We start from the raw sequence: 115,343 nt of genomic DNA, 5'->3' as shown, positions 1-115,343 counted from the left end.
GCTGCGGGTAGTCATCGCCTTCATCGGCGTAACGCTGCGGAATGCCGTGGTAGGAGAGCAGCAGCAAATCAGGTTCACCGTGTTGAGCAAATGAATCCCGGGCACTCTTCGCCAGCGCATCGATGTAGCTGCTGTCATCGGCGTAATCACGAATAAATGAAACGCCAGGAATACCGCGTTTACGCGCTAAGATACGCGCCAGTTCGTCCCAGACGGCCGCTACCGTCGAACAGGAATATTGCGGGTACAGCGGTAACACCACCATGTGTTCAACCCCGCTTGCCAACAGTTCATCGACCGCGCTTTCAAGCGACGGCGAACCGTAGCTCATTCCCAGCGCGACAGGGGTATTTGGTAGGCGTTCTGCCAGCGCCCGCTGTTGTGCCTTGCTATAAACCATCAGCGGAGAACCGTCTTCCATCCAGATTGACTGGTACAGCTTGGCTACGCGTGGCGCACGCAACGGTAAAATCACCCCGCGCAGCAGCGGCCACCACAGTGCAGGTGACGTATCAACTACGCGTGGATCGCTTAAAAACTGGCGCAGGTAGCGCTTAACGGCTTCGGGGGTTGGGGCATCGGGAGTGCCGAGGTTTGCCAGCAGGATACCGGTTTTCGTCTGACGCATTACCGCCTCTTATCGATTCAAATTGTTGATAATTGTAGCGGAAAAGCGATAAAGAAGAACTAATTGCTGTGAGAGGTAAGACGAGAATTTGCCTGATGGCGCTACGCTTATCAGGCCTACGCGATAATGGCAGGCCTGATAAGAGGTTTATTACGCGAAAAAATTAGCCGAGGATTTTTTCCAGCGCTGCGCGCACGTCAGCAACGGCCTGGGTGCCGTCAACTTTCGCGTATTTGGTGTTACCCGCCTGCGCTTCTTTAGAGTAGTAGCCGATCAGCGGAGCGGTCATCTGATGGTATTCCACCAGGCGCTTACGTACAGTTTCTTCCTGATCGTCTTTACGGGTGGTCAGCTCTTCGCCGGTCACGTCGTCTTTACCTTCAACCTTAGGCGGGTTGAATTTGATGTGGTAAACGCGGCCAGAAGCAGCGTGTACGCGACGACCCACGATACGGTCAACGATCAGTTCGTCAGGAACATCGAACTCCAGAACGTAGTCCACGTTGATGCCCGCTTCTTTCATGGCGTCTGCCTGCGGAATAGTACGCGGGAAGCCATCCAGCAGGAAACCATTACGGCAGTCTTCCTGAGCAATACGCTCTTTTACCAGCGCGATCACCAGCTCATCAGTCACCAGCTTACCGGCGTCCATGATGTCTTTCGCTTGTTTGCCCAGCTCGGAGCCAGATTTCACGGCGGCACGCAGCATATCACCGGTGGAGATTTGCGGAATACCATACTTCTCCATGATGAACTGAGCCTGAGTTCCTTTACCCGCGCCCGGAGCGCCAAGCAGAATGATACGCATTACGAAAATCCCCTTAAAGGTTGTCGATATTTTTTAAAAAGCGCTAAACGATACCACCATCACGCAATTGGCTCAAGAAAGACGCCCGACGCTGAAACGGTTAACGGTGGGAAAATTAAAAATAAGGAGAGAAAATGCCGGATGGCGGTGGAAACACCGTATCCGGCATACTATTACGAGATGCTGTAGGCCGGATAAGCGTTAGCGCCATCCGGCATTACATTACGGGTATCAGGACACCAGCAACTGGTTCATACGACGGATGAACTGGTTCGGGTCTTCCAGCGTGCCGCGCTCAGCAAACAGCGCCTGATCCAGCAGCAGTTCGACCCATTCTTTGAACTGCGCTTCGTCCTGGGTATCCGCCGTGCGTTTTACCAGCACGTGGTCCGGGTTCAGTTCAAAGATATATTTCACTTCCGGTACGGCCTGGCCCGCAGCGGCAAACAGTTTCGCCATCTGAGTGCTCATTTCATCCGCATCGGTGGTGACGATGGCTGGCGTGTCAGTCAGACGGTGAGTCAGACGCACTTCTTTCACGCGGTCGCCCAGCAGGGTTTTCACGCGCTCAACGAACGGCGTCAGCGCTTTTTCCGCTTCTTTTGCCGATTCATCAACTTCATCCGCCAGCTTGTCGATGGACTCGTCTGCTTTGGCAACAGACTGGAATGCCTTACCGTCGAACTCGGTCAGGTAGTTCATCATCCACTCATCGATGCGGTCAGAAAGCAGCAGCACTTCGATGCCTTTCTTACGCAGCAGTTCCAGGTGCGGGCTGCTCTTCGCTGCCGCATAGCTGTCTGCGGTGATGTAGTAGATTTTCTCCTGCCCTTCTTTCATACGCGACACGTAGTCTTCCAGCGACACGGTCTGTGCGGAGGAGTCAGTGTGCGTAGACGCGAAGCGCATCAGCTTAGCGATCGTTTCCTGGTTGGCGTGATCTTCCGCCGGGCCTTCTTTCAGTACCAGGCCGAACTGTTTCCAGAAGGTCTGGTATTTTTCCGCGTCGTCTTTCGCCAGTTTTTCCAGCATCTGCAGTACGCGTTTGGTCAGCGCGCTGCGCAGGTTACGGGTGACGGTGCTGTCCTGCAGGATCTCACGGGAAACGTTCAGCGGCAGATCGTTGGAATCTATCAGACCGCGCACAAAGCGCAGGTAGTTCGGCATGAACTGCTCGGCGTCGTCCATAATAAACACACGCTGGACGTACAGTTTCAGACCATGCTTGTGATCGCGGTTCCACATATCCCACGGAGCCTGGGACGGGATGTACAGCAGGCTGGTGTACTCCTGCTTACCTTCCACACGGTTGTGGCTCCAGGTCAGCGGGTCAGTGAAGTCGTGGGCGATGTGCTTGTAGAACTCGTTGTATTCGTCGTCTTTGATTTCCGACTTGTTACGGGTCCACAGCGCCTGCGCTTTGTTGATCTTTTCCCAGGAAACCACGGTCTCGCCGTCTTTTTCTTCGGATTTTTCGATCTCTACCGGCAGCGCTATATGGTCGGAATATTTGCTGATGATGGAACGTACGCGCCAGTCATCAAGGAACTCATCTTCGCCTTCACGCAGATGCAGGGTGATTTCGGTGCCGCGATCGTCTTTGGTGATGTCGGCAACGGTGTACTCACCTTCGCCCGCAGATTCCCAGAACACGCCGTTTTCCGGCTTATCGCCCGCAGCGCGGGTACGCACGGTGACTTTGTCCGCCACGATGAACGCAGAGTAGAAACCCACCCCGAACTGGCCGATCAACTGGCTGTCTTTCGCCTGATCGGATCCCATGGATTCGAGGAAAGATTTAGTACCGGATTTCGCAATGGTCCCCAGATGATCGATAACGTCATCACGGTTCATCCCCACGCCGTTATCGGCAATGGTCAACGTACGTTTATCTTTATCGAAGGAAACACGTACACGCAGCTCACCGTCCCCTTCATACAGGTCCGGGTTAGACAGGGCGCGGAAACGCAGCTTGTCTGCCGCATCCGAGGCGTTAGAGATAAGCTCACGCAGGAAGATTTCTTTATTGGAATACAGAGAATGGATCATCAGGTGCAGAAGCTGTTTTACTTCTGACTGAAAACCACGAGTTTCTTGTCCTTTCATGTAGATCTACCTCAACAATGCCATTTTCAATGGTAAAAACACGTTGAGGGTGAAATGGGGACAAGCGGGAAGGATTTCAAGCGGAAGCCGCCGTCGCGGCCTCCGTTTGTTCAGAATTTAATCTTGTGTCGCCCTGCCAGAGAGTGCGACAGCGTAGTGCCATCGACCATTTCCAGCTCGCCGCCGACCGGTACGCCATGGGCGATACGGCTGGCTTCAACGCCATATTGCATGCAAAGCTCAGCAATATAGTTGGCGGTCGCCTCTCCTTCGACCGTAGGATTGGTCGCCAGGATCAGTTCGTTGATTTGCTCAGACTCCAGTCGCTGTTCGAGACGATCCAGCCCGATATCATCAGGGCCAATACCGTCCAGCGGCGACAGGTGTCCCATCAGCACGAAGTAACGTCCGGAAAACTGCCCGGTTTGCTCAATGGCGTAGATGTCCGCCGGACTCTCCACCACACAAATCTGACCGTTTTCCTGGCGACGCGGGTTCGAGCAAATGTTGCAGACGTCTTGCTCTGTGAAGGTGCGGCAATCGGCACAGTGGCCGATTTCCGACATTGCCTTCGTTAACGCCTGTGCCAGACGCATCCCGCCGCTGCGATCGCGCTGAAGCAGCGTGAACGCCATGCGCTGCGCCGACTTCGGGCCAACGCCCGGCAGACAGCGCAGTGCTTCCATAAGCTGAGTTAACAGCGGGCTGGTTTGCATCAGAACGGCATCTTAAAGCCAGGCGGCAGCTGCATTCCGGAGGAAACAGAGGCCATCTTCTCTTTCTGCGTCTCTTCAATGCGACGCGCCGCGTCGTTGAATGCCGCAGCAACCAGATCTTCCAGCATCTCTTTGTCGTCTTCCAGCAAGCTTGGATCGATCTCCACGCGACGGCAGTTGTGCGCGCCGTTAATGGTCACTTTTACCAGACCCGCGCCAGATTCGCCGGTCACTTCCAGCTTGGCGACTTCTTCCTGCATCTGCTGCATTTTTTCTTGCATCTGCTGGGCCTGTTTCATCAGGTTACCCAGACCGCCTTTACCAAACATAGGCTTCTCTCTCAATCACGTTAAGGGATGACGACCGTCAAACCATTAGGCTCACGATCAAATGGGGCGAATACTCTCTTCGTCCAGCTCCGCATCGAAAAAACGACGCAGCGTCTGGATGTTATTATCCGCAATAATCGACTCACGCGCCTGCGCGAGTTTCTCTTCATAAATGGCCTGACGCCACTCCAGCGGCGTACGCACCGCTGGATTATCATCTTCAACGATGGTCAATTCAACCGTTGACCCCGTTAAGGAACTCAGTGCTTCAGCCAGTTTTTGCTGCGCGCCGCTGGAATTTAGGTGTCGCTGCGTGGAACGCAGGTGCAGGCAAACTACGTTGCCATTCTCTTCTTTCCAGGCATTAAGCGCTACCTGCTCCACCAGTTTAGGCAGCGAGAGCTGACTCACCTGGGCGGCCCACGGGTCACGTTCAATGGCTTCAGCCGCAAGCTTTGCCGCCAGTTCCGGCGTTTTTTCATGCTCAAGCGCTTTTTTCAGCGCTTTCGGCGTGGCAACGACTTCTTTAACTTCTGCAACAGGATTGGTCGCTTTCCAGCGATACGCTTCTTTCTTCGCCGGTGCTTTTTCCAGCGCAGAGACCGCCGGACGCGCCTGAACACGTTCCGACACCGAAGCCAGTCTTTCCAGCGCAGCATTATTCACCGGCCGCGCGCGGGAAGCGGCTGCCGGTTCACTCTTTTTTGCTTTGGTTGCTCCCTGAGCACGTTGCAACTGGCTACGCGCCGCCAACACCTGACTGGTGGCATCGGAGAGCGGCACATTCTGTTGCTGTTGGGCAGGCGCAGGCTGCTGCTGCACCTGCGTCGGGGTCATCACCGCCGTGGGTGCGACCGGGGCAAACGACTGTCGTGGAACTTCAGGTTCCGGGAGCGGCATGCGCGGATGAAAAGCCAGCGCACGCAGCAGCGTCATTTCGACGCCCATTCGCCTGTCCGGCGCATACGGCAGTTCTTTGCGCCCGATTAACAAAGTTTGGTAGTAAAGCTGCACATCAGTTGGCGGAACAATTCGCGCCAGTTCACGCATACGCTGTTCAATGGCGGCCATATCGCTGCCGAGCACGGCAGGCGAAAGCTGAACCATGGCAATACGATGCAGCAAAGCCGACATCTCAATCAGTAGCGCTTCCCATTCGATACCGCGCGCGGCAGCGTCGTTTACCAGCGCCATAACGCGTTCGCCGTCCGCAGCCACAACCGCTTCAACGAGCGAGAGCGCCTGGTCGTCGTCCAGCGTGCCGAGCATGGTGCTGACCGCCTCGGTCGAGACCTGACCATCGCCGCTGGCGATCGCCTGATCGGTCAGGCTCAGTGCATCACGCAGGCTACCGTCCGCGGCGCGAGCCAGCAGTTGCAGTGCACGTGGTTCATGGGCGATATGCTCTTCTTTGAGGATATGCTCAAGCTGATGGCGAATCTGTTCGACATCCAACGCTTTAAGATGGAATTGCAGACAGCGCGACAGGATAGTCACCGGCAGCTTCTGCGGATCGGTAGTCGCCAGCAGGAACTTAACGTGCGCGGGCGGCTCTTCGAGCGTTTTCAGCAAGGCATTAAAACTGTGGCGCGACAGCATGTGCACTTCGTCGATCAAGTAGACCTTAAAGCGACCGCGCGCAGGCGCATACTGGACGTTATCCAGCAGGTCACGGGTGTCTTCGACTTTGGTGCGTGAGGCGGCGTCGATTTCAATCAGATCGACAAAACGCCCCTGCTCGATTTCCCGGCAGTTATCGCACACGCCACACGGCGTGGCGGTGATGCCGGTTTCACAGTTTAATCCCTTCGCCAGCAAGCGGGCGATAGAGGTTTTCCCGACGCCACGGGTGCCGGAAAACAAATAAGCATGATGAATACGCCCTAGCGACAAGCCGTTCGCCAGTGCCGTCAGCACATGTTCCTGGCCGACGACGTCAGCAAAGGTTTGTGGGCGCCATTTTCGGGCTAAGACCTGATAACTCATTGGCAGGCTCTGAAAGGCTGGAGGGTGGATTCACAGGGGGATAATGCTAACACAACCTCGCAGCGACGGCGAGGTTGACACGTTATATTCGGGCGTTATCGTTGCAGTCAGTTTGGTTTCGGGCAGCGCACAGAAACCGGAGCGTACACGCAGTACGTGAGGATTTCGAGCACTGACCGGGGCCAAAATGGCAAAAAAGATAGCCCTAAATTAGTGGCCCGGGAATGGAACCAGGCTATAACAGGTAAGCCCCTGTTTTTCCAGACGCTGTTCGCCGCCCAGATCAAACAGGTTAATGATAAAAGCAGCATCGGTAACTTCACCACCCAGACGGCGGATCAGCTTTACGGTCGCTTCAATCGTGCCGCCAGTTGCCAGCAGGTCGTCCACAACCAGCACTTTATCGCCAGGTTTGATGGCATCAACGTGGATTTCCAGCTGATCGGTGCCGTACTCCAGCTCATAGGTCTCAGCAATAACTTCACGCGGAAGCTTACGGGGTTTGCGTACCGGAACAAAGCCGACGCCCAGACCCAACGCTACCGGCGCGCCAAACAGGAAGCCACGCGCTTCGGTGCCAACCACTTTAGTGATACCCGCATTTTTGTAGCGTTCAACCAGCAATTCAATGCTGAGGGCGTAGGCTTTCGGGTCTTCCAGTAAACTGGTGACATCACGAAATAGAATGCCCGGTTTTGGGTAGTCGTGGATGCTTTTGATGCTATTTTTGAGAAACTCAAGCTGCTGTGCTGTCGCGGTCATAAGTTTGTGCCTGATTAATACAGTATTACTTCACGGCGCACTAAACACTTCATCCTCGACGTATCTTGAATGATTTTGTGTCTATATAAGAGCCAAGGTTACACTTGCTTAACCTTTGACCACCTGCGCCTGTGCTCGAAAACGGTCGAATTTACTGGCTGTGAGAGACAATTGCAACAGCGATTATTGCGCTTTACTGCTTTTGTTGTTTTTCATCAATCACCGGGATCCGCCACATAAAAATCAGTAAACAGGCGAGAATAACCAGCAGCAGGCCGCGTACCCACATCATATTGACCAGCCACAGTGAAATACCAAACGTCACCAGGATCAACAAAATAGCGCGCGGTTTTGCTCCCGGCGGCATCGCACGGTGTTTTTGCCAGTGGCGCAAATACCCGCCGAACCACGAACGGTAAAGCAACCAGTCGTGAAAACGCGGCGATGAGCGGGCAAAACACCAGGCAGCCAGCAGTATAAACGGCGTCGTCGGCAACAGAGGCAATACAACGCCCAGCGTACCTAGCACTACCGCTATCCAGCCAATGATGATTAGAATAATGCGTTGCATAATATGAGTACTTAACACAGAGAATCGCTACTTTAGCATAACGGTTCTCATTTTCATCGGAGTGTTGTTGTGAAAACCGCCATGCTGTTACAGACGCTCGAAAACCAGCTTAACCGCTTGCGACAACATTGCGCCCCGCTGGCGCACCACACAACGCTTAGCGCCCGCTTTGACAGGCATCTGTTTCACACGCGCAGCACGTTGCTGCAGGCCTGCCTGGAAGAAGCTGACGATAATCTTACTGCCCTGCGCCGCGCCGTTGAGCAGCAGCAACTCCCACAAATCACCTGGCTTGCGGAACACCTTGCCTCACAGTTAGAGGCGATTTCACGTGAAACCGCCAGTTGGTCCCTTCGAGAGTGGGACAGCGCTTCTCCAGGTCTGGCGCGCTGGCAGCGCAAGCGGGTCCAACATCAGGAATTTGAACGCCGTCTGGTTGAAATGACGCGTGAACGCAAAGAGCGTCTGGCTCAGGCTACCGGCTTTGAAGAACAGCAAAAACTGCATCGTGAAGTAGAAGCATTCGAGGCGCGACTGGCGCGTTGTCGCCATGCTCTGGCAAGAATAGAAAACGTGCTGGCGCGTTTAACCCGTTAATCCCCGGAGAATTTATGTCATTAGAGAACGCCCCGGACGAGGTCAAACTGGCCGTCGATTTGATTGTTTTACTTGAGGAAAATCAGCTACCAGCACGAACGGTGCTACGCGCGCTGGAGATCGTCATGCGTGATTATGAAAACAAACTTAAAACTGCGGAAGGCACCTCGCAAACTGATTAATTGCCCTCTGGTCTGCCATTGGCTTCGGTGTCAGAGTCGTCGCAACATCACGACGATAACGGACAGATCATGGAACGACTCCCCACCACACCCCACGACGCGGTCTTTCGGCAAATGCTGACGCAAAAGGAGGTTGCCCGAGATTTTTTGCAGATCCATTTGCCTGAAGCATTTCTCAATATATGCGATATGGATACATTAACGCTGGAATCAGGCAGCTTTATTGAGGACGATTTACATACCAGCTATTCAGATATCCTCTATTCCCTGCAAACAACACATGGACCCAGCTACGTTTACGCACTGATTGAACATCAGAGTAAGCCCGATAAATTCATGGTCTTTCGCCTGATGCGCTACGCAATTGCCGCCATGCAACACCATCTTAACGCCGGGCATAAGACATTACCTCTGGTCGTTCCTATCCTGTTTTACCATGGTATGGAAAGTCCGTGGCCTTATACCCTTAACTGGCATCACCTGTTTAGCGAACCAAAGCTTGCGAAAGCGCTTTACGGCAATGAATTTACACTGGTAGACCTGACCGTAATGCCAGATAATCAGATCTTGCAGCATCAACGGGTAGCGATGCTGGAACTCCTGCAAAAACATATTCGTCGACGGGATCTGAGTGAGCTATTGGATCAACTGGTCACACTCTTAACACAAGAGCATCTGACAGAATATCAAATCGACGTTTTGATTAATTACATGCTTAAAGCAGGAAATACCACGGAACCCGGCGTACTTGTCCGCCATCTGGCGCAGAGTGCGCCAGAGTACAAGGAACAGCTGATGACGATTGCCGAATGGTTGGAAGAAAAAGGCAGAGTGGAAGGCATACAACAAGGGCTGGAAAAAGGGTTAGAAGAAGGTCGGCAGGTTGAAGCGCGTAATATCGCACAAAAAATGCTCGCCCGCGGCCTGGAACTGGAGCTGATTACGCACCTTACAGGCCTGACGCAGGAAGAACTGGTCGCGCTGGCGCACTAAATGCAATCAGGGCGGCAAATATGCCGCCCTGATTGCAACTTAACCTACAGAAGGCGTCGGATCATCACCTTTAATGATGTCACGCTTAACCTCGGTCACGGTATCACCTTTCGCGTTATGCAGATGCACTTCGAGCTGGTTAAAGGCGATATCAATGTCGTTTTCACGGCACAAACGATCGACCGCACGGTTCAGTTCATCAACCGTGTGGCTACGATCGCGCAGTTCACGCACGTATAAACGCAGTTCATGATCCAGCGTGCTGGCACCGAAGGCGGTAAAGAACACCGCAGGCTCTGGATCGTGCATCACTTTCGGGTGTTCCATCGCCGCCTGCAGCAGCACTTTCTTCACTTTATCCAGATCCGAACCGTAGGCCACGCCGATGCGGATCACCAGACGCGTGGTGGTATCGGAAAGCGACCAGTTGATCAAACGCTCCGTCACAAATGCTTTGTTCGGGATGATCACCTCTTTGCGATCGAAGTCGGTAATGGTGGTGGCACGGATACGGATCTTGCTGACCGTTCCTGAGAACGTACCGATAGTCACGGTATCGCCGATGCGGACCGGGCGTTCAAACAGAATAATCAGACCCGAAACAAAGTTACCGAAGATTTCCTGCAAGCCAAAACCAAGACCAACCGACAGGGCTGCTGCCAGCCACTGTAGCTTATCCCATGAAACACCGAGCGATCCGAAGACCGTCATCGCGCCGATGGCGATGATCGCGTAGTTAAGGATCGTGGTGATCGCATACGAAGCGCCCTGACGCATCTTCAGTCGCGACAGCACCAGCACTTCCAGCAGGCCGGGTAAGTTACGGATCAGCGCCCACGCGACCATTGACGCAATAATCGCAAACAGCAGGCTGCCCATGGTGACGTCTTTCACCACCGCAGCTCCCGCTTCGGTGCCGTTGTAATGCCAGAGCGTAATGCTATCGAGGTAGCTGAATACAGTTATCAAATCAGACCAAATAGCCCAGAACAAAACACCAAACAGGGCAACCATTACCAGCATGGTGATGCGCAGCGTTTGCTGGTTCACCTGCTCAAGCGCAATGGTCGGTTCTTCCTGCGGCTCGGCTCCTTCCGCCCCTTCTTTCACCAGGTTCTGACGACGCGCTAAGGCACGGCGCCAGGCGATACGCCGTGCCGCCACGCTCAATCCACGCAGTACCGTCTGATACAGCAGGTTCCAGAGGATAACCAGATAGACCGTTTCAATCCAACGACCGGCCAGGCGCAACGTGGTGTAGAAATACCCTGTCGCCGTCAGCACCATTAATGCAATCGGGATAATTGAGAGGACAGTAATGGTAACCAGACGCAAGCCATGCGACTCTTTGTCGCGCCAGCTTTCACGACACATTGGCCATACCAGGAAGGCGATCAGCAGCAGGTTGAGGAAAATAACTACCTGACCCAGCACATCGTCCATCAAATTAAGCGGTGACAGCTCAGCAATGACCGACCAGAAGTTGAGCGGTAACAGCGCCAGGCTAATACGCACGATCTGGCGGCGCCAGTGGCTGGTCTGCTTCGCTGGCATACCAAAATGACGAATTGCCACGCCATCTTTTTCCAGCACCTTCCAGCACAGACCAAACACCAGCCAGAAGACTGTCATCTTCTTACTGAACGCCCACAGCAGGTCGCTGATATTCAACTGCATGGTAAGCAGAATCAGGCCCACGGCGAGGATAATCAGGCACGCCGGCAACGCTCTGATCAGATCGATCAGAATCGCTTTTGGCGTATTGAGCTGACTGTCATTACGCAGATTCCCTACTGCGGCGGCTAATTTCGCCTGATACTCTTTCAACCATTTCAAACGCCAGCGGATTAACCCGGCAATAAGCAGCAACGGTAGCCCCGCCAGGAACGCAATAAAGACGGCGGGCCAGGCTTTTTCCCAGTTCACTGTGATTTTCATCGACTTAAACTGGTCTTTTAGCGTTTGCGGGAAGGCTTTGATCCAGTCCCAGTCCATCGGACGGTTACTATTAACCCAGAAGATTTGCTGCGTGAGGATCCCTTTCAGGTTCTTCGACACGCTCATTAGCTGCTGTTGATTGATTTGCAGGTTAATCGCCATCATCAACTGGTTGCCCAGTTGCTTGTTCAGCTGATCCAACAGTTCACGGCGCATATCCACAACCTGCAGCAGGGCATCATGGACTTCACCATTCACTTCGTTGCTGTGCCCTTCTTCCAGTTTGGCGACAAACGCATCGTTCTGGAATAGCGCATCACGCTGCTGGTTTATCTCAAACTGTTCCAGACGCAAATCAGCGATCCGGTTAGTCATATCGGCAAGTTCATCCGCCGACGGCAGTGTTTGTTGTTGCTGATACAGAATACGCGACAGCAGCAGACTGCCTTTCAGGACAGCAATCTGCTCTTTAATGTTGCGTTCGGATTGCAACGCGCGGTCAAGCCAGTTTTTGACTTTGATATTCTGCTGCATCAGGTTGTTGCCGTTTTCGGTCGCGGCAATCAGACGCTGACTTAGCTGATGGTTAACGTCCAGTTCCTGCTTCACTAACGGATTTGACTGAATACGCTCGGCTTCATCCGGCGTTACCGCTTCCTGAGCCGTCTTTTCGGTTAACGTCAGTCGTTTGCTGTTCACCGCTTCTTGCAGAAGCTGGAGCTGATGTTCAAGCCGGTTACTGTTAGCTGTTACGTAATCACGTTGTTTTTGCAAGGTATCCTGCAAAACAGTATTACCTTCGAGGCTCTTACGCTGTTGGTCGATCTGCGCACTCAGCAGCGCCTGCTGTGCCTGCAGCAACACCTGCTGGCTGGGGCGTAACGCAGCCTCTCCCACATTGTTGCCATCGAGTCGATTACGAATTTGCTGCATTTGCTGCGACGCGGTGTACATCGCATTCTGCACACGCTCTGGCTGCGTCTGGAGCGACACCAGTTGGCTGTTGTAAGCGGCAAGATCGTTTTGTGCACTTTGCAGGTCATCCAAAACCTGTGCCACGCGCGACTCAAGCTGTCGCAAGGAGAGTGTACTCAGCGTTTTTCGCGTTTCATCGTCGTTATCGACATCGCTGAGCGAATTTAACGCATCCGTCGCCTGACGCATTTTCTCCGGTGCCTGGGCAACTTTCTGGCGAAGCTGTACGGTCTCATCTTTCACGCGATCGATTTTATCCAACGTGGCGATGGTATCGATGAGATCCTGTTGGACCAGCTTATCCTGCGCGGAGAGATCTTTTTGTTTACTCAGTGCGTCCAGTTGGCTCTGAATATCCGCTTTCGTCGGCAGTTCACCACTCTGTTGCGCCCGCGCAAAAGCAGACGACTGGCAAGATAGCAAGAGAATGAAGAAAAGAATGGTAATAGCAATAAGATGCTGTGAACGTTTATAGAGCTGCAACATAGTCATGAGAGTGAACGTTTCTGAACCGGAAAAGTGACCGAAAATAGTCAAGCGGCAAGAATATCACGGCTGTGACCGGCAGAATAGCAGCAGGCAAAACGACCAGGAGAATTCCTGGTACAGGCCCAAAACGTTTAGTGGATTTCCGCCACGCCAAGCCGCAGAGTTGGGCACATAAGGCACATCTCCAGCAGCACAGCCACGTATTCCCGAGCTTCTTTTTTCAGATCAAACGATTCGGGGGCAAATAACCAGTTTTCTATGATTCCGGTAATATAGCTACGCAACAGGACCGCCACGCGACGGGTGTTCAGGTTTTCCGGCAGCATATTGGCATCCATACAGTGCCGCAATGTTTGTTCGATACGATCGTAATTTTCAATACAAAGATGGCGTTGAGCTAACTGAACAGAGGCCATTTCCCCGACAAATTCGCATTTGTGGAATATAATTTCCAGCAACAAACGTCGGCGTTCTTCTGTCACGGTAGCTTCAAGAACGTAAATTAAAATTTCTCTTAATACTGATAGTGGATCGTCGGGGAATTTTGCCTGATACTCAGTCTCTAACTCATCAATGTTAGGTTTTGCTAGCTCCCAGATTTCACTGAATAAATCCGACTTGTTTTTGAAATGCCAATAGATTGCGCCGCGCGTGACACCAGCGGCTTTTGCGATCTCCGCAAGCGAGGTGGATGATACCCCTTGTTGCGAAAACAAATGCAGAGCAACATCGAGAATATGCTGTCGTGTTTCCTGTGCTTGTTGTTTGGTTTTTCGTGCCATATGTCAGTGAATTTACAGGCGTTAGATTTACATACATTTGTGAATGTATGTACCATAGCACGACGATAATATAAACGCAGCAATGGGTTTATGGGCTTTAAGCCATTGATCAATTTGAAATCGGACACTCGAGGTTTACATATGAACAAAAACAGAGGGTTAACGCCTCTGGCAGTCGTTCTGATGCTCTCAGGCAGCTTAGCGCTAACAGGATGTGACGACAAACAGGCCCAACAAGGGGGCCAGCAGATGCCAGAGGTTGGAGTTGTTACGCTCAAAACTGAACCTCTACAGATAACAACTGAGCTTCCGGGTCGCACCAGTGCGTTTCGCATTGCAGAAGTTCGCCCTCAGGTTAGCGGTATTATCCTGAAGCGTAATTTCACCGAAGGTGGTGACATCGAAGCGGGTGTATCTCTCTATCAGATTGATCCTGCGACTTACCAGGCCGCTTATGAAAGCGCAAAAGGTGATCTGGCCAAAGCACAAGCCGCAGCAAATATCGCTCAACTGACGGTTAAACGTTATCAGAAACTGTTGGGTACTAAGTACATCAGTCAACAGGATTACGATAGCGCGCAGGCAGACGCACAGCAGGCAAACGCCGCCGTTGTCGCCGCGAAAGCCGCGGTAGAAACTGCACGCATCAATCTGGCCTATACCAAAGTGACGTCGCCGATCAGCGGCCGCATTGGTAAATCATCCGTTACGGAAGGTGCTCTGGTGCAAAACGGTCAAGCGACCGCACTGGCGACCGTTCAACAGTTGGACCCGATCTACGTGGACGTGACGCAGTCAAGCAACGACTTCCTGCGCCTGAAACAAGAGCTGGCCAACGGCACGCTGAAGCAAGAGAACGGCAAAGCGAAAGTCGAACTGGTAACCAATGACGGCATTAAATTCCCGCAGTCCGGTACGCTGGAGTTTTCTGATGTGACGGTTGATCAAACTACCGGGTCGATTACGTTACGCGCCATCTTCCCTAACCCGGATCACACCTTACTGCCGGGTATGTTCGTCCGCGCACGTCTGGAAGAAGGGATTAACCCAACGGCATTACTGGTTCCACAGCAAGGCGTTACCCGTACACCGCGTGGCGATGCCAGTGCATTGGTTATCGGTGCAGACAATAAAGTTGAAACTCGTCAAATTGTCGCCGCGCAAGCGATTGGCGACAAATGGTTAGTCACTGATGGACTTAAGCCGGGCGACCGCGTGATTGTCACTGGGCTGCAGAAAGTACGTCCTGGCGCGCAGGTAAAAGCGCAGGAAATCACCGCTGATAACAACCAGCAAGGCCAAAGCGGTAGCCAGCCTGAACAGTCCAAGTCTTAACTTAAACAGGAGCCGTTAAGACATGCCTAATTTCTTTATCGATCGCCCAATATTTGCGTGGGTGATCGCCATTATCATCATGTTGGCAGGGGGGCTCGCGATCCTCAAATTGCCGGTAGCGCAATATCCAACTATTGCACCGCCAGCAGTGACGATCTCCGCGACCTACCCTGGCGCTGATGCCAAAACAGTACAGGATACTGTTACGCAGGTTATCGAACAGAACATGAACGGTATCGATAACCTGATGTACATGTCCTCTAACAGTGACTCCACGGGTACCGTGCAGATCACCCTAACCTTCCAGTCTGGTACTGATGCGGATATCGCGCAGGTACAGGTGCAGAACAAACTGCAGCTGGCCATGCCGTTGCTGCCTCAGGAAGTACAGCAACAAGGGGTTAGCGTTGAGAAGTCATCCAGCAGCTTCCTGATGGTGGTCGGTGTTATCAACACCAACGGCACCATGACGCAGGAGGATATTTCCGACTACGTTGGCGCCAACATGAAGGATGCCATCAGCCGTACTTCAGGTGTGGGTGATGTTCAGCTGTTCGGTTCTCAGTACGCGATGCGTATCTGGATGGATCCGAACAAACTGAACAACTTCCAGCTGACGCCGGTTGATGTAATCAGCGCCATCAAAGCGCAGAACGCCCAGGTTGCAGCCGGTCAGTTAGGCGGTACGCCGCCGGTGAAAGGCCAGCAGCTTAACGCGTCAATCATCGCGCAAACCCGTCTGACCTCCGCTGATGAGTTCAGCAAAATTCTGCTGAAAGTGAATCAGGATGGTTCCCAGGTTCGTCTGCGTGACGTGGCGAAAGTGGAACTGGGTGGTGAGAACTACGACATCATTGCGAAGTTCAACGGTAAACCGGCATCCGGTCTGGGTATCAAGCTGGCGACAGGTGCTAACGCCCTGGATACAGCAAACGCTATCCGCGATGAACTGAAGAAGATGGAACCGTTCTTCCCGTCAGGTCTGAAGATCGTTTACCCGTATGACACCACGCCGTTCGTGAAAATCTCTATTCACGAAGTAGTGAAAACGCTGGCGGAAGCAATCATCCTCGTGTTCCTGGTAATGTATCTGTTCCTGCAGAACTTCCGCGCGACGCTGATTCCGACTATCGCCGTGCCGGTGGTGCTCTTGGGTACGTTTGCCGTCCTTGCGATTTTCGGCTTCTCGATAAACACCCTGACGATGTTCGGGATGGTGCTCGCCATCGGCCTGCTGGTGGATGACGCCATCGTTGTGGTCGAGAACGTTGAACGTGTAATGGCTGAGGAAGGACTACCGCCGAAGGAAGCAACGCGTAAATCAATGGGCCAGATTCAGGGCGCACTGGTGGGTATCGCGATGGTACTGTCAGCGGTATTTATCCCAATGGCGTTCTTCGGAGGTTCTACCGGTGCAATTTACCGTCAGTTCTCCATCACCATTGTTTCCGCGATGGCGTTGTCTGTGCTGGTGGCGTTGATTCTGACCCCTGCCCTGTGTGCGACCATGCTCAAACCGATTGCTAAAGGCGATCACGGAGAAGGCAAAAAAGGCTTCTTCGGCTGGTTTAACCGCATGTTCGATAAGAGTACGCACCATTACACCGATAGCGTAGGCGGTATTCTGCGCAGCACCGGTCGTTATCTGGCGCTGTATCTGATCATCGTTGTGGGCATGGCCTATCTGTTCGTTCGTCTGCCAAGTTCGTTCCTGCCAGATGAAGATCAGGGGGTATTCCTGTCTATGGCTCAGCTGCCAGCGGGTGCAACGCAAGAGCGTACCCAGAAGGTGCTGGACGAAATGACGGATTACTATCTGACCAAAGAAAAAGCGAACGTTGAATCGGTGTTTGCCGTTAACGGCTTCGGTTTTGCAGGTCGTGGTCAGAACACCGGTATCGCATTCGTCTCTTTGAAAGACTGGAGTGAACGTCCAGGTAAAGAGAACAAAGTTGAAGCGATTACTCAACGTGCAATGGGCGCATTCTCGCAGATCAAAGACGCGATGGTCTTTGCCTTTAACCTGCCAGCGATTGTGGAGTTAGGGACCGCGACCGGTTTTGACTTCCAGTTGATTGACCAGGCAGGTCTGGGCCATGAGAAGCTGACTCAGGCGCGTAACCAACTGTTTGGTGAAGTCGCGAAGCATCCTGATCTGTTGGTCGGTGTTCGTCCTAACGGTCTGGAAGATACGCCGCAGTTCAAGATCGATATCGATCAGGAAAAAGCGCAGGCTCTGGGCGTTTCCATTAGTGATATTAATACAACGCTGGGTGCAGCATGGGGCGGAAGCTACGTGAATGACTTCATCGACCGTGGTCGTGTGAAGAAAGTTTACGTCATGTCTGAAGCGAAATACCGTATGTTGCCGGAAGATATTGGAAACTGGTACGTCCGCGGCAGCGATGGACAGATGGTACCGTTCTCCGCCTTCTCTACCTCACGTTGGGAATACGGTTCACCGCGTCTGGAACGCTATAACGGTCTGCCGTCCATGGAAATCTTAGGCCAGGCCGCTCCGGGTAAAAGTACCGGTGAAGCCATGGCCATGATGGAGCAACTGGCCAGCAAACTGCCATCCGGTATCGGTTATGACTGGACCGGTATGTCCTACCAGGAACGACTGTCCGGCAACCAGGCCCCTGCCCTGTATGCCATTTCACTGATCGTCGTGTTCTTGTGTCTGGCAGCGCTGTACGAGAGCTGGTCAATTCCGTTCTCCGTAATGCTGGTTGTACCGCTGGGTGTTATCGGTGCATTGCTGGCAGCAACGTTCCGCGGCCTGACCAACGACGTTTACTTCCAGGTAGGCCTGCTCACAACCATTGGGTTGTCGGCGAAGAACGCGATACTTATCGTCGAATTCGCCAAAGACTTGATGGATAAAGAGGGTAAAGGTCTGATAGAGGCGACGCTGGACGCAGTACGCATGCGTTTACGTCCAATCCTGATGACGTCACTGGCCTTTATTCTGGGCGTAATGCCGCTGGTCATCAGCTCCGGCGCAGGTTCCGGTGCACAGAACGCCGTTGGTACTGGCGTAATGGGCGGGATGGTGACGGCTACCGTGTTGGCTATCTTCTTTGTTCCGGTGTTCTTTGTGGTGGTACGCCGCCGCTTTAGCCGCAAAAATGAAGATATTGAGCATAGCCACTCAGTAGAGCATCATTGATACATCTCTAAAGATAAGGCCGCGCAAGCGGCCTTTTTTCTGGAAAAATCATAAAAATCACTTATTGCCATTCCGTTTATTTTCTATCGGATAAATAAGCGATATAATCCTTGCAGCCTTAAAGGCTATTCTTAAAAAAACAGCGAGAGTTCTTATTTACTTTAATAAATATTAAGATTAATCCTATCCACTGGTTCACATTGTCGGTTGTTGCCTTTCGTTGCTAAACCTAAACAAGATAACCCGATGATTGCCCGAAGAATAAAAAAATTGTCCCATTTCGAATAGCGGCATTTATCTGTTAAAATGTAAAAATGACGTAGCATCATAATTTTACATAATTGTAATTTTTCGTGATATGACGATGAAATCTTTTTTAGAGTAGATTATAGTTAAATCATCAGGAGTCGCGGGCAAGTTCCAGGTAGTTGTTGTATCCATCCCGAAAGGTGTTCGGTTAGTTTAAGCCACTAAGAAGGGGATGCGTTATGGATGAATACTCACCCAAAAGACATGATATCGCGCAGCTTAAATTTCTCTGCGAAACTCTGTATCATGACTGTCTTGCAAACCTTGAACAAAGTAACCATGGCTGGGTTAATGACCCTACCTCTGCAACCAGCTTGCAGCTCAATGAACTGATAGAGCATATTGCAACCTTCGCACTTAATTATAAAATTAAGTACAATGAGGACAATAAGCTGATCGCGCAGATAGATGAATACCTGGATGACACTTTTATGTTGTTCAGCAGTTATGGTATTAATACGCAGGATCTGCAGAAATGGCGGAAGTCAGGTAATCGACTGTTTCGCTGTTTTGTCAATGCCACCAGGGCTAATCCTGTTAGTTTGTCTTGTTAAAAATTATTACAATCATAGGTAAGAGTTATGTCCGATAAACCATTAACTAAAACAGATTATTTGATGCGCCTGCGACGTTGCCAGACAATTGATACGCTAGAGCGCGTTATTGAAAAAAATAAATATGAATTGTCCGACAACGAACTGGCTGTATTTTACTCAGCAGCGGATCATCGCCTTGCTGAATTGACCATGAATAAGCTTTACGACAAGATTCCAACTTCTGTTTGGAAATTCATTCGCTAATTGCACTCAAGGTTAAGTCAGGTATAGCGGTACCGTTGTCTGGCTGACCATTTTCGTATTTACAATGGTTATTTAATTCAAATCGCGTGACTATGATCACAGCAAAGAAGCGGGAACGTTCCCCTTGTTTGCATTACGTTTTACTGTGCTGAAATAACCTTCAGTACACAGGGAATTCGTAATGCGTAATGAAAAGCAAAAAATGATCGCCGGCGAATACTATCGCCCGGCAGATGAAACGCTGCGCAGTGACCGACTAAGCGCTCGTCAGTTGATCCATCGCTACAATCTCACCGCTCCCGATGAAAAAAATGAGCGTCAGGCAATCCTGCACGATCTGTTAGGTCAGAGTGAGGGAGCCTATATTGAACCCTCTTTCCGTTGTGATTACGGTTATAACATCTATCTTGGTAAAGACTTTTACGCCAACTTCGACTGCATTATGCTCGATGTCTGTCCAATTCATATTGGCGACAACTGCATGCTGGCACCAGGCGTTCATATCTATACCGCGACCCATCCGCTGGATGCTACCGAGCGCAACAGTGGCCTGGAGTTCGGAAAGCCCGTGACTATCGGCAATAATGTCTGGATAGGTGGCCGTGCAGTGATCAATCCCGGCGTCACGCTGGGCGATAACGTGGTTGTGGCATCAGGCGCAGTGGTCACTAAAAGCGTTCCGGCAAACACCGTGGTTGGGGGCAATCCCGCAAGGATCATCAAAACGCTGTGATCTTAAATGTAACTGTTATGCTAAATTGCGGTTAATCTGTTACTTTCTTCAAAGGGTATCCCCTTTTAAAATAGGGCGATCCCTCCTGAATTTTGCAGATATCACGAAGGCAAGAGATGACAGAAATACAGCGCCTGCTTACTGAAACAATCGACGACTTAAATATTCGCGAGAAGCGCGACAACAAACCGCGCTTTAGCATCAGCTTTATTCGCAAACACCCTGGGCTGTTTATCGGCATGTATGTTGCGTGGTTTGCCACGCTGGCGGTGATGCTACAGTCAGAAACGTTAGTCGATTCGGTATGGCTGCTGGTGGTACTGTTCGTTGTACTCAACGGCTTTTTCTTTTTCGACGTTGCGCCACGATACCGCTTTGAAGATATCGACGTTCTGGATTTTAGAGTTTGCTATAACGGAGAATGGTACAACACTCGCTTTGTCCCCTCCTCTCTCATCGATACTATCCTGCACTCACCGTCCGTGGATAGCGAACATAAAGCACAGCTGCAAAAGATGATATCGCGCAAAGGCGAACTCTCGTTTTACGATGTCTTTACGCTTACCCGCGCCCAGACCAGCCAGTAACGGCATCTCAGCACAGATAAAAAAAGTGCGTTCCTGCGAAGGTAACGCACTTTAATCCCTGAAATGCTGGCAAAGAAACTAACGTCTTTTTTTACGCCCCTGTACTGCTTTAAAGCGCGGATTCGTTTTGCAGATAACGTACAAACGCCCTTTGCGTTTTACTATCTGGCAGTCAGGATGGCGCTGTTTTGCGCTGCGAAGTGAATTGAGTACCTGCATTTTAACCCCGCTTAACGCCAATAAAATGACCAAAACGTTTTTGGAAACGTGCTGCACTACCTTCATTATCAAAGGTTTTTTGTTTCCCGGTATAGTACGGATGTGATTTAGAAGAGATATCGAGGGTCACGTACGGGTACATTTTCCCCTCAAACTCAATTTCACGCTCAGTCTTGATGGTCGAACCGACCTTAAAGAATTCATTGGCACTGGTATCGTGAAACACTACGGTACGGTAAAAAGGATGAATATCCGGTTTCATGGCAACCTCAATTTGATACGTTATAACATAACCATAAAAATACACCACTCTTGCACAAACCACAACCTGATTTACGCTACAGGGAGTCAAACGGGATGATAAATGGCCGTAAATATATGATGCCAATCGAATAGCTTTTTGGGGTTTCGGATATACTTTCCCTACGCTGTGTAAATAAGGATATCACTGTGACAACACGACATTTGATAAGCCTGGTGACTGGGGTACTGTTCCTTTCCATCCTCGCGCCTGTAGGTTTAAGCCTGTGGCTGGCACATCGTCAGGTCGAAACGAAATTTATCGATGAACTCGATATGTTCTCAACTCGAGTCGCATTACGTACGGAACGCGTAGGCGAGCAGGCGAAAAAAGCATTACGCAATATTGAAGCTTTTCAGGGAGTGCCTTGCAGTGACGAGCATTTGCTGGAAATGCGTCGTTTGTCCTATAGCTATCGCTATATTCAGGAAGTGCTGTACCTCAAAGATAACGTTCCACAATGTTCATCCCTAGAAAAAAGAAGTAAGGCCGCCGCGTTTCCATCAGCGATGAAAGTCACGCCTGATGGATATCGCGCATGGCTTACTACGCAAAACGATTTAGGTATCAAGCGTTTTATGGCGGCATTAGGGAGTGAAAATTATGTTGTGATGGTCGATCCGGGTTCTTTCATTGACGTCATCCCGTTTGGCTCATGGCCGATTGAAGTCACTATCATTGGAACCGTGCGCAACATGGTCGTTGCCAGTAGCGCCAACCTGCCATCGGACGTTTTACAGCATGTAAAACAAGAGAGCTCGATTACCCATTTTCAGAAGGATGGCAATATTTTTAACGCTCGCCCTTTCCCGGAACTGGGTATCACGATCGTAACCTGGGCATCTACCCTGCCGTTACAAAAAACCTGGCACCGACAGGCGCTGATCTGGCTTCCGGCAGGCATTCTTATCGGATTGCTCACCGCCGCCTTTGTTTTGCGCATTTTGCGCCGCTTACAGTCGCCCCATCACCAATTACAGGACGCTATCCAGCATCGGGATATCAAGGTCTACTACCAACCGATTATCTCGCTCAAAACGGGAAAAGTCGTCGGGGCTGAAGCACTGGCTCGCTGGCAACAGGCTGACGGAAGCTATCTGTCGCCAGAAATTTTCGTCGCGCTGGCGCAAGAGACCGGGCTGACAGAGCCTCTCACACGATTGATTATTGAAAGCGTATTTGAAGATTTAGGTAAATGGCTGCGTCAGCATCCGGAGCAGCATATATCCATCAATCTTGAGTCAGCCGATCTCGCCTCCGAAACGCTTCCTGCTCTGTTAAGTCAGAAAGTGAACCACTGGCAACTTAAGCCTACGCAAATCGCGCTGGAACTAACCGAACGCGAGTTTGCCGACCCGAAAAACAGCGCGCCGTTTATTGCTAAATACCGTCAGGCAGGCCACTCGATCTATATCGATGATTTTGGCACCGGCTATTCCAGCCTGAGCTATTTACAGGATCTGGATGTCGACATCCTGAAGATAGACAAATCGTTCGTTGATGCACTGGAGTACAACAACGTGACGCCACATATTATCGAGATAGCGAAAACGTTGAAGCTGGAGATGGTGGCGGAAGGTATCGAAACCGAGAATCAGGAAGCCTGGCTACGCCAGCATGGCGTGCAGTACGGTCAGGGCTGGCTTTACAGCAAAGCGCTGCCGAAGGCGGAATTTATTCTGTGGGCAGAAAAACGGCTTTAACATTGCTGTTGATGTTGAGATGGCTGGCGGCACGCCGCACAGCCAGTCACATCACTCTTCCATAATGGGCGCAAATCCACCGTAGATCATTCGCTTGCCATCAAATGGCATAGATTCACCGAACTCCTTCATACGGGGATCGGACATCATCTTCTGATTCGCCGCATCGCGGACCTCTTTGGAAGGGTATTCAATCCAGCTGAATACCACTTCTTCATGCTCCTGTGCTTTCACAGCCATGCGAAAATCGGTCAGTTTGCCGTCGGGGACATCATCTGCCCAGCACTCCACTACGCGCAATGCACCGAACTCCTTGAAAAGCGGAGCTGCTTTTGCCGCCATCGCAATGTACGCCTCCTTGTTTTCAGCGGGTACGGCAACCACAAAGCCATCAACATACTTCATGAGAAAAACCTCCGAAGTGTACTGCGCGGCAAGCCGATTCCGGCCGCGTCAGTCGAGGTTAAGTTTAGTCGCCAGTAGGCGATCGCGCCCCAGGTGCATTCCTGATACGCGTACGTGACTGCGGCTGATGCCGAAACCACGGCAGGCAAAGCTGAATCAACGGTCCGATAGCCAAGGCATACAGCACCGTACCAACCCCCACGGTTCCCCCCAGCAGCCAACCGATAAGCAGCACCGACACTTCGATTGCGGTTCGAATTCGTCGTACTGGCCAGCCGGTACGCGCGTGGATACCGGTCATCAGACCATCACGCGGACCGGCGCCAAAACCTGCGCCAATGTACAGGCTGGTTGCTAACGCATTCAATATTACCGCTGAAACCAGCAGCCCACTGCGCGCCAGCAGGGATTCAAATCCAGGAATCACCAGCAGCGCGGCATCTGCCGCCAGCCCGATCATAATCACGTTGCTCAGCGTGCCAAAGCCTGGTCGCTGGCGCAGCGGTATCCACGCCAGCAGCACCAACACGCCCACGGCAATAATCACCACGCCGATATTCATTGACAATAAATTGGCTACACCCAGGTGAAACACGTTCCACGGATCGGCCCCTAAATCGGCACGGACAAACATCGCCGTCGATACACCGTACAGCGTCAGCCCGATAAATAGCTGAAGTAAACGACGCAGCATGCTTTTCCCCTCTCACTCTCGGATAACTTTCATCTTCACCGCAATTGGCACTATGATTAATGTCCAGTTTTCAAAAAGTGGACTGTTATGTCATCTCGCCGTTACGGAAGTCAGTCTTTGCAGCGCCTGCTCGGACACTGGCAGGAAAGCCCCTCGCGAACGCCCATCTGGCGACAGCTGGCAGAAGCGTTACGTCTGCTTATTCTCGATGGTCGACTGGCGCTGGATAGCCGCTTACCGGGTGAACGCGAGCTCGCCGTCGTCCTGCAAGTAAGTCGAACTACCGTCGCCAGCGCTATGGCGCAACTGCGTGAAGAGGGATATCTGGAAAGCCGTCATGGTAGCGGCTCACGGGTGATCCTGCCGGAACATATTCGCCATGTGCCAACCCGGACCAGCACCGGCACAGCGCTTGATTTGTCCACGGCGGCGCTAAGTGCCGGTCCCGAAATTCATCAGGCTTACCAGCAGGCGCTGTTTGCTATGCCACAGCATTTGCTGAGCTCCGGGTATTTGCCGCAGGGGCTGTCGGTATTGCGTGAGTCCATCGCTCAGCATTATTGCGATCGCGGGCTCCCGACGCAGCCCGATGAAATCATGGTCGTGAATGGTGCAGTCAGCGGCCTGGCGCTGATCCTGCGTTTGCTCACCGGCCCCGGCGATCGCGTAGTGGTCGATCACCCCACTTATCCGCTGGCGATTGCCGCGATTCAAGGCGCATCCTGTCGCCCCGTCGGCGTGTCGCTACCCGAGCACGGTTGGGATACCGCGGGTCTGGTCGCCACCATCGCGCAAACCGCACCGAGAATGGCCTACCTGATGCCGGACTTTCACAATCCGACCGGGCGTTGCATGGACGCTGCAACTCGCCAGGTCGTGGCGGATATTGCCGAACGAACCCGCACAACCCTGGTGGTCGATGAGACGATGGTGAACCTGTGGTATGACGCCCCGCCGCCGCCGCCGCTTGCCGCATTCAATCGCGACGCGCCGATCATTCTATTGGGTTCGGCCGGGAAAAGCTTTTGGGGGGGATTACGTCTGGGCTGGATCCGGGCGTCGGCGCGAACCATTGCGGCGCTGGTACAAACCCGCGACACCTTCGATTTAGGCTCCCCCGTGCTTGAACAACTCGCCACCAGCTGGCTGCTGGATAACGCCGCCGACTTTCTTCCTGACAGAAGACGGCTACTCACATCGCAGCGCGATCTGTGCTCAAGCCTGATGAACGCACATTTCCCGGAGTGGCAGTTTACCCAGCCACAGGGAGGACTCTCTTTTTGGGTTGAACTGCCCGATACGCTGGCAACGCTATTCGCTACGCGCGCCGAAAGCGTAGGCATTCAATTAGGAACCGGTACGCGGTTTGGGCTTGATGGCGCATTCGATCGTTTTTTGCGTATGCCTTTCACGTTGCCGGATGACACAGCGCGTGCCGCCTTCAGGGTGTTACAACCCATTTGGGATAACCTGCGTTTGCAGGCCAGCAGCGGGAAGTACGCAAAATAATCTAAGCGACGAGTCAAAGGACTCGCCCTTATAAGCCGGGATGGATGAGAGAGTCCCGGTGATATTACCGCTGAGGGGGAACCGGAAAACCCTTCAGTGAAATCACGAAATTTTCACCGTCTTTCTTAATTTTTGCCCCGGCATCACACCAGTCTGAGGCAATACGGAAGAACTCGTCGCTGCCGACATTCCAGCTCAGGCGGACATGTTTCACATAACCGGAGCGCAGCATTTCACAAGCTTCTCCGTAATTACTGGCAGTTGAGAGCGGTTGTTGTTTCATTTTTTCTTCTTCAGTAGTCTGCGCAATGCTTTGATTTCTTTAGGAGTCAGTGCTTCAACTACGGACTCTTCCGTATGCTGGCTATCGATATCCTCAGCGGAGACTCCCGCCTCTTCAACGGCGGTAAACGCAATCAGCAGCAGTTTTTCCGTCGCAACACTTAAATTTTCATTATGCACTTCAGCGTAATGGCGAAGCTTTTCTTTTAGCGCCTCATCAATTTTGACATTCAATACAGCGGTCGACATCGTAGAAAATCCTTGTGGTCAGCCAAAACACACCGAATGTAAGACCCTGTCGTTACAGCGCGATGGCGGTGGCAAAAGCATCAAATAACATCCCCGAAACACATTGACAGCATTTGATGACAATAAAATGACATTACGATGACAAAGAAAAGAAGATAAGCAGAAGGGAAATTGCCGGACGGCAGAATTGGGTGGGGGCCCTGCCAGCTACATCCCGGCACACACGTCATCTGCCTTGGCTGCTTCCTTCCGGACCTGACCTGGTAAACAGAGTAGTGTTGCGGGAGAACCAACAGAGCCCCCATTGAGAGCGTTGTTAACCAACGCGCAGGCGCATTATCACTGCTGCACCCTGTAATTGCAACCCATCCAGCATCGGATGCTGTTTTCTTGTGCAATGCGGCTTCACTCCCTCGCCATTCGGCATTATGCTGGAGGATTAGCGCAGGAATAAATAATGGATATACAAGACACTTTCCCCCAACGCGTCTGGCAAATCGTCGCGTCAATCCCCGAAGGTTTCGTCACCACGTATGGCGATGTTGCCAGGCTTGCCGGTTCGCCGCGCGCTGCGCGCCAGGTCGGCGGCGTGCTTAAGCGTCTCCCCGAAGGCAGCACTTTGCCCTGGCATCGGGTGGTTAATCGTCATGGTGCCATTTCGCTGACCGGCCCCGACTTACAACGGCAGCGTCAGGCGTTGCTGGCAGAAGGAATAGTGGTTTCAGGAAGCGGGCAGATAGATTTACAGCGCTATCGCTGGGTGTACTAACCCTCTCCAGACGGAGAGGGTTACGACTGCCTTAGTACTGCGTGGGAGCAGGAACGGCAGAAGAGGGATTTACCTGGGTTGGTGACGTTGACGGCACCGTGGTGGCTGCCCCACCGCTTGCCTGAACCGGTACTGCTGTTTGCTGTACAGGGACCAGCGTCAGGTCAGCTTTCGTACCACCCTGATTAATGACCGTCTGAACGGTATCAGTAATAAAGACCAGTTTGTCATTAACCGTAATTGCCGCACTCAGCAGAATACGGGCGTTAGGCTGAATATCTGCCGGGTTAAATGGTAATACAAAGCTGAATGGCGCCTGCTTACCTTCAGTACGGACCGCTTTTTGCGACAGCACTTTTGACGGTGCATCGGCCAGCGACGCATCTGACAGCGTGACGGTCAGCACCGCATCGGGTGGCAAGGCCACTTTCTGGCGGATCCATACTGTACCGGAAACATTGGGCTGCTGAATTTTAGACTGTGTGTCAGCAATTGACGTATTAGGGCTTGGCGCAGGTGTCTGAATATCCGCACTTTTATCAGCACAGGCTGCCAGAGCGACCGCAACCGCTAAACCACTTACCATGTGCACGAGTTTCATTAAATTCTCCTTATCATCTATGCACCAGCGAGAACTTTCCTCGCCAGAAGAGTGGTTAACAAAAACATAACGTGACTAAGTGTGGCACAAGACAGCTGTTTTTGCCTGTAATAGGCCTTTAATTCAGACAATTGCACCCATCGGACCACTTTCAAAATTGCGTTATACTCTGCCTACCTCGCTGCGAGATCGATATAACCTGGAGAGCACGTATGAGTCTGGCGCTGAAAAATTTGCTGACATTGTTAAATCTGGAAAAAATTGAAGAAGGACTCTTTCGGGGCCAAAGTGAAGACTTAGGGTTACGTCAGGTTTTTGGGGGACAAGTTGTCGGTCAGGCGCTGTATGCCGCCAAAGAAACCGTACCGGAAGAGCGTCTGGTGCACTCCTTCCACAGCTACTTTTTACGCCCCGGCGATAGCCAAAAGCCCATCATCTATGATGTTGAAGTCTTGCGTGATGGTAACAGCTTCAGCGCGCGCCGCGTTGCCGCAATTCAGAATGGTAAACCCATTTTTTACATGACCGCCTCTTTCCAGGCACCGGAAGACGGATTTGAACATCAGAAAACCATGCCGGATGCGCCGGGTCCCGATGAGCTGAAATCAGAAACAGAAATTGCCCGCTCAGTGGCGCATTTACTGCCGCCGCTGTTGAAAGAAAAATTTATCAACGATCGTCCGTTGGAAGTGCGCCCGGTTGAATTTCATAACCCCTTAAAAGGTCACGTCGCACCTCCGGCGCGCCAGGTATGGATCCGTGCAAACGGCGAGCTGCAGGACGATCTGCGCGTCCATCAATATCTGCTGGGTTATGCCTCAGACCTGAACTTCCTGCCTGTAGCGCTGCAGCCGTACGGGATTGGTTTTCTGGAAAAAGGGATTCAGATCGCCACCATTGACCATTCAATGTGGTTCCACCGTCCGTTCAATATTAATGAGTGGTTGTTGTATAACGTCGAGAGTACTTCTGCCTCCGGTGCCAGAGGTTTTGTACGCGGGGAGTTTTATACGCAGGACGGCGTGCTGGTCGCCTCTACCGTGCAGGAAGGGGTAATGCGTAATCGCAATTGAGAATTACCGGATGGTGGCGCAAAAGCGTTGCCATCCGGCAGATTGAAACATCAAGCGTTGTAAGCGTTCTCGCCGTGACTGTTCACATCCAGACCTTCGCGTTCCTGCTCTTCCGGTACGCGCAGACCCACCGTCATATCCGCCAGCTTATAGCCAATGAAGGCCACCACGCCGGACCAGACGATGGTGATCGCCACGCTTTCCAGTTGCACCAGCAGCTGATGCCCCATGGTAACGCCCTCAGCAAATCCCACGCCGCCCAGAGAGCTGGCAGCGAAAACCCCGGTCAGGATGCAGCCAACAATACCGCACACGCCGTGCACGCCAAACACGTCACACGGATCGTCCACGCGCAGAAAACGCTTCAGCATGGTTACGCCCCACAGACCAGCCAACCCCGCAACCACACCGATAATCAGCGCCCCGCCGACACCGATGTAGCCACATGCAGGTGTTACGCCCACCAGACCTGCAATAGCACCGGAACAGGCGCCCAGCAGAGACGGTTTACCACGCAGCGCCCATTCACCGAAGATCCATCCGAGGATGGCGGCAGCGGTGGCGACCACGGTATTGACGAAGGCCAGTGCAGCAATTTCATTCGCCGTTCCCGCTGAACCGGCGTTAAAGCCAAACCAACCAATGTAGAGAATAGCGGTACCGGTGAAGACCATCGGCAGGTTATGCGGTTTAAAGGCTTCTTTGCCAAAACCGACGCGTTTGCCAATCAGATACGCGCCAACCAGACCGGCAATCGCTGCGTTGATGTGCACGACCGTCCCGCCCGCAAAATCCAGTGCGCCGTGAGAAGCCAGCAATCCACCGCCCCAGACCATATGTGCAATGGGGATGTACGACAGCGTTAACCACACCACCACAAAAATCAGCACCGCAGAGAAACGAATACGCTCAGCCAGCGCCCCAACAATCAGCCCAACGGTGATGCAGGCAAAAGACCCCTGAAAAGCAACGTGAATGTACTGGTAGAAGCTCCCCGTGACCGCCGTCAGCGCGATGTTCTTCAGCAATACCCAGTTGAAGTTGCCGAAGAAATTATTCCCTTCGCCAAAGGCCAGTGAGTAGCCATAAACCACCCATAGAATACAAACCAGAGCGAATGTCACCGTCACCTGAGTCAGCATCGACAGCACGTTCTTACCGCGAATCAAACCGCCGTAGAACAACGCAATGCCAGGGATAGTCATAAACAGCACCAGCGCGGTACAGATCATCATAAAAGCGTTATCTGCTTTATCCGCAACCGCCGGTGCCGCCATCGCCAGTCCCGGCAGTAGCGCCAGTGAAGCAATACCCGTTTTCATCGTTGCTATCTTCATTTTTTGGTTTCCTATCACTGTGTGCCAGAAGTTACAGTGCGGCTTCGTCGGCTTCGCCGGTACGAATACGAATCACACGTTGCAGCTCGGCGACGAAGATTTTGCCGTCGCCAATTTTTCCGGTGTATGCCGCCTTACTGATGACATCAATCACGCCATCCAGTTGGTCGTCGGCAATCGCCACATCAATCTTCACCTTTGGCAGAAAATTGACGCTATATTCAGCCCCACGGTACAGCTCAGCATGACCTTTCTGTCGGCCAAACCCCTTCACTTCGGTGACGGTCAGCCCCTGAATACCAATAGACGACAGTGCTTCACGGACGTCTTCCAGTTTGAACGGTTTGATTACCACGGTAACCAGCTTCATAGATCCCCTCCAGTCAGAATTCAGTAGTGGCTGCAGATACACGAGAGGAATATTGCAAGGGGTGTGCCAGGAATGAAAAACGCGGAATGATTCAGGTTCGCCGGGTACTATCGGGAGAGAAAAAGAAAAAACGCACTATAACGGTGCATAGTGCGTTACATTTTTGCACCAGATTGTTGATTGCCGGATGGCGGCGTAAACGCCTTACCCGGCCTACGATACCGCGTGGCCGGATAAGCACTGCGCCGTCAGGCGATAACAGAATCCTCTTGTGTGCTGGCGGCTAACTCTTCCCCCGCCAGTTGCAGCTGATACATCTGCCAGTAACGGCCTTGCGCCGCCAGTAATTGCTGGTGCGTACCACGCTCAACCGCCTGACCGCGATGCAGCACCAGAATGGTATCCGCATCGACAATCGTCGATAACCGATGCGCAATCACCACCAGCGTAGTGTGTTCACGGACCGCCGCCAGCGCGTGCTGAATGGCCTGTTCAGTACCGGAATCAATACTGGCCGTGGCTTCATCGAGAATCAGCACCTGCGGCGTTTCAACCAATACCCGCGCCAGCGCCAGCAGCTGTTTCTGCCCAACGGAGAGATTATTGCCCTGCTCGCCCAGCCGGGTATGAATCCCCTCGCTCAAACCCCGAGCCAGTTCTGCCAGTTGCACGGTCTCCAGCGCCTGCCAGACCCGCTCTTCTGAGATATCGCGACCCAGCGTGACGTTTGCCAGGAAGGTATCCGCCATCACCACCGGATCCTGCTGCACCATCGCGATGCCCTGACGTAACGCACCGTGGCTCAGAGAAGACAACGGACGTCCGTCAAGGCGGATTTCCCCCTGCGTCAGCGGGTAATATCCCATCAGCAGGCTGGCCAGCGTGCTTTTGCCGCTGCCTGTGTGTCCGACCAAAGCCACAAAGCTGCGCGAAGGTACGGACAGACTGATGTTTTGCAGCACCAGGTTGTCGTCGCGATAGGCAAACGAAACGTTATCCACCTCAATGTCTCCGCTTTTGAGCGGGCGATCGTCTTCACCATAGCGCTGACGAGGCCCGTCCATCAGTTCGAACACTCGCTCACCAGCGACAACCGCCTGCTGCAGCATTGATTGCTGGGTGGTCAGCTCGATCAGCGGTTCGTTCAAACGGCCGAGGTAGCTGATGAACGCGTACAGCACGCCAACCTCGATGGAGGTGCCAGAGGTAAAACTGAACAGCATCAGCAAACCGCAGAGGATCAGCGCCGAGAACAGGCTCAGCAGCGGACGCAGCAAAAAACCATCCAGTCGCAGGGTTTGCATACGCGCCATATAGTGCGAGCGGCTGGCCTCGCCCATTCTCTCGCCAAACCTTGCCTGCTGGCGGAACTGCTGGATAACGCTCATGCCGTTGATGACTTCGTTAAAGCCATCGTTAATATCCGCCAGATAAGCGCGCACCCGACGCACAATCGGGGTGCTGTAGCGTTGGTAAATCACCATCACCACCAGCACGGCTGGGAAAATGGCCATTGCCACCAGCGCCATGCGCCATTCCAGGCTGAACATTGCCACTAACATCGCGCCGATTAAGGCCGCGCTGCGCAGGACCGTTGCGACCACCGTCACGTACAGGTCGCGAATAACTTCAGTGTCATTGGTCACGCGGGAGATAAGCTGCCCGACGGGCTGAGTATCAAAAGCACTGAGCGGCTGGCGCAGCGCAGCGTCCATTACGTCGGTGCGTAACTGTTGTACTACGCCAACCGCCGCCTGGTTAAACAGCAATGACTGAGCGTAATGCAGACCTGCCGCCAGCAGTTGCAGACCGACATAGGCCGCAACCAGCCCGGCAACCATCGCCAATGGCAGATTGTTCTTCGCCACCATGTTATCGATAAAATAGCTAATCAGCAGCGGACCGCTGACTTCCGCCGCCGCAGCCACCCATAGCATGACTACCGCAATCGCCAGCTGTTTTCGCCATGGGGAACCATACGCCAGCAGTCTTTTCAGAGTTGGCCATAATTGCCCGAAACTACGCATTAGCCGCCTCCTCGTTTATCTCTGGTGCATCAGACAGCGCCGCTTCAAGTTGCTGATAGCGGTACATGTCGCGATACCAACCGGGCTGTTGCACTAAAGATTCATGCTCACCGCGCTGAGCAATATGCCCATGCTGCATCACGATAATCTCGCTGGCTTCCGTCAAAGCCGATAAACGGTGTGCGCTGATAATCACGGTTCTGCCTTCGCCCCACTGGCGCAGGTTATGTAGGATCTGATGTTCGGTACGACCATCCACCGCCGACAGCGCATCATCCAGAATCAGAATTTCAGCGTTCAGCAGTAACGCTCGAGCGATAGAAATACGCTGTTTTTGCCCGCCAGACAGCATCACCCCGCGTTCGCCCACTTCGGTGTCGTAGCCCTGAGGAAGACGTAAAATATCCTCATGAACGCTGGCAAGGCGCGCCACATGCTCGATCTCTTCCTGCGTGGCCTGCGGGCGTCCTAAGGCGATGTTATTACCGACGGTATCGGAAAACAGGAATGGCGTCTGGCTGACAACCGCCAGTCGGCTGCGCCAGCTATCCAGCTGTAAGCGCGTTAATGGGATATCATGAAAGCGCACATCGCCCTGGGTGATATCAAAATGACGCTGGATCAGCGACAGTACCGTACTTTTTCCCGCACCGGTCGGACCACAGATGCCCAGCATCTGTCCAGGTTTGAGCTGGAAATTCACATTTTCCAGCGCCGGGTGGGTGGTTTGCGGGTAACAAAATTCGCGAATCGCCACCGCCAGCTCCCCGCGTCCTTCCGGCACCGGTTCAGTACCGTCATCCACTACCGGCGCTTCTGCCAGCATGGCGCGAATTCGGCTATACGCGGCGCTGCCGCGTTCGACGATGTTAAACATCCAGGCCAGCGCCAGCATCGGCCAAATCATCAGACCGAGATACATCATAAAGCTGGTGAGCTGCCCGAGCGTCAGCGAGCCGTGAACCACCATCCAGCTTCCCCCGGCAATCGCCAGCAGGTTAGCCATACCAATGGCGATATAAATCGTAGGATCAAAGCGGGCGTCAATGCGCGCCACACGCAGGTTTTTCTTACCGGTATCTTCAGCATCAGCGGCAAATAATGCCGACTGCCGATCCTCCAGCCCAAAGGCCTTGATCATACGAATACTGGTCAGGCTTTCCTGAGTACGATCGTTGAGACTGGAAAACGCCGCCTGCGCCAGCTTAAAACGGTTATGGAGTCGATCGCCGTAACGTTTGATCATCAACGCCATCACCGGCATCGGCAGCAGCGCAATGAGCGTCAGTTGCCAACTTATCTGCGTTGACATCACGATCAGCACCGCACACCCCATAACCAGCGAATCTACCAGCGTCAGCACCCCTTCTCCGGCGGCAAATACGACGCGATCGACATCGTTGGTGGCACGCGCCATCAGATCGCCCGTACGGTGCCGCAGATAAAATTCTGGATGCTGGCGACTCAACTGACGGTAATAATCTTCCCGCAGCTCAACCGCCAGTTGGTAGGATGCGCCAAAGAGCAGCACGCGCCAGACATAACGCAGCAAATAAACCACCACGGCAATCAGGGCAATTGTCCCCACCCACATCAGCAGCCGCTCGGTGGTGAAGCGTTGAGTCGTCACGCCATCCACAATGATCCCGACCACTTTCGGCGGAATAAGCTGAAGGATAGCGATGATGATAAGCAAGGCCACTGCCCCGAGGTAGCGACGCCACTCCCGGCGGAAGTACCAGCTTAATTGAGCAAATAATCGCACGCGTTATATCCTGACAAGATTTCCGGCAATAAGCGCCGGGAGAATTATTCAATAGGTAGAGCAGTTGTGTATTTAATCTGTTCCATGGCAAAGCTGGAGGTGACGTCAGACAGGCCCGGTACGCTGTTCACCAGGCGCTTATAGAATTCATCATAGCTTTTCATATCAGCAACCTGCACTCGCATCAGGTAGTCATACTCCCCTGCCATACGCCAGAACCCCAGAACCTCGGGCATTCCGGTCACTTCAGTGACAAAGCGGCAATACCATTCGCTGCTGTGATGCTGAGTTTTGATCAGCACAAACGCGGTGAGTCCCAGCCCCAGTTTTTCTGGATCCAACAGGGCGACTCTGCCCAGCAGGATACCGTCATCCTCAAGTCGTTTGAGACGTTTCCAGCAAGGGGTGGTAGTCAGATTAACGGCATCTGCTAATGCCTGCAAAGAAAGGGTGCAGTCCTGTTGCAGTAAGCCGAGTAGCTTGCGGTCAATTTTGTCTAACATATCCACTCCACAGAGAAGAATTTTCTCCTTACATTCTATTTTAAAGGCTAAATGGCAACAATTTTTTCCGTGCTTTTCGCTATTCTGGGCACAAAATGACAAATGGATATCTATTAATGATGAATAGCTCCTGGGTTAAAAACGCCATCAATGAAATCAACGCGGATTATCAGCGTTCTGCGGATACGCATCTCATTCGCCTGTCGCTACCGGCGTTCCCGGGCATTCAGCTCTATTTAAAAGATGAGAGCACGCATCCGACCGGGAGTCTGAAGCATCGTCTGGCGCGCTCACTGTGTCTGTACGGATTGTGCAATGGCTGGATCAAAGAAGGCACCACCATCATTGAATCATCGTCCGGTTCAACGGCGGTCTCTGAGGCTTATTTCGCTCGACTGTTAGGGTTGCCATTTATTGCCGTCATGCCTTCCTGTACGGCAAAACGTAAAGTTGAACAGATTGAATTTTACGGCGGTCGCTGTCATTTCGTGGAAAGCGCCTGCGAAATCTATGCGGCCTCTGAGCAACTGGCGCGTGAGCTGAACGGTCATTACATGGACCAGTTCACTTACGCTGAGCGCGCCACCGACTGGCGCGGCAATAATAATATCGCCGACAGCATCTTTCGTCAGATGCAGTGCGAGCCCAACCCCGTTCCCCGCCATATTGTGATGAGCGCCGGAACCGGTGGCACCTCAGCAACCATTGGCCGCTATATTCGCTGTCAGGGCTACGATACTCAACTGATGGTGGTAGACCCGGAAAACTCGGTCTTTCTGCCCTTCTGGCAGGATCGCGATGCCACGTTACGCAGTCCGGTAGGAAGTAAAATTGAAGGCATTGGCCGCCCGCGTGTCGAACCGTCTTTCATTCCTGACGTGGTCGATGAAATGCTGCGCGTGCCGGATGCCGCAAGCGTGGCCACCGCACACTGGCTGGAAACGCAGTTGGGCCGCAAGGTCGGCGCCTCTACCGGCACAAACATGTGGGGAACACTACAACTTGCCGCCCGTATGCGCGATGCAGGCGTTATCGGTTCGCTGGTGACACTGTTGTGTGACAGCGGCGAACGCTATCTGGAAACCTACTACAACCCACAGTGGGTCGACGCGCACATCGGTGATTTAACGCCGTGGAAAGCGGAGCTTGCCCAACTACTGAACACCCATTAATGGGATAAAAAAAAGCCAGACGCGAAGTCTGGCTTGCTGGAAGGGATCTCTCATTCGGGGGAATAAGGTAGATGTGGATTGTCCAGCCAATGCGTCAAAAAGTGTGACACTGCCTGATTACGGCAATGCCCAATCACCGATAAATGAGGCAGTTCAGCAATCAGTTGCGGCATCGCGTTACCCATAATCAGGCCGCGCCCAACGCTGCCTAACATTTCGCGATCGTTCATGGCATCGCCAAACGCCATACACTCGGCCATTGAATAACCTAAATGGTCGCTCAACACCGCCAATGCCGATCCTTTATTACAGCCCAGCGGCAGCACCTCAAGGCAATCAAACGCGGAAAAACAGAGATTCGCCTGTTCACCCAGCGCTTCATTCAGTTGAATTCGCAATTGGATCAGAGAGTCATGATCGCCGCAGAAACAGACTTTCGTAACCTGATGCGCCGGAATACGTTTCACATCGACGATCTGGTAGCGAAATCCGCTATACACATGCGCCTGCAGCAGCGAGGGGATCTCTTGTCCGGTGAACCAGCCATTGTCATTAAAGACATGCATGCTGGCGGTAGTGTCCCACTTCTGATGCAACACAATATCCGCGACATTCGGATCCAGATCCTGACGGTGTAACACATCGCCCTCAAGAGAGTGAATGCGCGTGCCATTACCCGTGATCAAAAAGGCGTCCAGTGAGATCGAGCCTAAAATATGACGCATCTCAAGCACATGGCGACCGGTAGCAAATGTCAGAGTAATATCGCGTTCGCGCAGGCGCGACAGCGTTGAAAGCGTTTCGTCACCTAAATGGTGATTCGGCATCAAAAGGGTGCCATCCATATCAAATGCAGCCAGACGAGCCATTTCTTTCTCCACACTGTGACGCGGTTAACTTGTGATCCAGTATCACCTGAGATATACGGAAGTAATAGTGAATAGATAAAATGAATTGTTCCGGGTTTCTCTACGCATAAACCGTTAACGAACATCCTGAAGGAAAAAGTATCAATGCGTCTGCTTAATCGCCTGAACCAGTACCAACGCCTGTGGCTGCCCTCGAACGGCGAACCGCAGTCGGTGACCGTCGGGGAACTGGCCGAACGCTGTTTTTGTAGCGAACGCCATGTGCGTACCCTGCTAAAGCAAGCGCAGGATGCAGGCTGGCTGGAGTGGCATGCCCAGTCGGGGCGCGGGAAACGCGGGCAGCTGCGGTTTTTAGTGACGCCAGATTCACTGCGCAACACCATGATGGAACAGGCGCTGCAAAAGGGCGAGCAGCTTAGCGTACTGGAACTGGCTCAGCTGGCACCGGGTGAATTAAGAACACTGTTACAACCGTTTATGGGCGGTCAGTGGCAAAACGACACGCCAACCCTGCGTATACCCTATTACCGCCCGCTCGACCCCTTGCACCCCGGGTTTCTCCCCGGTCGCGCGGAGCAACACCTCGCTGGACAAGTTTTCTCTGGCCTGACCCGGTTTGACAGCACTACGCAACGTCCCTGTGGAGACTTAGCCCACCACTGGAATATCTCCGCTGACGGCCTGCGCTGGGATTTCTATATTCGTTCCACCCTGTACTGGCATAACGGCGATGCGGTCAGCAGCACACAGCTACATCAGCAGTTGCTGAAGCTGTTAGAACTCCCCGCGCTGAATAAGCTGTTTATCAGCGTAAAGCGCATTGAGGTGACGCATCCCCAGTGTCTGACCTTTATTCTGCATCGTCCCGACTTCTGGTTGGCGCACCGTCTGGCAAGCTACAGCAGTCACCTGGCGCATCCTGAGCACCCGTTTGTGGGTACCGGCCCGTTCCGGCTGACGCTGTTTACTCCTGAGCTGGTGCGTATCGAGAGTCACGATCACTACCATCTGAGTCATCCGCTGCTAAAAGCCATTGAATACTGGATAACCCCGCAGCTCTTCTCCCAGGATCTGGGCACCAGCTGTCGCCATCCGGTGCAAATTGCGATTGGTAAACCCGAAGAGTTGCCTATGCTAAGCCAGGTAAGCAGCGGGATCAGTCTTGGTTTTTGCTATCTCACGCTCAGAAAAAGCGCGCGCCTGAATACGCAGCAGGCCCGTAGACTAATCAATATCATCCACCGTTCTTCCCTGCTACAAACGCTTGAAGTGGATGAAAATCTGATCACGCCAAGCAATGCACTGCTCCCCGGATGGACTATCCCGCAATGGGATGAACTCGACGAGGTGGCATTACCGGAAAAGCTGACGCTGGCTTATCACCTGCCGGTAGAACTTCACGCTATGGCTGAACAGCTTCGCCAGGCGTTGGCGCTGCTCGGCTGTGAATTAACGCTTATTTTTCATAATGCTAAAAACTGGGATGGCGATCATCCCTTAGCCCAGGCCGACCTGATGATGGGCGACAGGCTGATTGGTGAGGCACCTGAATATACTCTCGAACAGTGGTTGCGCTGCGATCAGCTCTGGTCACATGTATTGAATGCGCCAGCATACACACATTTGCAAACGACCCTGGATGCCCTTCAAATTCAGGCCGATGAGGACGATCGCCACGCGGCTTTACAACAAGTTTTCGCCACGCTAATGCATGACGCTACCCTGACGCCACTGTTCAATTATCACTATCGCATCAGCGCGCCACCGGGCGTGAACGGCGTACGCCTGAATCCTCGTGGCTGGTTCGAGTTTACCGAAGCCTGGCTGCCACCTCCTTCAGCGTGAAGAAGCTGGTCGACGGCACGCCCAGGCGCTACCATAAGGGCTTCGTTATTTTGTCAGGAAAAGCCATGAAACGTGCCGTTGTTGTATTCAGTGGAGGTCAGGACTCCACGACTTGTCTGGCGCAAGCGCTGCATCAGTATGATGAAGTGCACTGCGTGACCTTTGATTATGGTCAGCGCCATCGCGCTGAGATTGATGTCGCACGTGACCTGGCCTTAAAACTTGGCGCGCGCGCGCACAAAGTGCTTGATGTCACATTGCTCAGTGAACTGGCTGTCAGCAGCCTGACCCGCGATAACATTCCGGTACCCGATTACGAACCGGATGCGAACGGCATTCCCAATACCTTTGTGCCTGGACGCAATATTCTGTTCTTAACGCTGGCAGCAATTTACGCATACCAGGTGCAGGCAGAGGCGGTCATTACCGGCGTTTGTGAGACCGACTTCTCCGGCTATCCGGACTGTCGCGATGAGTTCGTTAAAGCCCTGAACCATGCTGTAAGCCTGGGGATGGCGAAAGATATTCGCTTTGAAACCCCACTAATGTGGATCGATAAAGCCGAAACCTGGGCACTGGCCGATTATTGGGGCAAGCTGGACCTGGTACGCGAAGAAACGCTGACCTGCTATAACGGCATCAAAGGTGACGGTTGCGGTCACTGTGCGGCGTGTAATCTGCGTGCCAACGGCCTGAACCATTATCTGGCGGATAAACCAGCAGTGATGGCGGCAATGAAGCAGAAAACCGGGTTAAAGTGATTGTATTGCCGGATGGCGCTTTGCTTATCCGGCCCACATGCAGTTGCAGCAACTCTTGTAGGCCGGATAAGACGCTTGAGCGTCGCCTTCCGGCAGTCGCAGCCACTACTGCACCATCTGCTCCAGTTTTTCGCGCAACTCCCCTTCCAGCGGCAACGCTTTTTGCGTTTTCAAATCAATACAGACGAACGTAATCAGCGCGTCTGCCACCACCTGCCCTTCCGGCTCCAGGGTAATGGTCTGGTTTAACACGCCACTTTTGCCATTTAACTGTTGAACCTGACTGGTGATAGTCAGCAGGTCGCTCAGCACCGCAGGTCGTCGGTAGTTGATATTAATATTCACAACCACAAAAGCGATGTTGTGTGCGGTCATCCACTGAAAGCTGTCGCTGTTTTCCAGACCATCCCAGCGGGCCTCTTCCAGAAACTCCAGATAGCGGGCATTGTTAACGTGCTGATAGACATCAAGATGAAAACCACGAACTTTGATTTGTGTTTGCATAGCGCAGGAGCCTTACGTTGTTTTTATAGGAACAGATTTTTGGGTAAAGAGGTCATAACTGGTATGACCTCTACAGTCTGGCAAACTTTCAGCGCTCTGCAAGTTATTAAAGTGTTAAAACTGCCAGGTTACGCTCAACCAGTGAACTGCCCATGCCCGGCACCTGCTTTAAATCGTCCACCGTTTTAAACGGCCCGTACTCCTCACGATAGCTCACAATCGCCTGCGCTTTCTTTAGACCCACGCCATTCATGACACGCGCTAAATCCTCCGCAGAAGCGTTGTTGATGCTTACCCTGGTGCCCTCATCGTCGCTTGCTTTAGCGGGCAGTGTGGCTTTGCTTTGTGCCGCCCCTGGGTTTTCCGCTTTGGTTTGAGTCGCCTGGCTTTTGGCGACAGGCTCAGCCGCCAATGCGGTTTGGGCCATACCAGCGCAGGTCAATGAAAGAGTGATAAGCAGAGCTTTGATTCCATGTTTCATACTGTTTTCTCCTTGTTTGTTAACAGTGGAATCACGATAGCGAGGTGCAGAACGGCAGACAAACGGCAAATATCAGAAATGGAAAAGGCCGCGAAAGCGGCCTTTGGTAGATACAACTTTTTGCAATTTTTTGCGAACTGCCTCGGTTATTGCTGCTGTTCCAGCGCATCACCGATTTTAATTTTTGCGGCTTTACGCAGGTTGCTCATCAGCGCTTCGAAGACAATCTGCGCGTTGTTCTGAGTGATCCCCTGAACCATCGCTTTCTTCTGCGCTTCAGGCATAGAACCGGCTTTCACCTCGTCCAACGCCAACAGAACAACATTACCCTGCATGTCGTTCGCGACGCCGTAGCTCGGTTTGTCTTTCGCCGGCAGGCTCAGACCAAAGGCAGCCTGGCTTAGCGGATCCTGACCCGTACGGCTCAGCGTTTTCGCCTCGCCAAAGCTCAGACCCGCCGCTTTCATCGCTTCATCGCCTTTACCGGCTTTCAGATCCGCCAGCAGTTTATCGGCATCAAGCTTCGCCTGCTGCTCTGCTTTATTGTGCTTAACGAGCGCAGTTACCTGCTCTTTCACTTCAGCCAGTGGCTTCACGGCTTCGGCTTTGTGCTCTGCAATACGCAGCACGAACGCACGATCGCCGTCCACGGTGATGATATCGGAGTTACTGCCAGGCGTACCGTTCTCACCAACCAGACCACCATTGAAAATGATGTCAGCGACTGGTTTGAAATTCAGTTCTTCCGGCAGGCTGTCACGGCTAAACCAGCCCGTTTCAACCGCTTTCATACCCGCAGCCTGCTCTGCACCCGCCAGAGATTCGTTATCATTGCTGGCCGCGTCGCTGACTTTCTGCTGCAGCGCATAGTACGCATCCAGCGCTTTTTCCTGCTTCACTTTTGCCGCAATCTCGTCACGGGCTTCGCTCAGCGGTTTAACTTGCGCAGGCTGTACGTCGTCAAGACGCGCAACGAGGAAACCAACGGAAGACTTAATTACGCCAGACAGTTGGCCTTTTTCTTTCAGACCAGCATTTTTCAGCTCATCCGGGGTGGTGGAATCTTCCAGCCATCCCATATCGCCGCCTTTACGGGCAGAGATGATATCGGCAGATTTTTCTTTCGCCAGCGCAGCAAAATCACCGCCTTTGTTCAGCTCGTCCAGTACCGCTTTGGCTTCATCTTCCGTTTTGGTCTGAATGATGCTGTAGCGGTTACGCTGCGGCTGAGTGAACTGATCCTGATGCTGGTCATAGTAAGACTGAATATCAGCATCGCTGGCCGTCTCCTGCATTGCAGCAGCGTCCAGCTTGATGTAGCTCACGCGGAACTGTTCCGGCGTCATAAAGTTGTTTTTATTCTGCTCGTAGTAGCTGGCAACTTCCTGCTCGGTAACAGACTGCTTCGCGGCCAGTGCGTTAACGTCAATCGTCGCCTCGCGCACGATACGCTGCTGTGCGACCAGCGCCGCCAGTTCGTCCGTTTCGCCTTTCAACATGAAGTCCGTACCGGCAACACCGTTAATCAGCTGCTGTGTCGTAAGCTGATTACGTAATGCCTGAGCGTACTGGTCTGCAGTCATTCCCATTTGATTGACAATCGCGTTGTAGCGGTTGTTATCAAACTTGCCGTCCACCTGGAACGCAGGCGTGGCGAAAATGGCCTGTTTAACCTGATCGTCGCTGATGTTGAGCTTAAGCTCGCGGGAATACTGATCCAGCAGTGCTTCGTCAACAAGACGATTCAGCACCTGCTGACGCAGCGTTTTCATATAACCTTCGTTCGCGGCCAGCTCGGAGTATTGATCGCCCAGCTGTTGCTGCATGCGGTTACGTTCGCTGTTGAACGCATTCTCGAACTGCCCGCGGCTGATCTCCTGGCCATTCACTTTGGCGGCGAAGTTATTGCCTCCGCCAATCAGGTAACCACTCACGCCGGTCAAAATGAACGACACGATAATGATACCGAAAATAATCTTGAGCACGAGACTGTTAGCAGCCGTGCGTAAGCTGTCCATCATGGTGTAACCACACTCCGCTGTAGATGACTATACGCGTTATCCTCTCTGCTGCCCCCGCGTTGATGACAACAACGGCAACAAGGATTTTGAGTATATATGCTTCACGCAGCATAGCGTTTCCTGAACGCTGCGCACAAAGGTCTATTGTGACAAGAAACAGGGGCAATTGTCAGCCCACAACGCGTAGAAAGTACCGGAATTACAAATAAAAAAGGCACATCAGTCGATGCGCCCTTGTACTTCGTCACATCCCCAAAGGGGAAATCACTTAGTTTACCGCGTCTTTCAGTGCTTTACCTGCACGGAAGCCCGGTACTTTAGCCGCGGCGATGGTGATCTCTTTACCTGTTTGCGGGTTGCGACCAGTACGGGCAGCACGCTCTTTAACGGCAAAAGTACCAAAACCTACCAGCGCTACGTCATCACCTTCTTTCAGAGATTCGGTAACAGAAGCAATAATTGCATCTAACGCACGTCCAGCCGCAGCTTTAGAGATATCAGCCCCTGCAGCAATTTTGTCGATCAGTTGAGATTTATTCACTCTTCTCTTCCTCTTTATAATTTATATCGCACCTGAATCCTTCAAAGTGCGACCGCGCAGCAGTTATATCAGGCCTGCCATGCCCTTACAACACCCGTTAATGATGGCAAGCCCAATCCGTTATCTAAATTAGCTATACAAAAAAAGGCTGGCAAGCCCGAAATGGCCTGCCAGCCCTGTTTTTATTAATGCTCTTTGCGCGAGGTCACTATTTTGCCGTCACAACCTGCATTCCAGAGGGTTCATTTTGCAACGCAAGAGTCAGAACTTCCTCAATACGTTTCACCGGGTGAATATTAAGATCGGCAATTACGTTGTCCGGAATCTCTTCCAGGTCACGTTTGTTCTCATCGGGAATTAAGACCGTCTTAATGCCGCCACGGTGTGCCGCCAGCAGTTTTTCTTTCAAACCACCGATAGGCAGAACCTGACCACGCAGGGTGATCTCACCCGTCATCGCCACGTCGGCGCGAACTGGGTTACCGGTAAGACAAGAAACCAGCGCAGTACACATAGCAATACCCGCACTTGGACCGTCTTTCGGCGTAGCCCCTTCAGGTACGTGAACGTGGATGTCGCGTTTTTCGTAAAAGTCCGGGTTAATACCCAGTTTTTCCGCACGCGCGCGCACCACGGTCAGCGCAGCCTGAATCGACTCCTGCATGACTTCACCCAGAGAACCGGTGTAGGTCAACTTACCTTTACCCGGTACGCAGGCGGTTTCGATAGTCAGCAGATCGCCGCCAACTTCCGTCCACGCCAGCCCCGTCACCTGACCAACGCGGTTTTCGTTGTCCGCGCGGCCATAGTCAAAGCGCTGTACACCCAGATAATCGTGCAGGTTGTCGCCATTGATCTCAATATGTTTCAGCGATTTATCCAGCAGCAGCTGTTTCACCGCTTTACGGCACAGTTTAGAGATTTCACGTTCCAGACTACGTACGCCTGCTTCACGGGTGTAGTAACGAATAATGCCCACAATGGCGCTATCGTCGACCGTCAGCTCACCTTTTTTCAGCGCATTACGCTCAATCTGTTTCGGCAACAGGTGACGTTTGGCAATGTTCAGCTTTTCGTCTTCGGTATAACCGGACAGACGGATCACTTCCATACGATCCAGCAACGGTGCCGGAATATTCATGGAGTTAGAGGTCGCAACAAACATCACGTCGCTGAGATCGTAGTCCACTTCCAGGTAGTGATCGCTGAACGCCACGTTCTGCTCTGGATCCAGCACCTCAAGCAGTGCGGAAGCCGGATCGCCACGCATGTCGGAAGACATTTTGTCGATCTCATCAAGCAGGAACAGCGGGTTTTTAACGCCCACTTTGGCCATTTTCTGGATCAGTTTACCCGGCATAGAACCGATATAGGTCCGGCGGTGACCACGAATTTCGGCTTCATCACGCACGCCGCCCAGCGCCATACGGATGTATTTACGCCCAGTTGCCTTCGCGATGGACTGCCCCAGAGAGGTTTTACCTACCCCCGGCGGTCCAACCAGACACAGGATCGGCCCCTTGATTTTATTTACACGGCTTTGAACCGCGAGGTACTCAAGGATACGGTCTTTGACGCGCTCCAGACCATAATGGTCGGTATCGAGGATTTCCTGCGCCTGGCGTAGGTCTTTTTTGACCTTGCTACGCGCATTCCACGGCACCTGTACCATCCAGTCGATGTAGCCACGCACCACAGTCGCTTCCGCCGACATAGGAGACATCATTTTCAGCTTCTGCAGTTCTGCTTCCGCTTTCTCTTTTGCCTCTTTCGGCATTTTCGCCGCGTCGATTTTACGCTTCAACGCTTCGTTTTCGTCCGGTGCATCGTCCATCTCACCGAGTTCTTTCTGAATAGCTTTCATCTGCTCGTTCAGATAGTACTCGCGCTGAGATTTTTCCATCTGCTTTTTCACACGGTTGCGAATGCGTTTCTCAACCTGCAGCAGATCGATTTCAGATTCCATCATCGCCATCAGATATTCTAGACGTTCGTTAACGTCGGACATCTCCAGCACGGACTGCTTGTCAGCCAGCTTCAGCGGCATGTGTGCAGCGATGGTATCCGCCAGACGTGCAGGATCGTCAATGCTGTTCAGCGACGTCAGCACTTCTGGTGGGATTTTCTTGTTCAGCTTGATATAGCCTTCGAACTGGCTGATAGCGGTACGCACCAGCACTTCCTGTTCGCGCTCATCAATAGCAGGCGAGTCAAGGTACTCTGCTTTCGCAGAGAAATGCTCGCCGTTGTCAGACAGCGCAGAAATACGCGCACGCTGTAACCCCTCGACCAGCACTTTTACGGTGCCGTCAGGCAGTTTCAGCATCTGCAAAATAGAGGCCACGGTCCCGACGGTGAAAAGATCGTTTACACCCGGCTCATCCGTTGACGCTTCTTTCTGTGCGACCAGCATGATTTTTTTATCATGGTCCATAGCCGCTTCCAGACAACGGATAGATTTTTCCCGCCCTACAAATAAGGGTATGACCATGTGCGGATAAACCACCACATCGCGCAACGGCAATACGGGGATTTCAATGCGTTCAGAACGCTCAGGATTCATAGAGCTCTCTCTTAGTTTAGTTTCCGCCAGGTAATCAGGTGGTACGACTGTGCTTCACACCACCTTTAACATGTATGTCAGTATATGGGGATGTTTCCCACACATTCAACGCCATGTTTACGGAAAAATAAAAGGGGAGATAAAATCCCCCCTTTTTAATTAAATGTCTGTATGAATTGATGAATTATTCGCCAGATGCCTGCTGCGCTTCCGGCTTACCGTAAATCAGCAATGGCTTGCTCTGACCGCCAATCACCGACTCATCGATCACCACTTTTTCGACGTCTTCCATAGAAGGCAGATCGTACATGGTGTCGAGCAGCGCGGCTTCGACGATAGAACGCAGACCACGAGCACCGGTTTTACGCGCCATCGCTTTCTTAGCGATCGCATCCAGCGCTTCCTCACGGAATTCCAGATCGACACCTTCAAGATTGAACAGCGCCTGGTACTGCTTGGTCAGGGCGTTTTTCGGCTCTTTGAGGATCTGGATCAACGCTTCTTCGCTCAGCTCGCTCAGTGTTGCCACAACCGGCAGACGACCGATGAACTCAGGGATCAGACCAAATTTGATCAGATCTTCCGGTTCGACCTGCGACAGCAGTTCACCTTCGCTGGCTTTATCAGACTGTGCTTTTACCGTTGCGCCAAAACCAATGCCGGAGCCGGTTTCAACACGGTTAGCAATCACTTTATCCAGACCGGCAAATGCACCACCGCAGATAAACAGGATCTTGGAGGTATCAACCTGCAGGAATTCCTGCTGAGGATGTTTACGACCACCCTGTGGCGGAACGGCAGCAACCGTCCCTTCGATCAGTTTCAACAGCGCCTGCTGTACGCCTTCGCCGGAAACGTCACGGGTAATAGATGGGTTATCAGACTTACGAGAAATCTTGTCGATCTCATCGATATAGACGATCCCACGCTGTGCTTTCTGCACGTCGTAATCGCACTTCTGCAACAGTTTCTGAATAATATTTTCAACATCTTCACCCACATAACCGGCTTCGGTCAGCGTGGTGGCATCAGCCATGGTGAACGGAACGTCCAGCAGGCGCGCCAGCGTTTCAGCCAGCAGCGTTTTACCGGAACCCGTCGGGCCAATCAGCAGGATGTTACTTTTGCCCAACTCGACGCCATTGCTGGTGTCGCCATTGCGCAGACGTTTGTAATGGTTGTATACCGCGACCGCCAGCACTTTCTTCGCCTGCTCCTGACCGATAACGTAATCGTCCAGGTGGTTGCGAATTTCATGTGGCGTCGGCAGCGCACTGCGTTCACGGTGCGGTGCTACTTCCTTAATCTCTTCGCGAATGATGTCGTTGCATAAATCAACACATTCGTCGCAGATATACACGGATGGACCGGCAATCAGCTTACGCACTTCATGCTGGCTTTTGCCGCAAAAAGAGCAGTACAACAATTTGCCCGAGCCATCTTTGCGTTTATCTGTCATGGGTCAAAACCTCTTCTTTGTTCTTTGTGCCGCACACGACGACGCAAATGCCATTCTCAGGCGCAAGACGCTAGTCAGCGTTGTGCCGCTCCAGGTAATTATAGCGGCACACCTGCGCACTGGGCATTAATTACGATGGGTCAAAATCGAGTCAACCAGACCGTACTCTACCGCTTCAGAAGCGGAGAGGAAGCGATCGCGCTCGGTATCACGTTCAATCTGCTCAAGAGATTGACCCGTATGATGCGCCATAAGTTCGTTCATGCGCCCTTTTACCTTCAGGATTTCACGGGCATGAATTTCAATATCCGTTGCCTGGCCCTGGTAACCGCCCAGAGGCTGGTGGATCATGACGCGAGAGTTAGGCAGGCAAAAACGTTTGCCTTTCGCCCCGGCGGTCAGCAGGAACGCGCCCATTGAGGCCGCCTGGCCCATACAAATGGTGCTGACGTCCGGCTTAATAAACTGCATGGTGTCATAGATAGACATCCCGGCAGTGATCACTCCACCAGGGGAGTTGATGTACAGGTAGATATCTTTTTCTGGGTTTTCTGCTTCCAGGAACAGCATCTGCGCCACGATCAGGTTAGCCATATGGTCTTCGACCTGGCCGGTCAGAAAAATGACGCGTTCCTTAAGTAGACGAGAATAGATATCAAAAGAGCGCTCACCACGTGAGGTCTGTTCAATGACCATCGGCACCAGCGCCATATGGGGTGCAAAGTTATCTCGTTCGCCGCTGTATGACATTTCCGTCTCCTGGATAAAATTTGAAAAAACCTGCTGTGCTGATTGTAACCTTATGGACGGATTATCAGCTAGTCCCTCAGTAATGGGTACGACATCGCCATAATTCAAGCATAACAATCTTTTGTTGTAACGCTAACACTGAAACGCTGTTTTCGCACTCTTCCCATGCAAAATGCGTGACAAAAAAAAACCCGCCACCAAAAGGTGACGGGCTTGCGTACGAAATTCGAGCTAAAAAAGCGACGAATTACGCCTGCTGGTTCATCAGTTCGTTGAAGGAAGTGGCTTTTTCAGTCACTTTCGCTTTCGCCAGAACGGCTTCAACAGCCTGCTCTTCCAGAGCGACGTTACGCATGTTGTCCATCAGCTCTTTGTTTTTGCTGTAGAACTCAACAACTTCTTTCGGATCTTCGTAAGCAGAAGCCATCTCTTCGATCAGGCCTTTAACGCGATCTTCGTCAGCTTTCAGTTCGTTGGTACGAATCACTTCGCCCAGCAGCAGACCAACAACTACGCGACGCTTAGCCTGTTCTTCGAACAGTTCACGCGGCAGTTCCAGAGCTTGTTTCTCGTTGCCGCCGAAACGTTGTGCAGCCTGACGACGCAGAACGTCGATTTCGCTGTCGATCAGAGCAGCCGGAACGTCGATGTCGTTAGCTTTTACCAGACCTTCGATCGCCTGAGACTTAACGCGGTTACGCACAGCGCCTTTCAGCTCGCGTTCCATGTTTTTACGGACTTCAGCGCGCAGACCTGCTACGGAACCATCTTCAACGCCGAAACGTTTGATGAATTCTTCAGTCAGTTCTGGCAGTTCGCGTTCTTCAACTTTCTTCAGGTTGATAACGAACTTCGCAGCTTTACCTTTCAGGTTTTCAGCGTGGTACTCTTCCGGGAAGGTCACGTCGATAGTGAACTCTTCGCCAGCTTTGTGGCCTTTAACGCCTTCTTCAAAGCCCGGGATCATACGACCCTGGCCCATCGCCAGTACGAAGTCAGACGCTTTGCCGCCTTCGAACTCTTCGCCGTCTACAGAACCGGTGAAGTCGATGGTTACACGGTCTTCTGCATCAGCAGCGCCGTCTTTGTCTTTCCAGGTAGCCTGCTGCTTGCGCAGGGTGTCCAGCATTACGTCAACGTCAGCGTCGGTAACTTCAACAACCGGTTTTTCAACTTCGATTGCTTCCAGGCCAGTCAGCTCAACTTCCGGGTAAACTTCAAACTCTACCGCGTAAGTAAAATCTTCACCCAGTTTGTATTCGCCCGGAACGTAGTTCGGTGCGCCAGCCGGATTGATTTTTTCTTTGATGATCGCGTCAACGAAGTTGCGGCTCATCAGGTCACCCAGAACGTCCTGGCGAACAGACGCGCCATAACGCTGAGCAACAACATTCATCGGTACTTTTCCTTTGCGGAAACCGTCAATACGCACTTTCTTCGCTACGTTGACCAGCTCGCTTTTCACAGCGGTCTCGATGCTGTCAGCAGCGATAGTAATCGTTACACGGCGGCCAAGGCCTTGAGTGGTTTCAACTGAAACTTGCATCTTGTTACCTCAAAAAATCACAGTGCTCGGTCAACTCTTCTCCGCAAGCACAGGTTGTTGGCTTCGCGGAACTGGGATGTTCTCATAAGCAATCACATTCCCTGTCGTCAGAATCATCCCGAAGACATTCCGAAAAATAAGACGCGCATTATAGCGGCATCACTTTTATGAGTCGAGAACGGTTATCGCGCGTTGCTGCGGCTTTTTTCACAATTCCCGGCTAATTTTTGTCTGAATACTGTACGACTGCCCCAGAATTCAGACAAAACAAAACGGCCCGCAGGCCGTTTTCACATAATCTGTAGCAACATACTGGAAAAGCGTCGGTTGTTGCAAATCCGTTTTTACGCGATGCTTCCCGCTCCACGACACGGAGGCGATGCAAAAATCGTATCCTGCAACGCTTCCCACTCCTTAATAGTGTAGGTATGCAGGGCAAGCGCATGAACGGTTGTGGAAAGCTCCGCCGTTAACGTGCTGTAAATCATCCGATGACGATTAAGAAAACGTTCACCTGTAAAGCGATCGCTAACCAGTACAACCTTAAAGTGGCTTTCAGAACCAGCCGGGACATTGTGACGATAGCTTTCATCCACAACTTCGAGGAACACGGGTTCGAACGCTGCCCTTAATTTTTCTTCTATTTGCTCACGAATCATCATGAAATTTTTCCTCCGACAACGCTGAGATGTCACCCATCCCTTTAAATACTAGCCGCTTTTACCGTTTTCATTACACCTTAGCAACAAAAAATTAGCGCTTGTCTGATTTTCTCATTCAAACGGATGAAGTTCACTGATTCCTCACTCCAATTTATTGCAAAAAGTCCGTTTATAGTCTCCACAAAGTCATAAAACGGACAACACAATGAATTTACATGCGTTACCCACTTCCCCTCATCGTTGGCGATGTTATGATGGCGGGAATTTTCTCTAACCATACAATTTAGATTCGCTGAGAGCCCTGGCATGTTTAAAAAAATCCTCGTCCCGTTTGTCGCACTGTTTATGTTAGCTGGATGCGCAACGCCGCCGACTACTATTGAAGTCTCCCCGAAAATTACCCTGCCGCAGCAGGACCCGAGCCTGATGGGTGTGACCGTTAGCATCAACGGTGCCGACCAGCGCCAGGATCAAGCGCTGGCAAAAGTCACCCGTGACAACCAGCTGGTAACCCTGACCGCGTCCCGCGATCTGCGTTTCCTGCTACAAGAAGTGCTGGAAAAACAGATGACCGCACGTGGTTATATGATTGGACCAAACGGTGCAGTCAACCTGCAAATCATTGTTAACCAGCTGTATGCTGACGTGTCTCAGGGTAGCGTGCGCTATAACATCGCAACCAAAGCAGACATCGCCATCATCGCGACCGCCGCTAATGGCAACAAGATGACCAAAAACTACCGCGCAAGCTATTCTGTTGAAGGTGCCCTGCAGGCCTCTAACAAAAATATCGCTAACGCCGTTAACAGCGTACTGACCGACACCATCGCTGATATGTCTCAGGACACCAGCGTTCACGATTTCATCAAGCAGAACGCTCGTTAATTTCTGCCCATATGGCCCGGCGTTCGTCGGGCCTATAGAAGCCCATGTCCAGTCAATACTTACGTATTTTTCAGCAACCACGTTCAGCTATCCTGCTCATTCTGGGGTTCGCCTCCGGTTTACCGCTCGCACTCACCTCCGGTACGCTTCAGGCGTGGATGACAGTCGAGAATATCGATCTTAAAACCATCGGTTTCTTTTCCCTGGTCGGTCAGGCCTATGTATTTAAATTTCTCTGGTCCCCGTTGATGGACCGTTACACGCCACCGTTTTTAGGTCGACGTCGCGGCTGGCTGCTGGCGACCCAGGTGCTGTTGTTAATTTCTATCGCCGCGATGGGCTTTCTGGAGCCTGGCACACAGTTACGCTGGATGGCCGCACTCGCAGTAGTGATCGCTTTTTGCTCGGCATCGCAGGATATCGTCTTTGATGCCTGGAAAACCGACGTATTGCCCGCAGAAGAGCGCGGCACCGGCGCGGCTATTAGCGTGCTGGGCTATCGACTAGGGATGCTGGTTTCAGGCGGATTGGCCTTGTGGATGGCCGATCGCTGGCTGGGCTGGCAAGGGATGTACTGGCTGATGGCTGCGCTGTTGATTCCCTGTATCATCGCCACCCTGTTAGCACCTGAACCGACTGACACCATTCCAGTGCCTAAAACGCTGGAACAGGCAGTTGCGGCTCCGCTGCGAGACTTCTTTGGTCGTAACAACGCATGGCTGATCCTGCTGCTTATTGTGCTGTATAAGCTCGGGGATGCTTTCGCCATGAGCCTGACCACCACCTTTTTAATCCGCGGCGTTGGGTTTGATGCGGGTGAAGTTGGCGTGGTGAATAAGACGCTGGGGCTACTGGCGACCATTGTTGGCGCGCTGTACGGTGGGATCCTGATGCAGCGCCTTTCTCTGTTCCGCGCATTGCTTATTTTCGGCATCCTGCAAGGGGCGTCGAATGCGGGCTACTGGCTACTGTCCATTACTGACAAACACATGTTCAGCATGGCGGCGGCCGTCTTCTTTGAAAACCTGTGCGGCGGAATGGGCACGGCGGCATTTGTCGCTTTATTAATGACGCTGTGCAATAAGTCCTTCTCAGCGACCCAGTTCGCCCTGCTCTCCGCGCTTTCAGCCGTTGGTCGCGTTTACGTTGGCCCGGTAGCGGGTTGGTTTGTCGAAGCACACGGCTGGCCGACGTTTTATCTGTTCTCCGTATTTGCCGCGATCCCCGGCCTGATACTGCTGCTGGTATGTCGCCAGACCCTGGAACATAGCTGGCAAAATGAAAGCTTTATTCCGCGTACGGAATTTCGTGGAGCATACAGTCTGGCATTAATGACGTTGGTAGTGGGCTGCTGCCTGCTGCTGGTTTGGCTGCTGCTGTTAACCATGAACGCGATGGATTACACCAACTTCTCCTTCCTGCCGGAACTGCTTGAAGTCTCAGTGGTAGTCGCGGTCTGCGGGGTCGTTTTTGGTGGATTGCTGGATTATCTGGCACTGCGAAAAACGCGTCAGGCGTAAAAAAACCGCATTAATATCGCCGTTGTAATCACCCTGCGTAATTATAACGGCGAAATAAGCAACAACTGCTAAAAATAATATTTGTTATTTTGTGCGCCAAAGAATTTGGAAATTATTGACGCCTTTTATATATACTATTTCCCTTACTCGATTCAGCCACGAAAGATTTATTTTTTGTTCCTCAATTGTCCGTTTATTGATAATCAATTGTTAATCAATTGTTTTATTTTCGTATTGGTTATACCAATTGCCCTCAGTACGCCCCCCACCTGCCCGCTTTCGTTATAACGTGATGTTGCAACAGGTTCTTAAAGCCAAAGCGACATATATTGCAACATATGTGACATGCACGGCAGAACCCAGTAACACAGATCTAGAGATGTTTACAGTAATGTAACCTTCCCGTAAAATGCCCTCACACTTTAAACGCCACCCGGTCCCGTGGAATTGAGGTCGTTAAATGAGACTCAGGAAATACAATAAAAGTTTGGGATGGTTGTCATTAATTGCAGGCACTGCATTACTCAGTGGCTGTAATTCTGCGCTGCTTGACCCTAAAGGACAGATTGGACTGGAACAACGGTCATTGATACTGACGGCATTTGGCCTGATGTTGATTGTCGTTATTCCCGCCATCTTGATGGCTGTTGGTTTTGCCTGGAAGTATCGTGCAAGCAATAAAGATGCGAAGTACAGCCCGAACTGGTCACACTCCAATAAAGTGGAAGCTGTGGTCTGGACGGTGCCGATCTTAATCATCATTTTCCTTGCCGTTCTGACCTGGAAAACCACTCACGCTCTTGAGCCAAGCAAACCGCTGGCGCATGACGAGAAGCCCATTACCATCGAAGTGGTTTCCATGGACTGGAAATGGTTCTTCATCTATCCGGAACAGGGTATCGCTACCGTGAATGAAATCGCCTTCCCGGCGAATACTCCGGTTGAATTCAAAGTGACTTCCAACTCCGTGATGAACTCCTTCTTTATCCCGCGTCTGGGTAGCCAGATTTATGCCATGGCCGGTATGCAGACTCGACTGCATCTGATCGCCAACGAAGTCGGTACTTATGATGGTATCTCCGCAAGTTATAGCGGACCAGGCTTCTCCGGTATGAAGTTCAAGGCTATCGCAACAAAGGACCGCGCCGAATTCGACCAATGGGTTGCTAAAGCTAAACAGTCCACGAACACCATGAGCGACATGGCAGCGTTCGAGAAAGTGGCTGCGCCAAGCGAATACAACCAGGTGGAATACTTCTCCAACGTGAAACCGGATTTGTTTAAAGATGTTATTAACAAATTTATGGCTCACGGTAAGAGCATGGACATGACCCAACCCGAAGGTGAGCACAGCGCACACGAAGGCATGGAAGGCATGGACATGAGCCACGCGGAATCCGCTCACTAAGGGGCCGAGGAAGAATACGATGTTCGGAAAATTGACGCTGGATGCAGTTCCGTTCCATGAACCTATTGTCATGGTTACGATTGCTGCCATTATCATCGGTGGTGCGGCCTTACTGGGCCTTATCACTTACTTCGGTAAGTGGACCTACCTGTGGAAAGAGTGGCTGACTTCTGTTGACCACAAACGCCTTGGCATCATGTATGTCATCGTCGCAATCGTCATGTTGATTCGTGGCTTTGCCGACGCCATCATGATGCGTAGTCAGCAAGCGCTGGCTTCTGCAGGTGAAGCAGGCTTCCTGCCTCCTCACCACTACGACCAGATCTTCACGGCTCACGGCGTGATTATGATCTTCTTCGTGGCAATGCCATTTGTTATCGGTCTGATGAACCTGGTGGTTCCGCTGCAGATCGGCGCACGTGACGTTGCATTCCCGTTCCTGAACAACCTGAGCTTCTGGTTCACCGTTGTCGGCGTAATCCTGGTTAACCTTTCTCTGGGCGTGGGTGAATTCGCGCAGACCGGTTGGCTGGCGTATCCGCCACTTTCGGGAATAGAGTACAGTCCAAGCGTCGGGGTCGATTATTGGATATGGGCAGTCCAGTTGTCCGGTATTGGTACAACCCTAACCGGTATCAACTTCTTTGTGACCATCATTAAGATGCGTGCACCAGGAATGACCATGTTCAAGATGCCGGTGTTTAGCTGGGCATCTCTGTGTGCAAACATCCTGATTATCGCTTCTTTCCCAATCCTGACGGTTACCGTCGCGTTGCTGACCCTGGATCGCTATCTGGGCACCCATTTCTTTACCAACGATATGGGCGGCAACATGATGATGTACATCAACCTGATTTGGGCCTGGGGCCATCCGGAAGTGTACATTCTGGTTCTGCCAGTCTTCGGTGTGTTCTCCGAAATCGCGGCAACCTTCTCACGTAAACGTCTGTTTGGTTACACCTCGCTGGTGTGGGCAACCGTGTGTATCACCGTTCTGTCGTTCGTTGTTTGGCTGCACCACTTCTTCACCATGGGTGCAGGCGCTAACGTAAACGCCTTCTTCGGTATCACCACCATGATTATCGCCATCCCGACCGGGGTGAAGATCTTCAACTGGCTGTTCACCATGTATCAGGGCCGTATCGTATTCCACTCAGCAATGCTGTGGACGATTGGCTTTATCGTCACCTTCTCAGTCGGCGGCATGACCGGTGTACTGCTGGCGGTGCCGGGTGCGGACTTCGTTCTGCACAACAGTCTGTTCCTGATTGCGCACTTCCATAACGTTATCATCGGCGGCGTCGTATTTGGATGTTTCGCTGGTATGACCTACTGGTGGCCAAAAGCGTTTGGCTTCACGCTGAACGAAACCTGGGGTAAACGCGCATTCTGGTTCTGGATCATCGGCTTCTTCGTAGCATTTATGCCACTGTACGTGCTGGGCTTCATGGGTATGACCCGTCGCCTCAGCCAGCAGATTGATCCACAGTTCCATCCGATGCTGGTCGTTGCCGCCTGCGGCGCCGCGCTGATTGCACTGGGTATCCTGTGCCAGCTGATTCAGATCTTCGTTTCTATTCGCGACCGCGAGCAGAATCGTGACCTGACCGGTGACCCATGGGGTGGTCGTACGCTGGAGTGGGCAACCTCTTCCCCGCCTCCGTTCTATAACTTTGCCGTTGTGCCGCACGTTCACGAGCGTGATGCCTTCTGGGAAATGAAAGAAAAAGGTGAAGCGTACAAGCAGCCTGCGCACTATGAAGAAATTCATATGCCGAAGAACAGCGGTGCCGGTATCGTCATTACCGCCTTCGCAACACTGTTTGGTTTCGCCATGATCTGGCATATCTGGTGGCTGGCGATTGCAAGCTTCGCAGGCATGATCATCAGCTGGATTGTGAAAAGCTTTGATGAAGACGTGGATTACTACGTGCCGGTCCCGGAAGTCGAAAAACTGGAAAACCAGCATTTCGATGAGATTACTAAGGCAGGGCTGAAAAATGGCAACTGATACTTTAACGCACGCGACTGCCCACGCGCACGAACACGGGCACCACGATGCAGGCCAGACCAAGATCTTCGGATTCTGGGTCTACCTGATGAGCGACTGCATTCTGTTCTCTATTCTGTTTGCAACCTATGCCGTTCTGGTGAACGGCACCGCAGGTGGCCCGACAGGTAAGGACATTTTTGAACTGCCGTTCGTTCTGGTTGAAACATTCCTGCTGTTATTCAGCTCCATTACTTACGGCATGGCAGCGATTGCCATGTACAAGAACAACAAGAGCCAGGTTATCTCCTGGCTGGCGTTGACCTTCTTGTTCGGTGCCGGATTCATCGGGATGGAACTCTATGAATTCCATCACCTGATTGTTAACGGTATGGGCCCGGATCGCAGCGGCTTCCTGTCTGCGTTCTTCGCGCTGGTCGGTACTCACGGTCTGCACGTCACCTCCGGTCTTATCTGGATGGCGGTGCTGATGGTGCAAGTTGCTCGTCGCGGCCTGACCAGTACTAACCGTACCCGCATCATGTGCCTGAGCCTGTTCTGGCACTTCCTGGATGTGGTGTGGATCTGTGTGTTCACTGTTGTTTATCTGATGGGGGCGATGTAATGAGTCATTCTAACGAGAGCGGCGGCGCATCCCATGGCAGCGTAAAAACCTACATGACAGGTTTTATCCTGTCGATCATCCTGACGGTCATTCCGTTTTGGATGGTGATGACAGGTTCTGCCTCACCGGCCGTCATTCTGGGAACTATTCTGGCAATGGCAGTGGTACAGATTCTGGTGCACCTGGTGTGCTTCCTGCACATGAATAGCAAATCTGATGAAGGTTGGAACATGACGGCCTTTGTCTTTACTGTGCTAATCATCGCCATCCTGGTTGTGGGCTCCATCTGGATTATGTGGAACCTTAACTACAACATGATGATGCACTAAGAGCGGCGATTATGATGTTTAAGCAATACCTGCAAGTAACGAAACCAGGCATCATCTTTGGCAACCTGATCTCGGTGATTGGGGGATTCCTGCTGGCCTCGAAAGGCAGCATTGATTATCCCCTGTTTATCTACACGCTGGTTGGGGTGTCACTGGTTGTGGCGTCGGGTTGTGTATTTAACAACTACATCGACAGGGATATCGACAGGAAGATGGAGAGGACCAAAAACCGCGTGCTGGTTAAAGGTCTGATTTCCCCTGCGGTCTCGCTGGTATACGCCACCCTGCTGGGTATTGCTGGCTTTATGCTACTGTGGTTTGGCGCGAACCCTCTGGCCTGCTGGCTGGGGGTAATGGGCTTCGTGGTCTATGTGGGCGTTTATAGCCTGTACATGAAGCGTCATTCCGTTTATGGCACGCTGATTGGCTCACTCTCCGGCGCTGCGCCGCCGGTGATTGGCTACTGTGCCGTAACCGGTGAGTTCGATAGCGGTGCGTTGATTCTGCTGGCTATTTTCAGCCTGTGGCAGATGCCGCACTCTTACGCGATTGCGATTTTCCGCTTCAAGGATTATCAGGCTGCCAACATCCCGGTACTGCCGGTGGTGAAAGGTATTTCGGTCGCGAAGAACCATATCACGCTGTACATCGTGGCGTTTGCTATCGCCACGCTGATGCTAACCCTGGGCGGCTATGCAGGTTATAAATACCTGATTGTTGCCGCGGCGGTGAGCGTCTGGTGGTTGGGCATGGCGCTGCGCGGTTATAAAGTGGAAGATGACAGAGTCTGGGCGCGCAAGCTGTTCGGTTTCTCCATCATTGCCATTACCGCGCTTTCCGTGATGATGTCCGTCGACTTTATGGTGCCAAACTCGCAGAACCTGCTGACTTACGTCTGGTAAGTTAATCGTCACACCTTCTATGCCGGATGGCGGCTGACGCCTTATCCGGCCTACAAAAAAGCACATAGCTTGTAGGCCGGATAAGTTACGTTCAGATCGCTATCCGGCATTTTCGTCTCCAGCCGACGCCCCTCACAACCCCAACATTTGTTAATAAAGCGCATATTTACCCAGCCTGCTTAGCGCTTTACACTAGGCGCGAAATTAATACAGAGGTGGGAATGAACGATTACAAAATGACGCCCGGTGAGTTGCGCGCCACCTGGGGTTTAGGGACCGTATTCTCGTTGCGCATGCTTGGCATGTTTATGGTCCTGCCGGTTCTGACCACGTACGGTATGGCGCTACAGGGTGCCAGCGAAGCGCTGATAGGCCTTGCCATCGGCATATATGGTCTGGCGCAAGCCGTTTTCCAAATCCCCTTTGGCCTGCTCTCTGACCGCATTGGTCGTAAGCCACTTATCGTCGGCGGGCTGGCGGTATTCGTTCTCGGCAGCATAATTGCTGCTCTCTCCGATTCAATCTGGGGCATTATTCTTGGTCGGGCTTTACAAGGCTCTGGCGCGATTGCTGCTGCCGTAATGGCGCTGCTTTCCGACTTAACCCGTGAGCAAAACCGTACCAAAGCGATGGCGTTTATCGGCGTCAGCTTTGGTATCACCTTCGCCATTGCGATGGTGCTGGGACCAATCGTTACCCATGCGCTGGGGCTACACGCGCTGTTCTGGATGATTGCAGCCCTTGCTACCACGGGTATCGTGCTGACCATTTGGGTCGTTCCCAATAGCACTACCCACGTGCTGAACCGCGAGTCGGGCATGGTAAAAGGCAGCTTCAGCAAAGTGCTGGCAGAGCCCAAACTGCTGAAGCTCAACTTTGGCATCATGTGTCTGCACATATTGCTGATGTCCACCTTCGTCGCTTTACCAGGCCAACTGGCGAAAGCAGGCTTCCCTGCAGCAGAGCACTGGAAAATTTATCTGGTGACGATGCTGCTGTCCTTTGTTTCCGTGGTGCCGTTCATCATTTACGCCGAAGTGAAGCGCAAGATGAAACGCGTGTTCCTCGCCTGCGTGTTACTGATTCTTATTGCAGAGATTGTATTGTGGAGCGCTAACGTGCGTTTCTGGGGGTTGATTGCGGGCGTGCAGATATTCTTCCTCGCGTTCAACCTGATGGAAGCCCTCCTCCCCTCGCTTATCAGTAAAGAGTCTCCGGCTGGCTATAAAGGCACGGCAATGGGCGTTTACTCCACCAGCCAGTTTCTTGGCGTGGCGATTGGCGGTTCGCTCGGCGGTTGGGTGGTTGAAATGTTTGATGGTCAGGCCGTATTCCTGGCCGGTGCGCTTCTGGCGGCAGTGTGGTTATTGGTGGCGAGTACAATGAAAGAGCCGCCGTACGTCAGCAGCCTGCGGGTGGAAATCCCACCTGAAATTGCTGCGGATGACACCCTGAAGCAGCGCCTGCTGGCTAAAGAAGGGATAAGCGAAGTGTTAATTGTCGCGAAAGAACATTCGGCCTACGTGAAAATCGACAGCAAAGTCACCAATCGATTTGAGGTTGAGCAGGCCATCAGCCAGGCGTAAAGATGAGATTTGTCAGATGGCGGCTTACGCCATCTGACATAACGACTTAATCGCGGAAGTTCTTGAACTGGAACGGTTGACCGAGGTCGCCGCCGCGAACCAGCGCCATAACGGATTGCAGGTCGTCACGCGCCTTGCCGGTTACACGGATTTCTTCGCCCTGAATCTGCGCCTGCACCTTCAGTTTGCTGTCTTTGATCAGCTTAACGATTTTCTTTTGCACTGCGCTTTCAATGCCTTGTTTCAGCTTAGCTTCAACAAACCAGGTTTTACCGCTGTGCACGAAGGTTTCTGGTACGTCCAGCGACGTGCCTTCAATACCGCGTTTGAGCAGCTTGGCACGCAGAATATCCAGCAACTGATTGACCTGAAAATCAGATTCGCTCAGCACCTTAATCGTCTTATTTGACTCATTCAGCTCAAAAGTCGCTTCAACGCCACGAAAATCAAAGCGTGACTCCACTTCGCGGCTGGCGTTATCTACCGCGTTACGGGCTTCCTGAAGATCAACTTCAGAGACAATATCGAAAGATGGCATCTTTTCCTCTCCCTTCATTTTTGATGCGAAGCATAATACCTGCAAAGTTACCCAACAGACAGCGCTATACTAGGCTGTATCCTTTAATTGTACGTGGTACTGATACCTGCGAACAATAATGGGGTACGGCCGATATGGATTAACACCTGGTGCTGTTGCAGGTGAGGAGGAAGAATGAAAATTACCGTACTGGGATGTGGAGCGCTAGGACAGCTTTGGCTTACCGCGCTATGCAAACATGGACATGAGGTGCAAGGGTGGCTACGCGTACCGCAACCCTATTGCAGCGTAAACCTGATCGACACGGATGGGTCAGTTTTTAATGAATCCCTGACGGCAAACGACCCCGACTTTTTGGCAAAAAGCGACCTGCTACTGGTCACCCTGAAAGCCTGGCAGGTTTCTGATGCGGTAAAAAGCCTGGCCGCAATTCTGCCTGAAACTACTCCCATTCTGCTGATTCACAACGGCATGGGGACAATTGAAGAGCTGCATAACATTAAGCAACCTCTGCTGATAGGTACCACCACCCACGCAGCACGCCGTGACGGCAACGTTATCATTCATGTCGCTCAGGGAACAACGCGCATTGGTCCTGCGCGTGAACAAGACGGTGATTTCAGTTATCTGGCTGAAGTCCTGCAAGAGGTGCTACCGGACGTCGCCTGGCACGACACTATTCGCGCTGAGCTGTGGCGAAAGCTGGCCGTCAACTGCGTCATTAACCCGCTGACCGCATTATGGGATTGCCCAAACGGCGAGTTACGACATCATCCTGAAAAAATAGCACTCATCTGCGAGGAAGTGGCCGCGGTCATTGAACGCGAAGGCCACCATACATCTGTGGACGATTTACGCTATTATGTCGAGCAAGTGATTGACAGTACGGCGGAAAATATCTCATCAATGCTGCAAGACATTCGTGCCCTGCGCCATACTGAGATCGACTACATTACCGGTTATTTGTTAAAACGCGCCCGCGCGCACGGCATCGCCGTCCCGGAAAACGCCCAACTGTTTGAAATGGTAAAGAGAAAGGAAAGTGAGTATGAGCGCTCAAGCACTGGTATGTCTCGCCCCTGGTAGTGAAGAGACCGAAGCGGTCACCACTATCGATCTGCTGGTGCGCGGCGGAATTAAGGTCACGACCGCTAGCGTCGCCAACGATGGCGACCTGACGATCGTGTGCTCACGCGGAGTGAAGCTGCTGGCGGATGCGCCATTAGTCGAAGTTGCTGACGGCGATTTCGACATTATCGTGCTGCCGGGCGGTATTAAAGGCGCCGAGTGTTTTCGCGACAGCCCGCTGCTTATCGAAACCGTGAAACAGTTTCATCGTTCCGGGCGCATTGTCGCGGCAATTTGCGCCGCGGCCGCCACCGTACTCGTCCCACACGATATTTTCCCCATCGGTAACATGACCGGTTTTCCGGCGCTGAAAGACCAAATTCCCGCTGACCAGTGGCAGGACAAGCGCGTCGTATGGGATCCGCGCGTCAATCTGTTAACCAGTCAGGGACCGGGAACCTCAATCGATTTCGGTTTAAAAATCATTGATCTGCTGGTGAGTCGCGAAAAAGCTCACGAGGTGGCGTCACAACTGGTTATGGCCGCGGGAATCTATAACTACTACGAGTAAATCTTCGAGCCACTCCCTTATAAGGAATCATAATGAAAGGATATCTGAGTGGAGTGGCTTTACTGCTCCTTTCCGGTTATGCCACAGCGACGCAACTCGAAATAAAGAGTATTGAATATCGCTATCCCGGAAGCACTGAAATGCAGTATCGCGTGCCATGGTTTTCCTCGACGGATAACCCCAACGTTGCAAAACGCATTAACGATTATATTTTCGCAAGCTTTATCAATCAGCTACCGGGTAATACTCCACAGGCCACAGTAAATCAGTTTGCGAAATCAGCCATGAATCCCACCGCAAACCTTGACTACACGGTTGAGTATCGCGACGCAAAAATCCTGACGCTCAACATGTTTATTGAAGGTTGCGGGGCGTATTGCGAGTCGTACAATGTGCCGATCAGCTTCGATTTAGCCAGCGGTGCGGCAATTACCCTTAACGATCTCTTTTCCCGGGCTACAATCGCCGAATTAAACACCCGCATCAGAAAAGATATCCGCGGCCAAATCGATACCTTTGTTACGGCGCATAATTCGCAAACACCAGAACAAATAAAAGAAGATAAAGGTGAAGATTTTAACTATGCCGAATTCTACGCATCGTGCGCAACCTACACCGATGGTTTGTACTACATCGACAAATTCTCCCTGCAAAAAGACCACCTGGCTTTCCTGAACGGACGCTGTAGCAACCACGCCAGCCGTGCGCTCGACGATTTGGGTGATTTCACAACGAAAATCCCAACCGCGGAACTGCAAAATCAGCTCACACCGTACGGCCAATATCTGACTACCGCAAAGAGTACAACACCAGTTTCGCCAGCGCCCGGCATTGACGGCAAAGTCATGTACGGCACACTGGGAAAAAGCATGCGTATTGTGTTGAAGGTGGACTGCAAATACGGTGATTTTTTTGAAGGGGCTTACTTTTACCAAAAATTTGGCGCACCGATTGAATTGACCGGCAAATGCGACATAGCCGACAATCAACATTATGAACTGAAGACATCTGCGGCTGAACAAGCGCAAGAGAAGATAACGCTGGAATTAAAAAACGGTGTCTATCAGGGGGTCTGGGAGTCGAACGGGAAGACGCTTCCCGTTCGTTTTGAATAATATCGTTATATTGCCGGATGGAGGCGTAACCGCCTTATCCGGCCTACAACACGGTGTTTACTCAATTACGGGCGATACACCTTCACATTTTCAAAGCCCTGCTCGCGCAGATAAAGCGCCTGCAGACGGCTCATCACCCCGCGTTCACACCACAGCAGCCAGGTTTTACTCTGGTCCAGATCGCCGAATTTAGTGCTCAGCTTGTAGAATGGCAGAGAAACGACGTCCACACCTTCAACCTTCAGCGGTTTATCATCCTGTTCATCCACAGAACGGATATCAAGGATTACGTCATTCGGACCGAAACCGCTCACGGTTTCCACTTCTACCACGGTCTGCTGCGTCTGCTGGGCGATATCGCGAATATCGATATTGTTCGCTTCTTCAACCACTTTATCGAGGATAGAGAAATCGAAGTTTTCTTCTTCGGCCTCAATCTTCGCTTTGATCGCTTTCACCGTCGGGCTTTTTGAAATTACACCGCAGTATTCCGGCATGGTACGGGCAAAGTCCTCGGTACCAATTTCACGCGCCAGATTGATGATGTGCTCTTTATCATGGGAGATAAGCGGGCGCAGGATCAGGGTGTCAGAAACGTTATCGATCAGACGCAGGTTGGTCAGCGTCTGGCTGGACACCTGGCCCAGTGCTTCACCGGTTACCAGCGCCTGTACGCCGTAGCGCTCAGCGACTTTCGACGCCGCGCGAACCATCATACGTTTGAGAACCACGCCCATCTGGCCGTCGTCGACTTTCTCCAGTATCTCGCCCACCACCGGCTCAAAGTTGATCGCGACAAAACGCACGCGATGCGAGCTACCGAAGCGGTTCCACAGATAATGCGCCACCTGGCGAACGCCGATTTCATGCGCTGCGCCGCCAAGGTTAAAGAAGCAATAGTGTACACGGCAGCCGCGACGCATCAGCATATAACTGGACACACCGGAGTCGAAACCGCCGGAAATCAGCGACAGTACGTCTTCCTGCGTACCAATCGGGAAACCGCCAATACCTTCATAGCGGCCTTTAACCAGCAGCAGACGGTCGTTTTCGATTTCAAGATTTACCGTAACATCCGGCTTCGTCAGCTTCACGCGTGCAGATTCAATATGTTGGTTCAGTCCACCGCCAACATAACGTTCCACCTCAATGGAGCTAAACTCATGCTTCCCGCGACGCTTCACGCGAACACAGAAGGTTTTACCTTCCAGTTGATCGCGATACTGCACCAGTGCCTTCTCGAAAATATCGTGCATATCGGTAAACGGCACGTCTTCTACTTCGAGAATGTGGTGGATACCCGGAATACGGGTCAGCGCGTCGCGAATATCCAGGCGCTGGCTTTCATCTTTAGCGCGAACCTCAACGTGATCCCAGTGACGGACAACGGCAAGGTCTTCATCATAGTGCTTTAAAACGTTACGAATGTTCCCTGTCAGAATTTTTATAAAGCGCAAACGCACAGATTGGCTTTTGATGGTGATTTCTGGGAACAATTTAATGATAAACTTCATGGCGGCAATGGTTCTTAGGCAAGTCTGAATGACTTGTAATGGAAAAAAACACAGCAGCCCATACCCGCGACTGCATCCAGGCGCGCAAGTATATCACCATCACGCGGCTACTGTGCACATTGCGCGTTATTTGCTTATCAGTGCGAGTCCGTTACCATAGTCTTGTGCTGCCAATACAGAGAGTCAGACATTCATTATGCCGAAGAAAAATGAAGCGCCCGCCAGTTTTGAAACCGCGCTGAGCGAGCTGGAACAAATTGTTACCCGTCTGGAAGGCGGCGACCTGCCGTTAGAAGAAGCGTTGAACGAATTCGAACGTGGCGTACAGTTGGCGCGTCAGGGACAGGTCAAATTGCAACAGGCTGAACAGCGCGTACAAATCCTGCTGTCAGATACTGAAGACGCCGCCCTTACGCCTTTTACACCGGATAATGAGTAAATGGATTTTACGCAGCAGCTACAGGCTTGCGTTGAGCAGGCAAACCAGGCACTGAGCCGTTTTATCGCGCCACTGCCCTTTCAGAACACTCCCGTGGTCGAAACCATGCAATATGGCGCATTATTAGGCGGTAAACGCCTGCGCCCGTTCCTGGTGTATGCGACCGGTCAGATGTTTGGTGTCAGCCTGAGTACGCTTGATGCTCCCGCTGCCGCCGTCGAATGCATTCATGCCTATTCGCTGATGCACGATGATTTGCCCGCGATGGATGACGATGACCTGCGACGCGGTCTGCCGACTTGCCACGTAAAATTTGGCGAGGCAAATGCGATCCTGGCCGGAGATGCGCTACAAACGCTGGCATTCTCCATTATCAGCGACGCCCCAATGCCGGAAGTCACTGACCGTGACCGCATCGCGATGATCTCTGAACTGGCTCAGGCCAGCGGCATCGCCGGTATGTGCGGCGGCCAGGCACTGGATCTGGAAGCTGAAGGTCATCAGGTTGAGCTGGATGCTCTGGAGCGGATTCATCGCCATAAAACCGGAGCATTGATTCGCGCCGCCGTGCGTTTGGGGGCGTTAAGTGCTGGCGATAAAGGGCGAGAATGCCTGCCAATACTCGACAAATACGCAGAAAGCATCGGTCTGGCTTTCCAGGTTCAGGATGACATCCTGGATGTGGTAGGCGATACTGCAACATTGGGTAAACGTCAGGGTGCTGACCAGCAGCTTGGCAAAAGTACCTATCCTGCACTTCTGGGTCTTGAGCAAGCCCAGAATAAAGCCCGGGATTTAATCGAGGATGCCCGCCAGTCGCTAAGTCTGCTGGCCGCACAGTCACTCGATACCTCGGCACTGGAAGCGCTAGCGGACTACATAATCCAGCGTGATAAATAAACCAACATATCCCATGAGCTTGCGATGAGTTTTGATATAGCCAAATACCCGACCCTGGCGCTGGTCGACTCCACCCAGGAGTTACGTCTGCTGCCAAAAGAGAGCCTGCCAAAGCTTTGCGACGAACTGCGCCGCTATTTGCTCGACAGCGTAAGCCGTTCCAGCGGGCACTTCGCCTCTGGTCTGGGCACGGTGGAACTCACCGTCGCGCTGCACTATGTCTACAACACCCCGTTTGACCAGTTAATCTGGGATGTGGGACATCAGGCTTATCCGCACAAAATTCTGACCGGTCGCCGCGATAAAATCGGCACCATTCGTCAGAAAGGCGGCCTGCATCCGTTCCCATGGCGCGGTGAGAGCGAGTATGACGTACTGAGCGTTGGGCACTCTTCTACCTCCATCAGCGCAGGTATCGGTATTGCCGTTGCCGCCGAGAAAGAAGGTAAAGAGCGCCGTACCGTGTGTGTGATTGGTGATGGTGCCATCACCGCAGGGATGGCGTTTGAAGCGATGAACCACGCGGGCGATATTAGGCCCGACATGCTGGTTATCCTCAACGACAATGAAATGTCGATTTCAGAGAACGTTGGCGCGCTGAACAATCATCTGGCGCAGCTGCTCTCTGGCAAACTCTACTCATCGCTGCGCGAAGGCGGGAAGAAAGTCTTCTCCGGCGTGCCGCCGATTAAAGAACTGCTCAAACGTACCGAAGAACACATTAAAGGTATGGTTGTGCCGGGGACTCTGTTTGAAGAACTGGGCTTTAACTATATCGGTCCGGTGGACGGTCACGACGTGCTGGGGCTTATTACTACGCTCAAAAACATGCGCGATCTGAAAGGCCCGCAGTTCCTGCACATCATGACCAAAAAGGGTCGTGGCTATGAGCCTGCGGAAAAAGATCCGATAACCTTCCACGCGGTACCCAAATTCGATCCGTCCAGCGGATGCCTGCCGAAAAGCAGTGGCGGCCTGCCGAGCTATTCAAAAATTTTCGGTGACTGGCTGTGCGAGACCGCTGCGAAAGACAATAAGCTGATGGCAATCACCCCGGCAATGCGCGAAGGTTCCGGAATGGTGGAGTTTTCACGTAAGTTCCCGGACCGCTATTTCGATGTGGCGATTGCCGAGCAGCACGCTGTGACGTTTGCTGCCGGTCTGGCGATTGGCGGCTACAAGCCGGTGGTAGCCATTTACTCGACCTTCCTGCAACGCGCCTACGATCAGGTGCTGCACGATGTAGCCATCCAGAAACTGCCGGTCCTGTTCGCCGTTGACCGGGCAGGGATTGTTGGCGCAGATGGACAAACCCACCAGGGGGCGTTCGATCTCTCCTTCCTGCGCTGCATCCCGGAAATGGTCATCATGACCCCGAGTGATGAAAACGAATGCCGCCAGATGCTGTTCACCGGCTATCACTACAACGATGGTCCAACGGTCGTGCGCTACCCACGCGGTAACGCGGTAGGCGTTGAGCTGACCCCGCTGGAACAACTGCCAATTGGTAAAGGCATCGTGAAACGTCACGGGGAAAAAGTGGCGATTCTCAACTTCGGCACCCTGATGCCGGAAGCCGCTCAGGTCGCAGAGTCGCTGAACGCCACGCTGGTCGATATGCGCTTTGTAAAACCACTGGATGAAACGTTGATCCTTGAAATGGCTGCCCAACACGAGGTGCTGGTTACCATTGAAGAGAACGCCATTATGGGTGGTGCTGGCAGCGGCGTAAACGAAGTGCTGATGGCCCATCGTAAGCCCGTCCCGGTGCTGAACATTGGCCTACCAGACTTCTTCATCCCGCAGGGAACTCAGGATGAAGCCCGTGCCGATCTGGGTTTGAATGCCGCCGGAATTGAGACCAAAATCAAGGCCTGGCTGGCATAATCCCCTCCCCGCTCCTGCTATGCTTAATTCATCACGAGCTAAGCAGGAGTGGATTGATGAAATACAACATCTTAGGAAAAACCGACCTACGGGTCTCCCGCCTTTGCCTGGGTTGCATGACATTTGGCGAACCCAATCGCGGCAATCACGCCTGGACGCTACCTGAAGAAAGCAGCCGCCCGATAATCAAACACGCCCTTGAGGGTGGCATTAACTTTTTCGATACCGCCAACAGCTACTCCGCTGGCAGCAGCGAAGAGATTGTCGGCCGCGCGCTGCGTGATTTCGCCCGCCGCGAAGATGTCGTGGTCGCTACCAAGGTTTTTCACCAGGTGGATGATTTAGCGGAAGGATTATCCCGCGCACAAATTCTGCGCTCGATTGATGACAGCCTCAGACGCCTGGGTATGGACTATGTGGACATCCTGCAAATTCACCGCTGGGATTACAACACGCCAATCGAAGAAACGCTGGAGGCTCTAAACGACGTCGTGAAAGCCGGTAAAGCTCGCTATATTGGCGCCTCATCCATGCACGCTTCGCAGTTTGCCCAGGCTCTGGCCTTACAGAAGCAACACGGCTGGGCGCAGTTCGTCAGCATGCAGGATCACTACAACCTGATCTACCGCGAAGAAGAACGCGAAATGCTGCCGCTCTGCTATCAGGAAGGTGTCGCGGTGATCCCGTGGAGTCCGCTGGCGCGTGGTCGCCTGACGCGTCCCTGGGGAGAAACAACCGCACGTCTGGTTTCCGATGAAGTCGGTAAAAATTTGTACAACGAGAGCGATGAAAACGACGCGCAAATCGCCGCACGACTGACCGGTGTCAGTGAGGAGTTGGGTGTAACGCGGGCACAGGTTGCGCTGGCCTGGCTGCTGAGCAAACCCGGCGTGGCAGCGCCAATTATTGGTTCTTCACGTGAGGAACAGCTGGATGAGTTGCTCAACGCGGTAGATTTAACGTTGAAGCCGGAGCAAATTGCCGAGCTGGAAACGCCGTACAAACAGCATCCGGTGGTGGGATTTAAATAAGCGCGGTTGAAGATTGTAGGCCGGATAAGCATAGCGCATCCGGCACTGATCGCCCGATGTCGCGGCGCTTATCGGGCCTACAATAGCCCCTGAAAAGGGTTAAATGATACCTACCGGCCAGTGATGACCGATAAAATACAAAATTCCGGCAGAGAGTATCCCGGCCACAATATCGTCGATCATGATCCCCGTCCCGCCATGTACGTTGCGATCGAACCAACGAATAGGCCACGGCTTCCACATATCCAGAATACGGAAAATCACAAACCCGGCGGCAACCCACTGCCAGTCGTTGGTCGGCAACGCCATCAGGGTAATCCACATCCCGACAAACTCGTCCCAGACAATACTACCGTGATCGTGCACGCCCATATCTTTCGCCGTTTGATGGCACAGATAAACGCCGATACAGATAGATAACATCACCACCAGCGAATACAGCTGCCACGGCAGAAAGGTCATTAAATACCAAAAAGGGATCGCCGCCAGCGATCCCATCGTGCCTGGAACAATTGGGCTCAGCCCGCTGCCAAAACCGGTGGCTAACAGGTGCCACGGATTGCGCATACTCAGGCGGCTTTTGGCGACATCTTTTTTAAGGCGCGGCAAAATGGTCATATCCTTTCCAGTCAAACGTGACGGGTTTTCCATCGCGCGTAAAGTGAATGCCTTCCACGTCCGCGCTCATCTGCCCAATGCAGGTAAACGCTGCGCCGAGATTTCCCAGCGCCACTTCCAGCGCACCACGATTAATTTCCGGTACGGTAAAGCATAACTCATAATCTTCACCTCCCGAGAGCGCCCAGCGCAGGGCCTGTTCCGGCTCAACGTGCTGTGACAATGCCGTGGAGTATGGCAGCACATCAACGTTAACCCGTGCGCCACAGCCGCTAGCATTAACGATGTGTCCCAAATCGGAAATCAGGCCATCGGAGAGATCGATAGCCGCACTGGCCAGATCGCGCAGGGCTTGTCCCTGCAAAATACGCGGCGTGGGACGCAGATGGCGTTGCAGCAGATAGTCCGCGTCTGTTGCATCTGCAACCTGCAATCGGTTCTGCAAAATCGCCAGCCCGGCCGCACTGTCGCCCGGCGTGCCGGTAACATAAATCCAGTCACCCGGTTTCGCGCCTGAGCGTTTTAAGGCCCGCCCAACGGGGACGTAGCCATGGATACCCAGCGTCATCGACAGCGGCCCACGCGTGGTGTCACCACCAATCAGCTGCATATCATAGTAATTGAGGAGTTCAAACAGGCCATCGCTGAAGGCTTCCAGCCAGGCTTCATCGACGTCAGGTAACGTGAGCGCCAGCGTCAGCCACGCAGGATCCGCCCCCATCGCCGCCAGATCGCTTAAATTCACCGCCAGTGCTTTCCAGGCGAGATCGGTCGGATCAATGTCGGGGAGAAAGTGGTTGCCTGCCACCAGCGTATCGGTACTGATCGCCAGCGTTTGTTTTTCAGGGATGTTCAGAAGTGCGCAGTCGTCACCAATACCGGTTTCGACATCAAGACGAGAAGTTCTTACGCGGTCAAAATAACGGGCAATCAGGGAAAACTCGCCACATGCCATACGTTATGCCTCAGCAGAAAAAAAAGAAAAAGCCGGGGACAGCGGAAACAGGTTCCACCATCCAGCCGGCCTCGGGATTACTTTTTGTTGGGGCGAATCACAGGTGCTGCTTTATCCAGTACGCCGTTCACGAATTTGTGGCTATCTTCAGCGCCGAAGGTTTTTGCCAGTTCAATCGCTTCGTTGATGGCCACTTTGTACGGCACATCACTACGTTTAGACAATTCAAACAGCGCAATACGCAGTACGGCTTTTTCTACCTGACCCAGCTCTTCCAACAGACGAGACAGGTAAGGCTTCATTAATCCATCCAGGTACGCGCTGTTAGTCGCCACCCCGGACAGCAGTTCACGGAAATACAGAACGTCGACATCTTTAACGTCCTGTTCCGCCAGGAACTGGTATTCAACATCAGCGATGTCGTTCTGGGACAACTGCCAGGAGTAGAGCGCCTGGACGGCACACTCACGGGCGCGGCGACGAGCAGCAGGTTTCACGGATTTCCCCTTACAAAAATCAGGCCTTGATGGCTTTCAATACATTAATCATTTCAAGCGCAGTCAGTGCAGCTTCTGCGCCTTTGTTACCGGCTTTAGTGCCAGCACGTTCGATGGCTTGTTCAATACTTTCGGTGGTCAGAACACCGAAGGCTACCGGAATGCCACTGTCCTGAGCGACATGCGCCAGGCCATTGCTTGCACCGCCAGCCACATATTCGAAGTGCGCGGTACCGCCACGGATCACCGTACCGAGCGCAATCACCGCGTCGTATTTACCGGTTTTTGCCAGTGCGTCAGCGGCCAGTGGCAGCTCATATGCACCTGGAACCCAAACAACGGTAATGTTTTCATCTTTAACCTGGCCAATACGTTTCAGGGCGTCGATAGCACCTTCCAGCAGGCTGTCATTGATAAAGTTGTTGAAACGCGCAATGGTGATGGCGACGCGAGCGTCCGGGGTAGCAACGTTAGCTTCAATAATGTTCATATTCTTCCTTCGGGTTCGATTTATGGCCCCGTAAGGGGGGCGGATTTTATCATAATATTCTGTGCGCTGCTTCCTCTAAATCAGAAAGCCTCACGCAGTCGTTAAATGCAGGCAAACGTCCGGGCCCACCTGGCGTATCTCATTGAATTTGAAATGGGGTGCGTCAGCCAGTTTCTCAAGGCCTGGAAGCACACATAATCCTCTCGCATCGCTGCCTAACAGTTTAGGCGCAACATACACGATTAGCTCATCGACCAAACCGGCCTGTAATAATGCCCCGGCGAGCGTTGGGCCAGCTTCAACCCAAATGCTGTTAATTTGCTGTTTGCCCAGTTGCATCATTAGCACCACCAGATCCAGATGTCCGTTATGTTCCGGCACCTTCAGGCTGCGCACCGTCTCCGGCCAGCTAGGAGGGTCGTCTTCAGTCCGGACAATCCAGGTTTCTCCAGGCTGTTGCACAATTCGGTGCGCCGGTGTGACCTGATTCTGGCTATCAAGAACAATGCGGATTGGCTGACGCAGCTCTTCCTGCGGGTAACTCGCCTGAGTTGACTCCCCAAGCTCCGACCAACGCACGGTAAGCTGAGGGTCGTCTGCCAGCACCGTCGCACTGCTGGTTAAAATGGCATGACTTTGCGCGCGCAAGCGTTGCACATCGCGGCGCGCCTGTGGCGAGGTGATCCACTGGCTTTCACCGCTGGCCATCGCTGTACGGCCATCAAGCGACGCGCCAAGCTTAAGCTGAAGATACGGGAATCCCGTACGCATGCGCTTGAGGAAGCCTTTATTCAGTTGCTCAACTTCGCTCATCATCAGCCCGTAGCTGACGTCGATACCCGCCTGCTGCAAACGGTAGAGCCCACGTCCTGCGACCTGCGGATTGGGATCCTGCATCGCCGCAACCACACGCGACACCCCCGCCGCAATCAGCGCATCGCAACACGGCGGCGTGCGACCATGATGACTACAGGGTTCAAGCGTCACGTAGGCAGTTGCCCCCTGCGCTTTTTCTCCGGCCATCCGTAGAGCATGAACTTCGGCATGCGGTTCGCCCGCTCGGCGATGATATCCTTCACCGACGATCTCCCCATCTTTCACAATCACGCAGCCCACGTTGGGGTTGGGGTGAGTGGTAAAACGTCCGCGCGCAGCAAGCTTTAGCGCGCGCGCCATGTACAATTCATCCTGCATGGCTTAGTCCTGTAGGCGAGCAATCTCTTCGCCAAATTCTTTGATGTCTTCGAAACTCCGGTAGACAGAGGCAAAGCGGATGTAGGCGACTTTATCGAGCTTTTTCAACTGCTCCATCACCAGGTTGCCAATCATCTTGCTCGGCACCTCACGCTCACCCGTCGCACGCAGCTGTGATTTGATATGGTTTAACGCCATTTCGACGTCATCTGCGCTGACAGGCCGTTTCTCAAGCGCTCTGAGCATGCCGCTGCGCAGCTTTTCTTCATTAAAGGGTTCACGCACATCGTTGCTTTTCACAACGCGCGGCATGACAAGTTCAGCCACTTCAAAAGTGGTGAAACGTTCGTTACAAACCAGACACTGCCGACGGCGGCGTACCGAGGAGCCCTCGCCTACAAGACGAGAGTCAATTACCTTAGTGTCTACGGCGAAACAGAATGGGCAATGCATACGGCGTCCTGTACCTCAGTGGTTAACAGAATCTATTTTACCCTGAACTGCCGTGACAACAAAGGCGCTGCGCTTTTGAGACAAAGGATCGATGCCTTCGTGCTCAGTGCACACTACCATTATGCTATCGCGACAATGAAGGAAGTAATCACAATGACAAGACGTTACCTAAGAATTCTCCTGGTGGGAAGTCTCTTTAGTCTTAGTGCCTGCGCACAGCAAAGCGAAGTACGCCAGATGCATCAAAGCGTTAGCACGTTGAATAAAGAGATGACGCAGCTTAATCAGGAAACGGTAAAAATTACGCAACAAAATATGTTGAATGCAAAATCAACCAGCGGCGCCTATCTGCTGCCCGGCTCCAAAACCCCGGCACGACTGGACAGCCAGATTGGCACCTTACGCATGTCGCTGGTGAACATTGCGCCGAACGCTGATGGTACGCGCCTGACGCTACGAATTCAGGGTGAATCCAACACGCCTTTACCCGCCTTTAGCGCCACCGTCGAGTACGGGCAAATTCAGGGCACCACGGACAACTATCAGGAAGTGAACGTTCAAAACCAATTGGTCAACGCTCCGGCGAGTATTCTAGCTCCCAGCGACGTAGACATTCCGTTACAGATAAATGGCCTCACTCCAGATCAGTTAGGATTTGTGCGCATCCACGACGTCCAGCCTGTTAGCCAATAAACTTTTTTGCGGAACGTTTTGTGCGTTCCGCAACATCACTTCGCTTCTTTTTGTTACTCCCCTGACATAACCGATATTTCTGGTAAAACTTGGCAACATTCATGGGAGCCAGTACAATTCGCCGCCTAAAGTACGCAAACGTGAACGCAATCGATTACGTAAATGATAGAACTGTGAAACAAGACATATTTTTGTGAACAATGATTTTTATAATAGGCTCCGAAGAATTACGAAATATTTAGAAACGCAAATTGCGCATTTTTCACTCCCGAAAGGGATTTCAAACAGTGGCATACATATGAAAAAAACATTACTTGCAGCCGGTGCAGTGCTGGCGCTCTCCTCGTCTTTTACTGCCAACGCAGCAGAAAATGACAAACCGCAATATCTGTCCGACTGGTGGCACCAGAGCGTTAACGTGGTGGGTAGCTATCACACCCGTTTCTCCCCGAAACTGAACAACGACGTGTATCTTGAATACGAAGCGTTTGCCAAAAAAGACTGGTTTGACTTCTATGGCTACATCGATATTCCGAAAACCTTCGACTGGGGTAACGGCAACGATAAAGGTATCTGGTCTGACGGTTCCCCGCTGTTTATGGAAATCGAACCGCGTTTCTCCATCGACAAACTGACCGGTGCTGACCTGAGCTTTGGTCCGTTCAAAGAATGGTATTTCGCCAACAACTACATCTACGATATGGGTGATAACAAAGCCAGCCGCCAGAGCACCTGGTACATGGGTCTGGGTACCGATATCGATACCGGTCTGCCGATGGGTCTGTCCCTGAACGTGTATGCTAAATACCAGTGGCAGAACTATGGCGCATCCAACGAAAACGAGTGGGATGGCTACCGTTTCAAAGTTAAATACTTTGTGCCGATCACCCAGGTTTGGGGCGGCCAGTTGACCTACATCGGCTTCACCAACTTCGACTGGGGCTCAGATTTGGGTGATGATCCGAACCGCACCAGCAACTCTATCGCGTCCAGCCACGTCCTGGCGCTGAACTACGATCACTGGCACTACTCCGTCGTAGCGCGTTACTTCCATAACGGCGGTCAGTGGAAAGGTGGAGATACCCTGAACTGGGGCGAAGGCGACTTCAGCGCGAAATCTACCGGTTGGGGTGGTTACCTGGTCGTAGGTTACAACTTCTAATCCAGACAATGTCTCGCAGATAAGCCAGCTTAACCGCTGGCTTTTTTATGGCTGGTCTTCACAGCGTACTTTACGCAAAAAGTCACTTAGCGAGCGATCTGCTGATTCGCGAAAATGCCTTTCGAGTGGCGTAATCTTCAGACATCGATCAACGCGAAAGCAACGATAATCGTCACGCTTCTCGCACCAGCCAACCAGCAGCCAGTGCTCGCCCCAGAAAAATAATCCCAGCGGCTGAACGTCGCGCCAGGAGAGGTTCCCGGACTCATCGCGATAATGCAGCGCCAGCACCTGCTGGGCTGAAACCGCGCGATGTATGAGATCGAAGGCACTACGTGAATGCGGCTGATTACCAAAATCTGGCGCGAAAATCCGCGTTTGCTCGGCTCTGCGCCGACTCTCTGGCGGCAATATCGCCAGCACTTTTTCCTGCGCGGATTCCAACGCCTGTGAGAGTGAATCCCCCCCCCATGTTTTCAGCAATCGAATCGCTACCATCAATGCTTCTGATTCGTGATGCGTTAACATCAACGGCGGTAGATCAAACCCGGCCATTAAGCGGTATCCGCTGCCCACTTCGCCTTCAATAGGCACACCGGATAAAGAGAGATCGCGGATATCGCGATAAATCGTCCGTTCAGAAACCTCAAGACGCTCTGCCAGCAGCGCCGCCGTTGTCACTCGCCTGCCACGCAGGATTTGCACAATCTGAAACAAGCGGTCGGCGCGTCTGCTCATTTTAATCCTCAGTGCTGAAAATATTACGCGGGTTGATGTAAACCAACACGATTGCCTTCGCTGTCAGTAAATAGCGCAATCGTACCAATGTCCTGCCCCAGTTCTAGTGGGCCAAACACACACTGACCGCCAGCAGTGGCGACGCGTTCAAGCGTTGCAGCCAAATCGTCCGTATGCAGATAAATAATAGCGCCCTGCGCTGAAGGCGTAATACCGTCAAATTTAGCCAGCGCCCCGCCGGGAGCGGGATCCTGATGCGGAAATACGGCGAGCTCAGCGCAGTCCATGTTCTCCCGGCGCAAAGAAACCTGCATTACTGGCTCATAAAAAGCGATGGCGCGGTCCATTTGTGCCACGGGGATTTCAAACCAATTAATTACATTGCTCATACTTCCTCCTGCCTGTGTGGGTAATCTCAGGAGGACTATATGACAGGGCTACTGACAGCATACTGTCAGTAGTGTGGCGACAGGAAAAGATAATTACCTGTCGCTAATTCACAGGCAAAAAAAATCCCGACCTTGCGATCGGGATTCCAGTATCTTCACTCCAGGATGGGTTAAGGCAGAATCGACGGTTGATCCGCCCCTTCTTTCTCGACCTTCTGCTGCAGCATGTGCTCACGCTTCATACCCAGCTTCAGCGCCAGCGCCGATGCCACGTAGATAGAAGACGCAGTACCGATGGAAACACCGATCAGCATCGTCAGCGAGAAGCCTTCCAGTACCGGACCACCGAACAGGAACAGCATCAGAATAACCATCAACGTTGTACCGGACGTAATCAACGTACGGTGCAGCGTTTGAGTCAGTGACACGTTAAAGATTTCGTAAGGCGTACCGCGACGAATTTTGCGGAAGTTTTCACGAATACGGTCAGATACAACGATACTGTCGTTCAGCGAGTAACCGATTACCGACATCAGTGATGCGACGATAGTCAGGTCAATCTCGATATGGAACAACGACAGGATCCCAAGTGTGATAATCACGTCGTGCGCCAGCGCGATAACTACCCCTGCCGCCAGTCGCCACTCAAAGCGGAAACCGACGTACACCAGGATGGAGATCAACGCCGCCATCAGCGCCATCGCACCGGTTTGCGCCAGGTCTGCACCCACGCTCGGACCCACGAATTCAATTCGCTTCACCGCGGCGTTTTGGTTGGTGGATTCGTTAATCACACTCAACACTTTGCTACCCAGCACCTGACCGCCGTCTGCACCTTCAGTTGGCGGCATACGTACCATAATGTCGTGGCTGCTGCCGAAGTTCTGCAGAAGCGGATCAACGAAGCCCGCTTTCTCCAGCGCATCGCGCATCACGTCCATATCGGCCGGTTTTTCCAGCGTGATTTCAATAACCGTACCACCGGTGAAATCGAGACCCCAGTTAAACCCGCGTACGCCCATCACCACGATGGCCGCAATCAGCAGGAAACCTGAAATGCCGAAAGCCCAGTAGTCCCAGCGCATAAAGTCCCAGACTTTACGGCCGTGGTTCAATTGTTCAACAGTATATTCCTGTGCCACTTCGCACTCCTCAGATTGACAGCTTTTTGACGCGCTTGCCGCCATACAACAGGTTTACGATGGCACGTGTACCGACAATCGCGGTAAACATCGACGTCGCCACACCAATACCGGTAGTAATCGCGAACCCTTTAATTGCCCCGGTGCCAACTGCGTACAGGATGATGACCTTGATCAGCGTCGTAATGTTCGCATCAAAGATGGAGCTAAATGCGCCCGCATAACCTTCATTGATGGCCTGCTGCACCGAACGCCCGTTACTCAACTCTTCTTTGATACGTTCGTTGATCAGTACGTTCGCATCGACCGCGACGGCAAGGGTTAAGACGATCCCCGCAATCCCCGGCATACTCAGCGTAGCACCCGGCAGCAACGACATAATACCGACAATCAGCACCAGGTTAGCAATCAGCGCACTGGTCGCAATCAGACCGAACTTCTTATAGAAGAAGATCATGAACAGGATAGACACCACCAGACCGGCCAGACATGCTTCCAGACCCTGTTTAATGTTCTGCATACCCAAGGTTGGGCCGATGGTACGTTCTTCAACAATCTGAATCGGCGCAATCAACGCACCGGCACGTAACAGCAGGGAAAGCTGGCGTGCTTCGTTCGGGTTGTTGATACCGGTGATACGGAAGCTGTTACCCAGGCGAGACTGGATATTGGCGATGTTAATCACCTCTTCCTGCTTCACCAGTACTGCGCGACCGTTGGCATCTTTCTTACCGCTGTCTTTGTACTCCACGAACAGGGTCGCCATCGGCTTACCGATGTTGTCCTTGGTGAAGTTGGACATGATGTTACCACCTGCGCTATCCAGCGAGATGTTAACCTGCGGCTGATTGTATTCGTCCTGGCTGGAAGTGGAGTCGGTGATATGGTCACCGGTCAGGATCACGCGCTTGTACAGCACAACCGGCTGACCTTCACGAGATTGTTTCACTTCCGAGTCACCCGGTACACGCCCGGATGCCGCAGCAGACTGGTCAACGTTGGTATTTACCAGACGGAATTCCAGCGTCGCGGTTGCGCCCAGAATTTCTTTCGCACGCGCGGTATCCTGAATACCCGGCAGTTCGACCACAATGCGGTCAGCACCCTGACGTTGTACCACCGGCTCAGCAACACCCAGTTGGTTAACACGATTACGCAGAATGTTGATGTTCTGCTGTACCGCGTATTCACGGGCTTCGCTCAGGCGCGCATCGGTCATTACCGCACGCAGAGCATTGCTGCCCTGGCTGGAAATAACCAGATCCTGGTGACGTTTGCTCAGGTAAGAGATAGCTTCATCACGGGCGCTGCTATCACGGAAAGTGATGCTCAGACCGTAGTTATCTTCTTTGCGAACGGTAGTATAAGGAATGCCTTTTTCACGCAGATCGCTGCGCAGGCTATCGATATTTTGTTCCTGCAACTTACTCAGCGCGGTGTCCATATCCACTTCCATCAGGAAGTGAACGCCGCCACGCAGGTCAAGACCGAGTTTCATCGGTTCTGCGTGAATGGCAGCCAGCCAGCGCGGGGTTGCCGGAGCAAGGTTAAGCGCCACGACGTACTGATCGCCCAGTACGCCCATTAATACTTCACGTGCGCGCAGTTGGGTATCAGTGGAGTCGAAGCGCGCGAGAATAGCACCCTCTTCCAGAGCCACAGACTTAGGTGTGATTTTATCTTCTTGTAACGTTTTCTGGACCTGGATCAGCGTTTGCTCACTGGCGGCGGCACCGCGCACGCCAGTGATTTGAACAGCCGGATCCTCACCATACAGGTTGGGAAGCGCATAGAGCAGACCGACGACAATAACGACGATCAGCATGACATACTTCCACAAAGGATAACGGTTTAACACGGCAGTTCCCTTTGGGAAAACAATAAATTACAGCGCCTTCATGGTGCCTTTCGGCAGAACGGCAGCTACGAAATCACGTTTGATAACCACTTCAGTGGTGTCGTTCAGCGCGATAGCGATGTAGCCAGATTCTGCTACTTTAGTCACGCGACCCACCAGACCACCGTTAGTCAGTACTTCATCGCCTTTCGCAATGGAGTTCATCAGGTTCTTGTGTTCTTTGGTACGCTTTTGCTGTGGGCGCAGGATCATGAAATAGAAAATCAGACCAAACACCACCAGCATCAGAATCAGAGACATCGGGCTGCCCTGCGCCGGAGCACCTGTTGCCGCTACCGCATCAGAAATAAAAAAGCTCATTCAAATTCCCTCATTATTAAAATTAATCAACGTTCACAGGTGGAACTGGTCTACCCTGACGTTGGTAAAAATCGGTCACGAAGCTCTCTAATTTACCCTCTTCAATAGCCTTGCGTAAACCCGCCATCAAACGCTGGTAGTAGCGAAGGTTATGAATCGTGTTGAGTCGCGCGCCCAATATTTCGTTGCAACGGTCGAGATGATGCAAGTAAGCGCGCGAATAATTGCGACAGGTGTAACAATCACACTCAGCATCGAGCGGACTGGTGTCGCTTTTATGTTTCGCGTTACGAATTTTTACCACGCCGTCAGTCACAAACAAATGACCATTACGGGCATTTCGCGTTGGCATCACGCAGTCAAACATATCGATACCGCGACGCACGCCTTCAACCAGATCTTCTGGTTTGCCGACGCCCATCAGGTAACGCGGTTTATCTGCCGGAATCTGCGGGCAAACATGTTCCAGAATGCGGTGCATATCTTCCTTCGGCTCACCGACAGCCAAACCGCCGACAGCGTAGCCATCAAAGCCGATATCTACCAGACCTTTGACGGAGATATCACGTAAATCTTCGTAAACACTGCCCTGAATGATGCCAAAAAGCGCATTTTTGTTGCCGAGACTATCAAAACGGTCACGGCTGCGCTTCGCCCAACGCAAAGACATCTCCATTGAGCGTTTAGCATAGTCCCAGTCGGCCGGATACGGTGTACATTCATCGAAGATCATCACGATATCGGAACCGAGATCGTATTGAATCTCCATCGACTTCTCTGGATCGAGGAAAATCGGATCGCCGTTGATCGGGTTGCGGAAATGCACACCCTGCTCGGTAATCTTGCGGATATCGCCCAGGCTGAAAACCTGGAAGCCGCCGGAATCGGTAAGGATTGGCCCTTTCCACTGCATGAAATCGTGCAGATCGCCGTGCAGTTTCATGATTTCCTGACCCGGGCGCAGCCACAGGTGGAAAGTGTTGCCGAGGATGATCTGCGCGCCGGTCGCTTCAACTTCTTCCGGCGTCATGCCTTTTACTGTGCCGTAAGTACCGACCGGCATAAAAGCAGGCGTTTCTACTACGCCACGATCAAAAACCAGGCGGCCGCGGCGAGCGCGACCGTCTGTGGTATCCAGTTCAAATTTCATCTTCACTCCTGCGTCAGAAAAACAGTCCGACGTTTTAAACACTCATGCCGGAGACTTACTCCCCGACACGCTCAGAAATAGCCTGCGGATTGTACGTGATAAACATGGCATCCCCGTAACTAAAAAAGCGATATTCCGCTTTTACCGCTTCATGATAGGCGTGCATGGTGTTTTTATAACCAGCAAATGCGGAAACCAGCATAATCAGCGTTGATTCCGGCAGGTGGAAGTTGGTGACCAGAGCATCAATCACCTGATATTTATAGCCTGGATAAATAAAGATTTGTGTATCGCCGAAGAACGGCTCGATGAGATCGTTTTTGGCCGCCTGCGCCGCACTTTCCAGCGAACGCACGGAGGTGGTACCTACCGCAATCACGCGATTACCGCGCGCTTTCGCCGCCAGCACCGCGTCCACTACATCCTGCGGCACTTCCGCATATTCGGAATGCATAATGTGGTCTTCGATGGTGTCTACGCGTACCGGCTGGAAAGTACCCGCGCCAACGTGCAGGGTGACGAACGCCATTTCAATGCCTTTATCGCGCAGTTTAGCCAGCAGCGGATCGTCAAAATGCAGACCCGCGGTCGGCGCAGCGACGGCACCCGGTTTTTCGCTGTACACGGTCTGGTACAGCTCGCGGTCGGCGTCTTCATCCGGACGGTCGATATACGGCGGCAACGGCATATGGCCGATGGCGTTGAGGATATCCAGCACGCTGCGTTCGTCGTTAAACTCAACTTCAAACAGCGCGTCATGGCGGGCGACCATCGTCGCCTTAATACTTTCGTCGTCGCCCAGCAGCAGCTCGGCACCCGGTTTCGGCGCTTTCGAGGCACGAATATGCGCCAGAATACGTTTGTCATCCAGCATACGCTCGACCAGCACTTCAATCTTGCCGCCGCTGGCTTTACGACCAAACAGACGCGCAGGAATGACGCGGGTGTTGTTAAAGACCAGCAAGTCTCCAGGGTTGAGCTTATCGAGCAAATCGGTGAAAGTACCGTGCGTCAGCGCGCCCGTCGGCCCGTCCAAAGACAGCAAGCGGCAGCTACTGCGCTCAGCTTGCGGATAGTGGGCAATCAGGGATTCGGGTAGTTCAAAGGTGAAATCGGTAACGCGCATGACACTGACTCAGACTAAAATAAGAGGCGGGTAGTCTAGTGCCGGGGCGTTCTCCCTGCAACCTTTACCCCTCTGGATAAACGTTTAACTATGAATTTTCTTGCACATTTGCATCTCGCTCACCTTGCCGATAGCTCGCTTTCCGGCAATCTGCTGGCCGATTTTGTCCGGGGTAATCCGGAAACACACTACTCGCCTGATGTGGTAGCAGGCATCTTCATGCATCGTCGTATCGACGTGATGACCGATAACTTACCGCAGGTGCGTGAAGCCAAAGAGTGGTTTCGTAGCGAAACGCGCCGCGTCGCGCCGATTACGCTGGACGTTATGTGGGATCATTTCCTGTCGCGCCATTGGTCGGAAATCTCCCCTGACTTCCCGCTGACAGACTTTGTGCGCTATGCCCGTACCCAGGTAACCACTATTTTGCCGGAATCGCCGCCGCGCTTTATCAATCTGAACAACTATATATGGTCAGAGAAATGGCTTGAGCGCTACCGGGACATGGATTTTATCCAGAACGTCCTGAACGGCATGGCCAGCCGCCGTCCACGGCTCGATGCCCTACGCGACTCATGGTATGACCTCGATACGCATTACGATGCGTTAGAAGAACGATTCTGGCAGTTTTATCCGCAAATGATGGAACAGGCGCGGTGTAAAACCCTTTGATCGCAGCCCGCATTCCCCGCCGGATAAGCAGTAGCCGCCGTCCGGCAAAAGATTGATAGACAAAACCTGTCTCATTGATTGCCAGCGCCTCTTTGTCTTATTCCCGAACACTCTCTATACTGGCCCGCGTTGCGTTCCAAAAACCCCTTAACTTTGCAGGAGAATTATATGGTACTGGTAACTCGTCAGGCTCCGGATTTCACAGCAGCTGCGGTACTGGGTAGCGGTGAGATCGTTGAAAACTTCAACTTCAAACAGCATACCAACGGTAAAACCACCGTTCTGTTCTTCTGGCCGATGGACTTCACCTTCGTTTGCCCGTCTGAACTGATCGCATTCGACAAACGTTACGAAGAATTCCAGAAGCGCGGCGTTGAAGTTGTTGGCGTTTCCTTCGACTCTGAATTTGTCCACAACGCATGGCGTAACACCCCTGTCGACAAAGGCGGCATCGGTGCAGTGAAATACGCAATGGTTGCTGACATCAAACGCGAAATCCAGAAAGCCTACGGCATCGAGCACCCGGAAGCGGGCGTTGCGCTGCGCGGTTCTTTCCTGATCGACGCTAACGGCGTTGTTCGCCACCAGGTGGTTAACGATCTGCCGCTGGGTCGTAACATCGACGAAATGCTGCGCATGGTTGACGCGCTGCAGTTCCACGAAGAGCACGGCGACGTTTGCCCGGCACAGTGGGAAAAAGGTAAAGAAGGTATGAACGCGTCTCCGGACGGCGTGGCAAAATACCTGACCGAGAACGTTTCCAGCCTGTAATTGGCATGAATCGACAAAAGGCCCGCAAATGCGGGCCTTTTTTATTGTTAGCAGATCCGATAAGCGATTAAAACGCGAAGCAGGAGCAGCCAAGCGCGCCCCAGAAAGCCCGGTCATCTGACACCGGAATCCCCGATTTCCGCGCAATATCATGCTGGTGGCCGTGTACGCCGCAGCTGCCGCAGCACTGGTGCATCTGCACCATTGCGCCAATTTTCGCCGCAGCAGGTGGTGCTGAGCGATAATGCCCTGGCACCTTCACCACTGGCGACCAGTCCGGCACAATCGGAATAGCAGGTGGTGCCAGCGGGGTGAAATACCCTGCGGCGTAAACCACTTTGCCATCAACAACGGTCATCACCGACTCAATACCTTTGATCTCTTCTTCCGGCACGCTGAAGTAATCTTTAGACAGCACCACCAGGTCGGCCAGTTGATCTTTCTCGATGCGCCCTTTCTTACCCTGCTCACTGGAAAACCAGGCGCTACCGGCCGTCCACAGTTCCAGGGCAACATCACGCGGCAGACGGTTGTTATCATCGTACATCGCCATCCCGCCAACGGTACGGCCCGAAACCAGCCAGTAGAGCGCGGTCCACGGGTTGTAGCTGGCCACGCGGGTGGCGTCAGTCCCCAGCCCGACCGGAACGTCAGCCGCCAGCATTTTCGCCACCGGCGGCGTATGTTTAACCGCGTCTTTGCCGTAGCGATCGACAAAATACTCTCCCTGGAACGCCATACGGTGCTGGACCGCAATCCCGCCGCCCAGTGCTTTTACACGCTCAATGTTCCGTTCAGTAATTGTTTCGGCGTGATCGAAGAACCAGTGCAGGCCATTGAACGGGATATCACGATTAACTTTCTCAAATACGTCCAACATTCGGCTGATAGATTCATCGTAGGTGGCGTGCAGGCGGAACGGCCAGCGATGCTCCACCAGGTGACGAACCACGCGCTCCAGCTCATCTTCCATCCCCTCCGGCAGATCCGGACGTGGCTGAAGGAAGTCTTCAAAATCCGCTGCAGAAAAGACCAGCATTTCCCCCGCCCCGTTGGCACGATAGAAGTCGGTTCCCTGCCCTGGCTTGAGCATATCGGTCCAGCGTTCAAAGTCTTCCAGTTCCTGCTTCGGACGCTGGGTAAACAGATTGTAGGCAATACGTACCGTCATCTGTTTGTTAGCGTGTAACTGCTCAATGATCTCGTAATCTTCCGGGTAGTTCTGGAAGCCGCCGCCCGCATCGATGGCGCTGGTCAGTCCCAGACGGTTCAGTTCACGCATAAACTGACGGGTCGAGTTAACCTGCATTTCCAGCGGCAGTTTTGGTCCCTTTGCCAGCGTCGAGTAAAGGATCATCGCGTTCGGTTTAGCGATCAGCATTCCGGTCGGGTTGCCGTTGCTATCACGCACAATCTCACCGCCCGCCGGATCCGGCGTCGCTTTGGTATAGCCAACCGCTTTCAGCGCGGCGCGGTTGAGCAAAGCCCGGTCGTAGAGATGCAGAACAAAAACCGGAGTATCAGGAGCGGCTTCATTCAGTTCTTCGAGGGTTGGCATGCGACGTTCGGCAAACTGGAATTCACTCCAGCCGCCCACTACGCGTACCCATTGTGGCGACGGCGTTCTGTCAGCCTGGTCTTTGAGCATGCGTAGCGCGTCCGCCAGTGACGGCACGCCCTCCCAACGCAATTCCAGGTTGTAATTCAGTCCACCACGAATAAGGTGCAGGTGCGAATCGTTCAGGCCCGGAATCACCGTATGTCCTTGCAGATCGACAACCTGCGTCCCTTCGGCGGCAAAGCTCATTACCCGTTCGTGGCTACCGGTCGCCAGGATCTTTCCGTTGGCGATCGCCACCGCCTCGACCTGCGGACTTTGCCTGTCGAGAGTATGAATTTTTCCGTGAGTCAGAATCAGTGTGGCAGTTTGAGACATAACAATCTCCTGAGATACCGGTCAGGCTTTTTTCAGCCATCCGGCAAACAGACGGGTTACGATGGGCATCCAGAACCAGACCACTAGCGCAACCACAAAGGCATCATTGATGAGATGCAGGAGTAACGAGCCCTTCATTGCAGGCAACACAATGCCGGTCAACCACGGCACCAGATTGGTACTGGGAAATATCACCAGCAGGGTTATCAGAAACTGTTTCCAGCGTTTGGGCTGGCGTACATGGGGCGCGGGCGGCGTAAACCAGAATGCTGCTTCGGTGCGAATTTCAGTTTTGTCACCTTCAGCCAGCAGTGGAGCAATCTCTTCGACCAACACGCGGCGCGTATCGGACTGGGTCCAGCTATACAGATGCTCAAGCGTGTCGAAGCGGATAATGATGTTCCACAGGTTGTTGCCATCTGCCGGGCGAATCACGTTCGCCCCGAGATGACCGGGAAATTCAGCCGCTACAGGCATGATTTTCCCCAGCCACTGCTCATACCGCTGCGCCTGCTCAGGTAGCAGAGTGTGAGTAATTACCAACGTCACATGTTTGTTCTGCGCCATGAAGGGTTCCTTGTTGACAGGAAACAGGCCGCTTAGGCCAGGAAAGCAATACACAAAATCATTCATGGTGCATCGAGGCGGCAAGGCTGTGGATCCACGGTCACTTACATAAGTAAGTGACCGGGGTACGCAAGCGAAGCCAACAAAGATGCAACATGAAGGATGACATGTATTTAAGCTTTACGTTCCGGCGCGCCATGCACCATGGTATAGGCATAATCCACGCCCATACCGTAGGCGCCGCTGTGCTCGCGTACCAGATCCATTACGGCGTCGTAGGTTTCTTTGCGGGACCAGTCGCGCTGGTACTCGAGAAGAACCTGTTGCCAGGTTACGGGTACGGCACCTGCCTGTACCATGCGGTCGATAGAACGCTCATGAGCATCTACGGACGTGCCGCCGGAGGTATCCGTTACCACATAAACTTCATAGCCTGCCTCCAGTGCCATCAGCGCCGGAAAAGTCAGGCATACTTCGGTCCACAGCGCGGAGATAATCAGTTTTTTACGCCCGGTCGCTTCCACCGCTTTCACAAACGCCGCATCTTCCCAGGAGTTCATTGAGGTGCGTTCAATGGGTTTGACATCAGGATGAACCGCTAACAATTCCGGCCAGATATATCCGCTAAAACTTTTAGTTTCTACAGAAGTATAAATCACCGGAACATTGAATATTTTCCCGGCTTTCGCTAATGCAACGGTATTATTTTTTAAAGTCTGGCGATCAATATTCGCCACACCGAATGACATTTGCGGCTGATGATCAATAAAAATAAGCGTAGAATTTTGAGGGTCAATCAGTTCCCGAATAGACATAGCACACCTTCTTAATCAATAAGTTAAAAGGCAACGGTCTGTATCTGCCGTCAGCAGCAGGATCCTGAATCAGAAAGCTTGTTGAGTATAGCGGGAAATTTCTAACGAGTTATTAAAGAAAACTTACTATCCTGTGAAACTATTAATTTTGTGTTGCGATATATCCTAAACAACATCAAAAAAATGCGCATGACTCATCTAATTTATTCACTGGCATTGTTTTTCTTCATTCGGTACAACAGAAGGGTTTAATTTTCAGGATATTTTCTGCTTATGCGCATTAATCTGGATGTTTTGCTTATTCTCGACGCACTCGACAAACAGGGTTCATTTGCCGCAGCGGCCGAGTCGCTGTTTAAAACCCCTGCCGCACTCAGCTATATGATTCAGAAGCTGGAAAGCGATTTGAATATCGAGCTGCTTGACCGTTCCGGGCACCGGGCAAAATTTACCGATACCGGACAGATGATGCTGGAAAAAGGGCGTTTGCTGCTGAATGCGGCAAAAGATCTCGAAAAGCAGGCGGTACAGCTGAGTTCAGGCTGGGAAAAAGAGCTGGCAATTGCGCTGGACGACTCCTTCCCTTTCGCCGCGCTGTTGCCCATTATCGATGAATTTCATGCGCTGAATAAGCAAACTCGCCTCAGTTTTACCCACCATACGCTGGCGGGCTCCTGGGAGGAGCTGACCCATAATGGAGCCGATATTATTCTGGGGGCAATTAATGAACCGCCAACGTCTGCAGCCTGGTCCTATAAAATGCTCGGCACGTTGGACAATGTGTTTGTCGTTGCGCCTGAGCATCCGCTGGCCGCAGCAGCAGACAGCCTGACCAACGAACAGTTATGCCTGCATCGGGCGATTGTTATCAGCGACAGCGCCCGCTTCTGCCATCCGTTACAAACCAATCTGATGGAGGAACAGGCGCAAATCCGCGTCGATGACTTCCACAGTAAGGTGATGCTACTACGAGCCGGTATGGGCTGCGGATTTCTCCCCCGCCATATTGCCAGCCCGTGGCTTACCACGGGCGAGCTGGTGGAAAAAACGGTTATCTCATTTCGCCAAAAAGACGTGGCTTATATGGCATGGCGCAATAACCGCGATGGGCTGGCACAGCGCTGGTGGCGGGAAACGCTGCTGGCAAGCCCGGAGATTGCGCGCTTATATCAATGACCTATCCATACTGAGGCGGAAATCGCCGGCAACGTCAGGATATCGTCGGCAAGCATGCCGTTGCCCTCTTTGTGCTGCCATTGACTCACGCTCAGTAATGGCGAGGCTGGCAGGACCACTTCACAAGCGTGGCCACGGTTAATCGCCACCAGGACGCGCTGTCGGTTTAGCACGCGAACAAACACCACCACGTTATCCTCGGCGTAAATCACCTGGCAACCACCGTGGCGCAGCGCCTGATTCTGGTGGCGTAATTTTGCCAACCGCTGATACAACGCCAGCAGAGTAGCGTCCTGTTTTTCAGGCTGCCACGAGAACGTTTTGCGACAAAACGGATCGTTGTTCCCATCCAGCCCCACTTCGTCACCGTAGTAAATACAGGGCACGCCAGGCCAGGTAAACAGCCATACCACCGCTAGCGGTAACCGTGCGACGTCTTTACCGAGCAGAGATTTAAAGCGGGCGGTATCGTGGCTGTCGAGCTGGTTAAACATCCGCAGCTGTTGCTGATGCGACAACCCCGCGCGGTAGTTATCCATCCATGCCATACAGGTCTGGGCATCAATGGATTGCGGGTCGTATGAGATATCGGTATTGGCGAGAAATCCCCAGAGGGGGAAAGTAAAGCCGCGATAGTTCATGGCGGCATCTTCTGCATCAGCCTGCAACCACTGGCGCGCATCGCCAAAATGCTCACCCACCACATACGCCTCTGGCTGGGTTTCTTTTGCCGCCTGCGTAATTCCGGCCACATGTTGTAGGTTGTTACGTGCACCTCCGGCCTCTCCCAGCATGTGCACCACATCAAGACGCCAGCCGTCCATACTCCACGGCGCTTTCAGCCAGTGGCGGACGATACTGTCTTCACCACGATAAATTTCATTCACCAGGCTTTCCGAGGAAAAGTCCAGCTTAGGTAAGCTGGAATATCCCAGCCAGTCGAGCGCAACGCCGTCGGCTGAGAAATGATACCAGTCGCGCCAGGGGGATTCTGGATTATGGCACGCCCCGTCTGTCCCCCGATTATGTCGGTCAAACCAGGCGTGCGAATCGCCGCTATGGTTAAAGACGCCGTCGAGAATCAGACGCATGCCCTGCCGTTGGGTGTTGTGCCGCAGACGCAGTAGCGCCCTGTCGCCGCCAAATTGCGGATCAACATGACGGTAATCTTCGGTATCGTATTTATGCACGCTCGGGGCGGTAAATACAGGATTCAGGTACAGCGCCGTGACCCCTAACGTTTTCAGGTACGGTAGCTTTTCGCTGATGCCGTCCAAATCGCCGCCATAAAACGTGGAGCCACCGGCCTGAGCCGTAAGCGGTTCGTCCCATTCGCGCCGCACGATGTCGTGTCCGGCGGCGTGGTGGTAATAGACGTTATCCTGGCCCGCTTCACGCGACTGGCTGCGGGCAAAACGGTCCGGGAAAATTTGATAGAAAATCTGATCGGCAACCCACTGCGGACCGTTATCCGGCACATCAACCGCAAACTGCTCCAGACGCGCAGGCGGAAAACGGCTGAATCCCTGTGGGGTGAACCACAGCTGACGATCGAGCCAAAGTAATTTAAAGCTATAGCGTCGACGAGGCTGCCCGCTGGAGAGATCGATCGCCGCTCGCCACGCGGTCACACCCGACTGCGGCTGGCTGCGCTGCTTGTGCATAGCCAGCGAAATCTCTTCGTTATCGTTTTCTGCGCGTAGCGTCACCCGCTGGGGTGGATTTTCCCCCGCCAGCCATAATGTAATCGTCAGTTGATCTTTATTTTGCTTAACAAATGGGGCAACCGGAAGGTGCCAGGCGTTCAACATCACGTATCCCCTTTGATGATAATGACGTCACCTTGCCATAGCGAAGTGCAGGATCACTCATCATCTTAACGTTTATTGGGGGAGGAGTTCGGGGGAGGAGAAACTTGCCGGGTAACGCAAAGCTACCCGGCAAAAATATTACTGTGCTTCAGCCAGTTGGCGCTCGCGACGGCGCTTGAATCCCCATCCTACCAGCAGCAGGACAATCCACGCAAAGCCGACGTACAGCGAAATGCGGGTATCCGGATGATAGCCGATGAGCGCGATGATAAAGACCAGGAAAATCAGGCCAACAACGGTCGTCGTTACCCCACCCGGAACTTTAAATTTCAGCGCTTTGACCTCATCCGGCGGCAGACGACGACGGAAAGCAATCTGCGACAGCAGGATCATAATCCACACCCATACCGTGGCGAAGGTCGCCAAAGAGGCGATCACCAGGAAGACGTTTTCCGGCATGATGTAGTTAAGATACACCGCAAACAGCAGCGCGATAGTCATCACCATTACCGTCACCCACGGCACGCCACGACGCGACGTCTTGGCGAACATTTTCGGGGCACTGCCCTGCTCCGCCATGCCGTGTAGCATACGCCCCACACCGAAGACGTCAGAGTTAATAGCCGACAGCGACGCAGTCAGAACCACAAAGTTGAGGATCCCGGCAGCAAAAGTAATGCCCATATGCTGGAACGTCATAACGAACGGGCTACCGTCGGTACCCACCTGGTTCCACGGGTAGATAGACATAATGACGAACAGCGTCCCCACATAAAATACCAGGATACGCATTGGTACGGAGTTGATGGCGCGCGGAATAGATTTTTCCGGGTCTTTGGCTTCGCCTGCGGTAATCCCGATAATCTCAATCCCGCCATAGGCAAACATCACCATTTGCAGCGACATCACCATTCCGAGCCAGCCGTTGCTGAAGAAGCCACCGTTGCTCCATAAGTTATGGATACCGGTTGGTTGCCCGCCGTTGCCAATCCCCCAAATGATGATACCGAAACCGGCGACAATCATGATGATAATGGTGGCGACTTTGAAGAACGAGAACCAGAACTCCAGCTCACCAAACACCTTCACGCTCATCAGGTTGATGGCGCAGATAATCAGCACCACGCTGAGTACCCAAATCCAGTGCGGTACCGCCGGGAACCAGACGCCCATGTATATGCCGAAGGCTGTCACGTCGGCAATGGCGACAATCAGGATTTCAAAACAGTAGGTCCAGCCGGTAATGTAGCCTGCCAGCGGTCCGAGGTTTTCCTGCGCGTAGCGCGAGAAGGAGCTGGCTGCCGGGTTATGAACAGACATTTCGCCCAGCGCACGCATAATAATGTACGCCGCGACACCGCCGATAATATAGGCCAGCAATACGCTTGGCCCCGCCATTTTGATAGCGTCGGCCGAGCCGTAAAACAGCCCGGTACCAATTGCTGAACCTAATGCCATAAAGCGGATGTGCCGGGTGCTCAGCCCACGCTTTAGCTTGTTATTACTTTCCATCGATTCCTAACCTGTTAACACAATAAAAAAACCACGGGGCCATGTTAATAGCCCCGTGGTTAAAACTTATTGTCAGTGATATTAGTGTGCGCTGGAGGTCACTTGTCGACCCGCGGCGCGATCCCAGATAACTGCCAGGACCACCATCACGACTGTTGGCATCAACCACGCCAGCCCCTGCTCCGCCAGCGGTAAACGCTGGGTCCAGGCCGGTAACACGTCGCCAATTGCAGAAGCTTTAATGCCATCAAGGATACCAAAAATCAGGCTGATAAACATCGCAGGAGCAATGACGCGGGAAGAATTATGCCACCATGAGCGGGTAAAGCTTAATACAACCAGTGCGATACATGGCGGATAGATAGCCGTCAGCACCGGAATAGAGATCTGAATCAGATGGCTCAGACCCAGGTTAGAAACCACCATCGAGAAGCCGCCGAGGATAAATACCAGCGTGCGATAAGACAGTGGAACGTACTGGGCAAAGAACTCTGCGCACGCACAGGTCAGGCCAACCGCGGTGACCAGACAGGCGATGAAAATCAGCGCCGCCAGCAGGAAGCTTCCTGCACCGCCAAAGGTGTGCTGAACATACGCATGCAGAATCGCCGCGCCGTTAGCAGACTGATCGACCAGAATCGCGCTGTCTGAACCCAGGCGGAACAGCGCGAGATACAGCAGCGTTAAGCCCACACCCGCCATTAAACCCGCCCAAACGGTATAACGGGTCAGCAGACGCGCTTCAGTAACACCACGCGAGCGAGCGGCGTTAACGATAACAATACCAAACACCATCGCGCCCAGCGTATCCATGGTCAGATACCCGTTCACGAAGCCATTAGAAAACGCCGCAGTTTGATAGGCTTCCATCGCATTACTGATCGGGCCTGCTGGCCAGACGATTGCAGCGACAGACAGGACCACCAGCGCCAGAATTTTCAGCGGTGCCAGGAAATTACCCACCGTATCCAGCAGTTTGCCCGGATAAAGCGAAACCAGAATGACAATCGCGAAATAGATAACGCTATAGATAAACAGCGGCAGCGCAGAGTCACCAGTCAGCGGTGCAATCCCGACTTCGAAAGAGACCGTCGCGGTACGCGGGGTAGCGAATAACGGCCCAACGGCCAGATAGCAAACGGTCGCCAGCAGCAGACCGGCAACTTTACCGATAGGCGTGCTCAGTCGGTCCACACCACCGCCGACTTTCGCCAGCGCGACAACGGTAAGTACCGGCAGGCCAACGGCCGTAATCAAAAAGCCAAAAGCCGCAGTCCAGACGTGTTCACCTGCCTGCAAACCAACCATTGGGGGGAAGATGATGTTACCTGCACCAACGAACAGTGCAAATGTCATAAATCCCAAAGCGATAATATCGCGCGATTTTAACTGATGGGTCATAAAGTCTTACTGCCTGTGGATGTGGTGTTGAAAATAGTAAATTTTTGCCTTTCCCTGGGGGACAATACAGCGGCATTTTTGCTCAATTCCAGCGGGAAACACTCCCGACCTGGCGCGGCGAAGAATAGTTTTTCGATTTACCGCGTAAATGCAGTCGGTATGACAGCACCTGGAGCGCAATTTAAACGCTTATAACGTTTTAAAGCAAGGTGGGATCCAAAAACCAGAACAATATAGCGATATGAAAAATAGGGTTAGCACAAAACACCATTTCATGGAAAAAGGTATGGGTAATCATTCGAACAAAAAACAATCAAACGTCGTAAAATTCAGGAGGCATCTATTGACCACATAAAAAAACCAGCTTGCGCTGGCTTTTGGAAAGATTATCTTACGAATACGTCTTAGCCGTTAATTTTGGCAATGAAACGTTCCGGGATCATGAAACTAAATCGCGTCCCTTTGCCTGGTTCGCTTTCGATGTTCAAACGGCTGTCGTGGTGATGCAGCACATGTTTCACGATGGCCAGACCCAGACCGCTACCGCCCGTTTGTCGCGATCTCGCCTTATCCACACGATAAAAACGTTCGGTCAAACGTGGTATATGCTCGGAGGCAATGCCCGGACCGTTGTCTTCCACGCAAAACTCCGCCCCTGACGGCACATGCTGCCAGCGTACGGTAATGTGCGTTCCCGCTGGTGTGTGGTTCACCGCGTTGTACACGAGATTCGAGATAGCGCTACGCAACTGCTCCTCGTTGCCTCGCACATTCAGGCTGTTATCGACATCAAAGGTAAACGTATGTTTATGCTGGCTCAGGGTTTGCGCTTCGTGCTCGATCACGCGCAGCATCATGGGCACATCGACTTTCTCATTCAGTTGCAACGTCGGCGCAGCTTCAATTTTTGACAGCGTCAGCAGCTGTTTCACCAGGCCTTCCATACGGTACGTTTGTTCGCGCATGGTATGCAGCGCTTTTTCGCGCGTTGTCCCTTCCAGCGGGTGCTCCTGCATCATTTCCAGGTAGCCTTGCAGCACCGTCAGCGGTGTGCGCAACTCATGGCTGGCGTTGGCGAAAAAGTTACGCCGTGAACCTTCCAGTTGGTGCATCTGGGTAACGTCGCGCGCCACCATCAACAATTGCTTATCGGTATAGGGCATCACGCGAATTTCCAGATGCCGTCCGGTATTGAGCACCAGATTTATTGGCCGGCTAAAATCGCGCGTTTTCAGATATTGTGTGAATTCCGGGTAGCGCAGCAGGTTAAGAATATTTTGCCCGCTATCGTCCGGCCAACGCAGTCCCAGAACCTGCTGAGCCAGTCCGTTACACCAGAAGATACCGCCTTCTTCGGTGGTCAACACCACCGCGTCGGGTAGGGATTCCGCCCCGCTGCGAAAACGTTTAATCAGGTTACCCAGTTCTCGACGGCGCTTTTTGTTGCGAAGCTGCATTTGATGCAGCCCATATAATAACGGCTCCCAACTGCCTCGCCCCGGCGGCGGCGTCATGCTTCTGTCGACCCATAACCACCAGGACAAACGTAATAAATTCCAGAAATGCCAGATAAGCAGGCCCGTTACCGACGCCAGTAAAAACCAGGGCAGGTAACCGAAAAAAGCGCTAAGGATAAATGCCGGTATGCAGCACAGGATCAGCTCCAGTACCAACCTTTTCCATGACAATCGTTCTAGCAAACGTCTTACTCCATATACGGCCTAATCCATCAGGCCCTGATTCTTGTCAGTCAAAAGCGGGTCGAAAAACGATATCCCGTCCCGCGAACTGTCTGCACCATACGATCGTGTCCGCTGTGCTCCAGCGCTTTACGTAAGCGACGGATATGCACATCCACTGTCCGGTCTTCCACGTAGACATTGGTTCCCCAGACATGATTGAGGAGTTGTTCACGACTGTATACACGCTCGGGGTGAGTCATAAAGAAGTGCAACAGTTTGAATTCGGTCGGCCCCATATCCAGCGGTTCTTCGCCGGTCATCACGCGATGTGATGTGGGATCAAGACTCAGCCCCTGCATCTCAATAACCTCTTCCACCGCCATGGGGGAAATACGACGCAGCACAGCTTTAATACGCGCCACCAGCTCCTTGGGAGAAAACGGCTTGGTAATATAGTCATCCGCACCGGTTTCCAGACCCCGGACGCGATCTTCCTCTTCTCCCCTCGCCGTCAGCATCATCACGGGGATGTCCCGCGTCATGGCTTCGCGCTTGAGATGCTTAATAAACTGTAGACCCGAGCCGCCGGGAAGCATCCAGTCAAGCAGGACGAGATCCGGCCAGGGTTCATTGAGTTGGTTCACAGCACTGTCATAGTCTTCGGCTTCTACGGGTTGAAAACCGTTTTGCTCGAGCACGAAGCAGACCATTTCACGAATTGGAGCTTCATCTTCTACGACCAGAATACGTCTCGCCATGATTTGCCCTGTTTATAATTAAATCGTTTGCCATCAATACGGTGCCATTATGCGTCAGTTTTATGACAGATTTATGAAAAGATAGTCCAGGTTTAACGCAGCCAGACGAATTATGACAGCCCGGAGACAAGATATTACCGTCCTTGAAAGGTTATAATCCCCGCCACTGTTTTATCGTCATGGAACTCTTATGCGCATCCTTCACACGTCTGACTGGCATCTGGGCCAAAATTTCTACAGCAAGAGCCGCGCTGCTGAACATCAGGCCTTTCTCGACTGGCTGCTGGAAACGGCACAATCCCAGCAGGTGGATGCCATTATTGTGGCGGGCGATATTTTCGATACCGGCTCACCGCCAAGCTACGCCCGTGAGCTGTATAACCGTTTTGTCGTCAATTTGCAGCAAACTGGCTGTCATCTGGTCGTGCTGGCAGGCAACCACGATTCCGTCGCCACGCTCAATGAATCCCGCGATATTCTGGCGTTTCTCAACACCACGGTCGTTGCCAGCGCCGGCCATGCGCCGCAGGTGCTGCCGCAACGTGATGGCACGCCGGGAGCGATCCTGTGTCCGGTTCCTTTCTTACGACCACGTGACATCATTACCAGCCAGGCCGGGCTAACCGGACAAGAAAAACAGCAGCATCTGCTGGGGGCAATCACCGACTATTACCAGCAGCAGTATCAGGGCGCCTGCACGCTGCGTGGCGAGCGAAACCTGCCCATCATTGCGACCGGGCATTTGACCACCGTTGGCGCCAGTAAAAGTGACGCCGTACGTGACATTTATATCGGTACGCTGGACGCCTTTCCGGCGCAAAACTTTCCACCTGCGGACTACATCGCACTGGGGCATATTCACCGGGCGCAGGTTATCGGCGGGACGGACCATATTCGCTACTGCGGTTCACCGATTGCCCTCAGTTTTGACGAGTGCGGCAAAAGCAAATGTGTACATCTGGTGAGTTTCGAAGCGGGGAGACTCAGCGCCGTTGAAAATCTCACCGTACCGGTCACCCAGCCGCTTGCGGTACTGAAAGGCGATTTAGCCGCCATTACCGCCCAGCTTGAACAGTGGCGTAACGTGCCACAAGAGCCGCCGATATGGCTGGATATTGAAATCACCACCGACGACTATCTGCATGACATGCAACGTAAGATCCAGGCCTTAACCGAAGATTTACCGGTCGAGGTGTTATTGGTGCGCCGCAGTCGGGAACAACGTGAACGTATTATGGCCAATGAACGACGCGAAACGTTAAGCGAGCTAAGCGTAACGGAAGTTTTTGACCGCCGCCTGGCGCTGGAAGAGCTCGAGGAGCCTCAGCGTGAGCGGTTGAATCAGCTGTTTAGCGCAACCTTACACACGCTTGCCGGGGAGAGTGAAGCATGAAAATTCTCAGCCTGCGCCTGAAGAACCTCAACTCCCTGAAGGGAGAATGGAAAGTCGATTTCACAGCAGAACCTTTTGCCAGCAACGGGTTGTTCGCCATTACCGGGCCAACGGGCGCGGGGAAAACCACCCTGCTGGACGCGATTTGCCTCGCCCTGTACCACGAAACACCGCGCCTGAATACCGTATCACAGTCGCAAAACGACCTGATGACCCGCGACACCGCGGAGTGTCTGGCCGAAGTTGAGTTTGAGGTGCGCGGCGAAGCCTACCGCGCATTCTGGAGCCAGAACCGGGCGCGCAATCAGCCCGAGGGCAACCTGCAGGTCCCGCGCGTAGAGCTAGCCCGCTGCGCTGACGGTAAAATCCTCGCCGATAAAGTCAAAGACAAGCTGGAGATGACAGCCGAGCTTACCGGGCTGGATTACGGGCGTTTTACCCGTTCGATGCTACTGTCTCAGGGCCAGTTTGCCGCCTTTCTTAATGCCAAACCGAAAGAGCGCGCCGAGCTTCTGGAGGAGTTAACTGGTACTGAGATCTACGGCCAAATCTCCGCCATGGTGTTTGAAAAGCACAAGTCAGCGCGTACGGAGCTGGAAAAACTGCAGGCCCAGGCCAGCGGCGTGGCGCTGTTAGCACCAGAGCAGGTGCAGTCCCTGACGGAAAGTTTGCAGGTACTTACTGACGAAGAAAAACAATACTTTACCAGCCAACAAACCCAGCAACAGCACCTCAACTGGCTTATTCGGCAAAATGAGCTTCAGACGGACATAAACCGCCATCAGCAGGCATTACAGGCAGCACTTCAGGCGCAAGAAGACGCGCAGCCGCAGCTGGCAGCGCTGAGCCTGGCGCAGCCGGCCAGAGCATTGCGCCCTCACTGGGAGCGAATCCAGGAACAAACGGCTACTATCGAGCGTACGCGCCAGAAGATTCAGGAAGTGAATACTCGCTTACAAAGCAGCTTAGCGCTGCGCGGGCGTATCCGTCAGCAAGCGCACACGCAATCGACCGCGATACTCGCCGAACAACAGACGTTAACCGACTGGCTGAACGAACATGACCGCTTCCGCTTATGGAATAGCGAACTGGCAGGATGGAAAGCGCTTCTGGCGCAACAGTCCGACGCCAGCGCCCAGCTACGCCAGTGGCAGCAGCTGCGGGAGAACGACACACGTAAACTCGATGCCCTGCAGCTTCCCACGTTGACCCTTTCGCCACAGGAAGTGACAGAAGCGCTGGCGCAACATGTGCAGCTTCGTCCACTACGCCAGCGCCTCAGTAATCTGCACGGGCAAATCGCCCCGAAGCAAAAGCAGCTGGCACAGCTACGCGCTTCACTGGTGCAGCGCCAGCAAGAGCTGACCCAGCGCAACGCGGTACTTGCCGAAAAACGTCAGCGCTATAAAGATAAAAATCAGCAACTTGCCGATGTGAGACTCATTTGCGAGCAGGAAGCCCGCATCAAAGATCTGGAAAGCCATCGGGCGTTACTGGAATCCGGCAAACCTTGTCCGCTTTGTGGCTCTACCACACATCCGGCTATTGAGCGTTACCAGACGCTTGAGCTGAGCGTAAATCAGGCACGACGTGAGACGCTGGAAAAAGAGGTCAAAACGCTGGCCGATGAGGGTTCAACCCTGCGCGGGCAGCTTGAGGCGATAACGCAGCAACTTCAGCGCGATGAACACGAAGCACAGAGGCTTTCTCAGGAGGAGCAAGCACTTACTCAAGAGTGGTTGACCGTTACCGCCAGCCTCAACGTATCGCTACAACCGCAGGATGACATTGCCCCGTGGCTGGCCGCTCAGGAAGAGTACGAACAACAGCTTCACCAGTTAAGCTTGCGTCATACCCTGCAGGCGCAAATCGCCGCGCATACCGAACAGATTACTCAACTCCAACAGCATATTGACCAGCGCCAGGCGACGTTAACCTCAGAGCTGGATCGTCATGGTCTGGCCCTTCCGCCCGAGGATGAAGTCTCCTCATGGTTAAGCGAACGGGCGAACGAAGCGCAAATGTGGCAACAGCGCCAGAATGAACTGACCGAGATACAGGCCCGGATTGCCCAACTTGCGCCGCTGCTGGAAACGCTGCCTGAATCTGAGGCGCTTTCTGAAATCATTGAGGATCTGTCGCTGGAAAACTGGCGGCAGGTGCACGACGATTGCCTCTCTTTACAGGGACAGTGGCAAACCTTGCAGCAGCAGGAAGCACAGGACGTTCAGCGCGCTGCAGACATTCAGGCGCAGTTTGATGCCGCATTGCAGGCCAGCATCTTTGACAACCGTGACGCCTTTATTGCCGCCCTGCTGGATGAAGAGACCTTCAACCGTCTTGAGCTGTTGAAACAATCGCTGGAAAACCAGCAACAACAGGCACAAACGCTGCTTAATCAGGCCCAGCAGGCGCTGGTGACTCATCAACAGCAGCAACCAACCGGGGTGGATCTCACGCTCACGGCACAACATCTTCGCGACACGCTGGCGCAGCTCACCCAACTGCTGCGGGATAACACCACTCGTCAGGGAGAAATTCGCCAGCAGCTCAGGCAGGATGCTGAAAACCGCCAGCAGCAGCAGGCGCTGATGCAGGAGATTGAAAAAGTCGCGCAGCAGGTCGAAGACTGGGGCTATCTGAATGCGCTGATCGGCTCGAAAGAGGGAGATAAGTTCCGCAAATTTGCCCAGGGACTGACGCTGGATAACCTGGTCTGGCTTGCCAACAACCAGTTAACCCGTCTGCACGGTCGCTATTTGTTGCAGCGCAAAGCTAGCGAAGCGCTGGAGCTGGAAGTGGTCGATACCTGGCAAGCCGATGCGGTGCGTGACACGCGTACGCTCTCCGGAGGTGAGAGCTTCCTGGTGAGTCTGGCGCTGGCGCTGGCATTGTCCGATCTGGTCAGCCACAAAACGCGAATTGACTCCCTGTTCCTCGACGAAGGCTTCGGCACGCTGGACAGCGAAACGCTGGATACCGCTCTGGACGCACTGGATGCACTCAACGCTAGCGGTAAAACCATTGGCGTGATCAGCCACGTCGAAGCAATGAAAGAACGCATTCCGGTGCAGATTAAAGTGAAAAAAATCAACGGGCTGGGTTACAGTAAACTCGACAACACTTTCAGAGTGGAATGACGCTGATTTTTCGACGTGTTGATATTGCCGACAAGATCGGCAATATCATTCCCTGCATATCATTCTTACGCTTAAAAAATAACCGCTAGCGGTAAATCATATCAAAGGTCGCCGTGGCGTTGATTTCACCGGCCCGCAAGTTCTCATTTAAACGTATGACGTGAGCTTTAAACGGCAGAGCGACGCTCCCTTCTGCACCATTTTTTATCGTGGACAGGAGCTCGCCAAAATTCACTAACCGATCGTTATATAAAATTTGCACACCGACACCTTGCGCAGACGTCGGAGAATCAAGATCATTTAATGTCAGAATAGTGCTATCGCCTGCTGCCGTTGTACCAGAAAATAATACATTGACATTGGTATCCTGATCGCACGTCAAATCAATTTTAAAATCAACCGCATCACCAGTATCACCCGGGTTATTCAGACTGACAGTTTTAAAGTAACGTCCCAAATTAACAGAAATATTCTTACTATTAAGTACACAACTGGCACTGTTAACCACCACATCTGCATCGGTAAAGTTAATATGAAGTTGGGCGGCGGATTCATATATTCGGGAAGCACTAAATCGTGATAATTGCAAGGGAGTATCTGTAATAGGTTGCCCGGTTGAGATTAATCGCACCTCAAACATTGCCGATACATTTATGTATTCACACCCCTTACATGTTTTATTACCCTCGGCCTTTGCCGGAGAATAAAAAATACGGGCATCACTTGGTGAGTAGCTTTTGCCACTATCAACAGACAACCACCAAATTTTAATCCCAATGCCTGGGTTATTCGTCTGATAAACATATTCTTCAACACCATTTACCAGCGTCAATGATGAGTCATCATATCCACGATAGATTGGGTGCACCCCATTACAAAATATATCCGATTGATTTGGAGCACTAAGATAACCGCTATCCCATAGGACAGTTCCTGCAGGGACATCGCGCTGAGCGTTAATAGTCGGAACGGTGACCGTATAGGTTGCAGCTGTCGTATCATTTTTATAATAACATGAAGCATAACTTACCACTGACCAGTTTAGTACAAAAAATACAATCACATACCTAATGAAGGATATCATTATCACTTTCACCTTTATTTACACTCTGCCGCTAATATAGCAACGGTTTTGTTGGTAAGTTCATCGGCAGGAATAGCAATCTGCGCGGTACACTGCTGTGTTGCTTTCTCACCCCACTTCACCATAACGCGATCGCCTGCCGATACACCGGTTAAATAAACCTGTCCATTATCACCCACGATACTGGCATAATTTTTTTCGTTTTCCCCTGCCAATGCCGCAAGCGCGCCGAAAGGAACGTTATTTCCATTATGTTGTAGCGTTAACAAAACACGTATACCGGTGCGTGCAGAAAATGTTGCCAGTGTGACCGCACCACGCGAAGGAATCACCTGTTTGACGGGCTCCTCAATATCAACCTGCGGGTTACTTGCCGTATTCAATATAATGTTATTCGTTCGATAGGGTGAGGCATATGGAATAACAGCGTAGCCATAGGAATCAGTATATACGCCGGTACTGTTTTCTACTTTAATATCAGGCCCATCGTCGGCATCGACTAAGGTCACCGTTTCAGGTAGCGACTGTGCTAAAGTAAACCCGCCAGCATGGCCGATAATCCCACCTTGTAACTTATAATTCACTTGCCGGCTGTTGTTGTCATAATTGTACCCACCAGAAACAGAGCCAAATGAGCCTTGCCAGGTGGCATTCATACTTCCATTCTCCCCCATTCCATTATTCCCCCAAGACTGCTGGAGATTATAATTGAGGTTATCATCCTGCAATGCAGTACCACTGATCCCAATCAGATGTTGCTGACTACGATGACGGTTATCTGTATAAGTATAATTCGCCCAGGCACTGGGTAACCATTTATCTAAGGGAATACTGACAGTAAATGAAACCTGCTCATCACGATGTGAGGTTGGCGTTTGCGTCAACGAATAGTTGAGCATAAATCGGATCCGTTCCCAGTTCTGGTTATAACCGACAGAAACCGTGCGCTCATAACCCGCCAGCCCCCAGTAATCTTGCTGATAACCGGAGAGATAGAAAGAACCTAGCTCATTCAGGCTCTGGCTGATATTTACCTGAAAGCGGCTACGACGGTTATTGGTATTGCGATAAGCATAAAAACTGTCGTCATCAATATCGTTAGTTCGGTTATTTAACGTTTCCGTAAACGTATAAAAATTACGGGTAGAGTATCGATAACTCGCAAGCGTAAGATTGGTGTTGGTCGTATCAATATTCTTCGCATACTGGGCACGATAAGACATCCCCTGCCAGACGTTATCAGCCACTTCGCTTCTGGCCGTTGTGGCATCAAACGATAACGCGCCAAAATCATGAAGATCAATACCAAAACCTAATGCCGCGGAACGATAAAAATCACTGCCCAACACGCCGCTATACACGGTAAAACCATAAGGCAACCCATAGATAAGTTGCGCTTCGACCAGATTAGGATCCTCTGATGTATCATTATTTTGGTAATGCCCGGCGGCAACGCTATATTGCAATGCCCCCTGTCGCTGCATGATAGGTAAAGAAGACGACGTCTGAACGAAGCTACGCTCGCTCCCATCAGCCTCCGTGATTGTTATATCAAAATCACTGCCGGAAGATACCTGCGGTACATCCGTAATTTCAAACGCCCCTGCGCTGACATAGGTTTGATAGAGAGTGTAGCCATTTTGCTTAATGGTCACCTTAGCATCGCTTTTCGCAATCCCCCGGATCACCGGCGCAAACCCTTGTTGGCTATAGGGCAGCATAGCGGTATCTGTTTGCAGACGAATACCACGAATCGGAAGGCTGTCAAAAATATCTCCCGCAGTAGAGCTATCGCCGAGCGTCAGTTGGCTACGCAGGCGCTTTATATCCCGCTGAATATACGTCGAAATGTTTTCCCAACCGTCTCCGCTTTGGTAATTTCCATTGTTTCGTATGCGCCACGGCCCTACATTCAGTCCACTGTTTAAACTCAGGTAATTTTGTGTCGACGAGCCCTGGGAGCTGTAGTGTGTTTTAGAGCCGCTATAGTAATAACCCAACAGTGCAGCAGGTATCCCATCATCCCAATTATCAGGGTCGATATACCCCTGCACTTCCTGATTAACAGCAACTTGCGGAACACGAATATCCAGCCGTTGTTGCTGAGTGGAGAAAGTCCAGGAAGCCTCTTCAATGTAACGTCCGATATCATCAACCGTGGCGTCATCAGACATCGTTTTCATCAATGGCATTTTGCTGACATTGACGCCATAGGCGGCCAGTTCTGATTTTTTTAACACGGGAATGAGTGCGGTATGGGCTTCATTAAGCACATACGTCACATTCTTTTTTTCAACAAAATGATTATTAAAATAAACAGAACTGAGGTAGACGCCTGGTGCAAGTGCATTATCGTCTAAAAAAGTACGGATCGCCTCTGCGCTGTCTATTGGGGAATCAAAACGTAGCGCATCAATATTAAACTCATCATCAGCAACTTGTGATTCAGCGATACAAAACGGACTACACAACATCAACGCGGTGGCAATAGCTGATAATTTCAATGAGAGAATTTCATGATTATTATTGATAGGCCGCATATTGTGGATATCCTTATCCGCCAAATTTAAAGTGACTTTTCCTGTTCGGAAGTGGCATTGCCGTAGTCGTCGATTGCACTCCATCGAACAGACTTAGCGTTCCCACCCGGTAGGGAATAGATCATTTTTGAATAGGGTGAAATCATCATAGACACAGCAGAAAGCGTATCTTTCGGCGGCTTTACCTCTTTGCCGTCAACGGTCATATTATGCAAAGAAATATAGTATGCCGTCGGGTTATCCACAGCCAAACGTCCACCTGAAACAGAAAATATCAGGCTTTTGTATGCTTCTTGCGCGTCGTTTTTATTTAATCCTTTTGGTCGCCATATCAGCTTAATACGGCTGCGGGTAGCCAATTGTAGCTTACTTTGTTGTAATAACACTTTAGGCGTCGCTTCGATAGACTTGATATTAGCCCAAAAAATTTGTTCACGATCTTTTTTCAGGATGTCATTTTTATCGACTGAGATAAAATGTAGGATATTCGTCTGTCCGCCAATAAGTTTAAATAACGGAGGAGTAATAATAAGAGGAGGCTTACTTTTATCATTCTTATCGAAGTTATCAACCCATGCCTGAACAAGCTGATTACCATTACCCGTGTTTTTTACCGTTGCCTGAACTTCATCCACATCTCCAGGATAAATAATACGCGTATTGCTAATTTGCACCCCCGCCGAAGCAGCGTTTTGAAAAAGAATGAATATTGCTGAAAACAGCAAACCAGAAATGTTGAGATTCATCATTCATCCCTTATGGCTAAATCTCGAAAAGAATTACAGGACATACCCTGATTATCCTATGGCATATCCTGTCTGAACTTACGTCACTCCCACTCTACATCCCTTATGGATAGTAAATGGTATAGGTTGTGGTTGCGGCAAACTCGCCGCCTTTGATACTCGCCGGATCAACGGTTGCCACAACTTTTGATGTGAAGTTAAACGTCAGGTCATTTTCTTCGCTTGCCCCGGTCGTTTGAGCAAAAGCAGAGTTCGCTTCGTCGTTAAAAACGACTTTATCATTGCTGGCATCAGCGCCATAAACCACAATGCCAACACCGGTATCAACGCCGCCAGTAAGCGCTTTCAGCTGCGTATTTTCCGTTGCGGTATCACCTGCAAAGGTCAGGTTTACCACAGTATTTTCCGGGCACTTAGTCAGTTTAATTGCAAACGGCTGAACCTGAGACGCTTCTTCGCCAATACCAGCAAAGGCGTTCGTCCCCAGCGGGGTAAAGGGTACCTGAACATCTTCGCTGTCTGTATCAACCTGGCAAGGCGGGTTAATAATGGTACCAGTAAAAGTGACGGTGCCCTGGTCATCAGTTAAGTCTGCCGCATGCGCAACATTGATAGCTGCAACAAGCAACAAAGAGGCAGAAAGGAGTACTTTCTTTTTCATATGAAATTTCCCTATAATAAATTTTATTATCTTTCGAATGCTGCCTCTGAAATTCCCGCCAAAGACTTTTGCATATAAAAATCCCAAACAGTCCTCAGAAGAGGTCCGAAAGATAGAATCTTATGCGTTCTAACCCAATGGATATTGTGGTCGGCATATATAATATAATATGATTTTTATTTCATCAATAGCACAAAGACAAAAAACAATACCATTATAAAACAATAAGTTAAAATAAATTAATCACACAAAGAAAAACAATATTTAAATAATTTATAGCTATGCGTTTTATATATAAAAAATAAATCACTATCGATTCATATTCGTTATGAATACAACAACCCATTCCCAACCAGAAACCGCCCATCAATAAAACATTATTTTAGTGTATTTTATATATTGAAAAGACTACAATTCCGAGTCCGTATGTTATCGGCATCTAACATGCAAATAATTGCTTTCAAGAATAATTGCAATCGTTCGTTCAGACTTCACAAATATGATAGCATTAGCCCTACTTAGCTGTTGTTGCTGTGTATGACAGGTGGTATGAAAAAAGTCATTTTCTCTTTAGCCCTGGGGACGTTTGGGCTGGGCATGGCCGAGTTTGGCATCATGGGTGTACTCACCGAATTGGCGCGGGACGTGGGAATCTCCATTCCTGCCGCTGGCCATATGATTTCGTTTTACGCCTTTGGCGTGGTGCTTGGCGCGCCCATTATTGCACTCTTTTCCAGCCGCTTTTCGCTCAAGCATATTCTGCTATTTCTGGTCACGCTGTGTGTGATTGGCAACGCCATTTTCACCCTCTCCTCCTCGTATTTTATGCTGGCGGTGGGTAGGCTGGTTTCAGGCTTCCCGCACGGCGCATTTTTTGGCGTTGGCGCAATTATCCTGTCGAAGCTCGCCCGCCCGGGAAAAGTCACCGCCGCTGTCGCGGGCATGATTTCGGGTATGACCGTTGCCAATCTGGTTGGCATTCCCGTCGGCACCTGGCTGAGTCAGGAATTTAGCTGGCGCTATACGTTCCTGCTGATTGCCGTCTTTAATATCGCCGTGATGGTCTCGGTCGCTTTTTGGGTGCCCAACATCAGCGATGAAGCAAAAGGAAACCTGCGCGAACAATTTCACTTTTTGAAAAGCCCCGCCCCGTGGCTCATTTTCTCCGCCACCATGTTTGGTAACGCCGGGGTTTTCGCCTGGTTCAGCTATGTCAAACCATACATGATGTTCATCTCCGGCTTTTCCGAAGCGCTGATGACCTTCATCATGATGCTGGTAGGATTAGGAATGGTGTTGGGAAATCTGCTGAGCGGTCGGCTGTCTGGTCGCTATACGCCGCTGCGCATTGCGGTGATAACCGACTTCGTGATTGTGCTGGCTCTGCTGTTGCTCTTTGCCTTTGGCGGGATCAAAGCCGCGTCGCTGACCTTCGCCTTTATTTGCTGCGCGGGCCTGTTTGCCCTGTCGGCACCGCTGCAAATTTTGCTGCTGCAAAATGCTAAAGGAGGGGAGCTGCTGGGTGCGGCTGGCGGGCAAATTGCCTTTAATCTCGGCAGCGCGATTGGCGCTTACTGCGGTGGCATGATGCTGACGCTGGGCTTTGCCTACAACTACGTGACGCTGCCGGCGGCACTGCTGTCGTTTTCTGCGATGTCGTCACTGCTGCTGTACGGTCGCCTGAAGCGCGCAGTACCCCAGATGACACACGCTGCCGGATAGCATCTGCGCTACCCGGCTACGCGAACCTTACTCCTGCGGCCACAGCCAGGCCGCACCGCGTACACCGCTGGAATCCCCGTGTAGCGCCTTGCGTAGAGGCGTTTCGCATTCGCCGCCAAAGACAAACTGCTTAATCAACGTCGGAACGTTTTGATACAGTCGGTCGACATTGCTCATTCCGCCCCCCAGCACAATGACGTCCGGATCGAGAATATTCACCACATGTGCCAGTGATTTCGCCAGACGACGCTCATAGCGGCTCAACGCCTGCTCCGCAAGAGCATCCTGCGCAGTAACAAGGCTGATAATTTCATTGCCTTTGAGCTGCTTACCGCTCAGACGCTGGTAGTCGGTGGCAAAGCCGGTCCCGGAAATGAAGGTTTCAATGCAGCCTTGTTTACCGCAATAACAGGGGACTTCCTGTCGGAAACACAGCTCATCTTCGTCCATCCATGGCAGCGGATTATGCCCCCACTCGCCCGCGGTACCGTTACCGCCCGTGTGCGCCCGACCATTCAGTGCCACGCCTGCGCCACATCCAGTGCCGATAATCACCGCAAACACGGTTTGCGCCCCGGCCGCCGCACCATCCACCGCTTCTGAAACCGCCAGACAGTTGGCATCATTTGCCAACCGCACTTCACGATTCAGACGCGAACTCAGGTCTTTGTCAAAAGGTTGTCCGTTAAGCCAGGTCGAGTTGGCATTCTTTACCACCCCGGTGTAGGGCGAGATTGAACCTGGAATGCCCATTCCCACGGTTCCCGTCTGCCCGGTGGCGTTTTCCGCCATCTCCACCAGCGTGGCGATGGTTTCTATCGTTTGCCGATAATCATCACGCGGCGTGGGCAGGCGATGGCGAAAAAGCTGTTCGCCCGCATCGCCAAGCGCAATAACTTCCGTTTTCGTTCCGCCCAAATCGATACCTATACGCACTGTTTGCTCCTCTTCCCGATTAACAATGCAAGCATAGCGACAATTCGCTATCATGCCCGCTGGATTTAACGACAAGGCCGTGGAAATTATCATGCTGTGGTTCAAAAATTTAATGGTTTACCGTCTTAGCCGCGATGTTTCTTTGCGAGCCGAAGAAATGGAAAAACAGCTGGCATCAATGACGTTCACCCCTTGCGGTAGCCAGGATATGGCAAAAATGGGCTGGGTTCCGCCGATGGGATCGCACAGCAATGCATTAACGCATACCGCCAATGGCCAAATTATTATCTGCGCCCGCAAAGAAGAAAAAATTCTGCCGTCGCCGGTTATCAAACAGGCGCTGGAAGCCAAAATATTCAAACTGGAAGCTGAGCAAGGTCGCAAACTTAAGAAGACCGAAAAAGACTCGCTGAAAGATGAAGTTCTGCACTCATTGCTGCCGCGCGCCTTTAGCCGCTTCAGCCAGACAATGATGTGGATCGATACCGTCAACGATCTGATCATGGTTGATTGTGCGAGCGCGAAAAAAGCCGAAGATACGCTGGCGCTGCTGCGTAAGAGTCTCGGTTCGCTGCCGGTCGTTCCGCTGACGATGGAAAACCCTATTGAGCTGACGCTGACCGAATGGGTTCGCTCCGGCACCACGGCGCAGGGCTTCCAACTGCTGGATGAAGCTGAACTGAAAGCGATCCTTGAAGACGGCGGTGTGATCCGCGCGAAAAAGCAGGATCTGGTCTGCGACGAAATCGCCGTGCATATCGAAGCGGGCAAACTGGTCACTAAGCTGGCCCTCGACTGGCAGCAGCGCATTCAGTTCGTTATGTGTGACGACGGCTCCATTAAGCGCCTGAAGTTCAGCGACGAGCTGCGCGATCAAAACGAAGATATCGACCGCGAAGATTATGCTCAGCGTTTTGATGCCGATTTCATCCTGATGACAGGTGAACTGGCGGCGCTGATTAAAAGTCTGGTGGAAGGATTAGGCGGCGAAGCGCAACGTTAAGCTGTGTTTAGCGAATGGCGACTCAATATCGCCATTCGTCATTTTTACGCTTACAGGTAACGGCAAAGATAGGATGTTGGCTCTGCTACCTGCAGATGAAACTCGCTGTTGCCCGGTACGTTAAACACGTCTCCTGCGGCATACACTTTCCACTCGGTTTCCCCTGGCAGCAGCACGTTCAGTGCGCCACTAACTACCGTCATCTCTTCAGGCGCCGCAGTACCAAAGGTATATTCACCTTCAGCCATCACGCCTACACTGGCGCGGCCAGTACTGCTGCTGGTAAAACCGATCGATTTTACTTTGCCGGAAAAGTATTCATTACTTTGAAGCATACAACTGGCCCTATCTCGTGATTAAGTTAATACCCAATATAGGGGGCTGACGTTCCACCTGTCACGCAAAATTACGCCAGCAATTCCGAAGCCAGTCGGGCAATCAACACATTGGACAGCAGAACCGGGACATCCAGCGACTTTTGCAGTAAATCACGATGACGTTGATGAAACCCCAGGCAGTCCAGCATAAGAACATCAGCACCTTGCTCAAGGAGATATTTCCCGGCATCAATCAGCTGTTGTTCAGAACCTTCTACTGGATTCGCCACGGCGTACACTGGCGGAGTTTGTAACACCTGCCACTTTTGTGTCTGGGCTTTGAGCAATTCAGCAACAGGTACAATGACCCCAACCTGATGCCCTTCGACAATCGAAGCCACTAACGGGGGAATAATGCGTATAGGTTCCAACAAGATACTATTGCGGGCGGTCAGACGGGTGATTGAGGCGGTACTCATCAGCAGGATCACATCAAATCCCTGATTATCGAGAACCTCCACAATGCTTTGCAGCGAGCGTTCCACTTTCTGACGTGAGACATGAGCAAGTTGGTGGTCGCTAAGCAGCGTTAATAACAGCTCGTCACCGGGTGAAGCCCCGTACTCGGCCATCACATCTTCTCGCTGCATCTGCCCCAGCAGACTGTGGTGAGTAATGTGCTGTTCATCAATATATTCCGTCAGGAGCGGTAACATCTCACACATCGGCACAACGCCAATCGTGAGGATAGCCAACGACGTACTCATTTGTTGCTCCACCGTCTTCTTACTTTGCTGTGAAATCCCGGATAAGTGCCGGGCGCTGACCTGTGCTACAAATGCTCAAAAGCGTAGCAGTAGATCGGCGGTGTATTGTGTAAAGATTCCAGATCATTCCAGTACTGGATTGTTATTGTTTAATTTTCAATTTTTACTGTATACGGCGAAATTTAAAATAATGTGATGCACGCCCGGACTGGCACTTTTAAGACTCGTGCCAGAGCGGTCTTCATATCAGGTTTTATCGGGGTCTTCGTAGCGTTTTTTAGCATCCATCGCTTCCTGAGCTGAAGGATGCTCACTGATCAACGAATTCGGTTTAGGGTGGTCGGCACGAAGTTGATACCAGGTTACCGTCTGGCCTGGCGTCCCTTTTTCAACCGTAACAATGGTCGCTTGACGTGGGTAAGGTGGTTGTGTCGGCATAGTTCTTCCTTTTCACTGGATGAACATTAAGTATAGACACCGCCCTGCAACCGTGGCGCTGCCTGCGCCAGTATCCCAAGAATGTCTTCCACTACCTGCGAAGGCGGATTGGTGGCATCAACGATATAGTGCGCAGCCTCACGATACAGAACATCACGCTGGGCGAGCACTTCCTGAACCTCTTCGGTCAACGGTTTGCCGGTTAGAGTCGGTCGTAATCCTTCTTCAGGCGTGGCCTCCAGACGATCAACCAGTACCGATACCGGTGCGCTTAGATAGATAACCACGCCGTGGCTGCGCATGTAATGACGATTAAATTCGGTAAGAATGATACCGCCGCCGGTCGCAACAACCGTGGCAGGAGCGGTGACAGCCTGCAGAGCGGCCGTTTCCTGGGCACGAAACCCTTCCCATCCTTCTCTTTCGACGATTTCTGCCACGGTCATTTGCACGTGCGATTGCAACCAGCGATCGGTATCAACGAACTGGAAATCAATAGCCTTTGCCAGCGCCATACCGGTTGTCGTCTTACCACACCCCCGGGGGCCAACAAGAAAAAGAGGTTGCGTCATCACAGAATTTCCCCAGAGAGCCGCCAACAAGCGGGATCTGATGCGGTTAAAAATATAATCATATCATCAAACTAGTACATCGCCAAAAATGTAAAGAAAGAATTACAGAAAGAATGACGAGATGAGTTAACCCCTACTATAACAAGAATTCACAATGAATAAAGTGTAAATAATAAATTACACACTCTATTTTCTACGCTGAACTTCCAGCCACCACTTATCCAGTTCAGCCGCAAAATGCTGTCTGTCGCGGGGCGAAAGGCTGTCCGGCCCCCCGGTCTGGATACCGCTGGCACGCAGTGTATCCATAAAATCACGCATCATCAGACGCTCACGGATCGTCGCTTCGGTATAACGTTCGCCGCGCGGGTTAAGCGCCGCCGCACCTTTTTCAATCACTTCAGCCGCCAGCGGAATATCTGCCGTTATCACTAAATCACCGGCGCTGCACTGACGCACAATCTCGTTATCAGCCACGTCAAAGCCCGCAGGCACACGTAATGTGCTGATGAAACGCGAAGGCGGGACGCGCAGGCTTTGGTTGGCCACCAAAACAAGCGGCATTTGCATGCGCTCAGAGGCGCGGTACAAAATGTCTTTAATCACATTCGGACACGCATCGGCATCCACCCATATTGTCATAACTTCTCCCCACTGGTGTGCTGTCGCACATTGTCGCGTGCTTTTACTTTCAGGCAAAGTGCTGTTTCTCCTTCTGAACATATTCATTCCGCGCTAAGCTTAGCTTTCCCAGATTTACCCTAAATAATTCGGGTTGCAGGCAGGCGGCAAGAGAATGAGTCCGGATGAGCTTACTCTGGTAAGTGATTCGGGTGAGCGAACGCAGCCAACGCACATGCAACTTGAAGTATGACGGGTATAAAACAATGAATATCATCCATAGGGAGTGACAAGATGGACAAGAAAATTGGTTTTATCGGCTGCGGTAATATGGGCAAAGCCATTCTTGGCGGCATGATCGCCAGCGGTCAGGTTCTCCCCGGACAAATCTGGGTCTACACCCCTTCCCCCGATAAGGTCGCCGCGCTGCACGACCAGTACGGCATTAATGCGGCGCAGTCTGCACAAGAAGTCGCGCAGATCGCTGATATTGTTTTTGGGGCCGTAAAACCAGGCATCATGATTAAGGTGCTGAGCGAAATTACCTCCAGCCTGAACAAAGATTCCCTTGTCGTCTCGATTGCCGCCGGTGTTACCCTCGATCAACTTGCCCGCGCGCTGGGTCATGACCGTAAAATCATTCGCGCGATGCCAAACACGCCATCGCTGGTGAACGCCGGAATGACCTCCGTCACGCCAAACGCCTTAGTCACGCCGGAAGATACGGCCGACGTGCTCAATATCTTCCGCTGCTTTGGCGAAGCTGAAGTCATTGCGGAGGCAATGATTCATCCGGTCGTTGGCGTCAGCGGTTCAGCACCGGCCTATGTATTTATGTTTATCGAAGCGATGGCAGATGCCGCCGTTCAGGGGGGGATGCCCCGCGCACAGGCTTATAAATTTGCAGCACAAGCGGTAATGGGTTCGGCGAAGATGGTTCTGGAAACGGGTAAACATCCTGGCGAATTGAAGGATATGGTGTGCTCGCCGGGTGGAACCACCATTGAGGCGGTACGCGTCCTGGAAGAACGCGGTTTCCGTTCATCGGTGATTGAAGCGATGATTAAGTGCATGGAGCAGTCGGAAAAACTCAGCCGCTCCTGAGTTAACACCGCCGGACGTCAGGCCGCCGCTTCAGTGCGGTTACGTCCGGAATTCTTTGCTTTGTAGAGAGCCATATCTGCTGATTTTAACCATTCTCGATAGTGTTCAGTTTCAGACGTCAGCGGCGCAACGCCCACGCTAATGCGCAGGTCAACCTGCGGCGCGCAAGATAAACGCAGTTGGGTAAGCCGTTCGTGAACACGAGACATCGCTGCAATCGCGCTGCTCGCTGACGTGCCACACATGATTACCGCAAACTCATCACCGCCAAAGCGACCAATCACATCGCTACCGCGTAAGGTCATCTGTAACTGGCGGGTCAGTGCAACAATGGCCTGATCCCCGACGTCATGGCCCCAGGTATCATTGATACTCTTAAAATGGTCGATATCGATGATAAGGAGCGTGGCATCACGCTGATGGCGGCGGCAATTATCAAATTCATTCCGCAGCAACAGTTCCCAATGACGTCGGTTATAAACCCCGGTCATCCCATCTCGCGTACTCATAACCTGTAAGCGACGTTTATGTTCTGCCAGCCTGATGAGCGTCTGGTAACTCACCCAGGCAAACAGCAACGGGTAAACCACTAACACCGGCAGCGACAGCAGCACACTCAGTTGCGTACTGCTAAAAGCCACGGGAATATCCGTTAACTGTAACGTCACCAGGCAGGAAACCACCATCAACACGGCGCCTGCGATGAAGACACGCATACCCCCTGCGCCCATCAGGTTGATACAGATAATCATCAACAGCGCCGTGGATGGCAGCAAGTTTATCCCCATAATCCCCATCCACATCCCGGCGAGAATGGCATCGGCTTTTAAGTTGGTATATTCGCTATGCAGTGGATCGATAGCTTTACTTGCCAATTGCCATGCCAGATGCGGCCAGACAAACGCCCATCCCACCAGCAAAAGCCACCAGCCTCCGGTTATTGGCTGAGAAACTAATACCGACGCGATAGGGAAAAACATTCCCCCCAGTCCCACCGCTCGTGGCAGCCTGATTCGTCGGGCAAATCGCAGACCGGAACGTTGGTGATCATTTTGATGAAGCAATATAAATGCTTCATTCGGGACGACCTTCTTTTGATAAAAGTTTTCATCATTCATCGTATTTGGGAATATTCTGAAACAAATTTCCCAAATTATAGGAAGGGGTCTGGTGGCGGAAGTATGATATTTCGGGTGAGCGATTTTACCTGCTCACCCGGAAGTGCTAAGCAGATTTTTTCAGGCAAGCGCTCATAAACTTATTACGATCATCGCCTTTCAGAGACTGCTCCGTCGCCTTGACGTTGCATTCACGCATTTTCTGCTGCTGCGGCGTCAGGCTCTTTTCCTCAGGCGCAGATTTACTGTTTTTCAGGCAATCACTCATATAGGTCTTACGCGCATCCCCTTTTAAGGTCTGCGCCGTGGCCTGCTGATTACAGGTGGTCATACGCTGTTGTTGCGGGGTTAACGTCTTCTCGGCAGCACCGACTGTAGTTAAAAAAATAAGGCCAAAGAGTAACGTCATTAATAATGTAATTTTCATAGCACCATCCTTTTCTGAACGACGACACACAGGTAAGTTTGGCTGCTAACGATAAAAATACCACCCGACGGCAAAAGTATTGCCGTCGGGTGTCAGCTTATTTCAGTCCTAACGCCGCTTTCATGGTGTAAAACAGATCGGTTTGATCGGTCAGGCCAACCACATTCGCCGCATGAGGGCCATAGGCTGCAATACGCAGTTGGCTGCCGGTGTGCTCCTGGGACTCTTCTTCAGAGTTGCCATAGCTAATGACCATCACCGCGCCATCTTTAGTGTTCAGCGCCTGCGTTAAACCGGGTGCTTTAGTATCCGGTGCGACAATCTGGCTGGCATGCGCGTGGTCAGCGGTTACCACAACCAGGGTGTTGCCATCTTTCTTCGCAAAGGCAAGTGCACGCTGCACCGCTTCATCCAGATCGACCGTTTCACCAATTTGTCCACACGGGTTAGCGGCGTGATCTTGTTTATCGATCGACGCGCCTTCTACTTGCAGGAAGAAACCTTTCTCATTTTTGCTTAACAGCTCAATCGCTTTATCCGTCATCTGCGCCAGCGTTGGCACGCTGTCGTTACGTTTTGGATTTGGCGTACAGGTCACTACCGGCTTATCCAGGTTGCCGTGATAAGACGCTTTCGGCCCTTCCCAACGCACTGGCATATTACCGTCTGAGAACAGACCCAACAGCGGTTTATCCTGATTCGCTTCGCTAACAGCCGCCAGCGTCGCGGCATCACTCACCTTCTGGTAACCACGGGCCTGGGCTTGTTCCCGCAGAGTTTTACCCTGCCACTCACCTGCCGTAGCGGTTTCAGTAAAAGTCTTTGCCCCGCCGCCTAACGTAACATCCGCACGAGCATTCAATAATTGTTCGGTAATTGACCCTTTACCGCCTTTTTCCAGCGCGTTCGTCGGGCATTTTTCAGCCGTCACGCTCGGACCATAGCATTTACGCGAAGTGACATGGGCAACCAGTGCGGCCGGCGTGGCATCCTGCAATTCAGCCGTGGAAACGTTGCCTGTCGCCAGACCTGCCGCTTTGGCCATTTCCAGAATCGTGGTGTGATCTTTTTCATGAATATCCACACCCAGCGCCCCGTTATAGGTCTTCACGCCGGTTGTCCATGCTGTCGCAGATGCTGCTGAATCTGTCACATAATCGGGCTTGCCCGTTTTCTTATCCAACGCATAATGTGTGTATTGTCCGGTCAACGGTAAAGCATCAATACCTTTAAAAAAGCCGCCCGCGCCTTCAGCATAATTTCGCGCTGCCGTTATTTCGGAGTCGCCCATCCCATCGCCAATCAGTAAAATTATATTTTTGGCCGGTTTATCGTTCAGGGATTCGCGCAGAGCTGCCGTTTGATCGGCAGACAATCGGCGAGCGCCACCCGGCGTGGTGATATCTCCCTGAGCAGCACGATTATCCATAACCACTACAGTAGATGTTTCTGCATTAATAACCGGGGTAAACAGCAAAGGTAACAGGGCAATAGCCAGAGCGCTTTGTTTCACTTTATATTTTCCATGTATAAATACGGTAAAATTAAAACAAAGCGACTATAAGTATTTGATGTGACACTTTTATGATAATTTGTGGTTACCCCACCACAGATGGATCACAACGCTTTTGGTACGCACTCGCCAGCATTATGTATGTTCGTCAGAAACGCGGGCATGCGGTTTCCGCCAGCCAGCGCCCCCTCAATTTGACGAATAAATATTTGCCGATCGTTCCACGCCATATTGCTCAGCATTTCGATGATTACCCGCTCTAACGTTTCGACCTGTGCCGCCAGATCTTGCGATTCTTCTTCTTTTTGCGCGAGCTTAAGTAACAACTCAGTGACGAGGTTTTTCATTTGCCTATTCCCTTAACAAAATATGGGCCACGTTATCATTAAGGCTCACGACTGCCTAGAGGATGAAAGTTGTATTTTTATAAGGAATAAAAAGATTTGAGAAAACAATCACAACACAAAATAAGGGTAAATGCGTCTGGATGCAGAATGATTCAATATAAAAAGGTAAGAAAAGTAATAATCACACAAATATATAATACACACTTATGAATTAACAACGCTGACAGGCAGCGTTGTTAATCAGGAACTCAACGAACCTCGCGCCGACGTCGCAACGCGATAGCCAGTTGCCAGATATTGATAAGCACAATGCTTGCTGTAGCAATGAACACCCAACGGAACCCCGCCATTGCCGAAACCGTTGCACCCATCAATGGCCCGGCGACGTTGCCAAGGTACATAAATGACTGGTTATAGCCAAAGATGCGCCCGGTTATCTGGTCGCTGGAGTATTTCACCAACAGCGTCTGCACCGCCGGCAACATCGCACCATCAGCAAAGCCGAGCAGAAAACGTAGAATTCCCAACTGCAACGGCGTGGTAACCCACGACATGGCAAAAAACAGCACCACCGCGAAGATTAACGTCGCCATTAAAATCCGCTCAGTACCAATACGGTCGCCTAATTTACCAAGTCGGGGCGCGGAAATCAGAGCAGAAATGCCCGGTACTGAGGCTATCAACCCACTGAGAAAAGCAATATTCGAACTGTCCGGGACCATTGATTTAATAAACAGCGCCAGAATAGGCCCAATTGAGCCGTTACACAGTTGAATCACCATGGTGGTAAAAAACAGGCTGATCACCAACGCTGGATGCGAAAGCGAGGCAAACACGGCCTTCCCACTCAGACGTTCGCTTTTTTTAATCGTCGGGCGAAC

At 52.1% G+C, this 115,343-nt stretch carries 110 protein-coding genes, 1 other RNA gene, 1 pseudogene and 1 other annotated feature (2 of these 113 cut by a window edge); of the genes and pseudogenes, 41 read left to right on the top strand and 71 right to left on the bottom strand.

From position 1 onward, the window contains the following. The 8 genes from hemH to OGY68_RS06825 all read right to left on the bottom strand — a co-directional run. Positions 1 to 628 carry the 5' portion of a ferrochelatase gene (gene hemH / locus OGY68_RS06860; protein WP_003831052.1) on the bottom strand. The gene continues 335 nt to the left of window position 1, outside the view, so the window shows 628 of its 963 coding nt (coding positions 1–628); it begins with the start codon at positions 626 to 628; its stop codon lies off the left edge, out of view. A 163-nt stretch (positions 629 to 791) separates the two neighbouring features. Continuing rightward, the gene (adk, locus tag OGY68_RS06855; RefSeq protein WP_003021773.1) at positions 792 to 1,436 is read right to left on the bottom strand and encodes an adenylate kinase; all 645 of its coding nucleotides are present in this window, start codon (positions 1,434 to 1,436) and stop codon (positions 792 to 794) included. Positions 1,437 to 1,667: 231 nt separating this feature from the next. After that, on the bottom strand, positions 1,668 to 3,542 hold the full coding sequence (gene htpG, locus OGY68_RS06850) for a molecular chaperone HtpG (protein WP_032942554.1): 1,875 nt from the start codon (positions 3,540 to 3,542) through the stop codon (positions 1,668 to 1,670). 110 nt (positions 3,543 to 3,652) lie between these two features. After that, a complete protein-coding gene (gene recR / locus OGY68_RS06845) occupies positions 3,653 to 4,258 on the bottom strand; it encodes a recombination mediator RecR (protein WP_003831050.1) in 606 nt (201 codons plus the stop codon). Beyond that, a complete protein-coding gene (locus tag OGY68_RS06840; protein ID WP_003021764.1) occupies positions 4,258 to 4,587 on the bottom strand; it encodes a YbaB/EbfC family nucleoid-associated protein in 330 nt (109 codons plus the stop codon). Before OGY68_RS06840 ends, recR begins: the two co-directional genes overlap by 1 nt. 57 nt (positions 4,588 to 4,644) lie before the next feature. Then, positions 4,645 to 6,573 (bottom strand): DNA polymerase III subunit gamma/tau, encoded by a 1,929-nt coding sequence (dnaX, locus tag OGY68_RS06835; protein ID WP_057067771.1) that lies wholly within the window; start codon positions 6,571 to 6,573, stop codon positions 4,645 to 4,647. After that, positions 5,248 to 5,312, bottom strand: a sequence feature (DnaX frameshifting element). (Overlaps the previous gene by 65 nt.) Before the next feature lie 210 nt (positions 6,574 to 6,783). Further along, complete coding sequence (gene apt / locus OGY68_RS06830) at positions 6,784 to 7,335, bottom strand: adenine phosphoribosyltransferase (protein ID WP_003021759.1); 552 nt, start codon at positions 7,333 to 7,335, stop codon at positions 6,784 to 6,786. A gap of 193 nt (positions 7,336 to 7,528) precedes the next feature. Further along, positions 7,529 to 7,906, bottom strand: coding sequence for a DUF454 family protein (locus OGY68_RS06825; protein WP_008783969.1), 378 nt, complete (start codon positions 7,904 to 7,906; stop codon positions 7,529 to 7,531). A gap of 69 nt (positions 7,907 to 7,975) precedes the next feature. Here OGY68_RS06825 and priC point away from each other — a divergent pair, with 69 nt between their 5' ends. The 3 genes from priC (at position 7,976) to OGY68_RS06810 (ending at position 9,678) form a co-directional block, all read left to right on the top strand. Next, on the top strand, positions 7,976 to 8,503 hold the full coding sequence (priC, locus tag OGY68_RS06820) for a primosomal replication protein N'' (RefSeq protein WP_048214780.1): 528 nt from the start codon (positions 7,976 to 7,978) through the stop codon (positions 8,501 to 8,503). Between the two features lie 14 nt (positions 8,504 to 8,517). Next, the gene (gene rsmS / locus OGY68_RS06815) at positions 8,518 to 8,685 is read left to right on the top strand and encodes a pleiotropic regulatory protein RsmS (protein ID WP_065772037.1); all 168 of its coding nucleotides are present in this window, start codon (positions 8,518 to 8,520) and stop codon (positions 8,683 to 8,685) included. Positions 8,686 to 8,754: 69 nt separating this feature from the next. Then, positions 8,755 to 9,678, top strand: coding sequence for an Rpn family recombination-promoting nuclease/putative transposase (locus OGY68_RS06810; RefSeq protein ID WP_057067769.1), 924 nt, complete (start codon positions 8,755 to 8,757; stop codon positions 9,676 to 9,678). Positions 9,679 to 9,717: 39 nt separating this feature from the next. Here the strand turns inward: OGY68_RS06810 and mscK are convergent, their stop codons facing one another. Together mscK and acrR are read right to left on the bottom strand one after the other, a co-directional pair. Beyond that, positions 9,718 to 13,083 carry a mechanosensitive channel MscK gene (gene mscK / locus OGY68_RS06805; protein ID WP_032942551.1) on the bottom strand — a complete coding sequence of 1,122 codons (3,366 nt, stop codon included), beginning with the start codon at positions 13,081 to 13,083 and terminating at the stop codon, positions 9,718 to 9,720. A gap of 128 nt (positions 13,084 to 13,211) precedes the next feature. Then, positions 13,212 to 13,862, bottom strand: a complete 651-nt coding sequence (acrR, locus tag OGY68_RS06800; RefSeq protein ID WP_003831045.1) for a multidrug efflux transporter transcriptional repressor AcrR — start codon at positions 13,860 to 13,862, stop codon at positions 13,212 to 13,214. 141 nt (positions 13,863 to 14,003) lie between these two features. Between acrR and acrA the strand changes: the two genes are divergently transcribed. The 6 genes from acrA (at position 14,004) to OGY68_RS06770 (ending at position 20,798) form a co-directional block, all read left to right on the top strand. Beyond that, complete coding sequence (acrA, locus tag OGY68_RS06795) at positions 14,004 to 15,197, top strand: multidrug efflux RND transporter periplasmic adaptor subunit AcrA (RefSeq protein WP_020996573.1); 1,194 nt, start codon at positions 14,004 to 14,006, stop codon at positions 15,195 to 15,197. 22 nt (positions 15,198 to 15,219) lie between these two features. Next, a complete protein-coding gene (acrB, locus tag OGY68_RS06790) occupies positions 15,220 to 18,369 on the top strand; it encodes an efflux RND transporter permease AcrB (RefSeq protein ID WP_008783964.1) in 3,150 nt (1,049 codons plus the stop codon). Between the two features lie 488 nt (positions 18,370 to 18,857). Continuing rightward, the gene (gene tomB, locus OGY68_RS06785; RefSeq protein WP_003021733.1) at positions 18,858 to 19,232 is read left to right on the top strand and encodes an Hha toxicity modulator TomB; all 375 of its coding nucleotides are present in this window, start codon (positions 18,858 to 18,860) and stop codon (positions 19,230 to 19,232) included. A 27-nt stretch (positions 19,233 to 19,259) separates the two neighbouring features. Further along, entirely contained in the window at positions 19,260 to 19,478 is a 219-nt protein-coding gene (gene hha / locus OGY68_RS06780; protein ID WP_002892050.1) for a hemolysin expression-modulating protein Hha, read from the top strand. Positions 19,479 to 19,659: 181 nt separating this feature from the next. Then, a complete protein-coding gene (gene maa, locus OGY68_RS06775; protein ID WP_057067570.1) occupies positions 19,660 to 20,211 on the top strand; it encodes a maltose O-acetyltransferase in 552 nt (183 codons plus the stop codon). Positions 20,212 to 20,327: 116 nt separating this feature from the next. Then, on the top strand, positions 20,328 to 20,798 hold the full coding sequence (locus OGY68_RS06770) for a YlaC family protein (protein WP_020996574.1): 471 nt from the start codon (positions 20,328 to 20,330) through the stop codon (positions 20,796 to 20,798). A gap of 78 nt (positions 20,799 to 20,876) precedes the next feature. Here the strand turns inward: OGY68_RS06770 and ykgO are convergent, their stop codons facing one another. Together ykgO and OGY68_RS06760 are read right to left on the bottom strand one after the other, a co-directional pair. Further along, entirely contained in the window at positions 20,877 to 21,017 is a 141-nt protein-coding gene (gene ykgO / locus OGY68_RS06765) for a type B 50S ribosomal protein L36 (protein ID WP_005125190.1), read from the bottom strand. A gap of 1 nt (position 21,018) precedes the next feature. Continuing rightward, positions 21,019 to 21,279, bottom strand: a complete 261-nt coding sequence (locus OGY68_RS06760; RefSeq protein WP_008783961.1) for a type B 50S ribosomal protein L31 — start codon at positions 21,277 to 21,279, stop codon at positions 21,019 to 21,021. Positions 21,280 to 21,467: 188 nt separating this feature from the next. Here OGY68_RS06760 and pdeB point away from each other — a divergent pair, with 188 nt between their 5' ends. Then, on the top strand, positions 21,468 to 23,021 hold the full coding sequence (pdeB, locus tag OGY68_RS06755) for a cyclic di-3',5'-guanosine monophosphate phosphodiesterase PdeB (RefSeq protein WP_275382834.1): 1,554 nt from the start codon (positions 21,468 to 21,470) through the stop codon (positions 23,019 to 23,021). 51 nt (positions 23,022 to 23,072) lie between these two features. Here the strand turns inward: pdeB and OGY68_RS06750 are convergent, their stop codons facing one another. Both OGY68_RS06750 and yczE read right to left on the bottom strand, forming a co-directional pair. Next, positions 23,073 to 23,426, bottom strand: a complete 354-nt coding sequence (locus OGY68_RS06750) for a DUF1428 domain-containing protein (RefSeq protein WP_008783959.1) — start codon at positions 23,424 to 23,426, stop codon at positions 23,073 to 23,075. Between the two features lie 64 nt (positions 23,427 to 23,490). After that, a complete protein-coding gene (gene yczE, locus OGY68_RS06745; protein ID WP_048214785.1) occupies positions 23,491 to 24,120 on the bottom strand; it encodes a membrane protein YczE in 630 nt (209 codons plus the stop codon). Positions 24,121 to 24,207: 87 nt separating this feature from the next. Here yczE and yczR point away from each other — a divergent pair, with 87 nt between their 5' ends. After that, entirely contained in the window at positions 24,208 to 25,629 is a 1,422-nt protein-coding gene (yczR, locus tag OGY68_RS06740; protein WP_286616906.1) for a MocR-like transcription factor YczR, read from the top strand. 64 nt (positions 25,630 to 25,693) lie between these two features. Here yczR and OGY68_RS06735 read toward each other — a convergent pair whose 3' ends face one another. The 3 genes from OGY68_RS06735 to ffs form a co-directional block, all read right to left on the bottom strand. Next, on the bottom strand, positions 25,694 to 25,912 hold the full coding sequence (locus OGY68_RS06735) for a hypothetical protein (protein WP_032942544.1): 219 nt from the start codon (positions 25,910 to 25,912) through the stop codon (positions 25,694 to 25,696). Continuing rightward, positions 25,909 to 26,160, bottom strand: coding sequence for a hypothetical protein (locus OGY68_RS06730; RefSeq protein ID WP_003831029.1), 252 nt, complete (start codon positions 26,158 to 26,160; stop codon positions 25,909 to 25,911). Before OGY68_RS06730 ends, OGY68_RS06735 begins: the two co-directional genes overlap by 4 nt. Positions 26,161 to 26,358: 198 nt before the next feature. After that, an RNA gene (gene ffs, locus OGY68_RS06725) (signal recognition particle sRNA small type) lies at positions 26,359 to 26,455 on the bottom strand. A gap of 84 nt (positions 26,456 to 26,539) precedes the next feature. Between ffs and OGY68_RS06720 the strand changes: the two are divergent. Continuing rightward, a pseudogene (locus OGY68_RS06720) lies at positions 26,540 to 26,929 on the top strand (MGMT family protein). A 31-nt stretch (positions 26,930 to 26,960) separates the two neighbouring features. On the opposite strand, the gene OGY68_RS06715 reads toward OGY68_RS06720, so the two are convergent. Further along, positions 26,961 to 27,530, bottom strand: coding sequence for a YbaY family lipoprotein (locus tag OGY68_RS06715; RefSeq protein ID WP_003021666.1), 570 nt, complete (start codon positions 27,528 to 27,530; stop codon positions 26,961 to 26,963). Between the two features lie 212 nt (positions 27,531 to 27,742). Between OGY68_RS06715 and tesB the strand changes: the two genes are divergently transcribed. After that, a complete protein-coding gene (gene tesB, locus OGY68_RS06710) occupies positions 27,743 to 28,603 on the top strand; it encodes an acyl-CoA thioesterase II (protein ID WP_003831027.1) in 861 nt (286 codons plus the stop codon). A 50-nt stretch (positions 28,604 to 28,653) separates the two neighbouring features. Here the strand turns inward: tesB and amtB are convergent, their stop codons facing one another. From amtB to decR, 5 genes are all read right to left on the bottom strand, one after another. Next, positions 28,654 to 29,940 (bottom strand): ammonium transporter AmtB, encoded by a 1,287-nt coding sequence (gene amtB / locus OGY68_RS06705; RefSeq protein WP_008783954.1) that lies wholly within the window; start codon positions 29,938 to 29,940, stop codon positions 28,654 to 28,656. 31 nt (positions 29,941 to 29,971) lie between these two features. Then, on the bottom strand, positions 29,972 to 30,310 hold the full coding sequence (gene glnK, locus OGY68_RS06700) for a P-II family nitrogen regulator (protein ID WP_003021657.1): 339 nt from the start codon (positions 30,308 to 30,310) through the stop codon (positions 29,972 to 29,974). Between the two features lie 248 nt (positions 30,311 to 30,558). Then, positions 30,559 to 32,337: a SmdB family multidrug efflux ABC transporter permease/ATP-binding protein gene (locus OGY68_RS06695; protein WP_008783952.1), complete on the bottom strand. Its 1,779-nt coding sequence runs from the start codon at positions 32,335 to 32,337 to the stop codon at positions 30,559 to 30,561. After that, the gene (locus OGY68_RS06690; protein WP_020996575.1) at positions 32,330 to 34,102 is read right to left on the bottom strand and encodes a SmdA family multidrug ABC transporter permease/ATP-binding protein; all 1,773 of its coding nucleotides are present in this window, start codon (positions 34,100 to 34,102) and stop codon (positions 32,330 to 32,332) included. The genes OGY68_RS06695 and OGY68_RS06690 overlap by 8 nt, the downstream gene beginning before the upstream one ends. Before the next feature lie 44 nt (positions 34,103 to 34,146). Beyond that, a complete protein-coding gene (decR, locus tag OGY68_RS06685; RefSeq protein WP_003831023.1) occupies positions 34,147 to 34,605 on the bottom strand; it encodes a DNA-binding transcriptional regulator DecR in 459 nt (152 codons plus the stop codon). 116 nt (positions 34,606 to 34,721) lie between these two features. Between decR and OGY68_RS06680 the strand changes: the two genes are divergently transcribed. After that, complete coding sequence (locus tag OGY68_RS06680) at positions 34,722 to 35,777, top strand: PLP-dependent cysteine synthase family protein (protein ID WP_239693047.1); 1,056 nt, start codon at positions 34,722 to 34,724, stop codon at positions 35,775 to 35,777. A gap of 50 nt (positions 35,778 to 35,827) precedes the next feature. On the opposite strand, the gene cof is transcribed toward OGY68_RS06680, so the two are convergent. Further along, positions 35,828 to 36,646 (bottom strand): HMP-PP phosphatase, encoded by an 819-nt coding sequence (cof, locus tag OGY68_RS06675; RefSeq protein ID WP_048235970.1) that lies wholly within the window; start codon positions 36,644 to 36,646, stop codon positions 35,828 to 35,830. 144 nt (positions 36,647 to 36,790) lie between these two features. Between cof and OGY68_RS06670 the strand changes: the two genes are divergently transcribed. Together OGY68_RS06670 and queC are read left to right on the top strand one after the other, a co-directional pair. Continuing rightward, on the top strand, positions 36,791 to 38,491 hold the full coding sequence (locus OGY68_RS06670) for an SgrR family transcriptional regulator (protein WP_048214789.1): 1,701 nt from the start codon (positions 36,791 to 36,793) through the stop codon (positions 38,489 to 38,491). Positions 38,492 to 38,556: 65 nt separating this feature from the next. Continuing rightward, positions 38,557 to 39,252 carry a 7-cyano-7-deazaguanine synthase QueC gene (gene queC, locus OGY68_RS06665; protein WP_003021638.1) on the top strand — a complete coding sequence of 232 codons (696 nt, stop codon included), beginning with the start codon at positions 38,557 to 38,559 and terminating at the stop codon, positions 39,250 to 39,252. Positions 39,253 to 39,357: 105 nt separating this feature from the next. Here the strand turns inward: queC and fadM are convergent, their stop codons facing one another. From fadM to bolA, 9 genes are all read right to left on the bottom strand, one after another. Further along, positions 39,358 to 39,756, bottom strand: a complete 399-nt coding sequence (gene fadM / locus OGY68_RS06660) for a long-chain acyl-CoA thioesterase FadM (RefSeq protein ID WP_003021636.1) — start codon at positions 39,754 to 39,756, stop codon at positions 39,358 to 39,360. 106 nt (positions 39,757 to 39,862) lie between these two features. After that, the gene (locus OGY68_RS06655; protein ID WP_048235972.1) at positions 39,863 to 40,237 is read right to left on the bottom strand and encodes a helix-hairpin-helix domain-containing protein; all 375 of its coding nucleotides are present in this window, start codon (positions 40,235 to 40,237) and stop codon (positions 39,863 to 39,865) included. 146 nt (positions 40,238 to 40,383) lie between these two features. Further along, entirely contained in the window at positions 40,384 to 42,258 is a 1,875-nt protein-coding gene (gene ppiD, locus OGY68_RS06650) for a peptidylprolyl isomerase (protein ID WP_003831016.1), read from the bottom strand. A 268-nt stretch (positions 42,259 to 42,526) separates the two neighbouring features. Then, the gene (gene hupB, locus OGY68_RS06645) at positions 42,527 to 42,817 is read right to left on the bottom strand and encodes a nucleoid-associated protein HU-beta (RefSeq protein ID WP_219352570.1); all 291 of its coding nucleotides are present in this window, start codon (positions 42,815 to 42,817) and stop codon (positions 42,527 to 42,529) included. 190 nt (positions 42,818 to 43,007) lie between these two features. Then, positions 43,008 to 45,362: an endopeptidase La gene (lon, locus tag OGY68_RS06640; RefSeq protein ID WP_003831014.1), complete on the bottom strand. Its 2,355-nt coding sequence runs from the start codon at positions 45,360 to 45,362 to the stop codon at positions 43,008 to 43,010. Between the two features lie 184 nt (positions 45,363 to 45,546). Beyond that, positions 45,547 to 46,821, bottom strand: coding sequence for an ATP-dependent protease ATP-binding subunit ClpX (gene clpX, locus OGY68_RS06635; protein WP_003831013.1), 1,275 nt, complete (start codon positions 46,819 to 46,821; stop codon positions 45,547 to 45,549). A gap of 126 nt (positions 46,822 to 46,947) precedes the next feature. Then, positions 46,948 to 47,571 (bottom strand): ATP-dependent Clp endopeptidase proteolytic subunit ClpP, encoded by a 624-nt coding sequence (clpP, locus tag OGY68_RS06630; protein ID WP_003021624.1) that lies wholly within the window; start codon positions 47,569 to 47,571, stop codon positions 46,948 to 46,950. Positions 47,572 to 47,818: 247 nt separating this feature from the next. Beyond that, complete coding sequence (gene tig, locus OGY68_RS06625) at positions 47,819 to 49,117, bottom strand: trigger factor (protein WP_003021622.1); 1,299 nt, start codon at positions 49,115 to 49,117, stop codon at positions 47,819 to 47,821. A gap of 344 nt (positions 49,118 to 49,461) precedes the next feature. Beyond that, positions 49,462 to 49,779 (bottom strand): transcriptional regulator BolA, encoded by a 318-nt coding sequence (gene bolA, locus OGY68_RS06620; protein WP_003021619.1) that lies wholly within the window; start codon positions 49,777 to 49,779, stop codon positions 49,462 to 49,464. Positions 49,780 to 50,085: 306 nt separating this feature from the next. On the opposite strand from bolA, the gene OGY68_RS06615 reads away from it, so the two are divergent. The 8 genes from OGY68_RS06615 to OGY68_RS06580 all read left to right on the top strand — a co-directional run bounded on the left by OGY68_RS06615 (position 50,086) and on the right by OGY68_RS06580 (position 59,024). Next, the gene (locus OGY68_RS06615; RefSeq protein ID WP_032941838.1) at positions 50,086 to 50,664 is read left to right on the top strand and encodes a lipoprotein; all 579 of its coding nucleotides are present in this window, start codon (positions 50,086 to 50,088) and stop codon (positions 50,662 to 50,664) included. Positions 50,665 to 50,708: 44 nt separating this feature from the next. Beyond that, positions 50,709 to 52,184 (top strand): muropeptide MFS transporter AmpG, encoded by a 1,476-nt coding sequence (gene ampG, locus OGY68_RS06610; protein WP_057067572.1) that lies wholly within the window; start codon positions 50,709 to 50,711, stop codon positions 52,182 to 52,184. Positions 52,185 to 52,644: 460 nt separating this feature from the next. Further along, entirely contained in the window at positions 52,645 to 53,592 is a 948-nt protein-coding gene (gene cyoA, locus OGY68_RS06605) for a cytochrome o ubiquinol oxidase subunit II (protein ID WP_032942534.1), read from the top strand. A 19-nt stretch (positions 53,593 to 53,611) separates the two neighbouring features. Beyond that, positions 53,612 to 55,603: a cytochrome o ubiquinol oxidase subunit I gene (gene cyoB, locus OGY68_RS06600; protein ID WP_003831008.1), complete on the top strand. Its 1,992-nt coding sequence runs from the start codon at positions 53,612 to 53,614 to the stop codon at positions 55,601 to 55,603. Then, a complete protein-coding gene (locus OGY68_RS06595) occupies positions 55,593 to 56,207 on the top strand; it encodes a cytochrome o ubiquinol oxidase subunit III (protein ID WP_003831007.1) in 615 nt (204 codons plus the stop codon). Before cyoB ends, OGY68_RS06595 begins: the two co-directional genes overlap by 11 nt. Beyond that, positions 56,207 to 56,536, top strand: a complete 330-nt coding sequence (locus OGY68_RS06590) for a cytochrome o ubiquinol oxidase subunit IV (protein ID WP_003831006.1) — start codon at positions 56,207 to 56,209, stop codon at positions 56,534 to 56,536. The genes OGY68_RS06595 and OGY68_RS06590 overlap by 1 nt, the downstream gene beginning before the upstream one ends. 11 nt (positions 56,537 to 56,547) lie before the next feature. After that, positions 56,548 to 57,438: a heme o synthase gene (gene cyoE / locus OGY68_RS06585; RefSeq protein ID WP_003831005.1), complete on the top strand. Its 891-nt coding sequence runs from the start codon at positions 56,548 to 56,550 to the stop codon at positions 57,436 to 57,438. 221 nt (positions 57,439 to 57,659) lie between these two features. Beyond that, positions 57,660 to 59,024, top strand: a complete 1,365-nt coding sequence (locus OGY68_RS06580) for an MFS transporter (protein WP_057067573.1) — start codon at positions 57,660 to 57,662, stop codon at positions 59,022 to 59,024. A 46-nt stretch (positions 59,025 to 59,070) separates the two neighbouring features. Here OGY68_RS06580 and OGY68_RS06575 read toward each other — a convergent pair whose 3' ends face one another. Continuing rightward, entirely contained in the window at positions 59,071 to 59,562 is a 492-nt protein-coding gene (locus OGY68_RS06575) for a YajQ family cyclic di-GMP-binding protein (protein ID WP_003831002.1), read from the bottom strand. Positions 59,563 to 59,736: 174 nt separating this feature from the next. On the opposite strand from OGY68_RS06575, the gene panE reads away from it, so the two are divergent. From panE to OGY68_RS06560, 3 genes are read left to right on the top strand one after another with little or no spacing between them, the layout of a single operon-like run. Continuing rightward, positions 59,737 to 60,648, top strand: coding sequence for a 2-dehydropantoate 2-reductase (gene panE / locus OGY68_RS06570; protein WP_057067574.1), 912 nt, complete (start codon positions 59,737 to 59,739; stop codon positions 60,646 to 60,648). Then, the gene (gene yajL, locus OGY68_RS06565; RefSeq protein ID WP_057067575.1) at positions 60,611 to 61,201 is read left to right on the top strand and encodes a protein deglycase YajL; all 591 of its coding nucleotides are present in this window, start codon (positions 60,611 to 60,613) and stop codon (positions 61,199 to 61,201) included. The genes panE and yajL overlap by 38 nt, the downstream gene beginning before the upstream one ends. 32 nt (positions 61,202 to 61,233) lie before the next feature. After that, the gene (locus OGY68_RS06560; RefSeq protein ID WP_057067576.1) at positions 61,234 to 62,316 is read left to right on the top strand and encodes a hypothetical protein; all 1,083 of its coding nucleotides are present in this window, start codon (positions 61,234 to 61,236) and stop codon (positions 62,314 to 62,316) included. A 65-nt stretch (positions 62,317 to 62,381) separates the two neighbouring features. Here the strand turns inward: OGY68_RS06560 and thiI are convergent, their stop codons facing one another. After that, positions 62,382 to 63,830, bottom strand: a complete 1,449-nt coding sequence (gene thiI, locus OGY68_RS06555) for a tRNA uracil 4-sulfurtransferase ThiI (protein ID WP_008783933.1) — start codon at positions 63,828 to 63,830, stop codon at positions 62,382 to 62,384. Positions 63,831 to 64,026: 196 nt separating this feature from the next. On the opposite strand from thiI, the gene xseB reads away from it, so the two are divergent. From xseB to yajO, 4 genes are read left to right on the top strand one after another with little or no spacing between them, the layout of a single operon-like run. Next, a complete protein-coding gene (gene xseB, locus OGY68_RS06550; RefSeq protein ID WP_003021586.1) occupies positions 64,027 to 64,269 on the top strand; it encodes an exodeoxyribonuclease VII small subunit in 243 nt (80 codons plus the stop codon). Continuing rightward, a complete protein-coding gene (gene ispA / locus OGY68_RS06545) occupies positions 64,270 to 65,169 on the top strand; it encodes a (2E,6E)-farnesyl diphosphate synthase (RefSeq protein ID WP_008783932.1) in 900 nt (299 codons plus the stop codon). It begins immediately after the preceding gene. Between the two features lie 24 nt (positions 65,170 to 65,193). Further along, positions 65,194 to 67,056 (top strand): 1-deoxy-D-xylulose-5-phosphate synthase, encoded by a 1,863-nt coding sequence (gene dxs / locus OGY68_RS06540; protein WP_003830996.1) that lies wholly within the window; start codon positions 65,194 to 65,196, stop codon positions 67,054 to 67,056. Positions 67,057 to 67,112: 56 nt separating this feature from the next. Further along, the gene (gene yajO, locus OGY68_RS06535) at positions 67,113 to 68,087 is read left to right on the top strand and encodes a 1-deoxyxylulose-5-phosphate synthase YajO (protein ID WP_008783931.1); all 975 of its coding nucleotides are present in this window, start codon (positions 67,113 to 67,115) and stop codon (positions 68,085 to 68,087) included. 99 nt (positions 68,088 to 68,186) lie between these two features. On the opposite strand, the gene pgpA is transcribed toward yajO, so the two are convergent. The 6 genes from pgpA to nrdR form a co-directional block, all read right to left on the bottom strand. Further along, a complete protein-coding gene (gene pgpA, locus OGY68_RS06530; RefSeq protein ID WP_003021578.1) occupies positions 68,187 to 68,705 on the bottom strand; it encodes a phosphatidylglycerophosphatase A in 519 nt (172 codons plus the stop codon). After that, positions 68,683 to 69,660, bottom strand: coding sequence for a thiamine-phosphate kinase (gene thiL, locus OGY68_RS06525; RefSeq protein WP_008783930.1), 978 nt, complete (start codon positions 69,658 to 69,660; stop codon positions 68,683 to 68,685). The genes pgpA and thiL overlap by 23 nt, the downstream gene beginning before the upstream one ends. A 77-nt stretch (positions 69,661 to 69,737) precedes the next feature. Continuing rightward, positions 69,738 to 70,157: a transcription antitermination factor NusB gene (gene nusB, locus OGY68_RS06520; protein WP_000801129.1), complete on the bottom strand. Its 420-nt coding sequence runs from the start codon at positions 70,155 to 70,157 to the stop codon at positions 69,738 to 69,740. A 19-nt stretch (positions 70,158 to 70,176) separates the two neighbouring features. Then, a complete protein-coding gene (gene ribH / locus OGY68_RS06515; protein WP_003021575.1) occupies positions 70,177 to 70,647 on the bottom strand; it encodes a 6,7-dimethyl-8-ribityllumazine synthase in 471 nt (156 codons plus the stop codon). 90 nt (positions 70,648 to 70,737) lie between these two features. Continuing rightward, complete coding sequence (gene ribD / locus OGY68_RS06510; protein WP_057067577.1) at positions 70,738 to 71,841, bottom strand: bifunctional diaminohydroxyphosphoribosylaminopyrimidine deaminase/5-amino-6-(5-phosphoribosylamino)uracil reductase RibD; 1,104 nt, start codon at positions 71,839 to 71,841, stop codon at positions 70,738 to 70,740. A gap of 3 nt (positions 71,842 to 71,844) precedes the next feature. Next, entirely contained in the window at positions 71,845 to 72,294 is a 450-nt protein-coding gene (nrdR, locus tag OGY68_RS06505) for a transcriptional regulator NrdR (protein ID WP_003021571.1), read from the bottom strand. A 153-nt stretch (positions 72,295 to 72,447) separates the two neighbouring features. On the opposite strand from nrdR, the gene OGY68_RS06500 reads away from it, so the two are divergent. Together OGY68_RS06500 and OGY68_RS06495 are read left to right on the top strand one after the other, a co-directional pair. Further along, entirely contained in the window at positions 72,448 to 72,987 is a 540-nt protein-coding gene (locus OGY68_RS06500; RefSeq protein ID WP_057067589.1) for a SadB/YajI family lipoprotein, read from the top strand. Positions 72,988 to 73,285: 298 nt separating this feature from the next. Further along, positions 73,286 to 74,149, top strand: coding sequence for a nucleoside-specific channel-forming protein Tsx (locus OGY68_RS06495; RefSeq protein ID WP_003021561.1), 864 nt, complete (start codon positions 73,286 to 73,288; stop codon positions 74,147 to 74,149). Between the two features lie 45 nt (positions 74,150 to 74,194). On the opposite strand, the gene OGY68_RS06490 is transcribed toward OGY68_RS06495, so the two are convergent. The 7 genes from OGY68_RS06490 to queA all read right to left on the bottom strand — a co-directional run bounded on the left by OGY68_RS06490 (position 74,195) and on the right by queA (position 80,912). Further along, complete coding sequence (locus OGY68_RS06490; protein ID WP_057067578.1) at positions 74,195 to 74,887, bottom strand: helix-turn-helix transcriptional regulator; 693 nt, start codon at positions 74,885 to 74,887, stop codon at positions 74,195 to 74,197. A 23-nt stretch (positions 74,888 to 74,910) separates the two neighbouring features. Then, positions 74,911 to 75,276 (bottom strand): VOC family protein, encoded by a 366-nt coding sequence (locus tag OGY68_RS06485; RefSeq protein WP_003021554.1) that lies wholly within the window; start codon positions 75,274 to 75,276, stop codon positions 74,911 to 74,913. 170 nt (positions 75,277 to 75,446) lie between these two features. Further along, entirely contained in the window at positions 75,447 to 76,418 is a 972-nt protein-coding gene (secF, locus tag OGY68_RS06480; RefSeq protein WP_003021550.1) for a protein translocase subunit SecF, read from the bottom strand. Between the two features lie 10 nt (positions 76,419 to 76,428). Next, positions 76,429 to 78,276, bottom strand: coding sequence for a protein translocase subunit SecD (gene secD / locus OGY68_RS06475; RefSeq protein ID WP_003021547.1), 1,848 nt, complete (start codon positions 78,274 to 78,276; stop codon positions 76,429 to 76,431). A gap of 27 nt (positions 78,277 to 78,303) precedes the next feature. Beyond that, positions 78,304 to 78,636 (bottom strand): preprotein translocase subunit YajC, encoded by a 333-nt coding sequence (yajC, locus tag OGY68_RS06470; protein WP_003021544.1) that lies wholly within the window; start codon positions 78,634 to 78,636, stop codon positions 78,304 to 78,306. A gap of 22 nt (positions 78,637 to 78,658) precedes the next feature. Beyond that, the gene (gene tgt, locus OGY68_RS06465; protein WP_003021535.1) at positions 78,659 to 79,786 is read right to left on the bottom strand and encodes a tRNA guanosine(34) transglycosylase Tgt; all 1,128 of its coding nucleotides are present in this window, start codon (positions 79,784 to 79,786) and stop codon (positions 78,659 to 78,661) included. A gap of 55 nt (positions 79,787 to 79,841) precedes the next feature. Next, entirely contained in the window at positions 79,842 to 80,912 is a 1,071-nt protein-coding gene (gene queA / locus OGY68_RS06460; RefSeq protein ID WP_003021529.1) for a tRNA preQ1(34) S-adenosylmethionine ribosyltransferase-isomerase QueA, read from the bottom strand. Between the two features lie 90 nt (positions 80,913 to 81,002). Here queA and acpH point away from each other — a divergent pair, with 90 nt between their 5' ends. Then, complete coding sequence (gene acpH / locus OGY68_RS06455) at positions 81,003 to 81,584, top strand: ACP phosphodiesterase (protein ID WP_003830978.1); 582 nt, start codon at positions 81,003 to 81,005, stop codon at positions 81,582 to 81,584. A 168-nt stretch (positions 81,585 to 81,752) separates the two neighbouring features. Further along, the gene (locus OGY68_RS06450; protein WP_003021524.1) at positions 81,753 to 82,355 is read left to right on the top strand and encodes a peroxiredoxin; all 603 of its coding nucleotides are present in this window, start codon (positions 81,753 to 81,755) and stop codon (positions 82,353 to 82,355) included. 67 nt (positions 82,356 to 82,422) lie between these two features. Here OGY68_RS06450 and OGY68_RS06445 read toward each other — a convergent pair whose 3' ends face one another. The 3 genes from OGY68_RS06445 to OGY68_RS06435 all read right to left on the bottom strand — a co-directional run bounded on the left by OGY68_RS06445 (position 82,423) and on the right by OGY68_RS06435 (position 85,673). Then, the gene (locus OGY68_RS06445; RefSeq protein WP_219988121.1) at positions 82,423 to 84,291 is read right to left on the bottom strand and encodes an amidohydrolase; all 1,869 of its coding nucleotides are present in this window, start codon (positions 84,289 to 84,291) and stop codon (positions 82,423 to 82,425) included. Between the two features lie 21 nt (positions 84,292 to 84,312). Continuing rightward, positions 84,313 to 84,858, bottom strand: a complete 546-nt coding sequence (locus tag OGY68_RS06440; protein ID WP_003830975.1) for an antibiotic biosynthesis monooxygenase — start codon at positions 84,856 to 84,858, stop codon at positions 84,313 to 84,315. Between the two features lie 173 nt (positions 84,859 to 85,031). After that, a complete protein-coding gene (locus tag OGY68_RS06435) occupies positions 85,032 to 85,673 on the bottom strand; it encodes a hydrolase (RefSeq protein ID WP_003021513.1) in 642 nt (213 codons plus the stop codon). 273 nt (positions 85,674 to 85,946) lie between these two features. Here OGY68_RS06435 and OGY68_RS06430 point away from each other — a divergent pair, with 273 nt between their 5' ends. Beyond that, the gene (locus OGY68_RS06430; RefSeq protein ID WP_275382832.1) at positions 85,947 to 86,849 is read left to right on the top strand and encodes a LysR family transcriptional regulator; all 903 of its coding nucleotides are present in this window, start codon (positions 85,947 to 85,949) and stop codon (positions 86,847 to 86,849) included. Here the strand turns inward: OGY68_RS06430 and malZ are convergent. From malZ to phoB, 5 genes are all read right to left on the bottom strand, one after another. Further along, positions 86,843 to 88,660: a maltodextrin glucosidase gene (gene malZ / locus OGY68_RS06425; protein ID WP_057067581.1), complete on the bottom strand. Its 1,818-nt coding sequence runs from the start codon at positions 88,658 to 88,660 to the stop codon at positions 86,843 to 86,845. The two genes, OGY68_RS06430 and malZ, sit on opposite strands and share 7 nt — an antisense overlap. Positions 88,661 to 88,798: 138 nt before the next feature. Then, the gene (gene proY / locus OGY68_RS06420) at positions 88,799 to 90,172 is read right to left on the bottom strand and encodes a proline-specific permease ProY (protein ID WP_008783922.1); all 1,374 of its coding nucleotides are present in this window, start codon (positions 90,170 to 90,172) and stop codon (positions 88,799 to 88,801) included. 81 nt (positions 90,173 to 90,253) lie between these two features. Further along, positions 90,254 to 91,573, bottom strand: a complete 1,320-nt coding sequence (gene brnQ, locus OGY68_RS06415; protein WP_003021501.1) for a branched-chain amino acid transporter carrier protein BrnQ — start codon at positions 91,571 to 91,573, stop codon at positions 90,254 to 90,256. A 404-nt stretch (positions 91,574 to 91,977) separates the two neighbouring features. Beyond that, positions 91,978 to 93,273, bottom strand: coding sequence for a phosphate regulon sensor histidine kinase PhoR (phoR, locus tag OGY68_RS06410; RefSeq protein ID WP_057067582.1), 1,296 nt, complete (start codon positions 93,271 to 93,273; stop codon positions 91,978 to 91,980). Positions 93,274 to 93,323: 50 nt separating this feature from the next. After that, on the bottom strand, positions 93,324 to 94,013 hold the full coding sequence (phoB, locus tag OGY68_RS06405; protein ID WP_003830970.1) for a phosphate response regulator transcription factor PhoB: 690 nt from the start codon (positions 94,011 to 94,013) through the stop codon (positions 93,324 to 93,326). A gap of 190 nt (positions 94,014 to 94,203) precedes the next feature. Between phoB and sbcD the strand changes: the two genes are divergently transcribed. Continuing rightward, entirely contained in the window at positions 94,204 to 95,406 is a 1,203-nt protein-coding gene (sbcD, locus tag OGY68_RS06400; protein ID WP_286616902.1) for an exonuclease subunit SbcD, read from the top strand. Further along, positions 95,403 to 98,546: an exonuclease subunit SbcC gene (gene sbcC, locus OGY68_RS06395; RefSeq protein WP_057067583.1), complete on the top strand. Its 3,144-nt coding sequence runs from the start codon at positions 95,403 to 95,405 to the stop codon at positions 98,544 to 98,546. The genes sbcD and sbcC overlap by 4 nt, the downstream gene beginning before the upstream one ends. 85 nt (positions 98,547 to 98,631) lie before the next feature. On the opposite strand, the gene OGY68_RS06390 is transcribed toward sbcC, so the two are convergent. The 4 genes from OGY68_RS06390 to OGY68_RS06375 form a co-directional block, all read right to left on the bottom strand. Continuing rightward, complete coding sequence (locus OGY68_RS06390) at positions 98,632 to 99,630, bottom strand: fimbrial protein (protein ID WP_057067584.1); 999 nt, start codon at positions 99,628 to 99,630, stop codon at positions 98,632 to 98,634. A 14-nt stretch (positions 99,631 to 99,644) separates the two neighbouring features. Further along, positions 99,645 to 102,194 carry a fimbria/pilus outer membrane usher protein gene (locus OGY68_RS06385; protein WP_275382831.1) on the bottom strand — a complete coding sequence of 850 codons (2,550 nt, stop codon included), beginning with the start codon at positions 102,192 to 102,194 and terminating at the stop codon, positions 99,645 to 99,647. Positions 102,195 to 102,196: 2 nt separating this feature from the next. Next, entirely contained in the window at positions 102,197 to 102,919 is a 723-nt protein-coding gene (locus OGY68_RS06380) for a fimbrial biogenesis chaperone (RefSeq protein WP_224759888.1), read from the bottom strand. 100 nt (positions 102,920 to 103,019) lie between these two features. Next, positions 103,020 to 103,577 (bottom strand): fimbrial protein, encoded by a 558-nt coding sequence (locus OGY68_RS06375; RefSeq protein ID WP_057067587.1) that lies wholly within the window; start codon positions 103,575 to 103,577, stop codon positions 103,020 to 103,022. 549 nt (positions 103,578 to 104,126) lie between these two features. Between OGY68_RS06375 and araJ the strand changes: the two genes are divergently transcribed. Next, positions 104,127 to 105,299 (top strand): MFS transporter AraJ, encoded by a 1,173-nt coding sequence (gene araJ / locus OGY68_RS06370; protein WP_048216350.1) that lies wholly within the window; start codon positions 104,127 to 104,129, stop codon positions 105,297 to 105,299. Positions 105,300 to 105,326: 27 nt separating this feature from the next. Here the strand turns inward: araJ and mak are convergent, their stop codons facing one another. Then, positions 105,327 to 106,235 (bottom strand): fructokinase, encoded by a 909-nt coding sequence (mak, locus tag OGY68_RS06365; protein ID WP_057068902.1) that lies wholly within the window; start codon positions 106,233 to 106,235, stop codon positions 105,327 to 105,329. Positions 106,236 to 106,326: 91 nt separating this feature from the next. Here mak and rdgC point away from each other — a divergent pair, with 91 nt between their 5' ends. Next, positions 106,327 to 107,238 carry a recombination-associated protein RdgC gene (rdgC, locus tag OGY68_RS06360; protein ID WP_286616897.1) on the top strand — a complete coding sequence of 304 codons (912 nt, stop codon included), beginning with the start codon at positions 106,327 to 106,329 and terminating at the stop codon, positions 107,236 to 107,238. 50 nt (positions 107,239 to 107,288) lie between these two features. On the opposite strand, the gene ppnP is transcribed toward rdgC, so the two are convergent. The 5 genes from ppnP to OGY68_RS06335 all read right to left on the bottom strand — a co-directional run bounded on the left by ppnP (position 107,289) and on the right by OGY68_RS06335 (position 109,974). After that, positions 107,289 to 107,573: a pyrimidine/purine nucleoside phosphorylase gene (ppnP, locus tag OGY68_RS06355; RefSeq protein ID WP_003021477.1), complete on the bottom strand. Its 285-nt coding sequence runs from the start codon at positions 107,571 to 107,573 to the stop codon at positions 107,289 to 107,291. A gap of 71 nt (positions 107,574 to 107,644) precedes the next feature. Further along, complete coding sequence (locus tag OGY68_RS06350) at positions 107,645 to 108,322, bottom strand: AroM family protein (RefSeq protein ID WP_003830963.1); 678 nt, start codon at positions 108,320 to 108,322, stop codon at positions 107,645 to 107,647. A 246-nt stretch (positions 108,323 to 108,568) separates the two neighbouring features. Then, a complete protein-coding gene (yaiA, locus tag OGY68_RS06345) occupies positions 108,569 to 108,760 on the bottom strand; it encodes a protein YaiA (protein WP_003021472.1) in 192 nt (63 codons plus the stop codon). Positions 108,761 to 108,786: 26 nt separating this feature from the next. Continuing rightward, positions 108,787 to 109,332 carry a shikimate kinase AroL gene (aroL, locus tag OGY68_RS06340; RefSeq protein WP_057068904.1) on the bottom strand — a complete coding sequence of 182 codons (546 nt, stop codon included), beginning with the start codon at positions 109,330 to 109,332 and terminating at the stop codon, positions 108,787 to 108,789. Positions 109,333 to 109,518: 186 nt separating this feature from the next. Next, the gene (locus tag OGY68_RS06335) at positions 109,519 to 109,974 is read right to left on the bottom strand and encodes a YaiI/YqxD family protein (RefSeq protein WP_008783909.1); all 456 of its coding nucleotides are present in this window, start codon (positions 109,972 to 109,974) and stop codon (positions 109,519 to 109,521) included. 273 nt (positions 109,975 to 110,247) lie between these two features. Here OGY68_RS06335 and proC point away from each other — a divergent pair, with 273 nt between their 5' ends. Then, on the top strand, positions 110,248 to 111,057 hold the full coding sequence (proC, locus tag OGY68_RS06330) for a pyrroline-5-carboxylate reductase (RefSeq protein ID WP_003021462.1): 810 nt from the start codon (positions 110,248 to 110,250) through the stop codon (positions 111,055 to 111,057). A 17-nt stretch (positions 111,058 to 111,074) separates the two neighbouring features. On the opposite strand, the gene adrA is transcribed toward proC, so the two are convergent. From adrA to OGY68_RS06305, 5 genes are all read right to left on the bottom strand, one after another. Further along, positions 111,075 to 112,190, bottom strand: a complete 1,116-nt coding sequence (gene adrA / locus OGY68_RS06325) for a diguanylate cyclase AdrA (protein ID WP_095533161.1) — start codon at positions 112,188 to 112,190, stop codon at positions 111,075 to 111,077. Positions 112,191 to 112,281: 91 nt separating this feature from the next. Further along, a complete protein-coding gene (psiF, locus tag OGY68_RS06320) occupies positions 112,282 to 112,602 on the bottom strand; it encodes a phosphate starvation-inducible protein PsiF (protein WP_003830956.1) in 321 nt (106 codons plus the stop codon). Positions 112,603 to 112,699: 97 nt separating this feature from the next. Then, a complete protein-coding gene (phoA, locus tag OGY68_RS06315; RefSeq protein WP_286616895.1) occupies positions 112,700 to 114,115 on the bottom strand; it encodes an alkaline phosphatase in 1,416 nt (471 codons plus the stop codon). Positions 114,116 to 114,219: 104 nt separating this feature from the next. Then, on the bottom strand, positions 114,220 to 114,462 hold the full coding sequence (locus OGY68_RS06310; RefSeq protein ID WP_057068908.1) for a sigma-S stabilization anti-adapter protein IraP: 243 nt from the start codon (positions 114,460 to 114,462) through the stop codon (positions 114,220 to 114,222). A gap of 248 nt (positions 114,463 to 114,710) precedes the next feature. Next, positions 114,711 to 115,343, bottom strand: partial view of a multidrug efflux MFS transporter gene (locus tag OGY68_RS06305; RefSeq protein ID WP_008783902.1) — the 3' portion only. The gene runs 564 nt beyond the window's last position; only the last 633 of its 1,197 coding nucleotides appear in the window; the start codon falls outside the window, past its right edge; it ends in the stop codon at positions 114,711 to 114,713.

This window comes from Citrobacter sp. Cpo065 (genome assembly GCF_030332805.1).
GTDB lineage: Bacteria > Pseudomonadota > Gammaproteobacteria > Enterobacterales > Enterobacteriaceae > Citrobacter > Citrobacter portucalensis.
The sequence above is the reverse complement of the archived record's forward strand: the minus strand, read 5'-3'. Positions and strand labels throughout refer to the sequence as shown.

Excerpts from the sequence above, each read along its gene's own strand:
- adk (WP_003021773.1), bottom strand. The coding sequence starts at position 1,436 with ATGCGTATCATTCTGCTTGGCGCTCCGGGCGCGGGTAAAGGAACTCAG.
- htpG (WP_032942554.1), bottom strand. The coding sequence starts at position 3,542 with ATGAAAGGACAAGAAACTCGTGGTTTTCAGTCAGAAGTAAAACAGCTT.
- recR (WP_003831050.1), bottom strand. The coding sequence starts at position 4,258 with ATGCAAACCAGCCCGCTGTTAACTCAGCTTATGGAAGCACTGCGCTGT.
- OGY68_RS06840 (WP_003021764.1), bottom strand. The coding sequence starts at position 4,587 with ATGTTTGGTAAAGGCGGTCTGGGTAACCTGATGAAACAGGCCCAGCAG.
- dnaX (WP_057067771.1), bottom strand. The coding sequence starts at position 6,573 with ATGAGTTATCAGGTCTTAGCCCGAAAATGGCGCCCACAAACCTTTGCT.
- apt (WP_003021759.1), bottom strand. The coding sequence starts at position 7,335 with ATGACCGCGACAGCACAGCAGCTTGAGTTTCTCAAAAATAGCATCAAA.
- OGY68_RS06825 (WP_008783969.1), bottom strand. The coding sequence starts at position 7,906 with ATGCAACGCATTATTCTAATCATCATTGGCTGGATAGCGGTAGTGCTA.
- rsmS (WP_065772037.1), top strand. The coding sequence starts at position 8,518 with ATGTCATTAGAGAACGCCCCGGACGAGGTCAAACTGGCCGTCGATTTG.
- OGY68_RS06810 (WP_057067769.1), top strand. The coding sequence starts at position 8,755 with ATGGAACGACTCCCCACCACACCCCACGACGCGGTCTTTCGGCAAATG.
- mscK (WP_032942551.1), bottom strand. The coding sequence starts at position 13,083 with ATGACTATGTTGCAGCTCTATAAACGTTCACAGCATCTTATTGCTATT.
- acrR (WP_003831045.1), bottom strand. The coding sequence starts at position 13,862 with ATGGCACGAAAAACCAAACAACAAGCACAGGAAACACGACAGCATATT.
- acrA (WP_020996573.1), top strand. The coding sequence starts at position 14,004 with ATGAACAAAAACAGAGGGTTAACGCCTCTGGCAGTCGTTCTGATGCTC.
- acrB (WP_008783964.1), top strand. The coding sequence starts at position 15,220 with ATGCCTAATTTCTTTATCGATCGCCCAATATTTGCGTGGGTGATCGCC.
- tomB (WP_003021733.1), top strand. The coding sequence starts at position 18,858 with ATGGATGAATACTCACCCAAAAGACATGATATCGCGCAGCTTAAATTT.
- hha (WP_002892050.1), top strand. The coding sequence starts at position 19,260 with ATGTCCGATAAACCATTAACTAAAACAGATTATTTGATGCGCCTGCGA.
- maa (WP_057067570.1), top strand. The coding sequence starts at position 19,660 with ATGCGTAATGAAAAGCAAAAAATGATCGCCGGCGAATACTATCGCCCG.
- OGY68_RS06770 (WP_020996574.1), top strand. The coding sequence starts at position 20,328 with ATGACAGAAATACAGCGCCTGCTTACTGAAACAATCGACGACTTAAAT.
- ykgO (WP_005125190.1), bottom strand. The coding sequence starts at position 21,017 with ATGCAGGTACTCAATTCACTTCGCAGCGCAAAACAGCGCCATCCTGAC.
- OGY68_RS06760 (WP_008783961.1), bottom strand. The coding sequence starts at position 21,279 with ATGAAACCGGATATTCATCCTTTTTACCGTACCGTAGTGTTTCACGAT.
- OGY68_RS06750 (WP_008783959.1), bottom strand. The coding sequence starts at position 23,426 with ATGAAGTATGTTGATGGCTTTGTGGTTGCCGTACCCGCTGAAAACAAG.
- yczE (WP_048214785.1), bottom strand. The coding sequence starts at position 24,120 with ATGCTGCGTCGTTTACTTCAGCTATTTATCGGGCTGACGCTGTACGGT.
- yczR (WP_286616906.1), top strand. The coding sequence starts at position 24,208 with ATGTCATCTCGCCGTTACGGAAGTCAGTCTTTGCAGCGCCTGCTCGGA.
- OGY68_RS06735 (WP_032942544.1), bottom strand. The coding sequence starts at position 25,912 with ATGAAACAACAACCGCTCTCAACTGCCAGTAATTACGGAGAAGCTTGT.
- OGY68_RS06730 (WP_003831029.1), bottom strand. The coding sequence starts at position 26,160 with ATGTCGACCGCTGTATTGAATGTCAAAATTGATGAGGCGCTAAAAGAA.
- OGY68_RS06715 (WP_003021666.1), bottom strand. The coding sequence starts at position 27,530 with ATGAAACTCGTGCACATGGTAAGTGGTTTAGCGGTTGCGGTCGCTCTG.
- tesB (WP_003831027.1), top strand. The coding sequence starts at position 27,743 with ATGAGTCTGGCGCTGAAAAATTTGCTGACATTGTTAAATCTGGAAAAA.
- amtB (WP_008783954.1), bottom strand. The coding sequence starts at position 29,940 with ATGAAGATAGCAACGATGAAAACGGGTATTGCTTCACTGGCGCTACTG.
- glnK (WP_003021657.1), bottom strand. The coding sequence starts at position 30,310 with ATGAAGCTGGTTACCGTGGTAATCAAACCGTTCAAACTGGAAGACGTC.
- OGY68_RS06695 (WP_008783952.1), bottom strand. The coding sequence starts at position 32,337 with ATGCGTAGTTTCGGGCAATTATGGCCAACTCTGAAAAGACTGCTGGCG.
- decR (WP_003831023.1), bottom strand. The coding sequence starts at position 34,605 with ATGTTAGACAAAATTGACCGCAAGCTACTCGGCTTACTGCAACAGGAC.
- OGY68_RS06680 (WP_239693047.1), top strand. The coding sequence starts at position 34,722 with ATGATGAATAGCTCCTGGGTTAAAAACGCCATCAATGAAATCAACGCG.
- cof (WP_048235970.1), bottom strand. The coding sequence starts at position 36,646 with ATGGCTCGTCTGGCTGCATTTGATATGGATGGCACCCTTTTGATGCCG.
- OGY68_RS06670 (WP_048214789.1), top strand. The coding sequence starts at position 36,791 with ATGCGTCTGCTTAATCGCCTGAACCAGTACCAACGCCTGTGGCTGCCC.
- queC (WP_003021638.1), top strand. The coding sequence starts at position 38,557 with ATGAAACGTGCCGTTGTTGTATTCAGTGGAGGTCAGGACTCCACGACT.
- fadM (WP_003021636.1), bottom strand. The coding sequence starts at position 39,756 with ATGCAAACACAAATCAAAGTTCGTGGTTTTCATCTTGATGTCTATCAG.
- OGY68_RS06655 (WP_048235972.1), bottom strand. The coding sequence starts at position 40,237 with ATGAAACATGGAATCAAAGCTCTGCTTATCACTCTTTCATTGACCTGC.
- ppiD (WP_003831016.1), bottom strand. The coding sequence starts at position 42,258 with ATGATGGACAGCTTACGCACGGCTGCTAACAGTCTCGTGCTCAAGATT.
- lon (WP_003831014.1), bottom strand. The coding sequence starts at position 45,362 with ATGAATCCTGAGCGTTCTGAACGCATTGAAATCCCCGTATTGCCGTTG.
- clpX (WP_003831013.1), bottom strand. The coding sequence starts at position 46,821 with ATGACAGATAAACGCAAAGATGGCTCGGGCAAATTGTTGTACTGCTCT.
- clpP (WP_003021624.1), bottom strand. The coding sequence starts at position 47,571 with ATGTCATACAGCGGCGAACGAGATAACTTTGCACCCCATATGGCGCTG.
- tig (WP_003021622.1), bottom strand. The coding sequence starts at position 49,117 with ATGCAAGTTTCAGTTGAAACCACTCAAGGCCTTGGCCGCCGTGTAACG.
- bolA (WP_003021619.1), bottom strand. The coding sequence starts at position 49,779 with ATGATGATTCGTGAGCAAATAGAAGAAAAATTAAGGGCAGCGTTCGAA.
- OGY68_RS06615 (WP_032941838.1), top strand. The coding sequence starts at position 50,086 with ATGTTTAAAAAAATCCTCGTCCCGTTTGTCGCACTGTTTATGTTAGCT.
- ampG (WP_057067572.1), top strand. The coding sequence starts at position 50,709 with ATGTCCAGTCAATACTTACGTATTTTTCAGCAACCACGTTCAGCTATC.
- cyoA (WP_032942534.1), top strand. The coding sequence starts at position 52,645 with ATGAGACTCAGGAAATACAATAAAAGTTTGGGATGGTTGTCATTAATT.
- cyoB (WP_003831008.1), top strand. The coding sequence starts at position 53,612 with ATGTTCGGAAAATTGACGCTGGATGCAGTTCCGTTCCATGAACCTATT.
- OGY68_RS06595 (WP_003831007.1), top strand. The coding sequence starts at position 55,593 with ATGGCAACTGATACTTTAACGCACGCGACTGCCCACGCGCACGAACAC.
- OGY68_RS06590 (WP_003831006.1), top strand. The coding sequence starts at position 56,207 with ATGAGTCATTCTAACGAGAGCGGCGGCGCATCCCATGGCAGCGTAAAA.
- cyoE (WP_003831005.1), top strand. The coding sequence starts at position 56,548 with ATGATGTTTAAGCAATACCTGCAAGTAACGAAACCAGGCATCATCTTT.
- OGY68_RS06580 (WP_057067573.1), top strand. The coding sequence starts at position 57,660 with ATGAACGATTACAAAATGACGCCCGGTGAGTTGCGCGCCACCTGGGGT.
- OGY68_RS06575 (WP_003831002.1), bottom strand. The coding sequence starts at position 59,562 with ATGCCATCTTTCGATATTGTCTCTGAAGTTGATCTTCAGGAAGCCCGT.
- panE (WP_057067574.1), top strand. The coding sequence starts at position 59,737 with ATGAAAATTACCGTACTGGGATGTGGAGCGCTAGGACAGCTTTGGCTT.
- yajL (WP_057067575.1), top strand. The coding sequence starts at position 60,611 with ATGAGCGCTCAAGCACTGGTATGTCTCGCCCCTGGTAGTGAAGAGACC.
- OGY68_RS06560 (WP_057067576.1), top strand. The coding sequence starts at position 61,234 with ATGAAAGGATATCTGAGTGGAGTGGCTTTACTGCTCCTTTCCGGTTAT.
- thiI (WP_008783933.1), bottom strand. The coding sequence starts at position 63,830 with ATGAAGTTTATCATTAAATTGTTCCCAGAAATCACCATCAAAAGCCAA.
- xseB (WP_003021586.1), top strand. The coding sequence starts at position 64,027 with ATGCCGAAGAAAAATGAAGCGCCCGCCAGTTTTGAAACCGCGCTGAGC.
- ispA (WP_008783932.1), top strand. The coding sequence starts at position 64,270 with ATGGATTTTACGCAGCAGCTACAGGCTTGCGTTGAGCAGGCAAACCAG.
- dxs (WP_003830996.1), top strand. The coding sequence starts at position 65,194 with ATGAGTTTTGATATAGCCAAATACCCGACCCTGGCGCTGGTCGACTCC.
- yajO (WP_008783931.1), top strand. The coding sequence starts at position 67,113 with ATGAAATACAACATCTTAGGAAAAACCGACCTACGGGTCTCCCGCCTT.
- pgpA (WP_003021578.1), bottom strand. The coding sequence starts at position 68,705 with ATGACCATTTTGCCGCGCCTTAAAAAAGATGTCGCCAAAAGCCGCCTG.
- thiL (WP_008783930.1), bottom strand. The coding sequence starts at position 69,660 with ATGGCATGTGGCGAGTTTTCCCTGATTGCCCGTTATTTTGACCGCGTA.
- ribH (WP_003021575.1), bottom strand. The coding sequence starts at position 70,647 with ATGAACATTATTGAAGCTAACGTTGCTACCCCGGACGCTCGCGTCGCC.
- ribD (WP_057067577.1), bottom strand. The coding sequence starts at position 71,841 with ATGCAGGATGAATTGTACATGGCGCGCGCGCTAAAGCTTGCTGCGCGC.
- nrdR (WP_003021571.1), bottom strand. The coding sequence starts at position 72,294 with ATGCATTGCCCATTCTGTTTCGCCGTAGACACTAAGGTAATTGACTCT.
- OGY68_RS06500 (WP_057067589.1), top strand. The coding sequence starts at position 72,448 with ATGACAAGACGTTACCTAAGAATTCTCCTGGTGGGAAGTCTCTTTAGT.
- OGY68_RS06495 (WP_003021561.1), top strand. The coding sequence starts at position 73,286 with ATGAAAAAAACATTACTTGCAGCCGGTGCAGTGCTGGCGCTCTCCTCG.
- OGY68_RS06490 (WP_057067578.1), bottom strand. The coding sequence starts at position 74,887 with ATGAGCAGACGCGCCGACCGCTTGTTTCAGATTGTGCAAATCCTGCGT.
- OGY68_RS06485 (WP_003021554.1), bottom strand. The coding sequence starts at position 75,276 with ATGAGCAATGTAATTAATTGGTTTGAAATCCCCGTGGCACAAATGGAC.
- yajC (WP_003021544.1), bottom strand. The coding sequence starts at position 78,636 with ATGAGCTTTTTTATTTCTGATGCGGTAGCGGCAACAGGTGCTCCGGCG.
- tgt (WP_003021535.1), bottom strand. The coding sequence starts at position 79,786 with ATGAAATTTGAACTGGATACCACAGACGGTCGCGCTCGCCGCGGCCGC.
- queA (WP_003021529.1), bottom strand. The coding sequence starts at position 80,912 with ATGCGCGTTACCGATTTCACCTTTGAACTACCCGAATCCCTGATTGCC.
- acpH (WP_003830978.1), top strand. The coding sequence starts at position 81,003 with ATGAATTTTCTTGCACATTTGCATCTCGCTCACCTTGCCGATAGCTCG.
- OGY68_RS06450 (WP_003021524.1), top strand. The coding sequence starts at position 81,753 with ATGGTACTGGTAACTCGTCAGGCTCCGGATTTCACAGCAGCTGCGGTA.
- OGY68_RS06445 (WP_219988121.1), bottom strand. The coding sequence starts at position 84,291 with ATGTCTCAAACTGCCACACTGATTCTGACTCACGGAAAAATTCATACT.
- OGY68_RS06440 (WP_003830975.1), bottom strand. The coding sequence starts at position 84,858 with ATGGCGCAGAACAAACATGTGACGTTGGTAATTACTCACACTCTGCTA.
- OGY68_RS06435 (WP_003021513.1), bottom strand. The coding sequence starts at position 85,673 with ATGTCTATTCGGGAACTGATTGACCCTCAAAATTCTACGCTTATTTTT.
- OGY68_RS06430 (WP_275382832.1), top strand. The coding sequence starts at position 85,947 with ATGCGCATTAATCTGGATGTTTTGCTTATTCTCGACGCACTCGACAAA.
- malZ (WP_057067581.1), bottom strand. The coding sequence starts at position 88,660 with ATGTTGAACGCCTGGCACCTTCCGGTTGCCCCATTTGTTAAGCAAAAT.
- proY (WP_008783922.1), bottom strand. The coding sequence starts at position 90,172 with ATGGAAAGTAATAACAAGCTAAAGCGTGGGCTGAGCACCCGGCACATC.
- brnQ (WP_003021501.1), bottom strand. The coding sequence starts at position 91,573 with ATGACCCATCAGTTAAAATCGCGCGATATTATCGCTTTGGGATTTATG.
- phoB (WP_003830970.1), bottom strand. The coding sequence starts at position 94,013 with ATGGCGAGACGTATTCTGGTCGTAGAAGATGAAGCTCCAATTCGTGAA.
- sbcD (WP_286616902.1), top strand. The coding sequence starts at position 94,204 with ATGCGCATCCTTCACACGTCTGACTGGCATCTGGGCCAAAATTTCTAC.
- sbcC (WP_057067583.1), top strand. The coding sequence starts at position 95,403 with ATGAAAATTCTCAGCCTGCGCCTGAAGAACCTCAACTCCCTGAAGGGA.
- OGY68_RS06390 (WP_057067584.1), bottom strand. The coding sequence starts at position 99,630 with ATGATATCCTTCATTAGGTATGTGATTGTATTTTTTGTACTAAACTGG.
- OGY68_RS06380 (WP_224759888.1), bottom strand. The coding sequence starts at position 102,919 with ATGATGAATCTCAACATTTCTGGTTTGCTGTTTTCAGCAATATTCATT.
- OGY68_RS06375 (WP_057067587.1), bottom strand. The coding sequence starts at position 103,577 with ATGAAAAAGAAAGTACTCCTTTCTGCCTCTTTGTTGCTTGTTGCAGCT.
- araJ (WP_048216350.1), top strand. The coding sequence starts at position 104,127 with ATGAAAAAAGTCATTTTCTCTTTAGCCCTGGGGACGTTTGGGCTGGGC.
- rdgC (WP_286616897.1), top strand. The coding sequence starts at position 106,327 with ATGCTGTGGTTCAAAAATTTAATGGTTTACCGTCTTAGCCGCGATGTT.
- ppnP (WP_003021477.1), bottom strand. The coding sequence starts at position 107,573 with ATGCTTCAAAGTAATGAATACTTTTCCGGCAAAGTAAAATCGATCGGT.
- OGY68_RS06350 (WP_003830963.1), bottom strand. The coding sequence starts at position 108,322 with ATGAGTACGTCGTTGGCTATCCTCACGATTGGCGTTGTGCCGATGTGT.
- yaiA (WP_003021472.1), bottom strand. The coding sequence starts at position 108,760 with ATGCCGACACAACCACCTTACCCACGTCAAGCGACCATTGTTACGGTT.
- aroL (WP_057068904.1), bottom strand. The coding sequence starts at position 109,332 with ATGACGCAACCTCTTTTTCTTGTTGGCCCCCGGGGGTGTGGTAAGACG.
- OGY68_RS06335 (WP_008783909.1), bottom strand. The coding sequence starts at position 109,974 with ATGACAATATGGGTGGATGCCGATGCGTGTCCGAATGTGATTAAAGAC.
- proC (WP_003021462.1), top strand. The coding sequence starts at position 110,248 with ATGGACAAGAAAATTGGTTTTATCGGCTGCGGTAATATGGGCAAAGCC.
- psiF (WP_003830956.1), bottom strand. The coding sequence starts at position 112,602 with ATGAAAATTACATTATTAATGACGTTACTCTTTGGCCTTATTTTTTTA.
- OGY68_RS06310 (WP_057068908.1), bottom strand. The coding sequence starts at position 114,462 with ATGAAAAACCTCGTCACTGAGTTGTTACTTAAGCTCGCGCAAAAAGAA.